The sequence below is a fragment of the Paraburkholderia sp. BL17N1 genome, assembly GCF_003634175.1.
Taxonomy (GTDB): domain Bacteria; phylum Pseudomonadota; class Gammaproteobacteria; order Burkholderiales; family Burkholderiaceae; genus Paraburkholderia.
This window is the reverse complement of the sequence record NZ_RBIW01000003.1, coordinates 518,594-633,936: the sequence shown is the minus strand read 5'-3', so window position 1 is coordinate 633,936 and position 115,343 is coordinate 518,594. Positions and strand designations below refer to the sequence as shown.

Sequence of the window (115,343 nt, the reverse complement as noted above, 5' to 3'; positions counted from 1 at the left end):
GGGAATAGCTCTGTCGCCTCGCGCGCGATACGAGAAAAATCGCATCCAGCCGTCAAGGAAAATACCCTGCCCCGGTCGAAGTAAGCATGGCGGCCTCGCAACATAAGGCTGGCTTATGCCTCCAACCTGTTCGACGACGTCATCAAGCAATTGGTTATTCCGGACGGTATGCGAGTTTGCACTGTCTGTCTGCGTCGCGAGATACCACTCAACGGCATCTTCTACGAGGCATGTGGACAATTCCACATACGCCGCACCAATGTCATCGAGCACTGTCGCAGCAGTCGGGTCCCGCACTGCGTCTCTCGTCGTGCGTTTGAGCGCCGCCATTCTTGCGTGTCGCGGAAGTTTTCCGAATGATGTTTCGCTGCGCCGCAAGGAGTCTTGAAATGTTGGATAAGACGCTAGCCACCGACCTGCGACCCGACTGCCAATACGCGGTGCCGGGACAAATATGCCGGTCGGCGCGGTGCTTTCCATTTGTGTAAGCTCTCTCAGGTTGGTGTTATAAAAAGTATAACGATGTCGCTGTGAGCTTGCAAGATATGCGTGCTTTCCGGCGGGTTTTTGTTGCGGCAATATTCGAGTTATTGGATGCATGCGCAATGCGACGACTACGGGCTGCACCCCTGCCGTGAGTAGCTGCTATACGATGGCGGTGCGTTCGGATTATTCACTATTGCAACCGACGGAAGCATACGGAAGCATCGATTCAACAAGGTGGGCGGCGCCGACAGTTGAATTACCGGGTTGGAGCAATCAGACGGGTTTCGCAACGGGTCTGGGCAATATTTTTTGATAGCTGTCTACACCAACGCGCGTCCGTAGTTGGACTTGGCGTGGTATCAGGGCTTGCCCGTGTGCAATTTACCGAGGGCTTCTAGAGGAGACAGGACGCTAAGCGTTCTTTGCGGCCTTCACGAGACACTCCGACAGCTTGTCAAAATGGCGCAGAGCGGCTTGCGTAAGTTCGATCTGTTTGCGCCGTGCGTCCTCGGTGTCAGACAGCATGATCCAGCCCTTGTCGCGCATGGATGTAATACGGGCATGCAAAGTGGCCGGCGAGCCGAGTTCGCTCACCCCCATCAGGTCTCTGACGGATAGCCGGTCCTTGGTTTGGGCAGCGCGGGCAACGAATTCCAGAATCCGCTCTTCCAGCGGGTCGAGCAACGGCAGCGAAGGCAGGCCGCGAAGCGCTTCGGCAAGTTGCAGAAACCGGAGGTAGAGGTCGGCAGGGCGCGTCATGGATTACGCTCAAATACAGGGTCGGTCGCACGCTGACCGATGGATGGGCTATGATGCTGCTCAGTCGATCCGGGCGATCTTTATTCTACCTCGATGTCTAGCTTACGTTTGCATTTCTGGTCGGTGGTCGGCACTGCGGTCGTCTTCATGCTGTCGCTATGGATCAATCAGGAAATCTTCACGCACACTGAGTTCGTGCGTGGTGTGAACTGGATTTACTTGCCATCTGGCGTCCGGCTTCTGAGCACATTGCTGTTAGGCGGCGACGGCGCAATCGGCCTGCTCATCGCGAGCTGGCTGGTTGACTTCTTTTACTTCTTTCCGCAAGACCCCGTTCGCTCCTTTGCGGGGGGGATCATTGCGACGGTGGCGCCGTATGCGGTCTACCGGCTTGCGCTGGAGCGCTACAAACTACGTGCGTCGCTGACGAATCTCACGCCCAAGCGGCTTCTTGTTCTAGCCTTCGCATATTCAGTAGTGAATCCGCTTCTGCACCACATCTGGTTTGCTCTGCAAGGCGACACGGAGAACATTGCCGAACGTCTTTTTGCCATGTTCGTAGGCGATTTCGCGGGCGCGCTAATCATGCTCTACACGATGAAAGGCATGCTAGCGGTATTGCCAACGACACGACAAGCCGACCCGATAGTCGACCACGGAGACGAGGTGCCCCCGAGCGAGCGGCGCAAACAGATCTGACTGATTCGCGCAGGGGCATGCGGAACCAAAGCTGTCCGTTACCACTCTTGACGGGTCGGATTGCAGCCACGAATCGGCTGGCTTTCCCATTCGTTTGCGGGTTGTGCATTTACAGTACTTTTTAGCCTGCGTCTTTATCATCACGTACGCGCTGCGCGTGTCGGTTATCGGCGACGGGGTAGCCTGTCGATGCCTCCTGCCGGTACGACCCGTTGGAACCGGCCCCTTTCTACTTGCGACGGTTTTGCCACGCAAGTCACTATAAAAATCATAACAAATTGAACAGACGATTGCAAATCTGCCTTGAAGGGCTGTGACGCAAATAGTGACGTCTGCATGTCAGCCTGATTGACGGTCTGGTATGGCGAGGGCCGATAAGTTGCTGCCATCGAATCTATTCGTCCGGGATGATCGGCAGTCCTCGCGCGGGTGGACAAGCTGAACTGCAATGCTCCGCCAGATATCGGTTGTAGCGAGCTGTCCACACAGGGCTCGCATCATGGCAAAGTACAACCACGAATGCGCGCCCGAACCCGAATCGTTGCTTAAGCTTGACGGACAAAGGCAAAGTGTTCTCGTCGAAACGTACGTCCGATTGCCCAGCGCCGGAACTGACGTCAGGCAACTCGTGCGCGACGGCGTCAGTTGCGGGCGCTTATCAACGCACGAGCAGGATGATGAACTCGCGATTGAAGTGCGTCGCCACTGAACAGCAGGTCAACATTTCGCAGCGTACTGTGCGGGCGTACGCTCGTCAAAAATCGAGCGTAGCCCGCGGCCCCGTTCGACTTACTCCCGAGTGAGAACGAGCTTGCAAGCCTCATCGCGCACCATCTTTTCTACGTCCCGGTTCCACCGGCTCCGCCCGTTCCGCCTGTTCCGCCGGTCGGGGTAGATGAGCCACCGGTGCCTGAAATGGGTGCCGCAGCGCCCGCAGCAAGCGCCGCGCTGGCAAGCGCTGCGGTGGGTTGGCCGTTACTCGTAATTGCACCGGCGGTCAGCAGGGCGTCGAGATCCGCGTCTGCCCCTGGTTGGCCCGGGGTGAACGATACAGTCAAGAACGAATTTGTTGATAACGTTACGCCATACATGCTCTTGATCAGTCGCGCCACCGCGTTTTCTGCATTTGCTATCACCGTGCTATTCGTCAGCGCGCTCTGGTAGGTCGAATTGGTCGTGATGCCGGCAATCAGACCGTTGAGCGTCGTGCCGAGCTGTCCAGCCAGATAGCTCAAGAGTAGCTGGGTAAGCGACGTAATGTTGTATGTCCCCGCACCGGCGGCAAATGAATTGAGGACGATTGAACCACTTGTGACCGTAAGCAGGCACGGGCCGTCGAAGTGAAACGTACTCGAATATGCTCCGTTCGAATCTGAACTCGCGTTGCTGGAGCCATTCTTGCAGCTCATCTGGATGGCCCCGTTGGCCACCGGAGCGCCGACTGCTACCGTTCCTTTGATAGTCGAACGTGGCGAATCGCCACCTCCTCCGCATGCGACGAGCGTGCTGCTCGCGAGCACAATCGATCCATACTGCAGCGCCCGCCACGCGCGGGTATCAACTAGTTTCATGGTACTTCTCCGAGAGAAAGTCACTCATAATTTCGCAGGCGGATAAGCCTGCGCTGTCGCTACCTCTTGCTAACTGCTTTCACGGTCAAGCCACAACGCCATTTTTGTAGCTGTCGAGGAACCGGTCGGCTTGCCATGTCAATCCGGCTTCGGCGGCCCATTGTCCGGTCGCGCATAGCGGATATACGCGTCGCGCATGCGATACATCTGCGTCGAAAAATATGCCGCGCTAAAACGTCCCTGGTTCAGCAGATATTGGCCGGTGCTATACGGGAAGTTGAGGTTCTCTGCTACACCGGGCGACAGGTAGTTGGTCGATCCAACGCGTGTACGGAAATCCAGCGCAAACGCCTGGGCCCCGTCTACTTGAGTAATACCCGGCTTCATACCTTGACGCGGCGTGAGAGGGAAGCTGATGCTTGCACCCATGAAGCTTCCCCGGCCGCTGTGTTCGCCATGAACACTCACAGACACATCGTCGAACCAGCGAGTCAGCGTGATAAGGGGACCCTTATCACCCCCCACATAGCGCGCCACCCCAGCCTCAACCCATAGATTCCACGAAGGTTGAACCCATCGGTAGGTGATCATTGCGTTTTGCTGATGCGACAGCGTATCTTCACCGGGCTCCTGATGCAGATAGGCGAGACGTACTCGCACGACATCCGGCCGGCCAGGGACGAACGCAGTTGTTTCGTTCTCGATGCCAATGTAGTGGTAATTGAACTTACCTACGGCGGCCATATTCAGGACTCCCGGCATGACCCAGAAACTTTGAGCCAACGCCGCAGTGGACAGGCCGCCGCGCAGGCGGTATTGGCTGAACACCCGGTGATTGTCCATATTCGCCGTGTTGTACAACGGGGCGATGTAGCTTGCGTACAGTTCAGCGCCACGCCACAGCGGAACGAATCCTTGAATATTCGCCCCGAAAGAAATATCGAAGTTTCCGTACTCGGTGCCATACAGATAACTCGTCACGGGCGAGATCTGAATGCGCGTGAGTCCATGACGCCGATCATCGCCATGCCATGCAATCGAGTCCGGGTCATAAGTCGGCCGCGTTCGCATCGTCATCGATGCACTTGCCGCGGAAGGTGCCCCGCCGGCGAGGAAATGTGCATAGGCTTTACGATCGACGGCGATGTCGGCGAGCGGTTCGTTGGCCTTCTTGACTACTGCGCGTATTCGCTCGATGTCACGCGGTGCATTGATACTCGCCACTCCCAGCACGATGCCAAGCGCGTCAGCCTCGTTCTGGTTGTACCGGTGGTTCTCATATTCGACGATGAGATCCCGGCCGCTGATTCCCACGCGCACGCGTTCGAGACCTGCGGCAAACAATTCCGTGGCAATCGAATCGAGCGCGGACGTGTCCGGCGTCTCGGAAATGGCCGGCGCGTGCTCAGTAGACACCGCAGAGGTTGTATTGGCTACGACGACCGACGCATAGGATCGCAGCGGCGGCACAGATGGAACCGCCTCTCCGGCAACGCGATCCGGCTGCTCCACAGCTCGTGGTTCTAGAAGCGGCTGCATGCTACGCGGCGCGATAGCTTCGCTTGCGTCCGCATCGGTTGGTCCCTGCTGCATCTGAGCGTTGATGCCATCGCACAGACCGTCTGTGCAGCGCCGTGAATTGAAGCGCTCGCCGAATGGGATCTGGATGCCCACCGAGATCGATGTCCGCGGCGATACGCCATCTGTCGACCTGACCGCACGCATTATCGTAGCGATTACGTTGGCATCGGCTAGCCAGGTGATGCGGGGCGACTGATAACGTACACCTATGTAGGGCGTCTTCGAGTCATGTTCAGCCAGCAGCGATAGTCCCGTCTGCCAGAGCGACAACTGGGCTCCTCCGAATAGGCCATCAAGCCGATCGCCTTGTCCATAGCCGATTGTCAGGTTGAGCGGCCCAATGGGCTGTGATACCGCGCCGTACTTTGAGCGAAAAAAATGTGTTTGACCACCGATGTCGGTCATGCCGAACGCGATGGCCGGCTGATATTTGAAGAACTGCGGGACTGCCAATTTGACATCGGCCATCAAATGACGAAAGATAAAATGATCCTGTCCGGCGTATCTGGTCGGCACATCCGCGGGATAGTTCGCCAAACCGCCGGCCACCTCAACGTACGGCAAGAGCCCGACGGCACCCCAGTAGATCTGAGAGCCTGTTGCTTGCGTACCGTAGCGGGGGTCGATGTAGTTGTTGTACTGCCCCTCGCCGACGCCCTCCGGCAATGGGAACGCATAGGGGATCACCAGACCGCCTGCCTGGCCGAGGGAGCTCAGGGCTGGGTCGACAGCGTGCGCCGACGCAGAAAATGCCAGTACAGCGCCGAGCGCCAGCGCTTGCGGCGCGGATTGAGGTCGATATATGCGCAATCTGCAGAGTCCCTTTCATGTTGAAGCCATTGACGGACGTAGCAACAAAGCTGGGATCACACGACAGAACGGATCCACCCATTGCGTTTTCCACGCGATTAACTTCTTTCGACGACTAAGAGAATCTCGTCAGTACGCACGAAGGTGCGCAATATGGCCGCGCGTGGCGCTCACACTGCAAACAGACCAATGTCGGACTGCGTAAAACTTTCGGTGCCCGCGCGAAGTACCAACGGCATCCGCATAAACGGTGTCGGGCGGACCCTGCTGAAAAAGTAGAACGTCGTCGTGAGCGTCAAGCGTATCTAACGAGCGCGAGCCCCGGCAACGCAGACTCGATCGACACGTCGCTTCTTGTGAATTTGCAACTGACCTGCTCGGCACGTGCGAGCAGCCAATCGATTTTTAGGCCGCCTCGACGCTGCGGACTTGTCAAACGCACGAGCGCTACCTGGCGCTTTTCTGTAGCAAAAATCTCAACAGTCGCCCACCACTCGTCTCCGCCTCCTGATCTATGGCTCCCCTCAGATCTCTAACGTTGAAATGTCTGTGCCCTCACTGAAGAGATCTAGCCACCGGGGTCGATCCTATAGAACAATTTGAATTTCCGACACCGCGTGTCGGAATGAGACCCAATGTTGGCGAATGCAGCCATATATGAGAGCGACACGTCCGCGAATCGTCCGTGCTGACAATCGCCGCCGCCGGCGACACTATCAGACACTCTGCAGCGACAAGAGACGCCCTATACCCCCACTCACCGGACGAGGAGGCTTTATTCCGAGGATGACCGGGCCGCGCTTCGCGAGTCAACCAGATCATCGTTTGAATGACGGGTATATGCAAAGGTCAAGCTGGCGCCTGGTGCGAGAGGACGGCAGAACTACTTGTTCTGGCCAAAGCGAACACACCGACTTTAAAGGTGTAACATCCTGAGCCGTGCGTGACGTGCGCCTCTCGAACCCAACGGCAGTGAGCAACGTGATGCGCAATTGTGAGTGCACCGCTCGAGACTAAACCGAAAATTTCGCGCAATGCGTCTTCATGTCGAATTCAAGTTGAGCGCACCGCAGGCACTCTGGACGAACCACCCTGAGGGGTCGTTCTGCGCATCCGGTAGTCGCTCGGTGTCGTCGCCAGATACTTTCTGAACAGCTTGGCCAATTGGGCGCCGCTGCCGATACCGCAGCGCCGGGCTATCTTGTCGACAGGCAAACGCGATTCGAGCAGCATCCGGCAACTCAAGTTCAAACGTGCCCGAAGCAGATAGTCGGAAGGCGTCGTACCGATCTCGCTCTTGAAGCGCCGCAGGAAGTTGCGTTCGCTCATTACTGCGACCTGAGCTGCGTCGTCAATAGAGATGGGGCGTTCAACATTAGCCTCCAGCCAGCGCGCGGAGGCCATAATTTTTTCACTGACTTGCGACTTCGCGTTGCGGGCGATTGACGAGTTAAAGGAAGTCCTGTGCCCCGGCGCGACGGATTCGGCAACCAGTCGCGCCAGTTCTGGTCCTAAGTCCTCTTCAACGACACGTAGTGCTGTCGCCACGGCGGCCGGCGCTTCACTCAGCTGGCTTGTCTGATAAAGACCGTGCGCTTCGGTGCCGCCATACAGAAGAGGGCAATACCGGCTGGGAAGTCCGGCCACCTCCAGAAGCAGCCGTCCCTCCGCGATCGGATGAACGATCTCGCTGAACGGGTGTCTCCGGCGCAACCAGTTGCCAAGGCGCTCGTCGCGGCACGCGAACTGCACACCCGCACCGCCCGCAATGAAGAGCAGATGCGTGCCATTTGTGCCGCGGTGCGAGTCAACGCTATCTGTCCAGACGAACACCGAAGACGAACTCGCAATGCGACCACCTGACGCCGACAGCAATGAAACGTCGTAGCGTGTGCGGGCCGATCGCTGCGCCGCAACGAGTGCGTTTGCCTTCTGGAAGATCTCGATAATCGCTGCAACCTTTGGCAGAGCAAAACCATTGAACAACGCTATGTCGACGCTAGTGATGTCGTTTACCTGCGTCATCACCGTACTTTGCCGCGAGCAGCGGGGCAGAGTATGCACTGATTCCATTTTTCCCTCGGAATGTTTGACCCGCAAAGGCCTTTCTCTCGAAACTTTCTTTATTTTGATAACACGTGTTACACAAATGATTCTGACGTCATTATTACATGGTGATCGAGCTAAGCATTGGAATTTTAAGAAGCTGAGCGGCTAGGAGGCGCATGAACATGGTGCGTAGTCATGTCGGGTGAGTCGCGGTATGGTGCGGAAAGATACAGAATATGCAGCGAGGCATCATTTCTGGGCAAATGAGACGGAGCGTATAGGGCGTCTTTCGAATTAGCTTATATGTTGAAAGATATAAAGAAAATCATCGGAACGTTGATGCCGGTACATTGCCGCTAGTGCTTTCCGCCTTATTACGAGAGGTGGAGCGGAGGCTTGATCGTTCCACGTGTAGGGTGGCTGACATGCCTCAGACCTAGATACGCTGGCCGGTTGCGGTTAACGAGATCATGCAGAAACAAGCCATTCACACAATTGATAACAGCGCCTGCGAAACCGCGGATTCCATCTTCGGTGCGCGCGAGCGGAATATGGCCGAAGACGCCAACGCGATGCACGACTTGATCTTCTGGGACATGCTCGGCGAGCAATCCGGCATCTGCACCGCCGACGTGCTGTCGATCCAAGGACGCGGCGCATAAGGCCAGAGGTTTGGCAGGGCAGTTTCGGGCGAACCATGCCGTAGTCGCCCGCCCGCTTCCTCCACGCGGGCAGCGACTACGGCATGGGATCGGCAGAGATCATAAACGCGTATTCGACAAACCGATAGTGCGCCCTCTTGGATGCGACAGCCGCCGTTATCCGGCTCTGCTCTTGTGTAAGTCGGAAAATTCGATAGATTGCGCCCGCATTCAAACTGTGTGTTGAGCAAGAGGCTGGAGGGATACCATAAAAGGCTCCGGCCGCAGTTGTTCGACTTGTGCCAAAAACTGTAAGAGCTGCCCAGATTCGACCGTGGTTGCCCGTGGGAATTCAGGTGACCCAGCTTGAAGAATATCTCGTTTCCGCTCGCGAAGAGCAATGGGAAACTCCTCGATCTGATGCAGATAAGCAAGATTAAAAGACGGCGACAGAACGAAGTGCTGCGTTAGTTTCGGGCGGAACTCGGTACTCTCGCTGAGAATCCGTATCGGCCGCGTTCCTGAGATGACCCAATCATCGGCTACGAGCGAAGAGCAAGAAATGAAGTTCAATGAGCGATCTGGCGATCAGAAAGAATTTGACTTCTGGTCTGTCGAGCGCATAACAAAGATCACCGATTCGGGCGGGTTTTCTACGCTCTTCGCTACCCGATTAAACGGCCTTGGACCGGTTTTTTCTTAAGCAGTAGAAACGACGGTAGCCCCCGTGCAAATGAAACGTGCTAGGAGGATGACTTACTGGAAGCGTCTGCAGATGGCAGGTGAGTACTGGTCGATCAGGGACTGGAAAGGCGCGTTATGTCCATAAGCTATCCCCGATACCAGCAGAAGTGACACGGCTGCGACAATAGTTCCTCGTAGTTGAACACGCGAGTTGGCCAGCGAACGTACGAAGAACAAAGCGACAGCCGAGCCAATAGCCCAACCTGCGATGACCTCTGACATCGTGTGGGCTTCCTCGAACACACGAGCTGCGCCTATGATGGCACCCCCTGCGAGGCCTAGGGTTACGCCGATGGACGAACGCCCCGCACGGCGCAGAAACAACGCGATGTAAGTCGTCCACACGGCCGACGAGAGCATTGTGTGTCCGCTGACCACGCGAAAACCGATTTCCCTGATTTCTATGCCGCATCCGGCATAGAGGATCTTTGTTGCTCCGACGATCGCCATGCCCACTGCCAGAGAAATCAGCCAGTATGCAGCCGGCCGCCGATCAGACCCAGCAATCCATATCGCGCGGCCCATTGCCAGCGGGAGAGTTACTGCGGCGTCGCCAAAGTTGCTGATTGCATTCCACATTGTGCTCAAATCCCGGTGGGCGCGAGGTGAATGGTTAGGCAGAGGGTGCCATATTCGCGATAGGCGCCCTAGTCAAGCACTGAAGTCGTCGAATAGCAACGCGGTAGGATTGTCCGGCGTGGACAGCTAGCGGGTCTGAAGCTGGGCCGCGCAGATGAGATAAATTTTCGGTCACGGCTGGAGACCGGAAGTCGGGATACACGTCGACAAACATGCTCGCTACGGCCTTCGCGTCAAATGTCATCTCCGATATCCGTGCTACATGTTCCGCCAATTGCTGCGCCCGCCTGGCTAGCGTCAAACGCTGCGGCCAGTTAATGTCGCCGCTGTTGGATCGTGTCCAGCAACGCCTAGCTTCGAGCAGGTGTTCAACCCTGAGCCATCTACCGGTGGCATGATGCTTTTCCAATTGTGACACGACGAGATAGGTCAACAGTTCCGCGGACCCAAGCTGGCCCAAATCGAGTGGCTGAGTCATCGGGAATAGGGTTCGCAGACGGATTTCGACACGCAATGCTTAGTAGGCGAGCTGTTGCTTGACAGGAGCGCAAAAGAATGAGCGGCCCTGTCGCGCAGGCGGTCGCATCGAGTTAACGCCACGCGAGATCGAAGATCTCAAGGCAGAGCATTTAGCCTCCAATCTGACTGCCTCCGGCAAAATGTTAGCGGATTCCGTCGAGTGCGACTTGGTGGCGCTGAACTGCGCGTTCTATGACCACGCACAAATCGTAAACGAGTTGCGCGTCGTCCGGCGGCCTCCAATACGAAGACTCTTCGGGTTGTCTTTTGGGAATCTTTATCGAAGCGCTTGAGTTCAGAGTGTTCGGTGTCTCCCCCGCTCCCGACGGACTTTCCTTCACTCCGATACTTCAATATTGGCGCTTTGCGTGGCTATCGGCGGCCCGTTTCATTGCCGGATTCGGTCAATCTCGTGGCCTTGTCCGCCACTTTTCATCGCGCCTAATACTTTTCGAACTATGATACGCGCCCATCGCCTCGGGGGATTCCCTGGCAATCTTAAGCGATTGTATGAGACAGACTAAACGTGATAGTCAATGAACCCATCCTGTCGTACTCAAAGAGCCGTGACTTCACCTTTAGAACGCTATCGAACCCCGGCTCGTCGACCGCCATGATAACGTTGTCTCCGACAAGGGGAAGCAGATGTATCATCCGCAACCCGGTAGTACGGTATGTGCCAAAGCCGCCAGTGTACTCGTACACATACGTCACTTTCTCGTCCATACGTGTCCCATTCGCTTATATAAACAATTTTTCTACTGAGTAGTCTCGCACAACTACGGCCGCGCTTTCACTTTAAACGGAGAGTGACAGCGATCCTACGGTTGCGAACGACGAGACTTGGGGAAAGAATGAAATGCCTCATCTGCAGGAAGTCAGGTGGGAAGGATCGTACTGAGCAGTGAAATGGATCTGCGTGCCGGACTTCATACGTCGGCGCGAAAAACGAAAGGTACGACGGGGTGGTTCACAAATTTGATCACTGTCAACAGTAAATAAATTTTCATGTCAACCTCCCGTTGCGCGTGACCTATATAGCGGAAGCTCGGAAGGAGAGTTCCGATCTACGCGTACGCAATATGAGCTTATGCATCGTTGACGTTATGGTAGCGAATCGAATTTGGCGGTTCAAGAAAAAATGCCTGCCGTCCGAGGGAGCGGCAGGCGAAATCGAGGGGCGGGGTTGCCTCAGAGAGGCGCCCCCTCGAAAGACCGAAAAGGAGTTTAATCGTTCGAAGTAGACAGCGGACATTCGTGGCGGATTGAGTCAAAATGTTGACTGAACGTGACATGAAAAGGTGTCGTCCGGACAGGAATCTAAGACGTTCGATTGGGACACTGATCAGGTAGCCGCGGACTACTCGCCGCTGCCGGTGGTGCAGATCATCGGCATTTCGTTCTGTGGAATTATGCAACGGCGGCGCGGATAGATAACGATGAAGAAATCAAAAATTCACGCAATCACCGTCATTGTTTTGCAGTTGTTTTCACAACATTGATGCACCATTGTTCGGCTACGGCGTTGTGGTGTCCGACGGAACTGTCCTGATGTCGGACGAGATAAGCTTGGTGCCGTGCTTTTGCATGCGCCTTTATATCGCTCGCTGCGAGCCAGCATGTCCGAGAGAGTGTTCATTACGTTGAATGGCCACGCTCAGCCCATATGAGCAGGGAGCCTAAGCGCCGCTTTCTTCGGGCGGACGAGAAGTGCATGTTTTCCGCCTCTCTCTTATCGATCGGTTCAGCGGCTGGCGGATCCAAACAACCTGTATTCTTTTGTAAACATGTCGTGCGGATGGCGACCGCATGTTTGACGCGGGCGTAGTTGCAGCCCGGCAAGCGGTATATGCGACACGTTGAGCGGGTCACTGTGATTCCTGCCATTTCGGCTCAGACGGGTCGATGAAGTTCTATGCGTGATTGGCGACGATTGGTACGACAGGAAAGCAGAGAAGCCGTTACAAGCTTGTTCCGACCGGCCTCCCAGAGGCGAAGTTCGAACACCGCGCCAACTTTGGAAGTCGCGCTGCACGACTTCAAACCGCGAGCCCTAGTCCACTGCCTTGCGCCTCGCTCACTAGGACATGGCCCGGAACTCGTGTGGTGATTCTTCCTCGCGAGCAGGCGCCTCGGCTCGACCATGATCGTTAGCCTGTTGATACTCATGCTGAAGTCAACGGAATCCCGGTACCGGTCGACCTTCAGACCTTGGTCGAACCGGGAAACTGTAGCCTTCGAAGCATCAAGACCGGTGTCGTAGGCCGCAGTAGCTTCGCTTCGCACAGTGTTTTCAGGCGAACATCGTTGGGCCAGCATGCCGTGGCATGGAGCTTCGGTCGGTACTCTGTCGGCACCGGCCGCGTCGTTCGCGTGACGACTGATAGGGAAGCCGAAATTTCCGCTTCTCTCGCAGAAGACTCCTGCGTCTCGATGATGTGGTCATCAGGGCGACCATTGCTCTAGTCGTCGATATACGAGAACGGTGATAGCGCGTGATCTAACTGGTGAGTAGATTCGGATTGATGCCGTATTCACCGTCGTGAGCGTCAGTGAATCGCTAGGCTGACCGCACAGCAGGGCCATCTTTTCCCGGCCTGTTCGTCATACCCGCGTCGACCGTCCCCCGTCTTGCCAGATACTAGCCGGATGCGCAAGTCCTTGGCTCTCTCTCGTGTCGACAGAAGCTACGTGTCCACGTGGACTCGTAGCTTCTGGGAGTCATGCGCTCAATGCCGACACCTTGATAAATCATCGCGTGCGAATAACTCGCTCGTTCAGATGGCAGGTCGAAAAGATTGCCGCGCTAGAACGAAGATTTCCCTGCCGCAGAGCGCGCCGTCATATATGTCGCTCAAAGGATTGATCGTATCCGCCAACATGTTGATCAATTCGGCCAGAAAAATACGTCGCAACCCATCCTTATGTACGATCAGTCCAGACCCCTAATTTGACTCAAAGCAAGTCTGAGTGGGCAACCAATTTTTGGGGAAAAATCTGATGGGGTATTCTTCAATCGCCTACCGCAAATGTGCAATGGAACCTCACGTCTTGCCAGAGAGCTGCACCGCGAAACGTATAGGCATAGTTTTATTTAATGGCTTTGCCCTTCCAGACGCTGCAGCGATTGCGGAGGTATTCCAGTCGGCGAATGCACTCACAGAGGTCGAGCCGAGTGGCACAACACGTTACGATGTCAGTTTGTTATCGGCAACCGGGGGCAGCATTGCAAGTTCTTCATCGGTCATCGTCTGGACAGAGGGTATCGAAGCACAGCGCGACTCGGAACGCTTTCACGCTTTATTTGTTGCTGGTGGCGGAGGGGTGACTGATGCTCTACGCGATGAACACTTGATTGCGTGGCTTCGCCGGGCGCATTGGCGCGGCGAACTCGTATTCTCGATAGGTGAGGGACGGGCGATCCTCGACGCCGCCGGTTTCGGGAAGGCCGCCGGTGATGGGACGAAGCGCTACGACGAACGCGCGGGGGAAATGGTGCAGACCGGTTCTGTTAGCGGCTCTTCAAGCGCTTCCGCTAGTCCGTTTCGAACGGCCATTGCGGTGATTGAGGACGATTTGGGTGTCGAAATCGCGCGCCAAATCGCTGACTGGGTCGCTCCATCTACAGATTCCCCGTTTAGGGGGATCGTACGTAAGAATGCTTCGGTTGGCGTGAGTGAGCAAATCAAGGCGTCGGCAAAATGGCTGGAAGCGAACGGGAACCGCCATATCTCGATCGAGGAAGCAGCGCAGATAGTTGGCATGAGCGATCGCAATTTCCTCCGGCGTTTCAAGATTGAGATGGGCGTGACACCGTCTGATTACTTGCTGTACGTGCGGCTTGATATGAGTTGTCGCCTCCTTGTCGAAACGGACCTTCCAGTCGACAAGGTGGCGCGTCATTGTGGCATTGGAAGTGGCGGCCGACTAGCGAAACTCTTCCGCAAACATCTAATGACAACGCCCACTGAGTATCGTACGAGCAAGCAGATCTAGAGGGGAAATGCGATTCTATCCACTTGGAAGTCGGTATTTCACCGTACTAAAGGCGATCCATAACATTGTGGTTGTGGAACGTGGCTATCTTTGCAGCCTCTAGATATCCAACGAAAACAGAAATAACAATTCGGACTGCGGAAGCAAGGTAAGGTAACTGCAACATCCCGAATATAGAATCGTCCTGATCTGAATCATCTTCCAAGATGATGTCTTTCTTATGGTCTCTCAGTGGTTTCTATTGTCGGCTTGTGGAGAGTTTGGCAGATAGGAGCATGCTCAAGTTATGTATGCGGAGCAAACAATTATCTGGGAAAAGGTAAATGGATGCACGTTTCAGTAACTGTACAGAACGGAAGCGAAGTTTGCTGGGGAGGCGGAAATTGGGAGAAAGAAAATGCATTGAGTAGGGCCAGGTCGGCCAAAATTTGATCGTCTACGCCATGTGGGGCGACATGAACAACGAAGGCCTTATGCTCCCGCGCCATCGTTTTGCCTCGTGTGAGCGACGTCCCTGAGTCCAGGTGGTCTCCACTGACCAACCGGTCTCAGCCTGAAGCGCTGAACCTCGCTCACTTTGGCTTGGCGAGTTCCGTCGACCGCGCCGAGCGTTGCGTCTCTTCACCAGTGCCGGGTTGACCTAACCGCGACATGACCATATTAATGACTTTCGGAGTTGCTGATGCTAAAAGTTACAAAGGCAGTATTTCCAGTGGCCGGTCTCGGCACTCGATTTCTCCCGGCCACGAAGGCGAGCCCAAAGGAGATGCTACCGATTGTCGATAAACCGCTGATTCAATATGCCGTCGAGGAAGCCATGGCCTCCGGAATCACTGAAATGATTTTCGTCACGGGCCGCAGCAAGCGGGCCATCGAAGATCATTTCGACAAGTCATACGAGATCGAGGCAGAACTGGAAGCGCGTGGCAAGGAAAAGCTGCTGGATCTGGTGCGCAGTATCAAGCCGAGCAATGTCGACTGTTTTTACGTACGCCAATCGGAGGCGCTCGGCCTCGGGCACGCAGTGCTGTGCGCCGAGAAGCTGGTAGGTGATAATCCGTTCGCCGTGATTCTCGCAGACGACCTTCTCTATGGCAGTCCCCCCGTCATGACGCAAATGATCGAGGTGTTCGATCACTACCATAGCTCGGTGATCGGTGTTGAGGAAATCCCGGCGCAGGATACCAAATCGTACGGAATCGTCGACGGCAAGGAATGGGAGGAGTCGATCATCAAGATGTCAGGCATCGTTGAAAAGCCTGAGCCGAGCGCGGCGCCTTCAAATCTCGGTGTTGTAGGTCGATATGTGCTGAAGCCTCGCATTTTTAAACACCTGCGCGCAATAAAGCCGGGTACAGGTGGGGAAATCCAGTTGACGGACGCAATCGAGTCGCTGCTTGCCGATGAACAGGTGCTGGCGTACAAGTATCGCGGTACCCGCTTCGACTGCGGCAGCAAGATAGGATATTTGAAGGCGACGGTGGAATTTGCGCTGCGGCATCCTGAGGTACGTGTCGCGTTTCGCGAGTACCTTGAAGAGCATCTGTCTCTGCTGCCGATCTGAAATCGCCGCGTGTTCAGACTCGATACTCACATGCTCGATAAGTGTCAGCATGGGTGACTTGAGTGACGATATGAGATTTTCATTTAATCGGCAGGATTTTTATCGTCTGGACTGTTAGCCAGCATAGCAATTTGCAACTTTTTCAAGGAAATGCGCTTGATTCCCGCACCCCGGCTGTTCGCGCAGAAACATGCTGGCCGGACATGCGGGGACCTTTTTGGAACGCAAGATGCCTGACCGGCACGGCGTTGTGGCATGAACGAAGTCGGTCAGCATTCGAAGGTAGTCGCCGGTGTATCGACGTCACGCTATCAAGCGAGCAAGCGCTCTTTCAACGCGGCTAAGGAGATGCCGCTGGTTCGTGAGGGCGGCGGTTGGAGGAGCTTCAGCGGGTATAACGGAGGAGGATCATCGTCGCGTGAATGGAGACCTTTTTCAGTACACCTCGGCCATGCTAAAGCGCGTACCCACAGAGTCGCGCTCGGACGTGATGGGCGCATTGCTCAGGCCCCATTCGATGGCGATATCGGGGTCGTCCCACTGCAGCGTGCGTTCGTACTTCGCCAGACCTTTTTCGGTCGTCTTGCACAACACTTCCGCCACGTCGGAGAGGACGAGGAACCCGTTCGCGAAACCCGGCGGAACCCAGAGTTGACGACAGTTCGCCGAAGACAACCGCGCGCTAACATAGCGCCCGAAGGTGGGCGACCAACGCCGCAGATCGACCGCCACGTTCACCAGTTCGCCGGTTATAACCCGAACCAGTTTTCCCTGCGGACTCTGAATTTGATAGTGAAGTCCACACAAGACGTTGTGCGCCAACACAGAGTGACGCTCTTGGACAAAACGATAACCGCGCGTCACATGTTCGTCGAAGTCTTCCTGATCAAAGCTGTAAAACGAAACGCCGCGCATGTCGGAAACAATGCGCGGCTCGATTAGTTTGACATCGCGAATCGACGTGCGTTTAACTTGAATTGCCATGCGGGACGAATTGGAATGAGGACCGAGAACTCTCTACGTAATGTGCCGCGACTGGTAGTTCTCGATCTATGGGACAACACCGCGTCAGGACCTGCCGTTTTCTGACAGGAGCGGCTGCGGGTGGAGCTTTCGGTGCGCTGTTATGGAGTTGCTGCAACTAATGGAAGCCGGTCTTGGCTCCCTCCGGAAGAACCGCGTAAGAATGCCCCTAGCAGTTCGCATATGGTACTAGCGACGGTTTATCCCTGATCGCCAAAAGATTGGCGCGAAACGACATTCATGCTCTCGAACGGCAGAAGATCGGCCTATTTGCTGCGGTGTGTCACTGATCAGCTTTATCGAGCCGTTCCGGCATCGGCGCATTGATCCCTGCATTCGCTTAGGTTTTGGTGATGGAGTTGCGGGTCGTTGCCTCTTGTAATTTGCTTCCCATCCGAATACATGCGGGAGCGACTTATGACGTTTCGGCTCAGCATGGCCTCACGAGAGCCATTTACTGAGGCGGCCGATGAGCGGTACCGCCGTTCCGACCGGAATGAGAAGCGCGAGATAGTGAACGGATTTATCGAGTTGACGGGATATCATCGAAAGCATGCGATCCGTGTGCTGTGCCGGGAGCCGCAGCCGACAAAGGCGAAGCGCGGCCGGCAGCGACGCTACGACTATGAGGTGCACGCCGCGCTTATCACACTCGGGGGGGAGGCTCCTGATCGGATCTGCGGCAAGCGGCTGAAAGTCCTCATCTTAACGCTTGATCGAGGCATGGCCTCCTGTCGCTATCGAAGGACGTAATCCAGCGGCTCAGCAAATCAGCACCGCCACCGTTGACCGACTGCCGACCTGCACGCGCAAGCCTTTGGCGGCCAACGCGGGCGCGCCCGCGGAGTCGGCAGTGCTCATCGACGCGCCGTGCCGGCCCGGACCTTCTCGGGCTGGAATGATCCGCTGACCGGCTATTTCTAGATTGATTTCGTGCAACATTGCTGTGGCGCCACATTAACGGCGACCTGGTGCACATGCCTGTAATGACGGTGACGCGAGGGGATGGAGAGAATTTCTGGCCATGCCGTTTCACAGCGGTGCATTCGTTGTGGAGCACACCGAGCAGGTCAGCCGAGCGGTGCCGTTTCCGCTGCAGGGTTTAGTTTGCGACAACGATACCGCCTTCATGAACGGGGCAATGTTCTGCTTCTGCGCAGCGACGGGTACCGAACTCACGCGATCGCGCGTATACGAGAACGACCAGGTATGGGTGGAGCAGGAAATTGGTGCCATCGCGCGCCGTCTCGTCGGCTATGGCAGGTTACGAAACCCTGAGGCGACGGCAACGCTTGCTTCCCCTTACCAGGTGTCGCGGCTCTACATCAATTTCTTCCAACGGTCGTTCAAGCTGAGATCAAAGACATGACACCACGCGAAGCTCACGAAGCGATATGGAGCGCCCTAGACGCCGCTCGAGCTCGTTCCTGCAATAGGCTTCAGTGCCGGAGACAGCCAAACGCAAACTGCGAGCGCTATTCAGGACGCTCGACAACACACTGGATCTCTTGGGTTGAACGCGTGAAGCAAGGCAGCACGTTGCGAAGTCCAGCGAGTGCGGCACCACACTGGCCGGGACGGCGAGGTGAGACCAACCCACCAGCGAAAGGCCGGGATCCCCTACACGTGGCGCAGCCGGGAGGATCCGCTCAAGCGCACGTGGCGGGCAATACTGCAAGGGCTAGAATGCGAGCCCGGCATCACGACAAGGAAACTGCATGAGCTTCTCGTCGCGATGGTGCTGGCGATGTATTCCAGTGCCGAGTGGCACACGCTGCAGCGCCGCGTGAAAGCATGGAGATCGACCGTCTCAGAGAATTGGTCGCGTGGGATGCGGTGGCCTCTGATGCTCGTCCGTGGATTTCGATGATCGGCGGAATGTTTCAATGTTTTGGCGGACCCAGTCAGATTGGCCATCGCATTATCCGTAGCGGGATCTCACATCTAGCGCGGCGCAAGCCATGTAGCGAGGCAACGGCTGCACCACGCTTTTCGGCCTCATGCCCAGGGACACCGAGACATTTCCAGAAAAGGCGCTGATGCAGCACCCCTCAATAATGAACCGGATACCGGCCCTCGATCACCATGCACGTGCGGAGCCGCTTGCCTATCTGGTTGCGCCGCAACTTGTCATGCGCCAGAAAGCGGGTCAATGGTTGATGCGACACAGTTGGTCAAATCTAATCGACCTTGGCCGCGCTTGAAAGGGCGGCAAACTGACTGGCGGCAGCGCGTGACGCTTGCATGCCGCGCACGGCATCACTCGGAAAAGCTGGAATGAACTTCCAGGCGGATGTGTGACGCCAGAACGCTGGCCGAATTGTTCTTTGCCGGTGTGAGGCTGGATTTGAAGACCGTGATTGAAATCTTTGCCACCTGAGGCGCCAATTTGCGGGGCGATATCGTATTTCACGGCGAGGGCGGCTGACAGTAATGCGAAATTGCGCGAGTAGATCAACGTGGTGCATCTCTCATGCGTCACCAAGCAAATCCAAATGATTGAACATGTTCTGGTCAACTCACCCTGATACTTGCACACACGCCGATCTGTTGACGTATCTAGTCGTGTCGCAATTGATTCGACATCGCCTCACCGGCAAATGGCTGACGGCCGAACAGGCGGTTGAATCAACCCACCTCTGGATGTATGCGAATGGGCGGATCGATCTGTTGGCGCGCGTATCACTGGTCACTCAGGCTCAGTGTCTCGCGGCGCGGCTCCTCAGCATGTCCACGGTCAAGCTCGACGCAAAAGCTCTTGCGGGAGCGATTGCCAGATCTGGTCAACTCGACTATCGGTCTCCGGTCGCGGCAGAGGTTCATCATGCGTGCGTGGTGCATGTGACGTCGCGATTCCTTCCGCCGGAGTACTCGGTGTGGCGTGGTGTGGAATAGAGTAACCCGGCAACGAAGGCAGCGGACTCGATCAACGCGCGGAGTGCTGCAGGGGCGTTGTCGAACGTGCTCATCCTCGCATCGCTGCTTTGACTGTAGTCTTGTTCTTCCGGCGAGCTTCGAAGGAGGTGAGTGCGTAGATGAGAATCGCTCATTGTTCGGCTGGCAGAATGTCGAGAAGCGAGGTCAGGAAGCTGAGCAGCACAAGCATCGTCCCATGAAAGGAAATGATCGTAGGTTCTAGTAAGTGCGTCACTGTGCCGCCAGCCTTGTCGCATGTGTCTCTGGCTGCCCATAGTGTACGCATTGCAGTGAATAGTCATGTATGACGTGGCGAATCATGTCGCGTCTTTGGCGGGTAGGTTTATCAGAACATCGGGACGCTGAACTCTCTCGGAACGAGGTTTGCATGTTGCGTGATCGCGAACGAAAGGTCGTTGGATCATGAATGAATAAGACCGCTACAGCCCTTTGATTCTCGCCAAGATCTGCTTTGGCGTGGCCGTTTGTCTATCTGGTTTCCAGCGTGTTTTCCGCGTTGAAGGTGGGAATGGGGCACCATCAATCTTTGATATTTCTCGAATTCCGGCCACATCGTGAACGCGGAGACTGGGACTCTTCGAGAGCACAGTTAATGAAGCGTTTGAGGCTGTGGGCAGTTCCTAGTGTGCTGACTGATGTAGTGTCTGCTGCCGGGTACTTGGTCATTTCATAGCGGGCGATGGGTCGCATCGACGTTTGTTTTAGACGTTGCGCCGATATTCGTTGCGAGTTCCTCGGGTGCGGCATACGTGGCGTTCTTTCGCGGCGTCGTCGGAAGCAGTCTTCCGGTATAGCGCGCAGCGCACTCGACGCCGTCGACGCGTTGTCCGCAATCAAAAATGGCGTTCAGCAGACAGATCTGTGGCCCAAATTGCCCAGGTGCTTGCCTAAGTATGCGAAATCGTAGCGGGTATGGCAAAGCAAAAAAGGAAGCGGTAAATGTCATCCGACAGAGATCAAAAATCCGTTGGCGTATGTCAAACGCCACTTACGGCACATAACCAGGTCAGGAAACCCGATTTAGCCTCGCTCTGAGAACTATCGAGTGACGCGTCATGCTCATTCCTCTGAATGAGGTCCATTGCCTTCGCGTCCATCATTTTTTTCGGTCGGAACACGAATCGGTCTCGCGGTACCGGCGATAATCGTTGCGATGATTTAGTCGCTCAGGGCGGCCGAGTGGCAGGAAAAACAGGAAATCAGCTTCTTTCGGATACGCGCGTCGCGGGTAATTTCAGCTCGCGGATCGCGGCGATGGACGCGGGTTCAACTCTTCTTAAACCCCATGTTCCAAACCGTGGTGTACGAATGGGCAAAACCGCCAACATGTTGGCGTTTTCCGTCACTAGCGTCACGTCAGAAGGGCGCCTATGTATGATGCACTGCAACTCAAGGCGAGATGTGAAACTGAAGAATCGGTCAATTCATCCTGTGCTACTGGTGCCGAAATGCTTTGCTCTCGCAGCGACAGGAAAGCCTATATCCGATGTCGATCTGGCAACCTGCGGTCGACCGGTAGCAGCGAGTAGCGGGAGCATCAATTTGGATTATTTACGGTCTCCATAGAGCGAATGCTGTGTTCTACTTGACATGCAATTCCGGGCGAGGTGCTTTTATGAATAGGCGGTTTCAAACTGAAGCGCAACACGGAGTCTAGTGTTTAAAACCGTGAGGTTGGCTCGCTGAGGCGAGCGTGGCGGAGAAGACCTCGAATGGAGAATGGAACGTGTGAGTCGCGGGAGGCCGGCTGTCGGCGATGGCGTTGAGCTCGTGCTGACTGTAGACCGAGAGGTTAGTGACTTTACGCAAATATTGACGAAGCAATCCGTTGGTGTTTTCGCAGGCCCCGCGCGCTGCCAGGACTGTGTGGGTCGCAGAAGTAAACGCGCATGCGAGTGGCTGCAGTGAGGTCTTGATGCCGCGACATCTCTTTGCCCTGGTCGTAGGTAAAGGTTTGTCGCAACGGTGCGGCAATCGAGTTGAGTTTGGCAGATAAGCCCGCCAGCGCCGAAGCGGCGGTGGCGTCTTCCATCTTAGCGAGCAGCACCAGGCGGCTGGTACGTTCAACCAGAACGCCGACAGACGATTGATTTCCGGCGCCGTAGATGAAGTCGCCTTCCCAATGCCCAGGCAGCAGACGGTCTCCGATTTCGGGCGGGCGCACGTGAATACTGACCATGTCGGGAATCTGCCGGCGCCGGTCGGTGCCCCGCGTGCGCGGCATACGGGTGCTATGGCCGTGGCGCAGGCAGGCAGTTCGCCGCGCGGCTGGGCGTAGATGGCGGTGTAGACGCTTTCATGTGAAGCCTGCTGGGTCGGGGCGGGTCGGTCGGATACATACGGTTCAGTGTGCCCGATATCTGCTGGGGCGACCATTTCCAATCGAGCAGGGTGAGAACGATGCGCCAGCAGACGTTTTGCAGGCAAAGCTTGGTGGGGTGGCGGCCCCGCGCTGCGGCGTGCGGCGCTGAGCGCTTCAGCCGGCATCGATGCATAGCGAGCGGAAGAGCTGTTTCGCGTCAGTTCACGGCTCACGGTGGCCGACGAGCGCCCGAGTATTCGGGCCATGGCCCGAATACTCGCGTCCTCTAGCGGCAGGCTTGCGATGGTGAGGCGTTCTTCAGGTTGAAGCTGTTGGTACGAAGTTTTGTCGGGCATTGCGACACCTTATACGAGATAGGTGTTGGGCTTCGCTTTTGAGGCCGCCATAGGATTAGCGATTGCCAGATGGAAAAGAAGTCCTGTTTGGTCACGGGAAAGAGATTCCGCTTGACGATTGTGATCAGAGGTGGTGGCGCTTGTAAAGCGGGCTAGGTACTCGTGTCACCGGATGCCGCGGCGATCATCGCACTTAGAGATGAAGCGGATGAGCCCGAGACGAATGGACACAAGCGTAACTCTAGACAGAAAAGTTCTGCGGGGCGGCTTCCATACGCGCATGGGTGGATAAAGCGCGCGGGGAAGGTGAGGACTTGGCGCCTAGGATCGATGCACACCATAACGTAAGACTCCGAAGGACTATTTCGATCGGCTCGGCTGTGGTGAGTAGTGGTGGGTTTAAGCCGTGTTGAGGAATACATGCTGAGCGCCAAGCAGGCAGTGTCCATTCCTCATTGGGTGGCATACGGACTGGCGAAACCAGATTCGTGGCCACGCGATGTGATCAAAGTGAAGTTTGGATTGTTGGCTACACAAATGGTCGCGCACAAGGGCTGTTCTACCCATGCGATCCAATTTTAGACGGGGAATTAAAGTGCAGGGGACTAACAGAGTGATTGTACGACTTCTGGACGTTGTGCTAATTGTCGGTGCGGCCTTCCTTGCATCGCACATTCGTTCTGAAAACCTCACGGAAATGGAGATCGACGGCGCTCTGATTACGTTTTCGGTTGCTTTAGCATTCGGGTTGTTTCCGATGGTTGGGTTGTATGGATCGTGGCGAGGCCGCTCAATTTGGAGGTCAATTGCGCAGGTGTCGCTTGCTTGGGTGGTCGTGCGGACTCGCGGTTTGCTGTTGATGTTTTCTCTAAGTCGCACAAGCGTGATTTCGCGGCTCTTGTTTGTATATTGGACCGACATCGTGGGAGGGGCAGCCATCGCATTGCGTCTCATCGTCCACGCCGTGCTTCGTAGCGTGCGCTGCGCAGGCTTGAACTTGCGGAATGTCGCTGAGGTGGGCTGTGACGAACATTGCTTTCACGTTGTACGCAAACTTCAGGATTCACCGTCTATCGGCTTTCGTGTGTCTGCGATACTCAACTTGGATCCGTCATCAGAGCGCGCAGTGGACGGCGTCCGACTTTGCCATGGGATACGAAATGTTTCGGAGTATGTGAGAAAAATCACGAAGTACAAGAATCCAGAAAACTGCGGGCGGTAATGTGTTTTCCCTACTAGGCCGTGCCGATGAGCGAGCGCAATTTCCTGCGCCGCTTCAAACAGGAAGTCGGTGTGACCCCAATGGAGTTCATCCTGCGGGTACGTCGCCCCGCTTCGTAAGAAGCGAGCGATAGCTGGCTGCTTCCTCAACCGGCTCCACGGAGATTCCCATGAAACAAGCTGTCGCACGCATGATCGATAGCGGGTGCATTGCACTCGCGGCTGTCATTGCTGCCCATATCGCGCCTGAACAGGGGCGCCAGAGCGGTCCATTTCAGCTGCTGTTTGCAATCGTTATCCTGATGTCGTCAGCGGCTCTTTTGCCGATTGTGCGCGTCTATGCCGTACCACCCATGCGCTCGTTGTATCGCCTTTGGACCCGAGTTCTGCCGGCATGGCTGGCCCTGCAGTTCGCGGGCTTGCTCCTCCTGCTGTCCATTCAGCACCAGGACGAGACGCTTGTGTCCTGGATCGCATGGTGGACCGGTATAGGCGTCGTACTGCTTGCGGCATGGCGAGTGATTGCCTCCACCATGCGCCCCTCTCAGCGCGTTGTCGGGTTGCGTGCCCGTAACATTGTCGTTGTGGGCAACGGCGAATACCTCAAACTGATCGTTGCGAAGGTCGACTCCAGCAATCGCCCCGATTTCCGTGTCGCGGAAGTTGTCGAGTTGCACGACACTGGCGACCGGCCCGGCTCCGCCATGGGCGAGCACGGCCAGACCAAACTGGCCCGTCTCGCAGGGCTAGCGGAGTCCGGCGGCATTCACGAGGTATGGCTCGCCTTACCGCTGTCGGCCCATGCCGCGGCGGCCCATTGCATCGAAGCGCTCAAGAACACGCTCGTGGAAATTCGGCTGATGCCGGACTTCATGCCGCTCGGACTGTACGTCGGCGTCGCGTCGCTCGGCACACTCGACATCCCCTCGCTCAGTCTTTCTCCGTCGGCCATTTCTGATGAGGCGATGACCGGCAAGGAGATCTTCGACAGGGCCTTCGCACTGGTTGCACTGATCGGGCTTGCACCGCTATTCGTGGCGATCGCGATCGCCATCAAGCTCTCGTCGCCGGGCCCGGTTTTCTTCCGGCAACGCCGTAAGGGCCTGAAGGGACGGCCGTTTTCAATCTACAAGTTTCGTTCGATGCGAGTTCATGCGCAAGAGCGTGGCGTAGTGCGTCAGGCGACACGCAACGACAACCGTATCACGCCCGTAGGGCGCTTCCTGCGCCGCACGAGTCTCGACGAGATTCCGCAGTTCATCAATGTCCTGCGCGGCGAAATGTCGATCGTCGGTCCTCGTCCCCATGCGCTTGAACACGACGACCTGTACGGACCGCTGATCTCGGGCTATCTCGACCGCTATCGCATCAAGCCGGGCATTACCGGCTGGGCGCAGATCAACGGCTATCGAGGCGAAACGGACGCGCTGGAGAAGATGGCAGGCCGCGTCGAGTATGACCTGTATTACCTGCGCCATCGATCGTTCTGGATGGATATCAAGATCGTGCTACGCACGGTGGTCCGTGGGTTCTTAAGCAAGCAGGCGTACTAGTCATCGTGCGGAGCCGCGGACCGCGAGAAGGAGGTCGGCGAGCCCAATAAAAAGGAATCGGAGTGAAGCAATTGAAAGTCAGGTCCAACGCGCTGCGTCGCGGCGGTGTCAACATGTTTTCGATGAATCGGGTTGTATGGATTGCGGCGCTCCAGTTCGCCTTGTCCGCCTGTTCGGTTGCGCCCGGCATGAAAATGCAAAAAGCGTCTACGTTGCCGATAACCAGTGCGAGTGAGCAAGCGCCGGCCGAGCAATTGCCCGTACCGATGACCGAAGTGACCCTGTCGTCAATTGACGAGATCCGCAGTGAAGCTGAACGCCGTAACGACGCCAGCGCCAGCGCCCTGCTCGGCCGCGGCCAGGCTTATACGATCGGTGCTGGCGATGTGCTCCAGATCACGGTCTGGGACCACCCGGAACTGGCCGCGGCTTTGGGCGCGCAGCCACCTGCGAACGCGCGCACCTACGACCCGCCGCCGGGATTCGTCGTCGACGACACAGGCTATCTGCGGTTTCCCTTCGTCGGAAATATTCACGTCGAGGGCATGAAAGTCGACGAAGTCCAACGCAAGCTTGCGGCGGAACTGAGCAAGTCGTTCCACGATCCTCAGGTGACGGTGCGTATCGCGTCGTTTCGCGCGAAGCAGGTGTACGTCGACGGCGAAGTACGTACGCCGGGAGCGCAATCCATCAACGATATCCCGACGACACTGTACGACGCCATCAGTCATGCCGGCGGGTTCAGCGCGGCTGCGGATCAGAGCCGCATTACGTTGACTCGCAACGGTCAGTCGTACGACATCAATTTCACGGGGATGCTGCAGCGCGGTTTGAACCCTTCGAAGATCATGCTGCGTCCCGGCGATCTGATTCGCGTCTCCGCCAGAGAAGAAAACGGCGTGTTCGTGCTGGGTGAAGTGACAAAACCCATTACCGCGCTGCCGCTACGCAGCGGTCAGTTGACGCTGAGCGACGCGCTTTCACAGGCGGGCAGCATCAGTTCGACCACCGCGGACGCCGCGCAACTGTATGTGATCCGCGGGCTCGGCAAGGACGCACGTGTCTTCCACCTCGACGCCGCATCGCCCGTATCGATGATTCTCGCCAATCGGTTCGAACTACAACCGAAGGACATCGTCTACGTCGACGGAAACGGGCTGGTTCGCTTCAGCCGCGTGTTGAGCCTCCTGCTTCCTGGTATCAACGCCGGACTTACGGCGGGGTTGGTGACGAAATGACCATGACATTGCGATTTCTCCGAAGCCAGCGCGTGACGGTGCGGTCATGGTGAATCGCCGTTCCGCAATGGGTCTCTCAGCCGGCGCCGCAATACTGGGTGCCACGGCTCTCTCGCGTGGGTGGGGCGAATCCATTGAGAATCGATCACCGAGCGGATTTCGCTGGGTCAGTGACTTCGCCGCCAAGGGCAAGGGTGCGACGGACGACACCGGCACGTTCCAGCGCGCGATCGACTACGTGCGCAATATCGCACTGCGCACGCGCGACACGTCGTGCTTACCGGTCTTGATGATTCCGGCCGGTCGATACGTACTCACGGAGACGATCGACACCGCGCCCTGGATCAAGCTGTGCTCGGTGGGCGGCGTCCTGCTCGACTTCTCCCAGTTGCCTGTGGGTTGGGACGGCTTGACCTGCAGAAACGAAACCACGCTTCCCGCGACAGAGTTGCGTTTTCCGGGTGACCGCTCGCCGTTCCTCGACGGCACAGGCGGCACGATCTCGATACTTGGTCCCGGGAAGGCGCGGGCCGAAGGATGGGGCATCGTGATGGGCAACCGGCAAGCCGGATTTTCGGGCGCCGTGAGAGACGCGGGTGGCCGCAATGTCGTGGTCACGGGCTGGCGTGGCGCGCTCCGGATCGATCCGCTCAATACGTACCTCACCGCGTGGTTCTCGTCGCGGTTCGAACAGAACCGCGAGAACGGCGTTTACGTGGCTGCGGGGGTGGGCAGAAGCGTGAATAGCGGCGAACGGATGACCTTCGTCGATTGCACGTTTGCCGGGTCCGCGCGTGCCGTCGACATCAACTCGGACAGCATGGATTTTGTCTTCGATGCCTGCTCGTTCGATTTCAACGGCGACGTGGTGTATTTCGGCCGTCAGGCTCGTTTTGGCACGGTGGCGCTCAACCACTGTCACATCGAGGGTATCGACGGACTGCTGGTCAACGCTACGGCTTCGGGTAAGCATCTTCGCACCGTGTTCCGCGACTCGATCGTGTTGCCGAGACGCTGGAAGCGCAAGGACCTGAACAATGCGCCTCGTCAATTGGTCGCGGGCACCGCGAAGTTCTCCGCCTCCGGCGTCGAGTGGCGTTTCGAGTCTCCACCGCAGGGGGCGTTGACGGCGTTGATTGGTGACGAGGTGCCCGTCGAGTCGGTGACCGCCATGAGCTTCCAGAAGGTTCAGGCGCTGCCGTGGCGGGGAAGCGTGATCAACGCCGACAGTCTCTTCACGCTGGATCGCCCAGGCACGCGCGTGGACGCGCTCACGCACTGGAGCATGTCAGTCGCCACGCCCGGTCAGACTGAAGGCCAAATCGTCGCTTCGGATACGGTTGCCGGAAACAGCGCAGTGGCCGGCTCGAGGCAGGCCTTGCGGCTGGCATCGAACGATCAGGATAACGCGCCATTCTCGGTGATCACACGTACACCTTTCCCGGTCAGTCCCGGCGAAACCGTTCTGGCCGCGTGTACTGCCACAGCGACGGGCACAACGGGTCGCACGGCATTTTCGTTCCAGTTTTTTGCGGCAGGGGGCGTTCCGCTGAGCGTGAGCGAATCGCAAAGCGCGGCGAATGAACTTCCGTCTGCACAAGCAGCCGTTCCAGCCGGCGCCGTTCAGGCTGTCCTCAAGACGACCTTCACCGGCTGGACGGGAAAGCTCGAGATCAACGAACTCGCGGTATGGCGCTCGTCATGACGTTGGATGCGCGAACGCCTATTCGAGTCAGCAACGTCTCAACACAAAGAAAGAACAACCAGATGATTTCCAACGTTCTAATGGTTTGCCACGGAAACCTTTGCCGCAGCCCGATGGCTGCTGCCCTTCTTCAGCAACGCGTCGAAGGTCTGCGCGTCGGTTCCGCCGGTCTGGCGGCCGAGGTGGGACAACCGGCGGCGACCGAGGCCGTCGCGGTACTTTCCGAAATGGGCATCGACATCCAAGCGCACCGCGCCACGCAGTTGACCCGACAGATCGCGAACGACGCGGAGCTGATACTGACGATGACCGCAGCACAGACGCGAAGCCTGCAGTCGCTTTATCCTCTGATGCGCGGCCGCATCTTCTCGATACGCGGCTTCGACGATGCGGATATCGATGATCCGATGGGCATGCCCATCTCCGCATTCCGCGCGTGTCGCGAGGCATTGACAGACGGTATCGACTACTGGGTACGGCGACTGAAAAGCCTGAATGAACCGACAGGCGACCGCGTCTATCCGGAAGCCGTCTGCGTTGGCGGAGGTGCACAGTGACCCCGCCGTATGCTCCGCACGAAGCAGCCGCCACTGAGAAAGAGTTCAACCTGGCGGCGATGCTCGATGTCTTCATGCTTTATCGCCGCATGATGCTGTGGATTTTCGGAGCCGTCTCGATTCTCGGCATCGCGGCGGTACTGCTATCGGATCCGCAATATCAGGTCAACATCATCACTCAGGTCGACGAGGGCTCTGCCGCAACCACCGCGTCGTCGCTGCTGGGCCAGGATCTTTCGTCGATGCTCGACGTCAAGTCGTCCGCCGACACGGAGATGCAGGTGCTCCAATCGCGGCTTGTCGTGGCTTCGGCCGTCGATAACCTCCGTCTGGATATCGAGGCGGAGCCCGCGCGTTTTCCGTTCATCGGTCGTGCCATCGCGCGATCCAGCAAGGGGCTGTCCCAACCTGGCTTCCTCGGCATGGGCGGATACACGTGGGGTGACGAGAGCGCAAGCGTCCAGCGCTTCGACGTTCCCACCGGATTCGAGGGAGAACAGTACCGCTTGACGGTTATGGGCGCCGGGAGCTACCGGCTTTCGGGCGCCGGCCTCGAACAGGAGGTTGTTGGCCGGATCGGCAAGACCGAGACTTTTGTCAGCGGCGACGGTCCGATCACCTTGCACGTGAGCGCGATCCGCGCGGCACCTGGCGCGCGCTTCAAGCTCACGCGGCAATCGCGTCTGGAGACGATCGACAAGCTTCAACGCAGTCTTTCCATCAGTGAGCTGGGCAAGGATTCCAATGTTCTTCAGGTCAAGCTGCGCGGCAGCGATCCGGTGCTGATCACGGCAATCCTGAACGATATCGCCCGCCACTATGTCGGCCAGAATGAGGACCGCAAGGCGGAGCAGGCCGCGCGATCGCTGACCTTCCTGCGCGGCCAGGTACCCGACTTGCGTGCGAAACTCGATGCCGCGGAAAGTACCTATGCCGTGGTTCGGAGCAAGCTGGGATCGGTGGATCTCGACGGTGAGGCGCGCGCCATCCTGCAGCAATCCGCCGACAATGAGACCCAGGTCAGCACACTCCTGCAAAAACGCGCGGAGGCGCTGACCCGCTTTGAGCCGACGAATCCAACGGTGGTCGCGCTCGATCGCCAGATCAAGGTGCTGCAGGCGCAATCGGCCGGGTTCAGTCAACGCATCGATCGTCTGCCGGACACCCAACGTCGGGTGGTGACGGCACAACGTGACGTCAAGATCAGCAATGACCTCTACGTCGGCTTGCTGAACAACATCGAACAGTTGCAGATTCTGGAGGTGGGACGGATCGGGAACGTCCGCGTTCTCGATAACGCGTTGTTGCCCGACCAGCCGATCCGGTTGTGGCGCCCCGTGTTGTGTCTCGTCGTGGTCGTGCTCGCCATGTTTGCAGCGGCCGCTACCGCGTTCATCCGCGATCTGCTGTTCCGTGGGATTTCCGATTCACACGAGATCGAAGAACAGACCGATCTCAGCGTGTTCTCGGTGGTGCCGATGGCGAACCGCAGTGGCTTCCGGTTGTCCGGGTACTTGCGTCGAAAAACACCCCCGCGGCGACCGCTGGCGTTCGTCGATCCGGCCGACCCCGCGATCGAGAGTTTGCGCAGTCTTCGTACGGCATTGCAGTTTTCGCTGTCCGACTCGGGCAACAAAGTCGTGATGTTTACCGGGCCGTCACCCAACATCGGTAAATCGTTTATCGCGTCGAACGTGGCCGCGGTTCTCGCACGGACGGGCAAACGTGTCCTGTTGATCGACGGTGACCTTAGACGCAGCGGACTGAGCCGTGCCTATGGCTGCCACTCGGCCGTTGGGCTATCTGACGTGATCGCCGGTGCCAGTGGGCTCGACGCGTCGATCCGCAACGTCGAGCGCTCAACGCTCGACTTTCTCCCAAGCGGGTCGATGCCGCCCAATGCTGCCGACCATCTGAGCAGCCCGAGCGTGTCCGATCTTTTCCAGACCCTCTCCGCGCGGTACGACGTGGTGATCGTCGACACCGCACCGCTCCTCCCTGTACCCGACGCCGCCATTCTTGCGCCCTATTCCAATGGCAATGTGTTCCTGGTGGCGCGCGCCTCCATCACGAAGCCGGCGGAACTCGAAGAATGTGCGCGCCGCCTGCGGCAGGTCGGCGTCGACGTGAAAGGCGTGGTACTCAACGGGATCGATCGGCATGCAGGACGATTCCGGTATGGCACGACCTACGGAAGCTATCGCTACGCGAGCTCGCGAAGCAAAGATCCTCGCCCCGTGCTGGACGAGGTCGCGCAATGACGCAGCGAGGCCGCGATGCCTGGGCGGCATCTTTGCTCTCCGTCAGCGCGCTGGGATCGGCCGGGCTGGCGTTCGCCGTACAGGCGATGCTGGCGCGGTCGCTGTCACCTTCGGAGTACGGACAGTTCGCCGCCGCGCTCGCCGTCGTGACCATCATTGCCCCGGCGGTCGGCTTCGGCGTGCCGTCCTTCTGGCTAAAGGCCTACGGCACCGAAGGCTGGGCGGCAAAGCGCTGGATGGAGGCATCGGTTCGTTTCATCACTCGCAGCGCGCTCGTGTGCCTCGTCGCCGCCGCCCTCTGGGCATGGGTCGGCACGGCCGACGCGCGCACCAGCCAACTGCTGCTGTCGATGCTCCCCGTGGTATTGACGCAGGGCGTAATCGAAATGGCCTCGGCGAAACTGCAGCTCGAAGAGAAGTTCGGGCGGGTTGCGATGTGGCAGGCACTGCAGCATGCCGGACGTCTCGTACTGGTGCTGGCTTGCTGGCAGCTGGGGGCGAGCAGCGAGGCGATTGCGCTCGGCTTCGGCTGCATGGGCGCAATCGTTACGCTGTGCGCCTGGCGTTCGGTCTCCGCGCTGCGGCGTGGTGCTGTGGAACTGATTGGACATGGGGCGAAATCCGCAGCGCGACGGATGAGCGGGAGTTTGCCAACGCCGTCGATCCATGAACTCTGGCTCTACGCCATGCCCTTCGGCGTCTCCAGTCTCCTTTTCTATGCGTACGGACAAAGCGGGCTGGTGATCGTCTCGCACCTCGGCACGTCGCAGGACGTCGGCGTCTATAGCGTCGCCGTGACGATCCTGACCGCGCTCTATCTATTGCCAACCGTTTTGTTCCAGAAGCTCCTGATGCCGCGCCTTCATCGTTGGGCTGCGTCGGGCGACGAGCGTCTCGAACGAGTGTACCGGGACGGCAACAAATGGATGTTCGCCTCCGGTGTCGCACTGGCCGGCATCGCAGCATTGCTCGCGCCGTTCGCAATCCCACTGGTATTTGGCAGGCAATACGAGCAATCAGTGAATGTAGTGATGCTCATGACGCTGAGCACGCCATTCAGATTCCTGACCGTCAGCGCATCTTCCGTGATGACGACCCGCAATCTGATTCACGTGCGTAACCGCTGCGCCTTCGCTGCGTTGTTATTCAGTGTCATTGCTGGCGTGATCGGCGTGTCGCTCGCAGGCATCGTCGGCGCCGCGGTTGCGTCGGTCGCAGGCGAGGTCGTCTGGGCTGCGCTGTCCGTGCTGTGCGCCCGTCGTTTCCTGGCCGGTGCACGGCGCAAGCCGGCACCGGTCGCCGACGTTCAGCAGGATGCCCAGATTGCGCCCTCCTTGCTATCCGAACAGATTCCGGTGAGCGTGATCATTCCATGTTTCAACTGCCGCGCTACGATCGGGCGAGCCGTCCAGTCGGTATTCCTACAGACGTGCCGCCCAGGTGAGTTGATCCTCGTCGACGATTGCAGCACCGACGGCACACTCGACCTTCTCGGCCAACTGGCGCTGAGGTATCCAGCCAACTGGATCCGCGTACTGCCGCAGCCTCGCAACGCTGGACCGGGTGCAGCGCGTAATGCCGCATGGGCGGTTGCAACACAGCCCTACATCGCGTTTCTCGACTCGGATGACAGTTGGCATGCCGCCAAGATGGAGATCCAGTACGGATGGATGCGTGCTCGTCCGGAGGCGGCGATCACTGGCCATCCTGTGGCGCAACTCGAGCCCGGCGAGCATCCCGAATCGCAACCATGGCCTTCTGCCATCGCGCCGCGCCGCATGTCGCGACAGCGCATCCTGTTCTCGAACCGCTTCACGCCGTCCAGCATTCTGATGCGCGCAGATGTCGGCGCCCGGTTCGACGAGAAGAAGCGGCACGCTGAAGACTATTTCATGCTGCTTGAAGCTGTTCTGGTGGAGCAAGGCGAGGCCTACCTGTTTCCGGTCACCCTTTCATACGTCTACAAGGCGCAGTTCGGTGCGCAAACCGGCTTGAGCGCTCAACTCTGGAAAATCCAGAAAGGTGAACAGGATAACTACCTCCACTTTCGCAGACGCAGAGTCATCAGCAACGTCGAATGGCTATGTTTTTCCCTGTTGAGCGCAGCCAAGTATTTTCGGCGCTGCGTGCTGTCGCGGAGATTTACGTGAGAAAAGTACCCGCATCCAGCGCACAGCACCAACCGGCGAGGCGTTCAGAATGACTTACTACCTCGTTCCCCTACTAATCTTTTACTTCGGCGTGGCGCTGTGCATTGCCTATGGCGGCACCAATCCTGCGGTCGTTCTCACGTGTGCGTTGCCGATGGTCGCTCTGGCCGTTTTGCGCGGCCATAGCGGTACTGACACGGCTGCGTATTACCAGGCGTTCACGGACCTTGGCCAAGGCAACGGCTACGGCGCCGAGCCGCTATTCAATGCGTATGCGCAGTTTCTCTGGGCAATTGATCCCGACCCGCGGTTCGTCGTCAACAGCATTTCGATGACTACTGCGCTGCTGTTGCTGTGGTCCATTTCCCGTAGCCGCTTCGGCATCTGGTTCGGCGGACTGGTGCTCGTGCCCGGCATGTTCTACGAACTGACCATGAATGTGATGCGATTCGGTCTCGCATCGGCGATTTTCCTGTTCGCGACCCGCGTTTCGCCGCACCAGAAACCGCTTCGATACTTCATTTACGCTTTGATCGGCACCTGCGTGCATTTCTCTTCAGCGCTCCTGTTCCTGCTTTTCATTGCGACGACCCGGCGCGGACACACGCTGATGTTTGTCGGCGTTGCGGTTGCCGTCATCGGTGGTTCACTTTTGATGCCGGACTACTTCGCCGACAAGACCAGTCTCTACACCGGCATAGCGGCCCCGAATGCGTCGTCCGGACTGCTCTTTCTGATGATCCAGATGCTGATGCTGGGCGTGATGATCGTGTACCGGCGGCAGTTCGCCATTCCACCTATCGGCTGGCTGATCTGCGCGTTGCTGGCGGCAGTGCTTTACGGCATGACCCAGGTGACTTATGCGGGCATCCGCTTTCAGTTGATCCTCGTGAATCTGATGTTGGTCGTCCTCTGGCGTCAGTTCGCTCCGCCGACCGGACGCATGCAGACAAATCTGGCGGCGTGGCTATTCCTCATTGGACTGATCGCGCTCGCAGGACGCATCCACAACATGACTGATGAAGAAGGACACGGGGAATCACCGTTCTTGCCTTATCAGATGGCTCCAGCAATCCAGGAACTAGGGTAAGCGATCATGCGACAAAAAATCGTACACGTAACGGAAGCTCTGGGCGGCGGCGTGCTGCATTGCGTTGCCCTACTGGCCAATCGTCAGGCAGCCGCAGGTGACCAGGTCGTCGTGCTGCATTCCATGCGGCAAGACACGCCGCCGACTGCGAAGCTGGATCAGTTGTTCGATCCGAGGGTGCATCGTCAGGTCGTCGACATGCACACCAGCATCGGAGCCCACGATATCGTCAGCGTGTTCCGGCTCCTCATCGCTCTGTTTCGGGAGCGGCCGGACATCGTTCATCTTCATTCGTCGAAAGCCGCCGCGTTGGGGCGGATCGCGGCACGCTTCCTCGGCATCACGGCGCATACCATTTATTCGCCACACGGGTTCGCCTTTCTCAAGGAGGACATTTCGCCGCTCAAGGCAAAGCTGTTTCTGCTGATCGAGCGGATGCTGCATGCAACGGGTGGACACATCGTTGCCTGTTCGAAGAGCGAATTGCGTTATGCACGAATGCTGCTTTTGGGTGCGGAGCGCACAAGTCTGGTCGAGAATGCGGTGAAACTCGATGGGTTCGATCCGGGCGGCCACAGACAGGCAGGCGAAGCCGTGGTCGTATGCACGTCGGCGCGGGTCACTTATCAAAAGGCTCCATGGCGATTCACGCGTCTTGCGCAAAACATTGCGGGAACCTCGAACGCGCACTTCGTGTGGATCGGCGATGGCGAAGCCGACGCAATCGACCGTTGGATCGATCGCGATGCGATTCAGTTGACTGGCTGGATTCCCGCGGGGGACCTTCGGCGACGACTTCTGCAATCCGACATCTTCGTTCTGCCTTCGCTATGGGAAGGCATGCCGATCGCACTAATAGAAGCACAAGCCGCGGGGCTTCCGGCGGTAGCCAGCCGCATTGTCGGCAACCGCGATGTCATCGTCCACGGCGTCACGGGCTTCCTCGCGAATGATGATGAACAGTTGGAACATTACACCCGCCAGTTGATCCACGACGTTGAACTCCGTCAACGGATGGGTGCCGCTGCGACTGCCCACGCGCGCGCCCGTTTCGGCGACACGCAGTTCTTCCGTTCATACGTGGGAGCGTACCGGCGATTGCTGACGCCGGTACAAGGCCGCCGCTTGCCGGCCGTGACGCACACACTTTCACCTGAGGTCCTGAAATGAGCGCGCCCGAAACCGAAGCGCCGTCCGCAGTCGCATCGAGCCCTCGCTCCACTCCCGCGTCGCAGCACGGCGACGTCCATCCAGCGTCTATCCGCCGCGAGACACGCATCGCTTTCTTTGGATTCTATGGGCGACACAACTTCGGCGACGATTTGTTCGGATACTTGCTGCAATCGATATCGGTCAGAGCACCGGGGATTCGTCCGCTGATAGTGGGTGCATCGCCCGCGCAAGAATTGACGCATCGGTTCCACTTGCCAGTTGCGCGTGCATTGTGGGCGCGTCCTGGCGCAATGGGCGCGGCGGCGCGGTCACTGACCTATGTGGCCGCCGTGATGCGTGCGCGGGCAGCGATCTTCGGTGGAGGCTCGCTATTCGGCGCCCATGCATCACTGCCCTTCGCAAAGCTGATCGTCAACGTTGGGCGACGGTTCAACAGGCCCGTCGCCGCGCTTGGCGTATCGGTCGGGCCATTCGCAACGGCGGAGCGGCGCCACGCGTTTGCGAGCGTTCTTAGAGCGATCCCGTGCATTGCGGTCCGCGATGAAGCGTCGGTCCGCGCAGTCGCCGACGCGACAGGATCGGCACCTGCCAACCTCAAGGACCTCGCTTTCGCGTTACCTGCTCTCTATACCCCAAAGCGCAGGAGCATTGATCGACGTACTCTGGTTGTGTCCATTCATCTGCGGCAATACATGGATGCTGTGCTCGCTATACTCACCAAAGTCGACAGCCAGCACCTCGTCGACGAGGTGCTGTTCGTCTCGCTCGACGACGAAAGCGTCGCTGTAACAGGAGACATTGCTCGCCTGTTCTCGCCAGCGAACGTTTCCGTGGGGCGCTTTCAATACGGCGATTCGATTACCGAGGTGGTTGATCTGCTTACTTCTGCAACGTGCGTCGTCACCTCGAAACTGCACGGCGCGATCGTGAGTTTTGTGTATGACGTCCCTATCATGCTGTTCTGCTATCAGCGCAAGTGCGCCGAATTTCTGCTGGACAACGCATTGCCGGGACCACAAGAACCACAGCCGCCGGACGACGTGTGCGTCAGACACGTCACGGAGCTTCTTTCACGCGACAGCCGCGAGCAACGATATTCAAGCGCCGGGTGGCATCTCGACCAGTTCACGCAGTTCATCTCCGGTATTGGCAACTTCCGTAGCGGACACTGCGCTCGCGCGATGGACGGTTGATGCGTGATGTGGAGCGTCAGGTCGCCAAGGTGGCAGATCCAGGCCGTGCTGCATCGATGGAGATGATTGACCGCACTAAGCGGGATCCTGTCGCAGAAGCCGAAGGACATAAATAGGCCCTACGCGTTGCACGCACCAGAAGTGGAATGTCTGGCGAAGGGCAAAGCTCGCACACGGTACGATATTGGCGTGAAAGTAGCGATCACGACGACCCACAAGGACTCGTAGTTGGGACGCGTTGGATGCCGGGCAATCCTGTACGACGGCGTGCGACGTGAAGTTACATGAATGATTGTTCATCAGGCTCTTGTCAGACAGGAAACCGGCTGTTCCGTCAGCCGTAACCTACCGATGCATGCGGAACTGGTAACGGTTCGGTATGAAGCCATTGGGACAACGTACCCCGTTCAATAAACGACAGGTGCCTTGTGAGGGGCATGGTCGTCTGCTAGCAACAAGGCGGACAGGGGGCAAGGTTGGGCAGTATGGTTACGCTTGTGCCGACGCTACCGAAAGCTCGTCGCGCGTGCAAAGCAGAAGAACATCGCGCTGATCGCGGTCGCCCGCGAACTCAGCGGGTTCATTTGGGATGTCGGCCGGCTCGCAATGTCGCTCGCCGTGAGGTGCGAGGGATCTGCGGTGTAACGCGACATCTGAACACCTCCTGAATCATTCCACCGCTTGAGGGGGAGTTTCCTGAAGGCGGCGTAGCGCGGCACACGAGTAACCCGCGACAATGCCACGCAACGGATACGTTCGGACTTGCGAGGTTAGATAGCGGCAGGCTCATTGGAGCGGACCTCTGTAATGCGGTAAGGGTTCAAAATTTGCCCCGTCTCGAAAGAGTGCAGACGTCCGTGTGGTGCAGATGTCGTAGGCCAGTATCTGAGAATCGACGAAGGGAAGCTTGATAGAGGCCGGTATCACTACAGTTCGGCGCCCTTCACCTGAGTAACGAGGGGAATCAACGATATGACGCGTGCGAAGTGTGCTGGGTGACGCGATGCACGCGGTACTGTGCGGCGCCTGCCAGAGCCTCCTTTAATGACTTTCTTTTTTTGCAAGCTGGGGTTGATTCATCCATCAATTCCCAATGTCATCAAGAACACATTCGGAATTCAGCAGCGAGACAGACTGCACACCTATCAGCGGGAGCGCCCAGTGCTTATTAGCTACAGGGGCAATGCTTCAGTCCAGCGCGGCAAAAATGGGCTGTTACGGACGTATCAGAAATCTTGTGTGCTGAGGCTGGTTAGAAATCTCAGTTGATGGCGCTGGTGAACCGCTCGCCGAACAGAATGGCGAACTGATTCACTGCTTGCCGCCAGGTGATAGGCAGCATCTTCCAGTCCTCTTCGATGTTGCGCAAGGCCAGATACAGCAGTTTGCTGGCGGCCTCGTCGCTCGGGAAGTGACCGCGGTTCTTGACGATCTTGCGAAGCTGCATGTGCATGCTTTCGATCGCGTTTGTCGTGTATATGATTCTGCGTACCTCCGGCGGATAGGGAAGAGCGGAACGACTTGTTCCCATCGGCGCTGCCACATCGCGGCGACCGTTGGGAATTTCTTGCCCCATTCGCTTCACGAGAAGGCTTGCAGCGCCGCCTCAGAGGCTTCGGCGGTGGCGGCCTGATAGATCGGCTTGAGCGCCGCAGCCAACGGCTTACGGTCCTTCCAGCTCGCCAGATTCAGCGAATTGCGGATCAGATGCACGATGCAGGTCTGGATCTGGGCGACCGGGTACACCGCTTCGATCGCCTCGGGGAAGCCGCGCAGGCCGTCGACGACGGCGATCAGAATGTCATGCAAGCCGCGGTTCTTCAGTTCGTTGAAGACCTTCAGCCAGAACTTGGCACCTTCGGTTTGCTCGATCCACAAACCCAGCACTTCCTTGCGCCCGTCGGCCCGAATGCCCAGCGCGAGATACACCGCCTTGTTCCTGACCGTGCCTTCGTCGCGGATCTTCAGTCGAAGTGCGTCGAAATACACGATCGGATACATCGCCTCGAGCGGGCGTTGCTGCCACTGTTCGACTTCGGCCAGCACCTTGTCGATGACGGTGGAAATCAGATCGGGCGACACCTGCAGGCCATATAGTTCCAGCAAATGGCCCTGAATCTCGCGCACGCTCATGCCGCGCGCGTACATGCTGATGACGTGATCGTCAAAGCCCGGCAGCCGGCGCTGATACTTGCCCACCAACTGCGGCTCGAATGTCGCCTGCCAGTCACGTGGAATGTCCAGATTCAGTTCGCCATTGGGCGTGATGACCGTCTTGGGGCTGGTGCCGTTGCGGTGGTTGCCGGTCTTGCCTTGCCCGGTCCCGGCTTCCAGATGGTGGCTCAACTCGGCCGCGAGCATGCGCTCGGCCAGCCGTTTCTTGAGCTGGCCGGCCAGACCTGATTCGCCCAGGACCGACTCAGCATCCTTGCCCTGCACCTGCGCAAGCAATTGGTCGATCAACTCATCGGGAGACAGCTTCGGTGCCTTCGGGTTCCTGTTCTTCTTTGTCACGGTTGCTTCGGTCATAGGACGTTATTTCCGTTATCGTCTCGTGACCTCGGCACACAGAAAGTCTGACAGGCTCGCTGTTACCCGCCGCGCACCCTGCTGGATTAACTCATCCAGCCCGGACGGCCCTTGCATTTCTGTTGCTGCTGTTTGACTGCTGCTCGCTTCATGAGTACGTCGCGATGGTGGTGGGCTTCTAGTTGCTGGGCATCACCTTGGAAAGCGACATTTTCACGCAACCGCCACCGCCTTCTAAAATTCCTCCCGACCGCCATACACCGGAGTGGCCATTGACTCGAGCGCCCACACGTGGGACAACATGGGTTTGAGTCGTGAAGGCTAACTATTCGTAGCCGAGCTTGTGACTCAGAATGGGCGCGAAAAAGAGTGCTATCGCCGAGCCCGCAGCCTTGCCCTCCAGCTGTGCGGCCGCGACCACGGCCTGCATTCCATACGAGTAAGTAAATAGATCAAATAGCTGAGGTAGGCAGTAGAGCGAGGCGGTCACAATGCAACAACCTTGCACGATCGACAAACGCCAACCCTTCTCGAAAGCGACAGCAGCGGCGACGATGCGCAGGATGCTGAAGAACACCAGCGCACCGACGGCTGCCTGTTCGCGGATCAGATACTCAGGAATAAATTCGCCCATAACTCCCAGTACATCGATAGGTTAAACACCCTGAAATTGAAAGCCGCCGATTTGAACGTTGCCATCGATGGCGGACCGCCTGGCACAATCGTTCTTTGTAATTGAACGGAGTTGACTGGTTCTGATATTACCGAAACCGTGTCCGTGCAATGACAATGCGGCTGAATGAACCACGATAATGGCCGATGTAGTCCAGGTCTACCGCCAAAAAAAACGGCATGCGCCCATTGCAGGATTCTCGGACGTGTTGGCCGCGCCCGATTTGGCTGCTAACGCGCATGCGAAGAGACTCATCTAGTCTCGGCAGACTGTCGCGGCCAGTAATTGAGCAGGGAACCTGCGGCACCCGTTTATGTTAGAGGCCGCCGTAGCCCTTATCGGTTTCCTTGAAAAATCACCTCAAGCAACACCGGTGCGCACTAACTCTTGGCGACGTACTTCGACAACGGCATACTGTGTACGTAAAGGCAGTGTTCTCGGTCAACCGGATCTGCCCATAGACGAGCAGCCCGTTGAATTCGGTACGTGACTCGGTGATATCGTCCCCATTGGGTGAGCGTCATGTCATAAGCAAGTTCGTCGGCCGACAAGTCGGTTAGCAGGCCCAAGGCCGGCGATCGCTGCAGGGCTTGAGCCTGCTCGGCAGGCAAACCTGTTTCGAATTTCAGTGCGCCGGACGGCGTAATGCCAAAGTGGGGTATGGCGGTTGTGCTCCTTGGATCGGGCTCGTTTTCCGTTGATCCGATGCGTGAGCTTGAGGCTGCTACGGTGCCACGTGGTGGCGCATCCGATAGTCTGTCGGAGTCGTCGCCAGATATTTTCTGAACAGCTTCGACAACTGCGCGCCGCTGCCGATACCACAGCGGCGCGCAATCTTGTCGACTGGTAGACGGGACTCAACGAGCATCCGGCAACTCATATTCAGACGTGCGCGAAGCAGATAGTCGGAAGGCGTCATACCGATTTCGCTCTTGAAGCGGCGCAGGAAGTTGCGCTCGCTCATCACCGCAACTTGTGCGGCATCGTCGATCAAAATGGGGCGATCGATATTCGCTTCCAGCCAGCGCGCCGATGCCAGTATCTTCTGGCTGATCTGCGGCGGTACGCTCGGCGCGATCGACGAGCTGGACGGCGTCTTGGGTTGCGGCGCGACCGACTCGGTAACCTGCTGTGCCAGATCGGCGCCGAGATCCTCTTCGACGATCCGCAGCGCCGTCGATACGGCGTCCGGTGCTTCTGTCAGCGACCGCGCCGGATGCTGGCCGTATCCTTCGTTGCCGTCATAAAGAAGCGGGCAGTAGCGACCGGGCAGCCCAGCTGCCTGCAACAGCAGTTGACCTTCCGCGATCGGATGTACGACCTCGCTTAACGGATGCCTGCGGCGCAACCAGTTGCTCAACCGCTCGTCGCGGCATGCCTGTTCTACCCCCACACCGCCGGCGATGTACAACAGGTACGTGTCGTTCGTGCCTCGATGCGACTGGACATCGTCGGTCCAGACAAATACCGATGACGAACTGGCGATGCGCCCGCCCGCGGCGGACAGCAGCGAAACGTCGTAACGTGCGCGGCCCGATCGCGGCGCGGTGAGCGAGTTAGCCTTCTGGAAAATCTCGATGATTGCCGCGACTGTGGGCAATGCGAATCCGTTAAACAACGCTATGTCGACGCGAGTTAGAGAACTCGTTCGCGCCGACACGGCACTTTGCCGCGAGCTGTGCGGCAGAGTATGTACCAAGTCCATCTGCTTTTCCCCGGAAATGTGTGGTCTGCAAAGTCTTCTCCCAAGACTCTGTATTTTTCTTATTGCCCCATGCTATACGATTGATTCTCGCTGAAATATTTCATGGCCGAATTGGCCAACACATTGACGGTTGACGACACAGGGCGGCCAGATATCGCACAGCCTGCAGGCCGTTTGATTCGGCCTTTGTGAACAGGTAAATTTCCAGTGCACTGGCGCACGTCTCGACGAAACCGAGACGGAATGTATAGCGCATATATTTTTGACTTAGAGGTGAGTTAAAAAAGGCAGCTCAGCGCGGCTGAAGATCTTCCAGCAGATCAGCGCGCAGGCTAGCTTGAGGAATACGTCATGAATGTCAACGCGACGTTTGAAGCGAATGCGAAGACGACGGAAACCATGAAGCCGCGAGTGAGTTCATTCGACGACCCAACGGCATCTGCCGAAGCCGCTTCCGTGTCCGGTGCGGCGCCTTGCGATTATCGGCCTGATGCCGCAATCGCGAAGGCGGCGCGATGCGCAACGGAATCGAAGCGTCGGTTGTGTAGATGACTTACGGATTGCGACGCGGCCGCCGCGTGTGCCGAGAACTGGCGGGATGGGATCGATCAGCGGCGGCAATTGCGTAACATCTTTGTGGTTCGCGCCGGTCGGGATCGCTCGGACGATGAGCCGACGAGCGCGCATAAGAGATCGAGCTGGCCAGATTCGCGCAACTTGTCCCGCACCCCAGCCTGCCGCCAGTCGTGCAGCCGACGCCAGTAGGTCACTTCCGAGCGGATTCCAACTGGGCCGGTAGATGGTTCCAGTGCATCCCTGTCTTCTGCACAAACAGGATGCCATTGAGCGCTGTGCGGTCCGAGGCTGGGAGGCGCCCCGGATGTCGCTTGCGTCGCAGTTTGGCCAGCGAATGTAGCGCTTCGATCAGTGCACGCAGTTCGTCATCAATGATCGGTGCTGGCATTCCTTGGTCCGTTGTTCAGGCGCCCAAGGTTAGCCGATTTACGGAAAAGCAAACAACCCTCAGGGTTATTTTTGAACGGGCCTCCTCGTATTACAGCCGTGTGCGACACGTGTCGTACACGGCTGTAATACGAAGCCATTTGGAGCACGCGACAAGTCAACGACTTGGTCTTCTCCGACAAAAGCTTCCCGATAACCGCCGTAAAGCGACCCGGCACACGGGAAGAGTTAGAATGATGTCCGGTCGTTCAGGAGATGCGCTTGCAGAAGCGTGCACACGTACATCTTCGCCTGCCCACACCTTAGTCTGGTGCCTTGTCTGTATTGCAAAGACTCTGCAGCTAGATGCGTCCCGGGATACGGTCGCCTGCGCATTGATTCAATGTGACAACTTGCGAGCCGACTTGACTCTCCCGTTGGCGCGGAACCTGGCGATTACGGGTAGGAGGACAGAGCGTCGTTATGGGCTCACGCTTTTAACCTGTCGATCGCCTTCCGGACTAACCGACGATAGGGAGCCACGCGAACCAACGCATTGTGCCCATTTGGGCGCGTGCCTTCTGCGATCGTTCATTAGGTGTTCGTGCGCGATTTGCCCGGGTTTGCGAGTAAGAAGTTTCCTGCCTTTTTGCGCACGCGGCGCGCTTGTATGATGTAAAGCGCCTCGTTCAGCTTGTTGTTCGCCCACAGGGGTTGTCTCAGGCAGGGTTGAGGTAGAAAAAATCTTAGCAAACGAATGTGCTTGAGGCTAACAAAGCTTTGCGCACGAACGTTAACAAGTTCATGTACAAACAAGACATTCAGACAATTGTTTCCGCCGCTCGCGAAACGGCCGATTCTATCGTCGGAGCGCGCGAGTGGAAAACGGCCGAAGATGCCAGCGCGATGCACGCTGTGATCTTTTGGGACATGCTTGCCAAGCGATTGCCTGACACGAGCATTGCAGATCTTCTGTCAATGCTCGACTAGCGGGCGCCGTACGTTCAGATGCAGTCGGAGCCTGATTGGACGGGCAAAAACGATGCATCATGATGCGACGCTCAGGTGCTTTGACAGTTCGCGGCACAGCCGGCCGCTCGTTCTGCCCGACTTCCGCTAACTTGTGTCTGGGGCTTCACCACGACTAATGGTCGAAAAGACCGACCAGCGAGAAGATCTTGACGACTGATCCTTGCTTCGATTGACGCTCACCTTGTTGCTGAATGAAGACTTGCATTGCGCGCGTCATCTCTTCAGCTGAAAGTTTGCGATAGGCGCAGATGTTGTATGTGACGCCGTTTCGCTGGTTTTTGATGAAATTGTCTACCTTTGGTAGCGGCATGATTTCCTCGCAAACGTCAAGTGATTGTCCGGCGGTAGCGGAATTTTATTTCGTCCACGGCGGTGGACCGCGGCTACAATCGTGGATGGACCGGAGCATGCGCGGGGCTGTCATTTAGCTTCGGGAGCGACGGTATCTGCGGCGTTTCCCGATCCTCGCACGAGTAGTCCCTGACGTGATCCATACCGCGCGATATTGAAGGTGTCCACGAGAAAGAATCTACCGCCCGAGGGATCAGTAGGCTGAAAGATTGAGGGTGGGCTTGGCTTGAGATAGGCGAGCCTCCAACGACCGAAGCTAAGCTTAGTCGTTCGGAGCTGGCGGCGGACGCATGCGGCGGCTGGTGTCATGCTCTTGACCGAAGGGGACACGAAAAAGGGCGTAGCCAGACCAGACCGGTCTAAACATACCAGGTCTCCGAAGCTGATTGGAGTCGCCCCTGTAATACCGCACACCACCTCAGACCAAGGTCGATGAATCGGTCCTGCGCCGGAACTCGCATGGCGAGCGGTATCGCAGCGCGCTATGCGGATGCCTTTCGTTGTAATGCTCGAAAGCGACGGCCAGATTGCGAGCGGCCATTGCTGCATCAGGCTTCGGCATCAGGTCAATGTAATTGCGCTTCGTTGTCTTCACGAAGCTTTCAGCCGTCCCCACTGCTCTGTGGGCTGCACACAGGCGTCGTGAGCGGCCTCAGGCCGAGGTCGGAAGCGAACGCGCGCGTCTTCTCTGCGATGTGGCCCGAGACTTCGTTGCTGAGCCATTCAATTTCCGCAGGAGCCTTCAAAACGTCGCTGAAGCGCTGCTCCACAGCTGCGAGCATGACGTCACACACCGCGGCCGCTATGACCAACGGCCGTTGCTGCCCAACTCGTGGTCTCGCGGTCACAGCAGTCATGCGCGAAGGTCACGCGCAGCGGTTGACCATCGTCGCAGCGGAAATTGAGGCCGTCAGAACACTATCGCTGGTTGCTCTTCGGCACAGCCACGTTGCCGTCGTGTCGGCGCTCGATGCGCGGCCACGCATCATCACAGATACTTTCCGATCCCAATCGAATTGAATGCCCACTTGGCGCGTTCGATGGAGACGTGACTACGGCGCGCCCGGTGTCTGGGGAGTGCTTTTCGAGAGGCGCACCCGTGCCGACTCTGCATTGGCAAGCCCGACACGGAGTAGCTCGGGATAGCCTTCTCTACGGCAAAGCTCAAGATATGCTTCAATCGTTTCCTCGCTAGCCAAGTAATCGGACGTGACAAGCGGGGTGATGATAGTTTTTGGTATGGCGATCGTGACGAGGTGCGGGCAGCGTCGCGCGTGCGTTGCTAGACGCCGCACTTCTACGGCGTAGAGCAACAGTTCGCCACAATTCTGTGTCACGTTCGCGGTTCAGTCCAACCTGACGTTCAAAGAAGAGCTAACGACATCAACGATGCCCAGTCTCAAACGACTTAAATCCCAGTTCAACGCTGCGCGTCGTCGCCAGCAAACGGCGGGAGCCTCTCAAAATTGAGCGAGCGTTTGCGACGGCGCGCCCATATCGCGTTCGCATCAGCGGCGGTGCCAGCGGCGTTCGGTGGGCCGCCGGGTGATGCCAGCAATCGAAGGCTTGCGTCAAGAACACAAACCCCGCGAGGGACATCGAGATAGTCGAATGCGGATGCTGGACGGGGAGGGGCGCGTCAGCTTTCGGCGCGATCGAAAAAGCAAATTACCACCATGACCAGTGCCACAATCCAGTACCACAGCGGCAAGCGACGACGTGAAACCAGAACTCGACCGTGGATTTCGCTGTTTCCAAGTCTAAACGATGCAATGTCACAGCTTCCGTGTGTCTGGAAAGGGGAGTGTCTCGCCACATCGTGGTCGTCGGATTTTACCAGCCGTAGATTGCGTTCGCGCGCTCGATGTTGATCAAACCTATTCTGGTCTTGGGGAGATCGCGCCGGAAGCGTTGATAGCGGCCTGTGGGTGCCTATTGCTGGCCAGGGCGCCCCCGGCTTCTAGCCGAATTCCGATCAATTACATAGTCTATGCAAACACCGTAAATCCGCGCTGCCGCGGGAGAGCGATAGTCTTGGCGTCCACAACCCAAGAAAGCCCGTCTCAAGGTTCCAGCTTTGAAGGTTACGTCTTCGACTCGCGTCACGCTTTCCGCCAATCCTTGGGAGCGACTAGCTAGTTCTATGCGCTCTAGCCAGTCAACACGGTCGCCGTGGGAGCGAAGCCAGAGATGCGTAGATTCCACCACCTGCTCGACTGTCAGCCATCTGCGTCCGACGTGACGCATAAGTAACTGCGACACCACGAGAAAAGTCAGGAGTTCGGCCTGGGCGCCGGTATCGGGATACAGTGACGAAGGCATGAGCAATCAGGAGTGGTAGACGGTTATCTCACGCGGCTCCAAGCGGGAAACTGTAGCCCAAAGGTCGACCGCGAAGCGTGAAGACCATGATAGATCGCAAATGATTGAACGCGACCCGAACGGCGGAACAGACCAAGCTATTGACCGAATGCGCCAATTGATGGCAGCAGGTATTTCCATCGAGAATATCGCGCACTAATCTTTTCCCTGCGATATTCGCTTTTCCGTGTGTCGCGGAGCCAGCTTTTTTGATGTTTCACTGAGCCAATTCGTTGGCCTTATCCGCCACTTTCCTCGCAACAAATATTTATCGATTTATGATCGTTGCCGGCCATCTTGGGGGCGCTCCACTTACACCCCTGAATTTTAACCTGCCCATCGAGCACGGGCAGATCTTTAATCTATTCGGTTGGGTCGTGCTGCCGCTTGACGTAGGAAATCGTGAACGAAATCGTTGACCTCATAAATGAGTACGAGGCGATCCAGGATAAGGAATCGCTGTATGCGCGGGTGTTGATGGCCTTTATTGCCGACCGCGAAGTGCGGACACGGCACACCCTCGATAGACAGATCGAAGCGACCACGAGAGATGGGGGGCAGCTCGTGCAGCTTAGACACCTCGCGCAAACCGCTCCGATCGAGTACCTCACCAAGCTATACGATAGTGAGTCATCCCAAGTTCCCTGAAGCGTAGCTGATGCTCACCGACAGGGTCGTCATGCGTCGCACGAACCTCGCGGAATGGCACCCGGGCGAATTCCGGCTGACGATGAATGAGGCGCTATCTAAATCCTCCTGATCGGACACTGCTCGATCAGGGGTGCGGCACCCAGTTATTCAGCTTTCCTGCGGGCTGCCACGAGACGTGCTCGCTCATATTGCAGCCACGTATACGCTATGATCGTGCCACTTCGCACAATGTGCGGAAGACCGAGCGGGTGTAGCTCAATGGTAGAGCAGAAGCCTTCCAAGCTTACGACGAGGGTTCGATTCCCTTCACCCGCTCCAGTGGAAGTGTGGTCGAGCGGTTTAAGGCAACGGTCTTGAAAACAGGCGAAGGAGTGATCGTTCCGTGATTTCGAATCTCACCGCTTCCGCCAAGGGCCTCTAGCTCATGCTTGGTTAGAGCAGCGGACTCATAATCCGTTGGTGCCGTGTTCGACTCACGGGAGGCCCACCACGATGCCCGGATGGTGAAATTGGTAGGCGACACTGCGGACTTAAAATCCGCCGCGCCTCTATCGGCGCATACCGGTTCGACTCCGGTTCCGGGCACCAATTCAAGAATGCGTGGCCGTCGTTGGTGATCTGCATACTGTCGCTCGGTATCTTTCGCGAAGGCCTGTTGGGGCTCCAAGAATCGCCGCTAGAACGACAGTGATGACGTAATCGGTGCAATCCCAAGGCAGAAAAATTTGGGTTGTTCTCGCTGGCGGCGAGCCGATGCGCGGCCGCACTGAGTCGCCCAACTTCGTGAAGAGTCAAATGAGTACAGTTGACCTATTGATGGGGCAATACGGCAAAAAGGCCGTCGTTCCGATAGACGTTGTATGTCGTGACCACTTCGCGCCGCTGACGGTACCGACACTCGTGCGGAAGATTTTGGCGGGCGAAATTGAGTTACCGCTCATACGCATCGAGCGTTCGAGGAAGAGCGCCAAGGGAGTTCGCATCCAGGATCTGGCGAACTATATTGATACTAAGGCGGCCGACGGCCCAGATCGCGTTAGAGCAGCGTCGAGGCTGATGCGACACGATGACGCGGTGCCGATGGTTGAATCGAAATTCGGGGGGGCACCAATCGGCTACGCTCCCGTTTTCGTGTCTAAAGAGGGAAGGCGTGGTAGAACCAGCAATGGAAATGGCTTTGACCTTAAGGTTCGCCGCAGAGCTGCTGGGTGTGAGCTATGGCACGGTCTACGCCCACCGGGAAGAGTTGGGCTTTTTTTAGATCGGTTCCGTATGGCGCGTGTGGCCCGACCTATTGAAAGCACGATTGGCGGGGAAGCAGGGAGAAAAGCAATACCTGAGGCAGAAAACGACGATTCTGCGGCCCGAGGGCCGCACGCCTGTTCTTTCATTGTCACCGGGCGCAATCAAAGCCGAAATATAATTTGCAGGGTTGGTGGTGACTCGATTGTCACGTCGATGCCGCAAGGCCGGCGCGGACTGGGCTGTCGAAGACCCGCTTATGGGCGCCTGCCCAACTTCGTCGCACAGCGTGTCACGATCCCTATCGAATCGTGCGGCCAGGATCTAACTCCTGGCGACAGAGGTCCGCCGCCTTTTAGCGGGTCAGCGATTATCAGCGACTAGGAGAAATGAGGTCGCCCAGTGCTGGTTCTTATGTCCTGAGGCGAGCGAACCGGTTGAATTATCGATAAGTCGGAACCGCCGCTTTGGGGGCAACGATTTCACCAATAGTGGAAACGGCCATGAACGAACCCCATACACCTTGGCATTGCAGAGCGTCGGCGCTCGCGCATTTTATGGGGCGCAATTCTGACGATGACCGGTATCGGGCGGTGGGAGTGGTCCCGGTTCGTATAGGGGGCCGAATTGAAGGTGCCCAGCGAGAGGGTTGTCGCGAAAGTATGCATTATCATAAAGCGTCGATTGCCTTCCGTAGACGCACAGATACCGGCTCCTTACCTTCCAGCATATTTTTGTGTCCAACTTCATCGCCCATGCCTCTACATATTGAGCGAGCGTCGCACTTTCCTGCGTCACACAATTGGGGAGGTGTCCCCATCCAGACTCACAGCCGATCGCAGGGCTGATCCCCTGATGTCTTGGTCCATTGGTCTTAATTTGGCTTTTTTGGGTCTATTCCGACAAGAGCTTGTCTCAGGCAGCGATGCCATGCCTTCCAGGCACTCCATCACGCTAGAATGTGCTCGCTTTCGGACCGTTTGGGAGATTTCTCAGGTTAGCGTCTCCTCCCAAAAGTCTTTTCAGCCCGCCAGCTCGCGTCGGCGGGCTTTTTCTTGTGCGGTTCCGTCAAGTGGTGGAACTATTCGGCCGGGCGCAGTAAAACTGGGATTCGGCTGGTTACACTCTCCGACGGCCACTCGAGGGACCGCATCTCTCAGGGCGAACTCCGTCCCTCGAATTTTCGGCCCGCCGACCTCGTACGGCGGGCCTCTTTTTTTGACGGAGAAGTCGTTTTTCTTTGTTTCAAGCCCTTCTCCGGTGGGCCACGCTAACACCACCGCCCCGGGAGTTACTTTTTGTGAACAACCCCCCAATTCTATTTCCTGCCTCGAATGCAACGACGAGGACGGATTGCCGCGCGAGAGTCAGCCACCCAGTACGACACTGGCTTGGGAGTTCACCGACGATGGGCGGTACGTTTCCGAGTGCCCGCGCGGCCCGTCAGACGTTAGTAGATCTTCGACAGCAGAAGTATGAGGCGCTATTCCAGATCGGCGCGTATGCCACCGAGGATGGATATTATCGGGAGCCGGTTTCGTCCTTTACTGCGAGCCTTGAGCGCTTCTATGAGTTTTTTGTGCGCGCTGCCACCGATGACGACGGCGTCGGGCCGACCCGATCCGCACGCGGTCGACCTGCTTCTTCGTTATTGAACAACACCTAAGACTAGCGATACGTGCGGAAGACATCCTTCGCACCACTGCAGTCCGGTGGACGAACAGGTCAAGGGCGGCCTCGCTCCTTGTCCGCGGAATCGAACGAGCGCGTTTCCTGTGAAACGACGAGTCTGATCAACTGATTACCGTCGTTCGTCGGCGCGTACCCGTCACACCGCAGGCCCGGTTTTTCATCAGGCCCGCAGCGGGCTACACGGCAGGGCACCTGCGCGGCATACGTTCGCCGCCTGTTCTGCTACATTCCGGGAAAAGGGACAGCAGGTTAAAAGGTCGCAGCTGGATTTGGGAGCTAATCATGGACGTTATTGAGTTGATGCCAGCCGTGACGGCGGACCGACGCGAAATCTCATTTCGCCTGGCTGGTCAGCGCAGCGAGGTTGCCTGTGCGATCACGCGGGAAGCACTCGAAGCGCAATTCTGGTTACCCGCCGGTGCCGACCAGGTCCGCATGCTCAAGGCTTTTGCTGACGGACGACGTCGCATTGTCGCGGTCGCCGAAAGAAAAGTCCGTCTGCATCCGGGCGAAGTGGTCAGACTCACGGCCGACGATTTCCTGATCAAACGTTGAGTTGTCGCCGGCCGGGCGAGGGGGGGCAGTGGTGCCGGAGTCGGCCTCTGGCCGTCATCGTCCGGGTCGCGTCGAGCGTTACCAGTCGATCCGGTGTTTCTCGTCGGTTTCGCGATGCCGGCGATCATCGTCCATGTGCAGATACTGACTGGTTGTCGTCAGTGACGCATGCCCGAGATTATCGCGCACGAGTCGCAGATCGAGTTGCTGATCCGCCATATGTGACCCTGCACTGTGACGTAGCCAGTGCGCCGATGCCTGCTCGAGGCGGTCTGCGCGCTGCGCATGGTCGTCGCCGCGTGCACGCAATGCTTCGGCTGCACCGCTGAAGACGTCCTTCACGATCCGGTGCAACGCGGCGCGCGTGACCGGTTTGCGTGACTGGCCGACCGGCAGCACGAGCGGCGTGTCCTCGCCCGGCGAGGGGAGTGCGGGCAACCCGCGGGTTCGCCGGTACGCGCCAAGCTCCGTCATCATTTCCGTGGTGGCGGGCACCAGCCGTTCCTTGCCACCTTTGCCCATCACTTCGAGCCACCAGCGATCCTTGCCGTACTCGTCAGGACGACGAAAGAAGCGACCCATCGTATTCGTGCCCACCTCCGTGATCCGCAGGCCACCCAGATAAAGCAGCGTAAAAAGCCAGCGCACGCGTGCGTGATGTTCGCGCTCGCGACCGGTCTCACCCGGCATGCCCTGGATGAACGTTTTGACTTCGAGCCACAGTTCGGGCGACAGATACCGGACGATGCGTGGCCTGGCCCGGCGTGCGCGCTGGCGCGAGAGCGACAGGGGATTGCCGGCCAGATAACCCGCCTGCACCAGCCACGCGAACATGACGTTGAGGATCACCATCGCCTGCCGCTGGCTCGATTCCGACAGGGGGCCATAGAACGGCCGCCAGCGCGGGTCGCTGCGTGGGTGCTTGCGTCCGCCATCCGCGGTCCACCGCGCGGCAGGTTGCGGATCGGCGAGGAAGCGCTGGTAGACAAGGAGGTCCTCGTGCGTGAGCGAGGAGAGCGGTTTCGCCATCTGCAGGGTGGACCACAGCAGCAGCCGCTCGGCTTCCTTGCGGTAGTTGTCGAACGTCGTCTTCGTCCCGACGAAGCGGGCGAGCCATGCGCGGATTGCGTCGAGGTCGGTATCAGCGGTGACCTGCATGTGGCCGGTTGCGCGGTTGGTGCCGTGGCGGCCATCGAGCGCGGCGGGCAGTTCTTCGAGCGTCTCGATCGGGCGCAGGGCGGGCAGGGCGGTTTTCATGGTCGAGGACGCAGCGGATCCGGGCTCAGATGTCACGCAAGGATTGTCGCACAAAAGGCAAAATAATCAACATTATAGTACTAATGTCAAAATTACGGCAGGAATGCGTTCGATATTGAGCGGTTTACGTAGTAATATATAAGAAAATCGGCTCGCGAAAACCCTCATGAGTGACGTCCTCTCCCCCGACGCGGCGCTGGCCACCGAGATCGAGCACCTCAAGGCCCGGTTCCCGAAGACCCGCGAGCTGTACCGCGAGGTCTGCGCGCTGCTGTTCTTCCGCTTCGGCATCACGCCGACCGCGAACCGCCTCTACCAGCTGGTGAAGCGGGGCAGCATGAGCACGCCGACCCAGGTCCTCGGTGAGTTCTGGGCCGAACTGCGCGAAAAAAGCCGCGTGCGCATCGACCATCCCGACCTGCCCGCCGATCTCGGGGCGGCCGCTGGCGAACTGGTCGCCACGCTCTGGCAGCGCGCGAGCGCGTCAGCGGAGGCCGCGCTTGGTGCGTTGCGCGAAGAACTCGAGGCTCAACGCGTCGAGGCGCAACAATCGGTCGCCGCCGCCCGCGACGAACTGGGTCGTACCGAGACCGCACTCGAGCAGCGCACCGCGGCGCTGCTGGCCGCACAGGTCGAGGTTCGGGAGCTGGAAAAGGCACACGCTGAAGGCCACGCGCAGCGACAGTCACTCGAAGCGGAGCTCGCGCGACTCAGGGACGCGCTGGCTGGGCGCGATCGCGAACTCGTGGAAGTGAGGGAAGGCTTTTCGCGGGATCTGGAAAAGCAGCGCGAAGCGGCCGACCGGGCCGAGGATCGGCTCAGGGCGTCCGAAAAACGCGCCCTGCTGGAGATTGACCGCGAGCGCGGGCATGCGGCGAAGCTGCAGAAAGAGGTCGACGAAGCCGCGCGCCGCGCGGACCGCAAGGATGCGGACCATCGCCGGGCAGTTGACACGTTGCAATCGCAACTGGGCGACGCGCGTCATCAGACGGGCGTACTACAGGGGCGGCTCGATGCGGTTCAGGCGGAGAACACGCGCCTGCAGACGGAGCTCATCGCGGCTCGGGACGCGCATCGAGTTCCTGTTCCTTCCACGGTCCGGAGCGCCCCGCGTGCGACCCGCCCGTCCCGCGCTGCGGTCGCGGCCAAACCGGGAACACGTCGCAAAAAAGCGGTATAAACAGCAGATCACTGCATTCTGGAAAGTCGCTGCATGGCTGATATCTATCTGCTCACCGGGCTGACGCTCCCCGCCGGCATCACGCATGAGTCGCTGCCCGGGGCGGTGAAGGCGTTCATCGCCGACTGCTGGCAGCGCATGACCCGCACCCAGATGATTGCACGCGCGAAGTCGAGGGGTCTGCGCCTGTCGTTTCGCGCGACAGGGCGGTGCGCGCATGGCGAAACCGGGCTGTTCGAGCTCCGTTTCAGTGATGGGACGTCGGGCTGTCTGATGCTGGCCCACCTGCAGCGGGTGCGGAATAGTCGTGGCCGCAACCGTCGACCTGGCCGTACTGCCGTTTCCCGCCCGCCGGCGCGGGATCCCCGTCAGACCACCCTGTTCTGAATGCCACGGGGCAGTTGCGGTGCCACGCAGCGCCCGATATGCTCGCTGCCTTCAACGAACCAGGGGTCCGGAAGTGCGGCGTGTGGCGGTCAGAAAATCTTCAGTTCATGGGCGGGGCGTGTTCGCGCTGCAGGCTATCACCGCTGGCGCGCGGATCCTTGAATATCGCGGTGAAGTCACCTCCTGGCGGCGGGCCGGTGCCCGACACAGGCGGTCCGGAGCGCCCGGTCACACGTTTCTCTTCGGCCTTGCTGACGGACGCGTAATTGACGGCAGCGTGGGTGGCAACAGTGCCCGCTGGCTGAACCATTCGTGCAGGCCGAACTGTGAGGCGATCGAGGATGAGCGGGGGCGCGTTTTTATCGAGACGATCCGCGACGTGCTGCCGGGAGACGAGTTGTTTATCGCCTATGGGCTCACGCTCGATGAAGCGATCACTCCCGAACTGGTCGCCGACTACGCGTGCCACTGTGCGACGAAGCGGTGCAAGGGATCGATGCTGGCTGCGGTGAGCGGCTAGCGAGCGCCGCCCGACCGACAGGTCCAGGAACGGCTCCAAGGCTGATGGACGAGACGCATGGTGACGGGAATCTCCGTGGCAACTCATCGAGGGCGTCGGCCGACGTTCCGCGACCGGCTGACTTCTACAGCTTTCGCTGCCTTCACGGCCGGTGCACCCAAGGCCGCCGCCTGGCGCTGCCGTCTTTGGTTGCCAAATTGGGTGTTGCGACTTTTACTTCCCAAACGCTGCTACTTTTGCTTCACCGCACGGGGGCGCGGTCGTAGTACTGGTGAACCGTGGTGCCCTACGTGGCGTCTGCTATCGAAGGCCAGTTGTCCCTGTCAAAACCCGGGTCGTCCTTGATGCGCTGGGCAGCGACGCTAACCAGCGACGCCAACGCGAAAAAATTCTGCGCCCGTATCGAGCATGGGTGCGTTCCACGGTGTCGCATGCAGGTTCGTACCCATCCCGCGAAAACCACCTTCTGACAGCACTGCATATGCGATCCTGCCGCTGCGCATGTCGAGCATGATGTCCCGGGATCTCGCCGACGTCCTCCCCGTCTGAGGAAATCACCTGAGAGCCGTCAAGTGTCGCTGCGGTCATCACTTCCGGTCCAGGGCCTTCACTGATGCCGCTGCCGACGATGTTCACAGCGCTGCTGCCGTCAGGGCGGCACCGCGTCGTGAAGCCGGAGGGAATCTCCGGAGGCACGCGACTTGCGGAATTCGAATCGTCCTTCCAACCGGACCGTGCCATGTCTACCGTCCTGCTTGTCGACGATGACTTCGAAAACCAGTGGGCGCTGCAACTGGCGCTGGAAAGTCGCGGACACCGTGTCGTGCTGGCCGGGAATGGATGTGATGCACAGCGAAAGGCCACGGAAAATTTTCCGGATCTGGTTATCACCGATTTCCAGATCCCCAATTGGACGGCGGGGAGCTGTGTCGCCACCTGAGGTGTCGGGCCGTATTTTCCGACCTACCGGTCGTGCTGCTGTCGGCGATGCCAGAGCCTGTCGGTGAGCTCCGCAACTGGACTGTGTTCTTCCGGAAACCTGCGTCGATAGCGGCATTGCTCGACACCGTCGACACATTCACTTCGGGGCGCCTGACATACGTGCGGGCATCACATCGCTCCGGATACCACGCCGCGTCGCGGTGGCGAGCCATCGATTCGCGATGCTGGCCTTGAGCATTGACTGGTGTTGCGACAGACCTGCGTCCTTGGCGCACCCGGGAGTAACCCGGTCACGATGGTGCAATGGGACTACACTTACAGTCATGGAAGCAGGAGAGAGCCATGACGCACGATGACCCGGAAAGCACCTTCCGGGGGTTACCGCTTACCGCAGAGCAGGACGCGGAAGTGAGACACTACATAAAGGTCCGGACCCAGCGTGGCCTGCCATGGAACACGCCGGAACTGGGTGCGATGCTTAAGGACATGCTACAGCCGCCGGATGACGGCGACGACGAACCGGATGCTCCGGCAGATGGGATGAAAGCTGCCGCCGAGCGGGCGATGGCTTCCGTCGACGAAGCGATGGAACCCATTGAAGCAGACGAGGAGCGCAACGCCGCGATCGAGTCGGAAAGCATGAAGGGGCCGAAACGATAGGATCGTGGGCAACGATGAGTGGAGCATGCTCGCGCCGCATGCCGCCGACAAGTACGGCGCAAACTTCATGGATGCGGTGCGCATGCTACCTGCACCGGAACGGCTGCCACCGGTAGCTCCTGGTTCAGGGCGCTGCGGACCCGGTTAAGTCCGTGTTGCGTGAATGCGCTCGCCAAGTGCATCGACGTGTTCCAACGACGTGTTCCGGATACAGGGATCGTCCGCGCAGTGGGCAGGCCGGCGTTGTGTCGGCGAACAACGGATCGAGCCCCTCATAATCTCCGCCGTGGCTAAGCTCGCGCAGACAGCTGAGGTACCACCCTTCGGCTGTCGACTCATCGCCAAAACATTCAATAATTGATCCGTGGTGTCCGCATGGACACTGCACGTGAGTGATTGCGTGCGTTTTCATGATCGGCCTCCAACGCCATCTTAAGATACTGGATCACGCAAATCCTGAGCCCGCGCCAGAAGACGATCCATTCTCCCTCCCGCTGATGAATGAGCCCGTGACCGGCTGTCATTGGTGCGGTGCAGCAATTTCTGTTACAATACCGGTGTGATTTCCACGCGCTGTTTTCGCGCGCTATTCCATCCGGTCCGCTTGATACAGGCAGGCCGCGTCCATTACCCGTTGCGACCTGCAACTCACGCCCGCCTGCAGGCGTGAATCTCGTCGCGCGCTCGCCGTGGTTTGCCTAGCCGCTGGTCTGGCTATCGCCGGGCAAATCTGTCCACGGAGAATGTATGACACCTTTTGATCGGGAACATTCAAGGTTAGACACAGCTGCAGGCGCGCCGAAGGCTGCGGGACGCCGCACATCGAAGGACAGGGCGACCGCAGCCCTGCTCCCGATGGACGCAGTGTCCACTGCGTTGCAGGACGAAGAGCGGCAGCGCCAGATGCGCGCACTCATCCAACTGGGGAAGACGCGCGGCTACCTGACGCATGCCGAAATCAACGATCATCTGCCGGACAATGTCGCACACACCGCTGCGATGGAAACCATTGTCAGCACGTTCAATGACATGGGCGTCGCGGTCTACGAGCACGCGCCCAGCGCGGAGACGCTGTTATTGAACGACGCCGCGCCGGCAGCCGTGTCGGACGACCAGGCCGACGAGGAAGCGGAGGTCGCGCTTTCGACGGTCGATTCCGAATTTGGACGCACAACCGATCCCGTGCGGATGTACATGCGTGAAATGGGCGCAACGGGATTGCTGACCCGCGCGGGCGAGGTTGAGATTGCGAAGCGCATCGAAGACGGCCTTCATGAAATGATCCAGGCGATTGCAGCCTGCCCGGCGACTGTCTCTACAATTCTTGCGAGCGTGGAGCAGATCGAGGCCGGTGACCTGCGCATCGACGAACTGGTCGACGGTCTCAATGAGGATTCCGCCGCAGCCGGATATCCGGTCCCGGAGATGGCTGACACAGCCGGCACCGACGCGGACCCAGTCGATGAATACGAAGACGGCGGTGATGGCGATGAAGACAGCGAGACTGGAGACGAAGATCGCGTGAAGGCGAACGCAGCGCGTCTGAAACAGCTTACGACCGACTGCCTCGCGATATTCGCGCGGGTGCGTGAACTGTTCGATCAGCTTCCGCGTGGCGATGCCGCGCAAGGCAAGAGTCGCACGGCCCTCGCACAGACATGCGAAGCGATGCAGCACGAACTGGCGCCCGTTCGTTTCACAGCGCGAACCATTGACCGGCTGTGTACCGACGTGCAGCAACAGGTCGCGCAGGTGCGCGCGGTAGAACGGCGTATTTTGCAGATTGCCGTCGATCGGTGCGGGATGCCGCGCGAGAGGTTCGTCGAGTCGTTTACGGGGCACGAAACCGATCCGGGATGGACCGAACGCACGGCCGCGGGGTCGCGCGAGTATGGCGCCGCGCTCGAACGCAGTCTGCCCGCGATTCAGGCCGAACAGCAGAAACTGGTCGATATCGAAGCGAACGCCGGCCTGCCGCTGCAACAGTTGAAGAAGATCAACCGGCAGATGATGGCGGCCGAGTCGAAAATGCGGCAGGCCAAGCGCGAGATGATCGAGGCTAACCTGCGCCTTGTGATCTCCATTGCGAAGAAGTGCGTCAACCGCGGCATGCATTTTCTGGATCTGATCCAGGAAGGCAATATCGGCCTGATGAAAGCCGTCGACAAATTTGAATATCGACGTGGGTGGAAGTTTTCGACCTATGCTACGTGGTGGGTGCGGCAAGCCGTCACGCGTTCGCTTGCTGATCAGGGACGCACGATTCGCGTGCCAGTGCATATGATCGAGTCGATCAACAAGCTCAACCGGATTTCACGCGAGATTCTTCAGCAGACCGGGCGCGAGGCTCATCCCGCAGCGCTCGCGCAGCGCATGGAACTGCCGGAAGAGAAGGTTCGGAGCATGCTGAAGGTCACAAGGCAACCGGTATCGCTCGAGACGCCGGTGGGCGAGGACGCCGACGCGACGCTGGGCGACATGATCGAAGATCCGACGGCGGCGTCGCCCGCGGACGCGGCCGTGCAGGCGAACCTGCGCGCTGCGATTGATGAGGCGCTCGATGCGCTGTCGCCACGCGAGGCGAAGGTGCTGCGGATGCGGTTCGGGATCGATACCGCATCGGACTATACGCTCGAGGAACTGGGCAAACAGTTCGACCTGACGCGCGAACGGATCCGGCAGATCGAAAGCAAGGCGATGCGAAAACTGATGCACCCGGCGCGGGCCGACAAGCTGCGGCAGTTTCTCGACCGTTGAGCCGCCAACCCGGGCGTCGGCGCGTTGCGTTGTCCAGATGGACGGGATCTCACCGCCGGTCAGAGGGCAGGGCGATGCTTCGCGCGCACCGGGGCCACGCTGTCCCGATGCGCTTCATCCGTCATTGGAGAACAGATCGTAGCACGCTACCACCGACTCACAGGAGGACTGCCTGCTGCAAAAGTTCGAGCGCCTTCAGTTCGTCGAGTCGACCCGTGCGTGCCTTTCCTGCCAGCGTCTTGAGCAGTGCTTCCGCGACGGGCGCGATGCCGTGAAGATCGCCCAGGCTTGTCGCGGTAGGGCGCAGCGACTCGGGCGATTGCTGCGGTGCTGCGGCCTGTGGGAGCGACTGAGGGGTTGCCGGCGTGGCTGCAGTCACTTCACCATCACTTTCGTCTGATACACGACCGGCAGGCTCGTCGGGAGCATCAGCGAGATGATCCTTCTGGCTGACCGCATTCGTCCCTTTCTCTCCGACGACATCCGCCGCAACTGATAAGGAGCTTTCCGGACCGGTCCGGACGACGGCCGCCCGAGCGCGCCCCGTATCCATCTTTGCCCCGGCGGCCTTTCCTGGGACGCCATCCTTCGTTGCGGCCGCGAGCGGTTCGCTCTGTTCGACGGATGCGCGGCCGCGCGAAGCGGGAATAAGCAAGTGCGACACCGACTCCGGGATCTCGGCTTCCGAGCGCGGCGTATCCAGCCAGCCAGTTGGTAAACCAAGTCGCTCCGTGAAACGGTTGGCTTCGACATCGTCCAGACGTTTCTTCCCATACAGCCGATGGGCCATATTGGATCCGGTCATCGCCATGACGACACCCAGTCTTGCTTTCGATCCCTTGCGACCCGTGAGAACGTGGAGGTTCGCGCGTCGGATTTTCTCCACGTCGCCACTGTCGTTTAGTGCCAGCGCGTGCTGCTGGATGGTTCGAGGCGAGGTCCTGTCTTTCGAGGGCGCACCTTTTCGCGGCCCAGGAGGGGTGGGCTGTTCGGCCATCTGGCTTCGATTGTTCCTGACGGCCTTAGGCGACCCGCCCGCTGTTTTCTTCGGCATCTGCGCTTCCCCAGACAAACTGTCTTCAGGATATGGTGGCTGGCCGCCGTCCAGGACGGAAGGCGGCATGGGTGTTTCCGACGCTGCTTCCGGCTCGTCGTCGTTTTGAACGAAATCGAGCGGTGATTTCAGGCGGGTGATGGTTTCGGCCGCGAGCGCAGGATTGGGCTGGTCAAAGAAACCGTGAGGCAATCCAAGCGTGGTCTCCATGTGAAAGGCGGTCTCGGGCGTGAACCTCTCGCCCTTCGTCAGTTCGGCCACCCGCGCCATGTTCGATCCAAGTCCCAGGGCGATATTCTCTGCGCCCACCGTATCGACCAGAAACTGGAACGATCGTGTCTTGAAAATGGAGGCAGTCTGGGCGGAGTCCCGGGCAGGTGCATTGACGTACGATGGTCTCTGCCGGGTGGGCTGAGATTGCTTCACGTGACGAGGTTGGCGCTGGCCGCTGTCCCGAGATCCCGCATATCGTCCGCGGGGTTGACCCATAAAGTGGGCTCCATGCGATTGGTGTGCTGACTTTCCGATTATAGAGGAGGCGATGCTTCGTCTGACGCGTCGACGACTCCATGGGCCGATGACATATGAATGGAGGCAGCCACAGTGCCGTACTGCGTCAGCGTCCGCATTTTTAACCGCGATCTGGTTATTCCACCTGTAAAGCAGCGCTTGGTCTCCCTTCCGCAAACCACGTGAAAAAACCATCAGCTATCAGACCGGCGACTGAAGACCGATTCGCTGGCTCTCTCACGTTCAGCGTCAAAACTCCACCGGCGGTTGATCCGTCGTTGGTCAGGAAACGGCGCCGCCTGCGCAGTCAGCCGCGCAAAAGTCTGGCCGGATTTCTCCAGGTTAAAATGATTCGGGTTGCCAGGCATTATACGCGCTCATATCGCCGGCGACGCATAAGCCTGTCGACCTCCGAAGCGCTACGGAAGCGCACGCAACCCGTTTGCTGAATCGCATCGCTGGTATCGATCAGGAAAGCCTGCTCGCCGACTCACGCCGTGATCCCGTCCCCTTGCATTTCGCGAGGACATGCATTCGGACAATGCGCGTTCGCATCACGAGGGACGGAAAGTCTCGTCTGCGCAATGTCGCCAGTATCCATTGACGAAAGCGTCCGTCGAGTGCCCGATGTCGCCAATCCCCGATGCAAGTCCTAAGGGGGCCGCCGATGGTGGCTCGGTTTGTATCTTCATGAATGCGCCCGGCGAAGCCTGAGATTCTGACGACGTACGGATCCGACGGATTCGTTTCGGGCGCGGCAAATGTGGCGTCAGTCTTCCTGCGGGCGCATATCCGTATCTGCGACCCCCACAACGCGTTTCCACCTCTTGACCTCTTGCCCCGGTTCGACTCGCAGGCGGCAGGACTGCTTCACCGCAGCGCTGCCAGACGGCGTTGGCAACGTAGATCATCTCCACCGCGCCGGTAGCTCTGTATGGCCTTCGTGCGGTCCGGAATAACGCTCCTGTTTTCGGCACCCCACGCGCCTTCCCAGAAAAGCCCGAGATTGTGTGCTGATGCCTTGTGCCCCAGTTTGATGGCCTGCTCGTAGAGCGAGAGCGCGCGGCTCACATCTGCCTGCATGCCCCGCCCGAGTCGTGCGCTGTCGGCCAGCGCGGCGGCGGCCATGCCGCGAAGATGGCCGTCTGCGGTCTCATCCTTCATCACATCTTCGAAAATCGCATTACCCTTCTCAAGGTCCGCCTCGCCTCCCGTTGGAGTGACAAGGGAAATGGCCATTGCCATCCGCCAGGCGGGATGCCGGTTCGTGCCGATGCGCTCCAGCAGCCAGCGACCCAGGTCCGGCGCGCGACTGAGCGTGCTGGTGAGAAGCGCATTGGCGATGGCGGCGATCGACTCGACGGACAGGAAGCCAGTCCTGTTTGCTGCAATGACGTGACGGGAAAACTTTTCAACATCGAGGGTAGGGTCGGCACGGCGCAACTGATGCCATTCGCGCTCGATCGTTCCTACCCAGCTTTGCATTTGCATGGTGAGCGATCCGTTGGTGAAGAATGCACCTGATTCTAGCTCACCGTTTGTGAAGTGCAACTTTCAGAGTTCGTGCGTCCCGACCCATGCGTTCGCCAGATGGAGGGCTGCCACCGTCGCGACTTCCCGGTCAGATGACGATTCTGAGTAGAGCTTCGATCTTGTTGCTGTGATCGAGCGCGGTGGTTTGTCGTTCACAGAGTCACGACGCGTTTGCAGGCATCGGCGCCTCCGGTAACATCAAGGCGGTGGCGTGGACCGTAGTGGATGATCAGGCGTAGATGGCGGCGCTATTCAGACCGCGACTTGTGGCAGGATCCGAACCGGATAGCAGATACGGGTTCGCGAACCCGCAGGCAGAAATGTTCGCCAGCCTGCTTCGCATGACGTTGGAGAAGGAGAGTGTTCCCCGATGGCTGATGCATTTGAACTCGTTGCCCTGGCGTTGCCCGACGACGTCGCCCCCGAGTCACTGCCCGCCACCGTCCACCAGTTCGTCGTGGATTGCTGGCCCGGCACGAGCCGCAGCCAGTTGACCGCCCGCGCCCGGCGCCTTGCACTGCGTCCGTCGCTGCGCGCCTGTCGCCCGGGAGCGCCGGGAGACATCGGACACTTTGCACTCACGCTTACGGCGGGCATGCAGACCGTGTCCCTGATCGCGCATCTACGCCGTGTCGCACAGCGGCACGGGTCGGCGCGCAGTCGCAACGCGGCTACCGCCTCGCGACCGCCCGCGCGCGATCCGCGTCAGGCATCCCTGTTCTGAACGGGGCGTCAAACCGGACGACCCGCATCGAATTGAGTGTCACGCAGGTGCGCGCCACCATGAGCGTGGTTGGGACGAGGGCGCAATGACCTATCACCGAATTCTGCACGATACCGCGGTACGTTTGGGCGCCCCCGACGACGAGGCACGTCGACGATCCAGACTGAGGACGCCGTCCGCAACCTGTCAAAAGCAATTGATTGCCGGGGTTCGCCGTTCGTCGAGAGGGTCGCCTTGGCTCCGTACTGCCCCATGAGGATGACCCCTGTTTCAAGCTTCGTCCTGTCTTCACGAATAGAGGCTGTTTTGCCCATCAGTTTGGGAAACCGTGGGTTTCAGAATGGGCGTATTCTTTCGCACGTCACGAAAGAACAGGCGTGATCGGGGTAGCGAGGAGAAGAGCGCGACCCCGCGGCTTCGATATGGCCGCGGGGAATGCGTCGACTGTTCGCTCAGCCACGAAACTCGACAACAGGCGTTGCGTGCTGGCGCGGCTCATTGCGAACCGGAAGCCGGTGTTGCCGTCTTTCTCGCGACCCATTGAGGGATTCCTCGACAGGATCAAACGGTTGGCCGGGGGCGTCGAACGAAAGTTCTTCTCCATTAGCTGGCGGCGTTGTGACACATTTCAGACGGGCTACCCTAATGCGGCAGCAATGCTCCGGAACCTGACGGACGCGCTACGCGCGCAACTCGGCCTTTGCTGCCGCTGGGACCGGACGACCGCTACGTCAGCAATGTGGCGGACTGCGACCGCTGGTTTGGCGTCGCCACCGAGTGACAGCTTTCTCGATCAGCGAACTCACACTCCCGACCCACTCCGGTCCGACGACCTTCTCCGAAGCGGTCAGCAGTCGAATCAAGGTTTTGCGAACTGGAGTGCCAATAAGCGGCTATTGGCGACCTCACCCAATCGGCCACGAGCCGCCGGTCGAGGTCGACATCCAATTTGAATATCCAAGGTCTCGTCCGCCCCCGCTCAATGGCCGGTTTCCGGCGAGCAAATTGCCGGTGGCACTGCCTCAACCCGGCCACGAGCGGCCGTTCGACGGCACCTCGAAAATCGTCGACAATCAGATGCGCTCGGGAGTCGAGAAAATCTCACTCGTCCGGGCGAAACCAAAACCAGAAAGGAATATGTGCCACATGCCGACAACAAACATTGAGATCGTCGTCGATGCGCTGACTTGGTTGAACGAGCAGCGCGAGCCTGTACCAATGCAAGCGTTCATTGACCGCTATGATGTGCCGGGGCACCCGCTCGGTGGGGTTATGCGGGAAACGGCCGGCTTGTGGCTGAGCACAATGCAGCAGCAAGGCATGCTAGAGCTAAGTCTCAAAGAACAGAAAATCCATGGTCTCACGGAGTATGGCAAGGCGGTTCTAACCCAAGCGCGCGGCCTGCAAGGTTAGGCGCATCATAAAGTGATTGGCCAAAAACGGACTGTCGACGAGCCCACGCGCACAATGAACACCTCCGGCGCTGCCGGAGGCACTCACCCTACCTGAGCAACGCATCTTGAATACTAGTCGCCGTGCGACCCCGGAAGAAGAACGTCTTGTGACGTCCTTTCACGAGGCTGGACATTTGGCCGTGACTCACGCTTCGAGTTACTTTGGCCTTCTTGACCCCGCCGTAAAGATCGATCTGAATGGTCCGCTCTCAGCAATCTCTGGAGTCACGCGCATACGGGATACTCGCGAGAAGGAGCACCATTTGCCCTCTGGACGGGAGTACGTGCGTATAGCTCTCGCTGGAAAGGCCGCCGAAGAGGAGTTTCTCCGTCGACAAACATCGGCTCAGCGACTGATACCTGATCCAGATGGAGCAAACGCTGATTTGAGGATAGTTCATGCGACTCTTGCAGCCCTTGGCATCGAGCATGAATATGAACAGCTTTGGCGCGAGGTCACTGAACTAGTGGAGCGGAATTGGGATTTGATTCAGCGGGTCGCTCAAATGATTTCTGTTTCTCAGCACAACGAGATAAGTCGTGCCGCTGTTCTTCAAATTCTTTCAGCACAGTAGCCGAAGGGGCGGCTTCTCGCAAACTCGACTGACGGCATCGGGTGGGCTGCTGCCGGCCGCGTCGAGCAGACTTCGGCTATAAAGGGACGCTCGAATTGGGCACTTAGATTGAAACAATCCGCGATTATCCTAAAAATATTTGAAACCGCTGCAGCCGCTGAGCTAGTTCGCGAGGGGAGGCCGAACGAATACCATTCGGAGGCGCTTCTAATCAGATTCATCAAACCACATAATTAGGCGGAGAAGATGTATATTTTTGATACTTCAGCGGTTCGTGCTATTTCAAGAAAGGTTCTCAAGGCAGCGGCAGAGAAGGTCGACATTGCCGTTTCAACGCTATCTGTCCTTGAACTTGCCAGCCATCTGAATGACTCTGACAAAAATGAAGAATACTCGCGTATACGCGGCAACTTCCTGAAGTGCCAAGAATTGAAAATGCTGGACGATCCATTTTGGCTTCTCTCCCAGCACAATCAAACGCCAGTCAATGCGACGCGCCAAGAGGATCGCGTTGTTCTGGAGCAGTTGATTAGCAAAGTAGCGCAATCTGCAACATTGGGGGAACTGGCAGAGCAGATTCTGACATACCCAGATGGCGCTACCGCCTCTTGTCAACAGGTAGGTAGGAAATTTTCAGAGATTTTACATAAAGAAGAAAAAAAATACATCGCCAGTGTTAAAAGTTTGGCTGAATCATTGAAGTTAGATCCTCTGCTGAACGGAAGTCATTGCCTGACGGCTGATAAACTCTTTGAAACTCTTCTTTACTCCAGTAAATCGCTCTCTACAGATTCGAATCCAAACCTGCTTGCAAAAACATTTTTTTCAACTGCACCGTACACAGGCTATATTTTGCATCGCCTTTATCTTTATACCAATAAGCTTCCAGTGGGCGAATCAGCATTAAATATTGATCCCAATGACTGTGAAGATGCCTACATTTCACTGACCTTGAGTTTGAATTCAGAAGATACCCTTGTGACGGGCGACAAAGGGACAGAGGCAGCATTGAAAGGGACTATCGCATTACTGAATGAGAAGTTTCCTGAACCCTTTAGCTCAAACCATGTGATGTCAAACGAAGATTTTCTCGGCCTTGTCGTGCCAGAAGGTGGAGCTGCCTAGGGCACCCGACAGACAGATGATGAAAAAGCACCCCGAAGGTGCTTTTTCATTGACCACATTTCTGCAATCGTTCAGAACCTTTCAGTCTTTTGATGGATTTTGCTTTTAAACCTTGGGATTTACAGTGACAGCATATTCTGGGACTCCGGCTTGGAACCCCTAACCAACTCTGCGCCTATTGATCTCCGGGAACAGGGTGAACTTTAACGCTAGCTCGCGCCGTGCACCAGAGGCAGCTTTGGAGCACGCCGAGCGGCCGAAGTGGGTCGGCTACGGAAGTTCGGCGGGGCGGTGGCCTAGGAAGATGGCCAGCGGCAGTTGGATTTTCCGGGTTCTGCCCATGAAGGGACGTTCGACTTCACGTCGACAATCGTTGACGATCGTCCAATCGAAATGCCGCTTACGTCGCATCAAGTTTGCGCGAAGTGAGAAATTGAATCAGCTATTGACGAGGCGGCGTCTCGAGGGTACGCGTATCAACGGGGGAGTTATAGCTCGAGTGATTTTTCGCAATGAAGTTTAGAATTCCTTTGTCGGTCGTATTGCCGACTGTCGAGACTTCGCATGACGAGCGTGGGTATCCTATTTTTTTTGCATACGCGTTAACTACGTCTTGCGTAAGCACATCAAAGCCTTGAAAACTCAATTCATTTGCTGCCTCGTTCATTGCGTCGCGGCTCGTCCGCCTCAGGTACCAACCAAGAGGGGGAACGTTTTCTACCAGAGGATCGGCACCGCGTGATTTAGGCAGCGCTTCCCCTAAGCTGAACTCAAACGCTCTTGGCGATAGCCGGCATGGGTTGAAGTCCCCTAGTAGCTCGCTTTGTGCGACTGAGTCCGGATCGCAGCATCGCGATTGAAGGAATCCTGCGGGGGGCTCGTTCGCCAAGGCCGCGAGCAAGGTTTTAGCAGCGTCAGCTCGGGCAGTGCGGGCATTCAAAACGGCCGAGATTGGACTGGTCAACTCGGAAACAGGCGTGGCCAATCGAAACAATCTGACTGTATCGGGAGCGCGATCTAGCTTAAACGCGTTTCCGAAAAGCCTATACAGAACTGCATCAGACGGCTCAACCGGCCTTGCAGGAAGCCCGCTTATCGCTCTTTCCTGAGCGAACTTGTCGTCAGTGGAGAGAACATAGGTTTGCCACCAAGTACTCTCCCTGTACTGATACACGTTTGGGCGGACTGATGAAGAATCCGGATCATTCGAAACCAGAACTATATAGTAGTCTAGTTGGAGATCTGTGATTCCTGGGAGGAGCGCCAATGTTCGCATTACCTGGGGCTCGTAGAACCGTAACGCCCTTAGTAGTTCTGCCGCTGTCCCTGCTCCAGAATTATCAAGATACCCGCCATCAACGACGGCTCCCCACTGATACTTGCTGTTAGGATCGATCGCCGGGAGATTTTTTTCTAACCCAAAGCGCTCTGCTTCGTGATAGATGTTGGGGCTTGGTTTTCCTGTAATCGTTCCGGCTGGACTCAAGTACGGGAATCGAGCACTCATGTGTGCAAGGGCACTGAGTGGTGCTTTTGATAGGTCGTAGAGTGGATGATCCTTTTCATTTAAAAAGTAAGTTTCTGGAAAGTCTGCGTGATCGACCCGAATGTTAGAAATCAAGAATTTTCGCCCGGTATTCACCTCAGTTGCATTGAAAAACAGTGCTGGCACTTTATATGAGTAGTCTGTTCGGTGATTTGTTAAATATAAGGAATCGAGCGTTTGCTCGAAGCGGCGAGAATTTGTCTTGCTGTTCCATGTATCCTCCCACGCTCGTTCGAAGAACGCAGCCCGGTCATCCTTAATCATCACGAACGGCAAGAGCCGTTGTGCAAAATCGTTAAAAAGTGTTCCAGCTATCAACGGGGAGAGGTAGTCCTCTGCAGCCACCTCCTGCACCAAGCTGGTGACGTCGGTTGATCGAGGTAGGATTCCGTCTCGCCGATCCGCAAGCGCACTTGCGTAGAGCGCGGCACCGAAACTTCCGCCCGACACCGAACTAATAGCGAAAAGGTGATTGCTGAATCGCCCTTCGGTTTGGGCATCCAAAGACGCGAGTATTGTTGCTGTCCAGTAAGCTGCCCGGATTCCACCGCCCTCGGCAGCAACGATAATGATAGGAAAGCGCTCCCCTGACCGCGGATGCCGGGATTGCAGCCATCCAACAAAGTAATCCGGGAGATTGTTTGCACCAGCATAACCACCTTCAGTTTGAGCCGTGATTCTAATCGCGTGGTTATCATTCGTTCGGCTAAACCAAATGAACAAACAAATTAGCAACATGGATAACGAAGGAAGTCCCATTCGACGTGGCAGATAAATAAATAAAATACTTAGTAGGAGCATCCACGCGCCGAACCCATATAACGTAACGCCCATAGGGGAAAATTGTCTGCTGGCTACGGTGCTGTTATTGACGATGTGGAATGTGATTGACAAGTAGAATGAAAAAAGGGAGGCAAAAATAAAGATGTTTTTATAGCCAAATTTTTCTGATCTGGTATCAGTGAAGCGCAGCCATTTTTTGCCGGGAGTGACGGCAAGAAGTATTGCACATAGCAAGGCCACGACAATCCAATATACATAGAAATATGCGAGCATTTCCATAGGCGACCAGATTACCGTTGCGGGGGGGTACCGATGCATCAGCCGATCTGCGCCTCGTACTGTCATTACGATATCAGGCAACATTAACGCCCCAGAGACCATCGCGATGCAAAATATAAGCGGGCGTCTTTTTCTCAGGATTACAAATGTGCCAATCAAGAAGCAGATCGCTATGGTCGCCATGTTTGAAGCATTTTCACTAGCTCCATGCAGATCCGACGAAAGGACGACGCGCCAAGTGGCGAAGGGAAGTGCACTGAGCGCGATTGCCATGGTAGGGATCATGAGCCTCAATAAGGTGCTCCATGCATCCGCTTTTGACGAACGATCAGTGCGTGAGTAGGGCGTAATTTGTGTCAGGAGAAAATTTACGACATATCCGCAGGTAAGGCTAAATATGGCAAGCGCAAACAATGACCACGAAGTAATGGGTCTGTCATTGAGAGACTCTAATATTTCGAGGCCCTGAGCGGAGCCAAAAAGGATCAAATTAACCGTGCTTAGAAAAGCGAGCGGGAACAGGCAGATCCGCAACAAGGCTAGCGAATCTAGGAGATGTTCGCGAATTTTGACAACCAAGTCCATGCATCCCCCAATACAGACGATCACTTCAAAATCGTAATTGCTTGCTTACTACGCCCTACCTTAAACGGCCTTGCACACCCCAACATCAAGGCAACCATGCGTTTTTGCGAGCCTGCGCTAGTAATTAGGCGCAATGTGTGCGGTGCCGCACAGAACGGTATAGGCTCTGATTGTGCGGGCCACGGCTGTTGAACCGCGAAAGTCTCGGTCGAAGCGGTGCGAGATTGGATTGCGGCAACGTGTCGTCATATGCCATTTTCATCACGCGGAATTTGGCGACGATCGGCCGATGGGGCAGCGTTAAAAATGAGCGATAGTTGTATCGGAATGGTGATGATCAACAACGTCTGCTAGTTGGAAATCTGACTGACCGCAGTGGGTCGGGCCGCGTCAGTCCGCGCTTCAAACTCAATGCCAGAAAGCGGCCAGTGGAATTTCGCTGCCCTGAAGCGGCCAGTCGTCAGTGCGTACTTCCGACCCAATCCGGTCCACTGCAGCACGGATAGCCGGACGGCAGCTGTCGAGTGCTGAGCAGTCACCCGTTGGTTGATGCTGGTCGTGCCCGGGCCGGCCCTTGCCTCTGTCCGCGCCCCTGCATTACGTTTGCGACCGGGGGGCGCCAGCGAAGACCTCGACCATGCTGAGGCTACCCGTCGATCCTGACCTGCGGCAGGCAGTCGGCGCTCATTCTCCCCAGGCGCTCTCGATTGACTTCAGGGCGCTCATCACAATGGAACGGTTCAACGCGGCAGCGAGCGTACCATCGCGCTCTGCGTACGCTTCGCACAACCGCTGGTGATCCACGCAGGAGCGCCGCATACGCCCAGGAAGCGAGACGCTCAGGTGCCGCATGCGATTGATCCGCATGCGCAGCGAGTCCAGCACCTCCTTGAAGATGGCGTTGCGGCTCACGCGCAGTTCCTCGTCGCGAAACGCCACGTTCGCCCAGAAATAGCCATCGACATCCTCGTTCGCCGCCGCCTCGGCCAGCGCGCGATGGACGCGCCAGAGCGACGCGATGTCGTCATCCGTTGCCTGCTCGACGATCGCCAGCGACACCTGCGCGTAGAGTATCGCCCGTAGGTGATAGATCTCGCGCACGTCCTTCAGGCTCAGTGCGGCCACGCGAGGACGCCTTCGCGGCGACCAGTCGATCATGCGCTCGCGATGCAGCACGAACAGCGCTTCGCGCACCGGCGTGCGGCTCACATTGAAACGGCGGGCGAGATCGACCGAATTCAGATCGTCGCCGGGCTTGAGCCGCCCTTCGATGATGCCCTTTGCCACCCACTCGACGATTTCCCCGACCCGCGGGCTCTCGTTGCCGGCTGCGGCGATGTCGTCGGCGTCCATTGCGGCGTCATTGTCGTTCATTCACGCTTCCCTCGAGATTCCGCGACGCGTCTTGCGCGCTGTGGCGCGATTCTACCCGGCGGCCGGTCCTCAGGACTGACGCGGCGGCCTCAGCACCGTTTAGTGTATACACTTAGCGCATTTTATCTTGAAGCGCGACGCGAATTGCCGGTACACTGAATGAAGTGTCGACACTACAAAAGCCGCACCTGACAACATCGGAGACTTTCATGTACCTGGAGCAAGACGCCATCGTGGCGGGAGCGACCGCGGCGAGCGTATCTGCGCGCCTCGACCGCCTGCCGCCGACACGCTACTTCCGAGGGCTCGTGGCACGCATCGCCATCGGAGGCTGGTTCGAGTTTTACGAGATGTTCATGGCCGCCTATATCTCCCTGGGGCTGATTCACAGCGGCCTGTACCGCGCGACGACATCGAGCATGTTCGACGTGCACGGCTTCGCCAGCTTCCTCGGCTCGTTCTTCGCCGGCATGTTCATCGGCACGGTCGCACTCGGCGGATTCACCGACCGCCTCGGCCGCCGCGCGGTGTTCACGGCGGCTATGCTGATCTATTCGATCGCGACGTTCGTGGCGGCCTTCCAGACCACGCCGATCGGCATGGACATCTGGCGCTTCGTGGCCGGTCTCGGCATCGGCGTGCAGCTCATCACTGTCGACACTTACATTTCCGAACTCACGCCAAGCCACACGCGCGGCCGCTATTCGGCGTTCAGCATCCTCGTGATTCTGACATCGGTGCCCACCGTCGCTGTGCTCTCATATCTGCTCGTGCCGTACACGGCGCTCGGGCTCGAAGGCTGGCGCTGGGTCATGATCTGCGGCTCGGCTGGCGCCGTGCTGATCTGGTTCATGCGCCGCGGGCTGCCCGAATCGCCGCGCTGGCTCGAAAGCAAGGGACGTCACGCGGAAGCTCAGACCATCGTCGACGACATCGAACAGCGCGTGATTGCCGAAACCGGTCAGAAGCTTCCGCCGCCGTCTGCTCTCGCGCCGCGCGCAAGCGACGAACACACGGGATCGTGGTCGGAAATATTCAAGGGCCGCTACCTGCCGCGCACGATCATGCTGTCCTGCTTCAACTTCTTCCAGACCTTCGGCGTGTACGGCTTCGGCGCGTGGGTGCCCGTGCTGCTCTTCACGAAGGGCATCACCCTTACGCACTCGCTGCTCTACACCATGGTGATCGCGTTCACCACGCCGCTCGGCGCACTCGGCGCGATGTATTTCGCCGAGCGCGTGCAGCGCAAGTGGCAACTGGTGGGCAGCGCGGTCGTGGTGGCCGTGGCCGGTGTGCTGTTCGGCATGGTTCGCGACCCGCTGCCGATCCTGCTGTGCGGCGCGGCCGTCACGATCGCGAACAACTGGCTGATCGGGATCTTCCACACCTATCAGGCCGAGCTGTACCCGACTCGCATCCGCGCGCGCGCCGTCGGCTTCGTGTTTAGCTGGAGCCGCGTGAGTTCGATTTTCGTCGGCTTCTGGGTGGCGGCACTGCTCAAGCACTCGGGCGTGCCTGCCGTATTCGTGCTGATTTCGTCAGCGATGTTGGTCATCGTCGTGATGGTGAGTGCCCTCGGGCCGCGCACCAACGGCGTCCGTTTAGAGGAGTTGTCTCAATGAGTTCGATTGCCGCCGCATTCGCGCACGGCCTGTATGCCCTCGCACAGCGTCCGCTGCCTGGAAACGTCGCGCAGGAGGCGCAGCGTTCGCTCATCAATGTGATCGGCACGTCCATCGGTGCATCGCGCCACGCGGGCGTCGATGCGATCCTCGCCGCGGCGCAGGAACTCGGCGTCGCGCAGCGTGCGCCGGTGCCCGGCCGCACCGAGCGCGTCGATGCCCATTTTTCCGCGCTCGCCACAGGTTTCGCGGGCCATCTCGACGACTTCGACGATACCCACCTTGCGACGGTGATCCATCCGGCTGCGTCCGTCCTCGCGGTCCTCACTGCGCTTGCGCCGGAAACACGACCGGACGGGCGCACCGCGCTTACCGCGTTCGCACTCGGCTGCGAAGCGCAACTGCGCGTCGGCGTGTCGATCTCGCCCGAACACTACGATCGCGGCTGGCACATCACCGGCACGTGCGGTGTGATTGGCTGCGCGACGACCGCGGCGCTCCTACTCGGCCTGGACGAAGCGCAACTCGCGCAGGCCGTCGCGATCGCCACGTCGATGTTCGTCGGCCAGCGCGAAGCATTCGGCACGATGGCCAAGCCATACCACCCGGGCAAGGCCGCATCGAACGGCATCGCAGCCGCGCGTCTCGCGCTCGCGGGCCAGCAGGCCGCCGCCGACATCTTCGAAGCGCAGGGCGGTTACTCGCACTCGATGTCGACGCGCGTTGACTTCGAACAGATGAACGGCGCGTGGGGCGAGCGCTGGGAACTGCTCTTCAACACGTACAAGCCCTACCCGTGCGGTATCGTCGCGCATCCGGCCATCGATGCGGGCCTCGCCATCGCACCGCGCGTCGACGCGGTGGATGAAATCGAAACGATCACGCTGCGCTGCCACCCGCTCGTGCCGGAACTGATGGGCAACCCGCAGCCGAAAGACGGGCTGCAGGCCCGCTTCAGCGCGATTCATGGCGTGGCCGCGGCGCTCTGCGACAAACGCGTGGGGCTCGCGCAGTACGAGGACGCGCGCGTGGTGCAGGACGACGTGCGGCGCATTCGAGCGCTCACGAAGCTCGCACCGGATGCGACGGTGAATCGCGACGAGGTGTTCATTCGCGTGACGCTCAAGGGCGGCGCTGCGCTCGAACATCATGTCGAACACGCGCGCGGCAGCCTCGCGCGGCCGCTCACCCAGGATGAACTGATGGAAAAGGTGCGCCTGCTGATCGATCCGGTGCTGGGCGTTGGCCGCGCCGCGCGGCTGGCTGCCGCCGTGGAATCGCTCGATGCCGCCTCTTCGCTCGACACGCTGTTTGCGCTGTGCGCACCGCAGGAGAACTAATCATGCATGAACCTACTCAACATTCTGCCGTGTCCGATGCCCTGAGCGCCTTTGCCGTGGGACCGCTCGGCGCGAACGCCTCTGCTGCGGTCGAGGCCGCGCGTGCACGCGTGGCGCAAGCGCGCACACACCTGCATGACGGCAACGCTGTGACATCGCAACTGGCCGCGCTGTTGCTCTCGCAAGGCAGCAGCGCCGACGATCTACGCGTGCGCGCGTGGACGCTCGGTGCCACGCTCGCTAGCGCGGCCATGAAACCAGACGTGCCGGTGCTCGCCACAGCGGTGGTCGTCGGCGAAGCGACCGGCGCATCCGAAGCGGACATGGTGCAAGCCACGGCGATCGGAATCGAAGCCGCCGCGCGTCTGCTCGCTGCGGTGGACAGCGCGGAATTCCGCGCGCGATGGAACGTGGCTTCGGCTACCGGTCTGCTCGGCGCCGTGCTCGTGGCCGCGCGGCTGTATGGGCTCGACGCAACACGCACGCGTCATGCGATGGGTGTCGCCGCCACTCAGGCAGCCGGACTCGCACACAATGTGCAAAGCGCGATAGGCGCGCTGGAGACGGGTAAGGCGGCCGCCGATGCCATCGAAGCCGCACTAATCGCGAAGCATGGCTTTACGAGTGCGCCCGCTTCGATCGACGGACGGCGCGGCTTGGCTGCGCTGATGGCGTATCGCTTCGATGCCGTTAGCATCGTCGATGGAATCGGCACCTGCTGGGTGTCGGTGAGCTAGGGCGCCAGCCAGCGCCCGCGTTCCCGTCGATATTCCCTATCAGCGTCACCGTGCGCTTGGCGCGGCGATCGAGTGGAGAATTTTCCCACCCTAACGGCATGCGCCGACCATAACCGCCACAATTCGTGATCATGCAGCCCCGGGATAGTCGCGCGATTCCTGGGCTTTTTCGTTGTTCCTGCCGGTTTCGTTGTTCTGCGGCGCTACGTCGCGAAGCTCGGCGGGCGCAATCGAGTGTTAGTGGCGGTAAGCGGCCTTACGACCTGTCACCGTCTGCGATCACGTCAGGTGTCGCCGCCGAACCTGCGAGGAGGCCAGCAATTACGTGACAGCGGCAACCTCATCAGGCATACCGAGCCGTCGAAGGGGCGTATCCCGCTCAAGTGCCGCCTTCGTTCTTCGCGGCCAGCGCCGATGCCCAGCATGGGTTCCAAAATGGGCGTGAAGTTCGCTGCAGTTGAATCGAATTGCACCTGACCTTGAGGCGTTGCCCTGCACAGTAGAGTGCGACCGTCTTCGTATGGATGCGAAGTGCGGCCTTTGATGAGGCAGATGCAGCAGCGGCCCCTCGAATGCGGCCCAGGCCAGAGCGCGACGAGCTGTTAATGATTGAGCCTTGAGCACAGCGTTGCATCGCTCGTATGGCTTACTTGTAGCCGAGGAACACGCCGTCGACGTTTATTCGATGCACTGCGCGCCAGTCTTCCAGGCTCGCGTGCACCGGATCGTGCGGCGCGACCTGAGCCGCAAAGCCGGTAATTCCGGCGTTGTTGACCAAATACATCCAGGCGGCCACGCTCCGCCAAGACCTGCGCGCTGCCGATTGTCTTCCATCCTGACGTCAAGCGACCGGTACGCAGCCCGCTGACCATGGATACCGCAACGTTTCCGCCACGCGCATCGTTGATGTCAGTCACGTAGACGAAGCAACCATTCTGCGCGAATGCCCTCGCAATCGATGCGCCTATTCAGTGGGCAGCTCCAATGACAATGGCAACCCGCGCCGCGTGTCACGTACGTTTCGAACGCACAGTCTACGCAAATGCGTTACTCGATAGCGTCGTCCGGAATGGTAGATTTCCGGAGACTCCGAAGCGCGTTGCGAGGTTGCGCCGATGACGGCCAGCGGCGGCTTTCGGTTTGCCGCAGTCGTTCGAATGTCCGACTGATGATGCCGGTGGGTGGCGCATGTTGGCGGGGTTGAGGCGGCTCCCGCCTGCAACTCGCTCGCCAGAAACCGGCCATTGAGCAAGGGCAAACATGACCTTGGCCGATCAAACTGGATGGCGACCTCGAGCGGCGGCTCCTGGCCGACTACTGACTGATGCGCTTTGCATCGTACGGCTCCCCGCCGTCAGGTCATGAGCGGCTGGGTGCGTTAAGACACTATGACTTTCCATGAGGCAGAGGCTGGCCCGCCGTGACGAATCAAGCGCGGGTTAGCATCTCTGCCAGAGCCGCACGGTGTGGACGGCGCCACACCCGGCGATTTCCGGCACGGAGGCCGGCGGGTAGCAGCAACGCATTGCTGCGTCGCCGCCCCCTAAGAACGCAGCGTGCGACTTTCACCGCACTGCGCTCAAGCACAGCGTTAAGTGTCGTCCAGACACCGACCATGTTGACTACACATGGACTTCGCATACGTCTCATCGTTGATTCACCGTATTGCAAGGCGAGAGGCGCCGAACCGCAGTGATACCGGTCTCTTCCAGGCTTCCTCTCGTCGAATCTCAGACGATGGCATACGACAGCTGCACCATGCGGAAGTGGGCACCCTTTCAGGTCAGGGCAAATCTTGAACCCTTATGCGGCCCATTACAGGCCGCCGTTCGCTTTTTCCGCAATCCCATGCCCGCTCCCCCAACAGCTTTCCTTGCGGATTGCCTGCCTTCATACCGGTTCACTGGAATGAAGGCGAGAAATCGGGTTTACCACGTTCCCATCCTTGCCGACCCACGTCGGTGGGCCTATCCGGTTAGCACCTGCCTGTTCCCCGATGGCGCTTCGACGACGTACTTCCACACGCTAAGGAAGTAACCGGCCATTCACCTTTTGGTTCAAGCCTATCAGCAGCTTTGGCTTGTCCGTTTTTTCGAGGATTCGAGCGGCAATTCACTTACGTTGTGCGTTCGGAACTTGCCTAGCCTTCACACCGCGTTGCTGCTTGCAGTGTCGGCCCCCTCGTCACCGAGATGAGCCGTCATTCGAAAAGTACATTGTCCCAAGAGCTTCACACCCGACAGTTACCCATCGCGCATGTCCTGGTAGGCAACTGCTGGTCGTACAGCAGGTCACAGCTCTGCCGCAAATAGCAATGGCGGCGGAGTGCGACAAGACAGGGAGGAGCTTTGCCATCCAATACCTCAACCGGTTTACGTCCGGCAGACGGCGACACGTGTCGCAAAGCATGGAAAACGATAGCACTGTGTACGTCGGTTTGGACGTTCATAAGGACTCGATCACGGTCGCCTACGCCCTTGGCTCGGGCGAGGTCGAACTGCTCGGCAGAATCGGTACGACGCGAACCGATATCGACCGCCTGTGCAAGCGTCTGCAATCGAAAGCACGACACGTGGTGGCTGTCTATGAAGCAGGGCCATGCGGTTATGGGCTATACCGTCAACTCGTGCAGAAGGGATTCGACTGCATGGTGTGTGCACCGTCATTGATTCCCCAAAAGCCCGGAGAGCGTGTCAAGACAGATCGGCGCGATGCGGTCAAGCTTGTGCGATCGCTACGGGCCGGGGACCTGTCAGCTGTCTACGTGCCGACCGTCGAGGACGAAGCATTTCGCGACCTCGCCCGAGCGTGGATGACGGCTAAAGATGATTTGAAGCAGGCGCGGCAACGGCTCAAGTCATTCCTACTTGCGCACGATGTACGCTATACCGGTCACGCCGACTGGGGGCCAGCTCATCGGCGCTGGGTGAGCCAGTACTCGTTCGCTAGCGAATGGCAACAATTCGCGTTCGAGGAACTTCGGCGCACGATTGAAGATCGGCTCGCGCAATGCCAGCGTGTTGAAACCGCCTTGCGTGAGGCAGTCACAAACTGGCGGTTCTATCCGGCCGTCCTGGGTCTGCAGGCCATGCGCGGTGTGCAGTTCACGACGGCCGTTGGAATGCTCGCCGAACTCGGCGATCTGTCACGCTTTGAGCATCCACGTCAATTGATGGCGTGGCTCGGCGTCACCCCGTCAGAACACTCATCGGGTGACAAGCGACGGCAGGGCAGCATCACCAAGACCGGCAATAGCTATGCCAGAAAGCTGCTTGTGGAGGCCGCCTGGAGCTACCGGCACCCGGCACGTGTCAGCACCGACATTCAGCGTCGGCATGAAGGCATTCCCAAGGCCATCATTGACCGCGCCTGGGACGCGCAGATTCGACTATGTCGTCGGTACAGGAGGCTGGCCGCGCGTGGCAAGCATTCCAACACCACGGTCGTGGCCGTTGCCCGCGAGCTGTCGGGCTTCATCTGGGACATCGGGCGGCTGGCGATGTCGCTCGCGATACCTTATCGCAGAGAGGCAACCTGATTCCCAAGCACCACGTCGCTCATCATCCCTATAGATTCACGAGTTTCCTGAAGGCGGCGTAGCCCGGTTACTCGAGCAACCCACGGCATAATCCCGCAACGGATATCACCCGACTTGCGGCTTAAGAATGCGGCAGGCTCATGAGACGGTCCACTGTAATGCGGTAACCAACCCGCGGATATCAGGATGATTCACCGTCGAGATTTACTGCTACGTCGCCCTCAGGGAATTCAATTGCGTATGGGAACATTGCGAACCACACATCCCGATTGACAAGGAAAGGCATATCAGGGTTATTCGATGCCTGCCGTCGGCCACAGGAACGTGACGGTACCTCGGCGCGTGCCGGCAGGCGTCGAATAAGCCCGATGGAGGAAACCGCGGAGTACCCCAATGCGGTTGGAGCTTTCGCGGCTATGGCGATTGATAGCGCGGGATGTTCAGTGATGTCGGGTGCGACACAGTCTGGCGAGAAGCCGATCGGGCACTAACGCCATCGCGACGCGGTGCAGTTGCGTATTCGGGATGATGAAGCGGGCGCACGAAGCACATCGCGAAGCGACGCGCGCATACGTCCGTTCGTGGGCCGCGTCGCCGCAAAGCCAACGTTGGACAGGCAGTTCGAGGAGCCGTGAGGTTCATGGCTGATCCAGGCGCATGGGCGGAGCGCGGATCGGGGCGCTGCGCGCGAGGATGTCGATGACGATCATCGGTGCGCCGCAGTGCCGGCAGATGAAGACGGGCCTGGTTTCGATGATGGCGTGGTCCGGTGATGGGCTGGTCGCGGGTGCGATGTGCAGCAGATCGCGCACCCGCGCGAGTCTGGCGCGGCGCACCGGGTTGGCGAGCAATCCGTAGTGACGGATGCGATGGAAGCCACTGGGTAACACATGGAGCAGGAAGCGGCGCATAAATTCGCCGGTTTCGAGGGTCATGGTCTTGTAGCGGGTGTGTCCCTTCGCGCGGTAGTCCTTCCAGCGGAACGTCACGCCGCGCCCATCGAAGGCGACGAGGCGCTGGTTGGAGATGGCGACGCGGTGTGTGTAGCGTGAGAGGTACTCGAGCACTGCCTTGGGTCCGGCGAACGGGCGTTTGGCGTAGACCACCCATTCGCAGGTACGTAGCGGCGCAAGCCACCGGGCAAAGGTAGCGGGATCAGCGAGGCCGGTGTACTCGCCGAAGAACTGCAACTGGCCGCGCCTGTGTGCGTCTGCGAGTGCTTCGAGGAAGCGGCGCCGGAACAGGCGTGAGAGGACGCGCACGGGCAGGAAGAAGCCGGGGCGGCAGGCGATCCAGCGTTCGCCGTCAGGCGACAGTCCGCCACCGGGGACGATGCCGTGCACATGCGGGTGATGTGTGAGAGCCGAGCCCCAGGTGTGCAGCACAAGCGTGGCGCCGATCCGTGCCCCGAGGTGTCTGGGATCTGCGGCGATCGTGCGCAGCGTGTCGGCGGCGACGTCGAGCAGCAGGCCGTAGATGATCCGTTTGTTGTACCAGGCGATCGCACTGATGGGCGCGGGCAGCGTGAAGACGATGTGGAAATACTCGACAGGTAGCAGGTCGGTCTGGCGAGCCTCCAGCCAGCGGTGTGCGGCGCTAGCCTGGCACTTCGGGCAATGCCGGTCCCGGCACGAGTTGAAGGACACTTCTGTGCCAGCGCAGCCGGAACAACGCAGCACGTGTCCGCCCAGCGCTGCCGTGCGGCACCGTTCGATGGCCGACATGACCTTCAGTTGCCCCAGGCTCAGGTGTGTCGTGGCTCGCCACTCTGGCCCGTGACTGCGGAAGATGTCCGCAACCTCCAGCATGAGATGCTGCAGGGTATGGGCTTATCCAGGAGGCAGGCGGTCCAGTGGACTGGTGACTTCATGCAGCAGGTCGGTGGCCACCTGCACATAAAGTGCGGTGTTCTCCAGCTTGGCGTGGCCGAGCAGAACCTGGATCACGCGGATATCCACCTTCTGTTCCAGGAGATGCGTCGCAAAACTGTGGCGCAAGGTATGCATGGATACACGCTTGTCGATGTGCGCGGCTTCGGCGGCGGCATGAATGGCGCGGTTCAACTGTCGCGTGCTCAACTGGTCGAGTGGATCGAGCCCGGGAAACAGCCACCCGCCGTCAAACATCTTGCCCTGCGCACGGGCCATGCGCCACCATACGCGCAGCCGCTCGAGCAGCACCGGCGAGAGCATGGCGTAGCGGTCGCGGCGGCCCTTGCCCTGCTCGATACGCAGTGTCATGCGTTCGCTGTCGACGTCGGTGACCTTCAGCGCTACCACTTCACTCGCGCGCAGCCCGGCACCGTAGGCGACCGACAGCGCAGTCTGGTGCTTGAGGTTGCCGGCTGCCTCGATCAGCCGCCGCACTTCGTCGGGACTGAGCACGACGGGAATATGCGGGGAACGCGCACCGGTTGCATCCTGACTATCAGTTCGGGCCGGTCGAGCGTGACGGTGAAGAAGAACTTCAGGCCGGTGATCGCGTGGTTCAGCGACACGGCCGATGTGCCGTGATCGACCAGATAGAGCTGGTAGCGGCGCAGGTCCTCGACGGTGGCCGTGTCAGGTGAGCGCCCGAGAAACCGGGCGAACTCGCGCACGATGTGCAGATAGACGTCCTGCGTCCTGGGGGCTAGCTGGCGCATGCGCATGTCGTCGATCATGCGTTGGCGCAATGGGCTGACGTTTGCCGGTAAGGAGGTCATGATTCGGCTCCTTTTGAAGAGCGAGGCGGATTGCCTCGTTCGCCAACATAAACCGCGTGACCGGCTTGACCTTCACCTCCAGCGTCGGATCGTAGCCCCTACCGCGCGAGCGGTTTAGGCAGTATGACTTTCCGTGAGCCAGTGGCTGGCCCGCCGTGAGGAACCAAACGCGGGTTAGCATCACTGCCAGAGCCGCACGGTGTGCACAGGGCACACCCCGGCGATTTCCAGCGCGGAGGCCAGCGTGAACCACGATAGCACGGTGTTTGTCGGTCTGGATGTTCACAAGGAGTCGATCACGGTGGCGTACGCGATCGATATGGGCGACGTCGAACTGTTGGGCAAAATCGGAACGCTGAAGGCGGATATCGATCGTTTATGCAAACGTCAGCTGGAACTCGCCCTGTTCGACCCAGCAGAAGAGCAGATCGTCGCGCTTGCGGAAGTCGAGCCGCCACTCGCCGAAGGCGTCGAAGCCCGCGCCGAACAGGGCGGCGCGAGGGCGGAGCAAGCGGATGAGATCGAGCAGTGGATCCACGCAGGTCTGGACGCTACGTAACGTTTAATAACGATCTGATTATTTACCATCCTGAGTCCACTGCCTAGACTTCGTTCCGTTGGACCTCGAATGTATCAACGACCCCGCTCGAACGAGCCTCCACGAAAGCCACGGCAGGAAAGAAGATGAATCTCGAAACTCTGAAAGACAACTGGAACGCCTACATGGCGGCCTACGGATCGACCGTCGAAGACGAACGCGTCCGTCTCCTCGAAAAAAGCGTCGCCGACGACGTGGTGTTCACCAACCCCGCCGGCGATGGCAACACCCGCGCGGGACTAAACGCACACATCGCGAAGTTCCAGCAGGGCTTTCCGGGCGTCTACTTCACCACTGACCAGATCCTGGCGCAGGAGGACAAGCTGCTGGCTGTTTGGTCGCTGTTCAAGGCCGACGGCACCAAGGTGACGACGGGCTACAACTTTGTGCGCCCCGACGACCAGGGTCGGTTCACCTATATGGCAGGCTTCTTCTGATCAGCCCGAATTGACGCGCAGCGCGCTGTTGTCGTGCCTAAGAGCGGCAGCAGCACGTGCACGGCGAACGCGGCACCGCCGACGGAGGTGGGGGCCCGGGTCGTGTTGCCGGTCGATCTTGCGAGTGACCAGATCGTCCCCGTGTGACGACGTGGAAATTGCTTCGGCAACGCACCCATAGAATCATGCTGGGGCTAGCTGAAAAATGAACTCGTCGATCATCGCAAGGTCGCGACCCGCGATCAGGCCAGCAAATAAATCACGGAATACATCGGGATCTTTTATAACCGGCCGCGCACACAGGAGCGTCTGGACTATCTGTCGCCAGCCGCTTTCACGCATCGATTCCATTTGCGTAAAATCGCTGCTTAACCTGTTGGCGTCCACGGATTCCGACCTCATGTCGTAGCTCGCGCGACTTTCATGCAACAGAAAACGCACCGACCAGTGCAGTTTGAAGTCACGGAGCAGACTCGTCAAAGTGTCTCCGCCTGGATTTCGGCGCGGGGATTGAAGCCAGCCGACTATTTGTTTTCGAGTCGACTGCATGCCTCAGCTCATGTGTAGACGCGCCAGTATGCGCGCATTGTTCATCGTTTGGTCGCGTCGATCGGACTTGATGACACCGCATACGGCACGCACACCATGCGAAGAACGAAAGCGTCGTTGATCTATCGACGCACCAAGAACCTGCGCGCCGTCCATTTGCTGTTGGGTCATACATATATTGAGAGCACCGTGCGATACTCCGGGATCGAGGTAGACGATGCACTCGAGATGGCCGAGCAAACGGATGTATGACCGCCGGTGGCCGGCGAGCGTGCGCTTGTCGGCCAGGAGGTGACATTCGCCCGCACCGTTGTCCGGCCGTTCGGACGTCGCATACCTCCCCCAACCGACCATTCATTTCGCGCGGACGAATGTTCCTTCATCGGCCGAGCCCGCCATCCATAGGCACAGCAATCCAGACACTCGAGCAGCCGCTCCCCCGAGGGAGCGGAGCGCGGTACGCTATAGCCATTATTGCTGCCGGTCTGCTTCGACAGGCATCCTTTACAGCGTGCGGTCACGACCAAACCGCAGCCGGGCAGTTGCCACTCCCTTACTTCGTCTTTGCAGCCTTCGCGAGCGCCTCGACCGCGCTCTTCGAATCCTGGTTCGAGTTCATGAACTTTGTCACGACATCGGTGATCGCGCCAGCGGCCGCATCCGGCTGAGCCATGCTGCCCGAGAGCGAAGGCACATAAGTATTGGCACTGATTGCCATCTGTTCATCCGCGTACGACTTCTTCGCGCAGTCATCGAACTTGCTCATCGAAACGCCGAGGCGAACCGGGATCGATCCCTTGTATAGGCTGAACTGCTCCTGGAATTCCGGCGACATGATCGTCTTTGCGAGCGCAAGCTGACCCGGTGTCGCGTCCTTCTGGCCTTTCTGCTGAAAGAACACGAACGAGTCGACGTTGAACGTGTAGGACTTGTCCGTACCCGGCGCCGCCGCGCAGATGTAATCGGTTCCCGCTTTCTTGCCCGCGCCCGCAAATTCGCCTTTCGCCCAGTCACCCATGAACTGCATGCCCGCTTTGCCGTTGATGACCATCGCGGTGGCCAGATTCCAGTCGCGACCGGTGCGGCCCTGATCGAAATATGATTCGATCTTGCGCACCGTATCGAATACCTGGATCATCTTCTCGGAGGTCAGCGTCTTCTGGTCTAGATCGACGATAGCTTTCCTGTAGAAGTCCGCGCCCTGCGAGAGCACCACACTTTCCCACAGCGTCAGATCCTGCCAGGGCTGACCGCCCATCGCGACCGGTACGAGGCCTGCCGCTTTCATCTTGTCAGCGACCGCAAAAAATTCCGGCCATGTCGTCGGCACCTTGCCGCCTGCCTTGTCGAGCGCCGCCTTGTTGATGTAAAGCCAGTTCACGCGATGCACGGAGAAGGGCGCTGCGACATAGTGGCCGTCGGTGCGCATGATCTTGTCGATCTGTGGCGGCAGGCTTTTCTTCCAGTCTCCGGCGACAGAGTCGATCGGCGCAAGCACGCCTTGTTCGGCCCAGTCCTGAATCAGTGGCCCCTTGATCTGTGCCGCCGACGGCGCGTTGCCCGAGATCACCTGGGTCTTCAGTGCGGTCATCGCAGCGGCGCCAGCACCGCCCGCGACGGCGAAGTCTTTCCACGAATAGCCTTGCTTCTGCATGTCGTCCTTGAGGACGCCAACGGCCTTTGATTCGCCGCCTGAGGTCCACCAGTGCAACACCGACAAAGCTTCGGCTGCCTGCACAGGCGCTGCCATGTTACACAGAAGACCGGCCGCGCAAAGTGCGCCCATAAGCTTGCGGATTTTCATTTTCTATCTCCTCCAGACATCCGAACAAAAAATGCGGTTGAGCCCTCATCCACCAAGGCACATTGAAAAATGCAACTTCGTCATTTACCGCCCGCGTGCTACGCCGATGCGGTGCGCAATATCTCGTCAAGCCGGGCCTCGCTCAAGCTTCCTTTCGAGAACGCCGGCACCTTGTTGATGGGCATTTCGTTGACGAAGGCCCGCGTCGCCACGCGCGCCTTGCGAGCCGCGATCACTTGCTCCCGTGTCATGTTCGCGGACGCCGCCGCGGACTCCGGCTCGACCAGTTCAGCAAACCCGAGCGCACGTGCGAACTCTTCATACACGGCCGGTATCGCGCTGAAGTCCTGCACTAGCGATTGCCGCGTGAGCTTTCTCGGCAACGGACGCGCCCGCACTTCGAGCGTCGCCTCCAACGGCAGCTCTCGCGACGATCCGCCCACGCGCACGTCGAATGCGCCAGGATTGACCGACCAGGCGTGCGCTTGCGGATCGTAGTGCGCGAAGTCGCGTTGATCGAGCGTGAAGAACAGCGTCTTTTCCTCGCCCGGCGCGAGCATGATTTTGTCGAATGCGCGCAGTTCGTTGACGGGCCCCGGATGCGCCGGTGCCTGTTCGTGCACGTACAGTTGCACGACTTCTTGCCCGGCGAGCGCGCCGACGTTTCTGACCTTCACCTGGATCCTGACCGAACCGCCTGCATCCGCGTCAAACGCGTCGCTGCTGCAGTCGATGCCGCAGTACTCGAATTTCGTATAGCTCAGGCCGAATCCGAACGGGAACAGCGGTTCGATATTCCGCATGTCGTAGTGTCGATAGCCGACAAAAAGTCCCTCTCCGTAAAGCGCATTTCCTGCATGGCTGGGAAATGCAGGAAAGGCCGGTGTCTGTTCGATGCCGACCGGAAAGGTTTCGCTCAGCCTGCCCGATGGATTGACGCGGCCTGTCAACACGTCGGCCAGTGCGCCGCCGCCGGCCTCACCGCCGAGCCAGCCCTCGACGACGCCTTTTACACCGTCGATCCACGGCATCGAGACAGCCGATCCGTTCAGCAGCACGACCACGATGTTTGGCTGCGCTTTTGCAATCGCTTCGATCAGCCTGACATGACCGGGCGGCATATCGATCGAGCGGCGATCGAAGCCTTCCGATTCGTAGCTGTCGGGCAAACCTGCGAGGACGATTGCGACGTGCGCCGAGGCCGCCTGGCCCACGGCGTCCTCGATCAGCGTGTCGTTGGTGTCGCCTTCGTCGGCGCAGCCTGCCGCATGGACCAGGTTCTCCGCGCCGAGCAAAGTCGTGAGTTCGTAATAGGTGTTGGTCACGCGGGTCGGGTTGACCTGCGAGCTGCCCGCGCCCTGATAGCGGGGCGCCTTCGCGAAGTCACCGATCAGCGCGACCTTCTGGCCAGCGCGCAGCGGCAGCACGCCGTCGTCATTCTTTAACAGCACGATCGATTCTCCGCCGACGCGCCGCGCGAGCGCGTGATGGGCTTCGGCATCGAAGGTAGCGTCGGACTTTCTTGCAGCGCTCGCTTCCAGAACGACCGCCACGACTTCGGTCACAGACCGTGCAAGCGTTTCCTTCGGCAGGCGTCCTTCCCGCACCGCTGCGATGATCCGGTTGCGGTTGTAGTCGCCGCTGCCCGGCATTTCCAGATTCGTGCCCGCCGCCACGGCTTCCACGCGGTCGTTGATCCCACCCCAGTCCGATACGACGAAGCCGTTGAAGCCCCACTCGTCGCGCAGAATATCCGTCAACAGTTGACGATGCTCCGACGCATACACGCCGTTCACCGGGTTGTAAGCGCTCATGACGGTCCACGGCTGCGAGTGCTGCACCGCGATCTCGAAGGCCTGCAGGTACACCTCGCGCAGCGTGCGCTCATCGATATCCGAACTCGTCGCCATCCGCAGCGTTTCCTGACTGTTCACCGCGAAGTGTTTGAGCGACGTCCCCACACCTTCGCCCTGCACGCCGTCGATGTAAGCGGCCGCCATGCGGCCCGACAGCACAGGGTCTTCGGAGAAATATTCGAAGTTGCGGCCGCCGAGCGGCGAGCGTTTGATGTTGATGCCGGGGCCAAGCAGGAGTTGCACATCGGCAGCCTGCGCCTCGCGTCCGAGTGCCGCGCCGACTTCGCGGATCAGGCCCGTGTTCCAGGTCGCCGCGAGCGCCGGTGCGGTCGGAAAACAGGTGGCCGGCACGCTGTTGCCGAAAAGCCCCTCTAGCTTGCGCAGTCCGTGCGGTCCGTCGGAGCAGGTGATCGCGGGCAACCCGAGACGTTCGATGCCGTGCGTGCGCCACCAGCCGTCGCCGGAGAGGAGAAGCGCCTGCTCCTCGACTGTCATCCGCGACACCAGTGCGGCCGCCTCACTCAGCGTTCCGTTCATAGCCACTCCTCTCGATCGGCAGTTGATTTCAATGACGTTCGCTTAAGCCGTTCACCGACAGGTCGCGTTCATCGACCAAGTCATTCTAGGAGTCGAAGGCCGCAGCCGTTGTCAGGGAAGTCGGACATCGCGCTGCTCGATTACCCTATGCGAAGTGGAATCGGCTATGCTCGAAAGACCCCGTAGAGACCCTAACGTGAAGGACGCGCAGCGCGTGGCATCCCGCAAAACAGTGGCCCCGATAGACGATCCCGCCAGTTCGAAGACCTCGCCAGAGGACGCGGAGCCGTGGGGCACCACCAACCTGTGGTACCGGCGGGTCGAGGACAGCGGCCTTGATCGCATCGGCGAGGCCCATGCCGCCGCGCTCGCGGCCACCCATCCCGGCCGCATATGGCATTTCCTGCGGGACATGCCGCTCGGCCTCGTGCTCTACGACGACCAGTTTCGCCTCGTCTATCAGAACCTCGCGAGCGAAGTCATGACCGGTTATTCGTCTGCCGACTTCGCTGGCCAATCGCCAATTGGACTCTGGATACCGGAGAGTCAGCGCGCCACCATCTGCGAGATCCTCCGCCGCATGCGCGAGGAGGGTGTATCGCTGCGTGGGCGCGCCGTGCACGTGCGGCGCGACGGACGTCTTTCCTGGGTCCAGTGGTACACGACGCCGCTCTTCGATAACGATCGCTTCGTCGGCTATCTCGGCACGCATAGCGAACTGAGCGAGGAGGTGCGCGCGGCCAAGCATCAGGCGGAATTGCTGATCGATGCGGCGATCGATATCGCGATGGTCCAGCTCTCGCCCCAAGGCCACATCCTCGGCTGGAACAGCAACGCGGCCGCGTTGTTCGACTCCCACGCCAAAGAAGCGCTAGGCGTCCCTTTCGATATCCTGTTTCCCCTGAACGGAGCCGAGCGGGGCGTAGGCGCATCGCTGCTGACGCGTGCGCGTGCCGGAGAACGCCCGGAATATGAAGGCTGGCTCGGACGCACGAAAGAGTCGTCGTTCTGGGGACATTTGCGGCTCTACCCGCAGCGCGACGACGAAGGCGTCGTCTATGCACTCGTCATGGTGGCGCGCGATCTGAGTGAGCGTCGCCGCGCCGAGCAGCAGGTGCGTGAGAGCGAGGCACTCCTTTCGGCAATCGTGTCCGCGGCGAGCGATGCGATTCTCGGCATCGACGACGGCGACCGCGTTATCCTTTGCAACCCAGCGGCCGAACGCATCTTCGGCCACAGTGACGCCGAGTTGAAGGACGGTCCGCTGCCCGACATTCTGCCGCAAGGAGACGGCCTGCGATTGCTCGTCGATGCACGGCGGACTTTGTCGGGGAAACGTCACGACGGACGCATGCAGCATCTCGAAGTCTCCGCGACACGCACGAGCGCCGGAGAGCGGAGCTTCATCACGCTCGTCGCGCGCGACGTGACGGAGCGGGTCGAGTCCGAGCAGGCGGTCGAGCGCTATCGCGAGCAATTGTCGGCATTGACGCGCGACCTGATGAACGCCGAGCAGAAGACTAACCGCCGCCTGGCGCAACTGCTGCACGACCAGTTCGGCCAGACGCTCACTTCACTGCGCATCTTTGTGGATGCGGTGCGTGCGCGTCTGCCCACGAGCGACGATTCCATCGTGCAGAACGGATGGTCGCAGATATCGTCGCTCATTGATCGAGGCATGCGAGAAGTGCGCGAAGTGCTGGTCGAATTGCGGCCCGCGTTTTTGCAGGAGCAGGGGCTTGCGGTAGCGCTCGACAACGAAGTTCAGGCGCAGGCGGCGAAACATTCCGAGGTGCGCGTGACGCTGGACGCGGCGGATGCGCTTGCCGACCGGCGCTGGGCACCCGACGTCGAATATGCGGTGTTCATGGTGGCGCGTGAGGCTATTGCTAATGCGCTGCTGCACTCGCGTGGCACGCATGTTGCGGTTCAGCTAGAAGCGCTAGACGCAGCCGGGCTAGTCCTGACCGTTCGTGACGATGGCCGCGGCCTCGGTCGTGCCGAACAGGCGCTCAAACCTGGGCACCTCGGGCTCGTGGGCATGCGCGAGCGCGCGCTGGGCATTGGCGCGCAGCTGAGCGTGAGTTCTGGCGCCAGAAGGCGTGGCACGACGATCCAACTGAGGTATGCGCCGTGAGCGGGACCATTTATCTGGTCGACGATCACGCGGTGTTGCGCGACGGATTGCGCGCGCTGCTCGAACCGGCGGGATACCGGATCGTAGGCGAAGGCTGGATTCCGCAGACGGTGCTTCAAGACATCATGCGCGCACCGCCCGACGTCGTACTGCTTGACTTGTCGCTCGGCGAGCATTCGGGTCTCGAACTGCTTGGCGAGATGCACCGCCGCAAGCTGCCGTCACGCGTGCTGGTGCTGAGCATGCTTTCGCAGCCACGCCAGGTGCTCGACGCCGTGAGGATGGGCGCGATGGGCTACGTGCTCAAGGGATCGAAGGGCGGCGAGGTGATCGACGCACTGCGCAACGTGCTTGCCGGCCGCCATTACTGGAGCGCCGAGATTGCCGCGACGGCGCAGAAGGCGATGTCTTCGCCTGCGGTGCAGGAGCCTGCCGTGACGCTTTCGCTGCGTGAGCGGCAAGTACTGAATCTGGTGGTGCGGGGGCGCACGAGCGCCAGCATCGCGGAGTCGTTGCATTTATCGGTGAAGACAGTGGAGACTTATCGACTGCGTCTGATGCGCAAGCTTGGCGTCAGTGATATCACAGGTCTAATGCGACTTGCCTTCAAGGAAGGGATGCTCGACGCAGAGGGTCGCTGATAGCTTTTCTTCGGTTCCATGATTGACAGCCAGGGCCACTTCCATGTCGCGCGGTCTTTCGCTCAGCGATCGAGATCATACGAGGATGACTTTTCCTCGAATCGGCCACTCACTGCGATCATAACAACTTCGGATCGCAGCTGTTCACGGCGGATTCAACCGGTGGATGCAACACACTGAAGACTGCGCAAGCAGTAGGAGGTTGCATACACCGGTTGAATCCGCCGCCTGGCAACGTGCGTTAGACTAGCGATTGCTCCGCAGAGCGCCGAGCGCGTTTTCGCCCCTTCTACACTACGAAGCCCGCCGCTTTGGGGATGGGGCCGTCGATGTGCGAGTGCCTCCAATCGCGCGAAGATGCGCCGGCTGCGTTCGTCCATGGCACGGCCAAGCGAGGTGGGCAGCATGCCCGATGGCCGGCGTTCCAGCAGCCGTTCGCCGAGCGTTTCTTCGAGTTCCCGCGCGGAGCGCGTCACAGCCGATTGCGCGCGAAAGAGCAGCGCCGCTGCCCGGCTTGCACTGCCGTGTTCGACAACGATGGTGAACACACGCAATTGGGCGAGATTGAGCAGTTCGGCGCTCAGGGATGTGGAGTTGGCCAGGAGAGCGGACGTGCGAAGTAAACGCCGGGTCAGGCAGGGGTGCCGTAGAGCGGCAATATTTTCGATTCGAGCATGGCGATCGCCTGAATGGCAAGTTGTGACAGCGTGTGCTTGGTACTGGTTGCAATCGCAAGACGGCTGAAGAGTGTCGGCTCGGTAATGCGGATGATCTGGAAGCGCCGCTTGAGCGCATCGCTAGTAGTCGCATTGAGCGATAGCACTGCATAGCCGATACCCTCGCTGACCAGATCGAGAATCGAGGTCACTGCATCGACCTCCAGTTCGATCCGCAATCTTACGCCCTGCTCCGCGGCAGCCGCCTCGACCATCCGCCTGATCGCGTGCATGCGGCCGGGGATGATGAGCGGGTAGCGCACGATTTCCCGCAGCGCGATCGTTGCCGTGGGCTCGCGTACTGCCTCTGTGAGTGTATCGCCGCTGTCCGGGCCAATTAGAAACAGTTCCTCAGTAAAGATGGTTCGCTTGTCGATCAACGGCGTATCGAATGTGTCGTACAGGACCGCGACGTCGATGCGGCCCATCATCAGCCATTCGATCAGATAGGTGGACAAGCCTTGAGCCACCGAGATAGTCGCCCCGGGAAAGGAGGAACGAAAGCCACGGACGAGTTCATGCGTGGCGACTCTGGCAAAGCTGGGGGTAATGCCGATGCCGAAATGACCGCCGGGCGCGCCGTGCAACTCGTCCAGGTCCTGCGAGGCGCGCTGCACCTGCTGCAGGATACCTTTCGCATGCGCGAGCATCCGCTGGCCGGCCGGCGTCAGCGTCACGCCGCGGCCGGTGCGCTCGAGCAGCGTATGCCGCAATTCCACTTCCAGATGCCGCACCAGCCGGCTCAGGGCGGGCTGATTCGAGTCCAGCGTGATCGCGGCACGTGTAAAGCTGCCGAGTTCTGCGACGTGAACGAATGCCTCGAGCTGCTTCAGGTCCATTGTGGATAACCCATGCGAAATTCACATATCAGCTAGTTGAATATGGCGATTGTATCAATCCATCGTCGCGGCCACAATGCATTCAACCCATAGCAAGCCGCCCCGCGGCAATGACATCGAGACGACGCTCATGAAATCCTGCCTGCCGCCCGATCCCCACCCCGTTCAACCCGGCCAGCGTCTGCCCGCCGGCGCGTGTGACGCGCATTGCCACGTGTTCGGCCCGGCCGAAATCTTCCCGTATGCGCCGGACCGCAGTTATACGCCGCCCGATGCGCCTTTCGAGCGGCTTGTTGCGCTGCACGATTTTCTTGGCGCGAGCCGCGGCGTGATCGTCCAGGCGAGCTGCCACGGCACCGACAACACCGCCATGCTGGATGCAATTGCGCGCGGCAACGGGCGCTATCGCGGCGTCGCGATTGTTGACGGCGACGTCACCGACGAACAATTGGCTGACCTCGATGCGCGCGGCGTGCGTGGCGTGCGCTTCAATTTCGTCGCGCATCTGGGCGGTGCGCCCGATCTCGACGTTTTCGACTGCGTGCTCGAACGTATCGAGCGGCTTGGCTGGCACGTCGTGCTGCATCTCGATGCACAGGACATTCTCCAATACGCCGAGCGGATCGCGCGTATCAAGGTACCGTTCGTGATCGACCACATGGGCCGCGTACGCGCGGAAGCCGGGGTCGATCAGCAGCCTTTCCGCCAGCTTCTGGAACTGATGCGCAATCCGCTCGCCTGGGTCAAGGTGTGCGGGGCCGAGCGCGTGTCCGCGGGCCGCCGTCCGTTCGACGATGCGATTCCGTTCGCGCGCACCCTGATCGAAGCCGCGCCCGACCGCGTGCTATGGGGTACCGACTGGCCGCATCCAAACATCAGCAAGGACATGCCGAACGACGGCGAACTGGTTGATCTGCTGTTCCGCTTCTGTCCGGACGAGGCGCTGCGCGAACAACTGCTCGTGACTAACCCGGCGCGGCTTTACCGGTTCTAGCGGCTCGTTCGGCTAACAAACTTTTGAACTGCCACACCGAGAATGGCAGTCAGGCGGAAATCCGGAATCGACCGGCTTTTCGTTCACTATTCGAATCAGGAGACAACGATGACCGGTATGCATCGCCACGCGGATAATGCGGCCCCCTCGGCCGATCAGGAAGCAGCGTCATGAACAATAGTGCTGTCATGACGTCCCCCGCGCCCAGCGCGAAGAAACCCTTCTATCGCACGCTGTATTTCCACGTTTTGATCGCGATCCTGCTTGGCGTGCTGCTCGGTCATTTCGCGCCGTCGCTCGCCGTGCAGATGAAACCGCTCGGCGACGCGTTCATCAAGCTGGTCAAGATGGTGATTGGCCCGATCATTTTCTGCACCGTCGTCACTGGCATTGCCGGCATGGGCGACATCAGGAAGGTCGGGCGTGTCGGCGGCAAGGCGTTGCTGTATTTCGAAATCGTATCCACGGTATCGCTCGTCATTGGGCTCGTAGCCGGGCATCTGTTCCATCCCGGAAAAGGCTTCAATCTGAATCCAGCGACTATCGACACGAAAGCGCTCGCCGGATTCACGACTGCCGCGCATGAACAGAACACGGTCGACTTTCTGATGCACATCATTCCCGACACCGTAGTCAGTGCATTCTCGACCGGTAACGTGCTGCAGATTCTGCTGATCTCGGTGCTGTTCGGGGCAGCGCTTGCGGCTACGGGAGAATATGGCCTGCCGCTGGTTCGCATGATTGACCGGTTTGCACATACGTTCTTCGGCATCGTTCACATCATCATGAAGGTCGCGGCGATCGGCGCATTTGGATCGATCGCGTTCACGATCGGCACCTACGGGATCGGCGCTGTACTGCCATTGGTCAAGCTGATCGGGACGTTCTACCTGACGCTCGTCTTCTTCGTTCTGGTGGTGCTCGGCATCATTTCCCGGTTACTCGGCTTCAGCATCTTGCGCTTCCTTAGCTATATCCGTGAGGAAATTCTGATCGTGCTCGGGACGAGTTCGTCGGAAGCCGCGCTGCCGCGGATGCTCGAAAAGCTCGAACGGCTTGGCTGCTCGAAATCGGTGGTGGGTCTCGTGATTCCGGCCGGCTATTCATTCAATCTGGACGGCACCAACATCTATCTGACGATGGCCGTGCTTTTCATCGCGCAGGCCTTCAACATCGAACTCACCCTGACGCAGCAACTGACGCTCGTGGGCGTGGCGATGCTGACGTCAAAAGGTGCAAGCGGCGTGGCTGGCGCGGCCTTTGTGATGTTGACGTCGACATTGATGGTGTTCCCGATCATTCCTGTGTCCGGAATGGTGCTGATCCTCGGCATCCACCGCTTCATGGGAACCGGGCTCGCGATCGCAAACACCATCGGCAACGGCGTCGCCACGTTGGTCGTGTCCGCCTGGGAGCACGAGCTTGATCGTTCGAAACTGAACGCCGAAATGTCGCGCCGTCACATCGAATGATCGGTTAGCTGCGAGAAAAACCCTCCTGTATGTCCGTGTCTGTCTGCCTGTGCCAGCGGCGCAGGCAGCGGGAAACGTTCGCGCATAAAACAACAACTGGTTTGGAGACGAAATATGATGTCCCGTAAGAACAGCCGCACCTACGCGCTCTTGAATCACAACACGGCATGGCTGGGCGCGGCACTGCTCGCGGCCAGTGGGCTCGCCGCGCCTGCGGCGCACGCTGACGATTCACAGGCAGCCGCGGGCGCAGCGACGATGGCAGGCTCGGCAGTTCAGCTGTATGGACTGATCGGTATGTATCTCGCCAGTTCAAAACTGAGCACGACGCGCGCAAGCACGGTACAGCTAGGCGGCGGCGGGATGACCACGTCGTTCTGGGGCATGAGAGGCCGCGAGGACATTGGCGGTGGCAATGCGGTGTTTTTCGCTCTCGAAAGTTTTTTCAGGCCTAACACGGGGCAAATGGGGCGCAACACGACGGATGGCCTGTTTTCCCGCAATGCGTATGTCGGCCTGACCGGCGCATACGGCACATTCAAGTTCGGAGAGCAGACCAATCCAACCTATATAAACCAGATTTTCGTCAATCCGTTCGGTTCGTCTGTCGTGTTTTCGCCGCTGATTGTGCAGTCGTACACGGCGAGCTACAACAATACGCAGATCGGCGACACCGTTTGGGCCAACGCCATCGAGTATGTTTCGCCCAGCTACGGCGGCCTCACCGGCACCGCAATCTATGGCGTCAGTAGCACCGCGGGCCAACAGGGGAAGGACAACATCGGTTTGCATCTGACTTACGCAAACGGGCCGCTCACAGCGGTGTTCTCTGCGCAGCGCGTTCGGACGGCGGCAGTCGCGCCATCAAGCGGTCAGTACCTTTATCTTGCAGGCGCCGCGTACGATGCAAAGCTCGCCAAGTTCTACGGGGCCGCGCAGATGACGAGCAACAACGACGTCGAGACTGGCTCGCACACCTACGAGCTGGGCGTTTCCATACCGTTGTCGCCGTCGAACGTGATCCTTGCCGAATGGGCGCGCACGAAGCACAGCGCACCGCTGAACCATAGCAACGTACGCAACACCGGCTCCATTGCATACGACTACATCCTGTCGAAGCGCACGTATGTATACGCGGTCTATTCCTACGACAAACTGACGGCCAATCCGTCGGGCAGTACATACGGCGTTGGGATGCAGCATACGTTTTAAGGCGAGGCGACTCTGCAGTCGCAAAAGACTCGCTAACGAAGTCGGCGCGCATCATTCGCACCATCGCGCCGGTAACTCAACCAGTTTTTGGAGCGACGATGATCATCGACATTCACGGCCACTACACGACCGCGCCGAAGGCGCTCGAGACGTGGCGCAACCGCCAGATTGCGGGCATCGGGAGTCCTTCGGAGATGCCCAGGGTTTCCGAATTGCAGATCGGGGACGACGAGTTGCGCGAATCGATTGAAAGCAACCAGTTGCGGTTAATGCGCGAGCGCGGCCTCGATCTGACCATTTTCAGCCCGCGTGCGAGCTTCATGGCACATCACATTGGCGACTTCGAAGTCTCGAGCACGTGGGCCGCCATCTGTAACGAACTCTGCTACCGGGTGAGCCAGCTCTTTCCGGAGCATTTCATTCCGGCTGCGATGCTTCCCCAGAGCACTGGCGTGGACGTCGCCACCTGCATTCCCGAACTGGTGAAATGTGTCGAACAGTATGGCAACGTTGCGATCAATCTGAATCCGGACCCGTCGGGCGGCCACTGGACCAGCCCGCCACTGTCCGACCGCTACTGGTACCCGATCTACGAGAAGATGGTCGAGTACGACATGCCTGCGATGGTCCACGTCAGCACGAGTTGCAACGCGTGCTTCCACACCACTGGCGCACATTACCTGAACGCGGACACAACCGCGTTCATGCAGTGCCTGACCTCGGACCTGTTCCGCGACTTTCCGACGCTGCGCTTCGTGATTCCGCATGGCGGCGGCGCTGTACCGTACCACTGGGGTCGCTTTCGCGGGCTCGCCCAGGAGCTGAAGAAGCCGCTTCTGACGGAGCATCTGCTCAACAACGTCTTCTTCGATACCTGCGTCTATCACCAGCCGGGCATCGACCTGCTCACCCGCGTCATTCCTGTGGACAACATCCTGTTTGCTAGCGAGATGATCGGCGCGGTGCGCGGCATCGATCCGGAGACCGGCAACTATTTCGACGACACCAAGCGCTACATCGAGGCCGCGCACATCGACGCAGACGAGCGGTACAAGATTTACGAGGGCAACGCACGACGCGTGTACCCGCGTCTGGACGCAGCATTGAAAGCGAAGGGACATTGATCATGTATGAACTTGGAGTGGTGTATCGCAACATTCAGCGGGCAGGCAGCGACGTTGCCGCAAAGCTCGGTGCGCTCGGGACTGCCACGGTACACGAGGCAATGGGACGTACAGGACTGATGAAGCCCTACATGCGTCCGATCTATAGCGGCGCGCAGGCGAGCGGCACGGTTGTCACGGTCCTGCTGCAACCAGGCGACAACTGGATGCTGCACGTCGCGGCGGAGCAGATCCAGCAGGGCGACATCGTGGTTGCCGCTGTCACGGCCGATTCCACCGACGGCTTTTTTGGCGACCTGCTGGCGACGAGCTTCAAGGCGCGCGGCGCGCAAGGACTCATCATCGACGCAGGCGTGCGCGACGTGCGCGTGCTGGCGGAGATGAACTTCCCGGTATGGAGCAAGGCGATCTCGTCCAGGGGAACGGTCAAGGCGACGCTCGGATCCGTGAACATTCCCGTCGTGTGCGCCGGGGCGCTGGTGAATCCGGGAGATGTCGTCGTCGCGGATGACGACGGTGTGGTCGTGGTGCCCGCAGCATGGGCGGCGCAGGTGCTCGAAAAAGCGGCCGCGCGGGAAGCCAACGAAGGCGAAAAGCGCGCGAAGCTGGCCGCCGGCGTGCTCGGCCTGGATATGTACAACATGCGCGAGCCATTGCAACAGGCTGGACTGCGCTATATCGACCGAAAGGCAGAGAAAGCATGAGTGAGCAGATCACCGGCATCTCTTCGATGGCCACGCGTCAGGTGCTGGCCGAGCTGGTCGAAGAATATGGGCGGATATCGGGGCGGCGGGTGGCCATCGAGTCGGTTGGCGGCGTCGCCGCTGCCCGGCGCGTCCAGGAAGGCGAGCCGTTCGACATCGTCGTGCTTGCGGCCGACGCGCTCGACCGGCTTGCCGCAGCCGGCCGGATCGATCCGGCCAGTCGGATCGAACTGGTGCGTTCGGGCGTTGCGATTGCGGTAGCAGCCGGCGCTCCGCGGCCCGAGATCGGCACTGAAGCCGCGTTGCGCGACACCATTCTGGCCGCGCGTAGTATCGGCTACTCGACGGGGCCGAGCGGTTCGCACCTGGGCCGCCTGTTCGAACGCTGGGGCATCGCCGAGACCATTGCGCCGCGCATTGTGCAGGCGCCTCCGGGTATCCCGGTTGGCGCGCTTGTCGCGCGCGGGGAAGTCGAGTTGGGTTTCCAGCAATTGAGCGAGTTGATGCACTTGCCGGGCATCGATGTCATCGGCTCCCTGCCGCCCGGAATTCAGGTCATTACCGTCTTCTCGGCTGCAGTATGCAAGGCATCTGATCAGCATGCAGCCGCCGGGGAACTGATCTCCTTTCTGGCCTCGCCCCAGGCTGATTCCGTCAAGCTTCGCCATGGTATGGAACCAGCAGGAGGAGATAGTAGATAGCCTGGGCAAAGAGTCAGGGTCGCGGTTCCCGTCTCTTCACCAAGCTGGAAAAGACCGGCGATAGCTTCAATATCGACGGCGGCTGTCTGTATCTGGCGCGCGGGCGGCTTTGCGGCGACGCTACAGTCTTGGCGCATCCTGCCTTTGAAGGGAGCGGGTCTGCCGTTCGGCATCGACCACTCTTTCGCGGCCGCCGCGTCGACTACCGAAGTTATCGGCAACTCGATTGCGGTCCGCGTGCTGGCGGAAGGGGAGCGCATGTTTGACCAGCAGAAACTCGACGTCTACGTCAACCGCCGTCACGCGCTGCCGAACCATCGCCCTATCCGCAACCGAACATTGGCTTTGAGTTCGCGTGCAGGTCGGGCTCCCTCGCCTTCAACTTACACCTCCACTCGCAGAGAATGAGCATGGATCAGAACAGCAATCAGCATTTAGGCCGCGTCGCGATCATCGGCTTCGGAGAAGTCGGGCCCATCTTCGCTCAAGCATTGGCTGCCGCCGGCCATGAAGTGTCGGTCTTCGACATCAAGCTGCAAGACGCTGCGACGCGGCCGACGATCGTGCAGCGGGCCTGCGACTGTGGGGCCCATGTAGCCGACGACCTCGCAACCGCACTGCACGATGCGCAACTCGTTTTCTCCGTGGTCACAGCAAGCCAGGCAGAAGCGGTCGCCACGGCTGCGGCCGAATATCTGACGACCGGCCAGACCTTTCTAGACCTCAATTCGGTATCGCCCGCCGTCAAGCGGCGCAACTGCCAGCAGATCGAGCGCAACGGCGCGGACTACGTGGAAGCTGCGGTGATGGCGCCGGTCCCGCCGCAAGGTGTAAGGGTGCCGATGCTATTGGGCGGGCGGCTCGCAGCGCAAACTGCGGACGTTCTCAACGGGCTGGGCATGCGCACGGAAGTTGTGGCGCAGGAAGTCGGCCTCGCCTCAGCCATCAAGTTGTGCCGCAGCATTATGATCAAAGGCACGGAGGCGCTTTGTGTTCAATCGATGTTGGCGGCCAAACAGTTCGACGTCGAGGGCCACGTGCTTGCGTCGCTTGCCGCAAGCTTTCCAGGCATGGGATGGGATAAGGGCTACGAAGCGTATCTGATTGGCCGGGTCGTCGAGCACGGACAACGACGCTCCGAGGAAATGCGCGAAGCCGCGCTGATGCTCGAAAATTTGGGCATGTCGAGCGCCCTCGCCAGCGCGATTGCCGACGTGCAACAGGAACTCGCGGCGCGCGCTGCGCCACTGGTCAAGGCGCTCGAACCCGAGGGAAGCTTGCCCGAGTGGCGAAGCCTGCTGAAACCTTTCTGAGCCGTTTGACACCATCCGTGGGCACCGCAAACGGCTTTGTCAAGTTAGCCGAAGATGGTGTGCGCCGTCTGGACAAGATAAGGTATCCTTATTGGATAATTCCGACGCTACTCACGTCGGCCCAGGACTGCCAGACAAGCAGACGTGCCTGAAGTTCTGCGCGATGGCAGGCAGCCTTCATCTGGTGCCGGGGCAACGCGAAGTGCTGACGGATCGGACCGAAGCGGGAGAGAAACGCCTGCGTACGCCGGGGATCGCGAAAGCCTTGCATCTGGCGCTCGCGCCGGCGCGTAGGCTGGTGGCTGTTTTCCGCGCGGTTATTGACCCGGGCCGACGCTTTCACGAATACACGTTTCACGCCGGCCAGTTTGGGCACGTCCGCCTTTGCCGCCGGATAGCTACGCAGTTGATCGGTGACGATCTTTCGGGGCACCGGGTGTGACCGCAATACCCTCCTGAAGAAGCGTTTGGCCGCAGCCTTGTCGCGCCGCTTTTGCAACAGAACGTCCAGTTCGGTGCCGTGTTCGTCCACCGCGCGCCACAGCACGTACGACTCGCCGCGCAGCTTCACGAACACTTCCTCGAGGTGCCAGGTCGAACCCGCCTTGCCACGCACGGCCTTCGCGCAACGCGCAAACTGCGCACCAAACCGGTCACACCAGTTGCGCACCGATTCGTACGTGACACTCACGCCGCGCTCGAGTAGTAATTCCCCGATGTCCAGCAGGCTCAGGTTGAAGCGGTGGTACCACCGTACTGCGCAGCTGATGACCGATGCCGGGAAACGGAAACCGTAGTAAGGTGATTTGCTCTTCTTCATCCCGTCATTTTACCCGGCACGGTCATCAACTTGACAAAGCCGCGCCGCGCAGCAAGGCCACATGGCAAACCTTGGTGAACGTCGCGGGCCGCAGGTGGGAAATCGAGACCGGCTTCGAGGCGACCAAAGGCGAATGCGGACTCGATCAGTATGAGGTGCGCCGATGGCAGGGCTGGTATCGCCACATCACGCTGGCCCTGCTGGCCCATGCGGTACTCATCACCCTGCGGGTGCGCGGAAAAAAACTCTTGAAGGTTTGGTGCCGCTCAGTGTGCAGGAGATCTGCCGGCTGCTCTGTCGCATCCTGTGGCGCGGCGCTCGCTCTATCGCGTACGTGTTGTCTTGGTCGGCATGGCGGCGCCGACACCAGTACCGCGCCCAGCAGTGCCACTACCGAAGACGAGGATGTGTGCCCCCAGTTTACCTACATCTACGGCTGTAGTACTAAAATCGCAACAGGGGCGGCCCAAGGCGGATCTGCAGGCGATCTGGATGGCCGCGACACGCGTCGAGGCGTACGCCGCCTTCGATCGTTTCGTGACGGTCTATGCGGCGAAATATCCGAAGGCGACCGAAACGTTGAAGAAGGACCGGGAAAGTCTGTTGGCGTTTTACGACTTCCCGGCCGAGCACTGGCAGCATTTGCGCACGACGGATGAAATCGACAAGCCCCCGCTTGATATTTTTATGAGGTCGGCGTTCCCGGCCACGCCAGTGGTAACTCGCGTTTGTTGGGACGCGTCTGCTTCCATCGTGAGAACAGGCGTTGATAGGTGCGCTCGGCCTGCCCGGCTACGGCCCGTTCCTGATCACGTACGCTCTTCAGGCTGTAAGCGGCAGCCGATCCTTTGCGTGAGCCGTGTTGCGCCGGCATACCGGATTGCAACTCCAGGGCGCGCAGTTTGTGCGCGGTCAGCGCGGGACGATCCCAGGCGAACGGCTCATTGCGCGTGAGCACATACCACACGATGACCGCCAGTTTGCGTGCCGTCGCGACAATCGCGATCTGCTGACCGCGGCGGTCGCGCAAGCGCAGGAAGAAAGCGCGCAGAGGGCCGGGTGCCTGTGCAGCGCCCCAGGCCGCCTCGACGAGCAATCCTCGCGCGTACGAACGTCCCCGTTTGGTGATGTGGCCGTGCCTGGCGGGCGTTGGGCCCGACTGATAGACCGACGGGTTCAGCCCGAAGTAGCTCACCAGCTTCTCCGGACTGGGAAACCGCTCGACGGCGCCGATCGCCGACATCAGGCCGATTGCCACAATGGTGTTGACGCCGGTGATGGTCAGCAGTCTGCGTAGCCGCTCGTCGCCGATAGTGGCTTGCGCCAAAGCCCGATCCACCTCGTGCAGGTCCTCACTGAGACGGTCCAGTTCCCGCAGACGTTGCTCGACACCCAGACGCTCGTCCATCGGCAATGGCTGAGCACTAAGCCACCTGCGCCCCGTCCTCCCGAACAGATCAGTGGCGGGACACTGTCCGATCAGATGCGCAGCCAGCACCGCATGGATTTCGTTCTTGAGCCTTGTGCGTTGCCGCACGAGTTGGGACCGGCGCGAGACCTGTCGGCGTAGCGCCAGGGTGCTCTCGTCGGGCATCCAGATTTCCGGCAGAAAATGGCTTGCGTACAGTTGGGCCAGCACTACCGCATCAATCTTGTCCGTCTTGACGCGTGCCTCGGCGATGAGCCGTACCAGCAGTGGATTCGCAATTGCGACACGCGCGACGCGGAGGCGCAGTACGTTGACGATGGCGGCGGTATTGCCCGTCGCTTCGAGCACCACATGATCGGTGCTGCGCAGGCTTGCGGCAAAGCGCTCCAGTTCGTCGCGTCTGAGCCCGGCACGACCACCAGCATGCAGCACGCCGTCCTCCAGATACGCGATCTCAGCAACGGAGCGCGAAACATCCAGTCCTACGATTCGCATAACCGTTCTCCCATTCAGATGAATGTTGGGAGCCGGTGGGGCAGCACGACAACTACGGATTCGCGCTCGCAGCGCAACCGGGCGGGTCGCAGGGGCGGCCAACTACTAACACGAGCTCGCGGCTCATCGTGTAACAACGGCCTGCCCACCCGAAGTGCTCCCCAGTACCCCTTGTCCCGGATGGTCACACCATACGCCAGAACTGCACGGCGCGGGACCGTGAGGCACCGGCTATATCATGCCGGTTACGAATGCGATTGAGTCGACGTTCGCGACCGTGCGCCACCGCACTACGCGCACGCGCAACTGCGTGTCGCGACCGACCTTCCTTGGTCTGGCATTCAAGCTGATCGAGGAAGCCGAGAAAACCTGGCGCCGCATCAACGGCCCCGAACAGATCAAGCTGTTGCTGGAAGGCATTGACTTCAAGGACGGCGAACCGGTGAAAGACGATCAACCCGGTCAGCAGAAACTCGCCGCTTGACGTCTCTGGCCATCAACTGCCCATACACCAGACTTGACGTTATCTCTAAGAGGCGTCCACATAAGACCTTCCTTAACAGACCCAATAAGCCATTTTGTTAAGGGTTCTAAGTCGCATTCACAGTGTTCCGCGGATTACGTCCCATACGTTCGTCGCAATCCGGCAAACATACCGGCAGGCCGCACGCGCATAGCGGAGCATGCGCGCTATTGCTGGGTCGTGTCAGCGGCCGAACGGAGACACACGACGAGCGTGATGTAGACGAGGGCAGCGCAGACGCCGGCCAGCGTGCCGGATACGTCTCGCGCGCTGACGCCGCGTCGGAACTGGACCGGAATTCCCACCAGCAGGTACGCGACCGAGAACACGATGGCGGCCATCAAAGGCGGGGGCGCAAGGGAAGCAGCGATGCCAGGTAATGCGTGCATGGAAGAAAACTCCACTCAATCCGGAACGGCCGCTTTTCCTTCACGGCAAGTTACGGCGATTCATACGTCAGTGGCGCCGCGCGCCGGGCAAAACGCCAGTCGGCGCGACTCTGCGAGTAAGAACCCGTTAACGAAGCTGGGCGACCAACGCGTCCGCGCCCTTATCGAGGCCGGTCTCCGCGGCACTCAATGAACCGAACGCTGCCGGAAGGTTCATCGCGTTCGGATACTGCTTCGAAACGTATGCCTTCAGCAGTTGGCCATTGGCGCCGTCATAGACTTCCACGGCGTAGGAAACCGAGCCGCTGAACGCGCCCTGGCCGCCACGGATCGACTGCACGCCGTTATAAAGATTGCCCGCAAGGTCGAAGTGCATGACCTGTCCAACCAGCATCGTGGTCTTCTCAGCGCCCGTCAGTGTCAGCCTGATGCGCAGGGTGTTAGGGCCGGGCTGCTTCGCAACAGTGAACCGTGCCGCCAGTTTTTCCGAGAACGTCTTGCTCATGTACTCGGCGAGCGCGGCGCGGTCGGCGGCCTTCATGTCGCCGAACTGGTTATCGCTGCCCTGATAGACGACGGCCGGGTCCAGCATGACCTGCGTGTATCGTGACCAGACCACCGGAGCCGTGTACTTGTAGGGCACCTTGCGTGAATCGTCACTGCGGTTCTGCGTCAATTGCGACGAAGAGGAGATCCCCGTATAGGCGACCGGCTGCACGCCTGCGCAGGCGGTCAAGGTCAGTACCGCTGCGGCAGTGAAAAGAGGCGGGACGACGTTTTTCTTAAACATTGGGTGTTCCTGGGAGGGTAGATCGGGCGGAGAAAAGCGTCTTGGGTCAAGGCGGAGTCGATGAGGCCGAACAGTAGCATCGCCGTTATAGTTTGTAAACCGTCTATCCGGGTTGTTTATGGGTGACCGGTACGGTACAATCCCAATCCCCGGCATGAATTCTCTTGCGGCGGCGGTTTGCGGCAGGGCTCGCAGACTCCGGTTCACCGCTTCGAATGACGTGCCAGACACATAGCTACGCGGCAGCTATTGAGCCGGCGCCGCAATCATCGCGATCTCATCACTATCGACAATGGATAATCAGACCCGTTCGGAGATTTCCCGCAGAAGGGCAATTGCAGCCGCTTTTTCCATCCTCACCCGGGACGGTGTCGGTGGACTGACGTTCGATTCGTTATCGCGCGAAAGCGGCATCAGCAAGGGCGGACTGCTGCATCAGTTCCGCACCAAGCAAGGCGTGCTTTACGCGCTGCTGGAACATCAGCGGCAGCAGTTCGAGCAGATTGCGCGCAGCTATATTGCGAAAGAAGGGGCGTCGAAGGCCGAACCGAACCTGGCCGCCCAGATTGCAATTTATCGGGAATCCGTCAATCAGCCGCATTCCGTGGCACGCGCCATTCTCGCAGCGATTATCGAAAGCCCGACCTTGCTTGACGACATGAAGGTCGCTGACGCCGGGAAAATGCAGGCGTTGCAAGATGAAGCGGCCGACCTCGATTTGTCGTTGTTGAGATATTTTGCTGCCAGCGGGCTCGCATTTCATTCTCTGTTGGGATTGTCGCCGCTGGCCGATTCGACTCGTAACCGGCTGTTCGATCGACTCCTCGACGAAGAGAGCTGGCAAGGCCAGGCGTCACCGCCAAAACGCCGCAAACGGTCTGCGGGCTGACCCGCGCGGGTGGTGCGAATAGAGGGGCAATCGGGCGAATCTGCGTCTGAGCGTCCCTTTTGACTCAGTGGTCCGGTCTAAAAACAAACCGTCTAGGCGGGTTACAAATTGAAATTGCGGTGTTACTGTGGCGCCTCACATGAGTTGTCTCTCTGCGGCCCAGGTACGAACCCAACGGCGTCGATCGAATGAGGGCCGCGCGCTTCTGGGTTATGCGCCCCTAAGCGGATACCGAAAATGAACGAAACCAGATTAATTGCGTGTCACGAATGTGATTTGCTTCAGTGGAAGGCGCCCCTATTCGAACGCGGTACCGCGCGTTGTCAACGATGCGATGCAGCGCTCTACCGAAGTTTGCCGGCCATGCACGATCGCGCGCTCGCGCTCGCGTTCACGCTCGCTGCTGCGGTTCTGTTTGCGATTGCGAACTGTTTTCCGATCATCGGACTGCAGATCAACGGCGCGCTCGTTGAAACTACGCTATTTGAAGCAGTTTCTTCGCTGTACGCCGACGGTATGTGGCCTGTAGCGGGGCTCGTTCTGGTGACGACGATTCTGATGCCGGCATTGAACATAGCGGCGGTGATCTATCTGCTCCTGCCGCTGCATATCGGCGGATTGCCTCAACGTCCCGAGATTGTTCTGCGTGTGCTCAGGCACGTCGCGCCATGGGGGATGATCGAAGTGCTCATGCTTGCGATGCTGGTCGCGCTCGTCAAACTCCAGCACTTCGCGACCGTCGTTCCTGGCATCGCGATCTGGGCATTCGGCGCGGTGATGGTGCTGCTCGCGGCAGCCGCTGTTTCGTTCAATCCGCGTGATATCTGGACACGTGTCGAAAGCGTGGCAGGCGTCGTTGTCGTGTCACATGCGCTGCAGGCAGATGCCAATGCGGCTACTGCAGCACGTGCCGGTCTATTCGTTTGTCGCGACTGCGGCCTGCTGTCAAAACCGCTCGGTCATGTTCGTGGCGGAATTTGTCCGCGCTGCAACGCCGTGTTGCATCTGCGCAAGCCCAATAGCCTCGCACGCACCTGGGCATTCCTGCTGGCCGCGATGGTTCTCTATATCCCGGCCATCCTTCTGCCGGTCATGGTCACCAGTACTTTATTCAGCGCGCAATCCGACACGATTTTAAGCGGTGTTGTGTTTCTCTGGACCTCCGGATCGTGGGTGCTTGCCACGATCGTTTTCATTGCAAGCATCGTGGTGCCCATGCTCAAAATCCTGTCGCTAGCCTATCTCGCCTGGAGTACCCAGTTGCGCTCGTCCCACATGCCGCGCAAGCGTACGCGCATTTACCGGTGCGTGGAGTTGGTCGGCCGGTGGTCGATGCTCGATATCTACGTCATAACCATCCTTGTCGCGCTCGTGCAATTTGGTTCGGTTGCAACGATCGATGCGGGTCCCGGCGCGATAGCGTTCGGCGCAGTAGTTGTGCTGACCATGTTCGCCGCGCTGTCGTTCGATCCGCGGCTCATCTGGGACGCAGTGGAGCTGGACGGTGAATAAGTTGCCAGTGCAGAACGATGGTGAAGAGACAGCCGATTTTCCAACAGCAGTGACTGCGAAGCGGTCGAAGTGGCGCCTGCCGCTCGTATGGATCGTGCCGATTGTTGCCGTCCTGATAGCGGGCAGCCTTGCGATGCAGTCGATCATGCAAAAAGGCCCAACCATCACCATCAGCTTCACCACAGGTGAGGGCATCGAGGCCGGCAAGACGAAGATCAAGTTCAAGAATGTCGATATTGGCGTGATCAGAAGTCTCACACTTTCCGACGATCACAAGACCGTGCTTGCCAGCGCGGAGGTGTCGCGCAACGCGTCCAGCATGCTTGTCGACGATTCCCGCTTCTGGGTGGTTCGGCCGCGCATTGCGGGGGGCACCGTATCGGGCATCAGTACATTGATATCCGGGTCTCACATTGGCATGGACATCGGAACGTCGCAAAAAGCGCGGCGTGATTTCACCGGTCTCGAGTCTCCGCCTGTTCTCGCTTCGGGAGCGCCGGGGCGGGAGTTCGTCCTCAAGAGCGACAGCATCGGCTCGCTCGATATAGGTTCACCCGTATTTTTTCGCAAGCTTCAGGTTGGCCAGATCGTTTCTTACGCACTCGATCCCGACGGCGCGGGAATGACCGTGCACGTTTTTGTCAACGCGCCATACGACAAGTATGTCACGAACGACACCCGTTTCTGGCAAGCGAGCGGCGTTGACGTGAAGTTGGACACGACAGGCGTGAAGGTCAACACCGAGTCGCTGGTATCGATCCTGATCGGTGGCCTGGCGTTCGAGAATCCGCCTGACACAACCAACAGGATTGAAGCAGACCCGAAGCGTCAGTTCCAACTTTTCGGCGGTCGGGCCGATGCGATGAAGGAGCATGAGACGATCGTCGACAAATACGTGCTGAACTTCAAGGAGTCTGTCCGCGGATTGACTCTCGGCGCACCGATCGACTTCCGCGGGATCGTCATCGGCGAGGTGTCGGCGATCAATACGCACTTTGATCCGGCGACGAAGGAATTCAGTATCCCCGTCGAGGTCAGCTTTTTTCCGGAGCGCCTGATTTCGCGCGATGACGTCGGAAACGCTATGGCGGCAACGCCGGAAGAGCGGCAAGAGTTTGCAGACTATCTGGTGAAGAAGGGCTTGCGGGCGCAACTCAGAACGGCGAGCCTGTTGACCGGTCAACTCTATATCGCGATCGATTTCTTTCCCTCGGCGCCGAAGGCGACCATTGACTGGAGTAAGGCGACGCCTCAGTTGCCGACCATACCTGGCAACCTGCAGGGCTTGCAGGACTCCATTACAGCGCTCGTCGCCAAGTTGAACAAGATTCCATTTGAAGGTATCGGCAACGACCTGCGCAAAACGCTCAATGATGCGGATACGCTGACGAATACGATCAATGCCGATGTGGCGCCGGAGGCAAAAGCGACGCTGGCCACAGCACGTGATGCGATCACGTCGGTGAATCGCACGTTGCAAAGCGACTCGCCATTGCAGCAAAGCCTGGCGGAAACCATGCGCGAAGTGTCACGGACCGCGGCCTCGTTCCGCGCGCTGGCGGAGTACCTTCAGCGCCATCCAGAGGCGCTGCTCCGCGGCAAGACTGAGGACAAGTAAATGAGCCGACTAAGGTGCAGACTGGTGAACCGACACTTGAAGTTACCTTTGGTACTCCTTGGGCTGACGCTTTTCGCGGGGTGCGCAACGTCGCCGGAATCGAAGTTCTATACGTTGAGCCCGATTGAGGTTGCTGGACCGGCGGCGCCCGCCAATTCGGTTTCAATCTCAATCGCGATCGATCCGGTGACGGTTCCCGAACTGGTCGATCGACCGCAAATCGTTTCCTGGCTGGACGCGAACCGCGTGTCGATCGACGAGTTCGCGCGTTGGGCCGAGCCGTTGAAGAGTCAGATTTCACGCGTGCTAGCCGCGGATCTCGCGCAACGTATTCCGGGTGCGATCGTATCCAGTTATCCGCAACGTGTGGACGATAACGCCTATCGCGTATCGGTTGACGTGCAGAGCTTCGATTCGTCAGTGGGTGGCACCGAAATGCTGGCCGTTATCTGGTCGGTGCGTCCGCCGAAGCGAGGGGAGACTCTCAGCGGACGGACGGTTGTGCATGAACCCGTGAGCGGACCCGGCTATGATGCAATGATGGCGGCATACAGTCGAGCGCTTGCGTCCGTGTCCGGCGATATCGCCGTAGCGACGCGTTCGGCGATGCAGCGGTGAGACGAAGCGGGGAAGCTTCACATCATTGTCAATTCGGATGAGTAATCTCATGAATTGCAGTACTCCTTCAACCATGGGAACCGAAATGACAAAGATCAAATGGAATCATGCAGCAGCGTTCGCGCTTTCGCGGCGTCCCAGCTTGCTCACGCCGGCTCTGTCACGTTGACGAAGCTGTCGCGTAAAATTACCCCATGAAGAAAACAAAATCGCTTTACCACGGACATCGGTTCCCAGCAACGGTCATCAGCCTCGCAGTTCGGCGGTACTTCCGGTTTCAGCTTGGTCTGCGTGATATCGAGGAGCTGCTGTTCGAACGGTTCTGGTGCGAATTCGTGGTGAGCTAAAGTAGAGGCTTTAGCGGCGGTGATGCAGGATGGCGAAGAAGCTCCGGGATCTGGACGAACTGTTCAAAGGTCGGCACGTTGAACGCGAGCTCATCATTCTTTGTGTGCGCTGGTATTGCCGCGACAAGCTCTCGTATCGGGACCTCGTCGAAATGATGGTGGAACGCGGACTGCACGTCGCACATACGACCATCATGCACTGGGTCCAACGCTACGTGCCGGAATTCGAGAAGCGTTGGGCACGTTATGCGCGCAAAACCGGCCTCTCGTGGCGCGTCGACGAGACGTACGTGAAGGTGCGCGGGCGGTGGGTCTACCTGTACCGCGCCGTTGATCGCGATGGCAATATGGTCGACTTCAAGCTCAGTCCGAAACGTGACGTGGCGGCGGCTAAAGCCTTCCTGCGCAAGGCGCTCAGAACCCAGGGCCGGGCTCCCACCAGCATCACGCTCGATGGCTACGCGGCGTCACATCGGGCAGTGCGCGAACTGCCCGGCGAAAATCCGGCGTGGCGCAACACGAAGCGCCGCTCATCGAAATATTTTGAACAATCTGATCGAGCAGGATCATCGCGGCGTCAAGTCGCGGATTGGCCCCATGTTGGGGGTTCAGGAACTTCGACTGCGCGGCGATCACGCTGGCCGGCGTCGAACTCCTGCATCGCATTCGCAAGAACCGGTTTGCCATCGGTCGCCTGCGCATCAAAGACCAAACTCCGTCTGCAATCTGGAGTGCCGTGCTCGCGGCATGACGCGACGGGGGTGGCACACACTTCGCTCGCCCCCGATCCAAATTTTTGCACCACAACCGTTCGATTGGCCGTACAGGTAGGCGGTGGAGAGGCTAATGACCTTGACGTCGCCGTTTGCGCGCGGTTTCGATGGGCGGGTGATCGTGTCCGGCATGGTTGCTGTCAGTCCCCATACGTCGCCGACTTCCGGCGCGAGAATGACGTCCGCGTGCTGAAGCAGCGTGGCCTGCCGTGAGGAATGATTGAGGTAGTGGGTCGTCGGGAAGTTCATGAGCCCGAGCAGATCGACGACGGGCGCGTAGAGCGACTCCGCGAGCTTCACCAGCGTATCCATCGCGGCCTGCGTGCGCACGGCACGATCTGCGACGATCACCGGTGCCTTTGCACCGCATAGCAGCGCGGCCGCTGCGGCGAGTGCTTCGGGACTTCCCACGGGCGGCGACGCTTCGCGCAGCGGCGGTACGCGGATATCCCGCGGATCGGCGTTAGGTTGCTCTTGCAGTTCGGCGTCCGCGACAATCAACACCGGCTCCATGGGCGGCGTCACCGACATCGTGTAAGCCCGCATGAACGACTCGGCGTAATGCTGAAGCGACACGGGGTAATCGTCCCACTTGGTGTAGTCGCGCACGAGCGCGCCGAGATCCTGCGCCGTGTGATACCACTCCACGCCCGGGCGGCGTTTGGCGGCATCGGCCATGTTGCCTGCCAGCACCATCATCGGCACGCGGTCGCACCACGCGTTGTAGATCGCCATCGACGCATGCTGCAGACCGACCGTGCTGTGAACGAGGCAGGCCATCGGTTTGCCCGCGACCTTCGCATATCCATGCGCAATCGCGGCCGACGCCTCTTCGTGCGTACAGACGATCAATTGCGGATGCGTATCCCCGGCGTAATTGACGATCGACTCGTGAATACCACGAAAGGTCGATCCCGGCATCGCGGCGACATAGTCGATGCCGGCGGCCCGCAGCAGATCGACCATGAAGTCGGAGCCTGGATTGCCGATGTGCGCCGCGTCGGCGGCAGGCGTTTCGTCGAGCGAGGGCGCCAGCGTTTCGGCCGCAGTGAGCGCCGAAGAGGGTCTGCTAACTGCTGTTCCTTGTCGGTAGCCGCGGTTTGTGCGGCGCCCGTATCCGGCTTCACCAGCATCGCAGCCGTACCGGTGACCAGCGCGTCTTTCAGAAACTTACGTCGGGCAGTCACGTTCCTGTTTCCTTTTGTTATTGGTGAGGCCGGTTCATGCGCACAGCCCGACACACGCATCGGCCGCACTGCAACAGGCATCGAGACAGGGAAAGCAATGGTTCGAACGAATTGGCGGCGCGGCGCGCGTGGCACCGCACGCACGGCGCCAGGTGCCGCTATGGATCAGTCGATGTAGCGCAACCCGAGTTTTTGCAGTGGTTCCCGCATCTGGTACATGTCGAGTCCCAGCACGCCGGAGGCGAGCTTCGCGCGCTTGCTCGCCTCGTTCGCTTCACGTGCACTCGCGCTTTCGAGCGTCTTCTGCGCCATTGCAAACGGGACGACGACCACACCATCCCGATCCGCGACGATCACGTCGCCGGGTGTCACGAGCGCGCCCGCGCACACCACCGGCACGTTGACGGAGCCCAGCGTCGCCTTGATGGTGCCTTTCGACGAAATCGCCTTGCTCCACACGGGAAAGCCCATCTCGGCCAGCACGCTAACGTCGCGCACGCCTGCGTCGATGACGAGGCCACATGCGCCGCGCGCTTTGAAACTGGTGGCGAGCAGATCGCCGAAATAGCCGTCGGTGCAATCGGCGGTGATGGCGGCTACCACCATGTCGCCGGGTCGGATCTGCTCGGCTGCGACGTGCAGCATCCAGTTGTCGCCGGGGTGGAGGAGCACGGTGACAGCGGTGCCCGACGCGTTCGCAGCGGGGTAGATCGGCCGCATGTAGGGCTTGAGCAGACCGGTTCTGCCCATTGCTTCGTGCACGGTGGCGCTGCCCAGTGCGCCGAGCGCGTCGGCTACCCGTTGATCAACGCGTGCGATGTTGCGATAAACGACTCCCAATTCAAACATGATCAACGTCCTTGTGCAGTGAGCGCGGCATCCAACCGCGGATACACGCGGCGCGCGTTACCTTCGTAAATCTTGAAACGCTGTTCGCTAGGCATGTCGGCAGCTTCGATGTAGCGCTTCGTGTCGTCGAAATAGTGTTGCGTGTAGGGGTCGATGCCGCGCACCGCGCCGATCATCTCGCTCGCGAACAGGATGTTGTCGACGGGAATCACCTCGGTCAGAAGATTGATGCCGGGCTGATGGTACACGCAGGTGTCGAAGAACACGTTGTTCAGCAAATGATCTTCCAGCGGCGGCTTTTTCATCTCCTGAGCCAGACCGCGGAAGCGTCCCCAGTGATACGGCACGGCGCCGCCGCCGTGCGGAATGACAAAACGCAGTGTAGGGAAGTCGTGAAAGAGGTCCGACGTGAGGCACTGCATGAACGCAGTCGTATCGGCGTTCAGATAGTGCGCGCCCGTCGTGTGAAAGCACGCATTGCAGCTCGTGCTCACGTGAATCATCGCAGGCACGTCGTACTCGACCATCTTTTCGTAAATCGGATACCAGTAGCGGTCGGACAGTGGCGGACTGGTCCAGTGGCCGCCCGACGGATCGGGATTCAGGTTGAGCGCGACGTTGCCGTACTGCTCGATGCATTTCACCATTTCGGGAATACAGCTCGCCGTATCGACTCCCTGACTCTGCGGCAGCATCGCCGCCGGAATGAAGTTCTGCGGGAACAGCTCGCTGACCCTGTAGCATAACTCGTTGCAGATCGCCGTCCAGGTACTGGACACCTCGAAGTCGCCGATGTGATGCGCCATGAAACTGGCGCGCGGACTGAACACGGTGAGATCGAGACCGCGTTCGCGCATCAGACGCAACTGGTTGGTCTCGATCGATTCGCGCAGTTCGTCGTCGCTGATCTTCAGTTCGGACGGCTTGGGGCGCTCCGACGGCTGGCCGATCGCGGCGATCTGGCGGTTGCGCCAGGCCTCCAGCGCTTTGGGCGCAGTCGTGTAGTGTCCGTGGATATCGATGATCATGAGTGGCTCCAGGGTAGTTCGGCGCGCGCATCGATACGCGCCTGAGATTGAATCTGAGGTGCTAGAACAGTACGTCGATACCGACGGTGACCGCAGTCTGGCTGGACGCGCCCGTCGGGTTCAGCGTGCTGACCACCGCGTGTTTGTACGACGTGTAGTCGATTTCGCTGTAGAGCGTGGTGCGCTTGGACAGCAGATACGCGAGCGAAATGATCGAGAGACCGCGGCGGCTTGCCTTGTCGGTCGAGACGGTGGTCTGGTAATAGCCGCCACTGAAAATAATGTCCGGCCGGATGGTCCACGCGAGACCGCCGAACGCGTTGTTCGTCACCTGGTGCGGAGCGGTCGGATTTTCCTGGTCTTCCGACATGAAGCCGCCGGAAATGCGCACCGGCCCGATCCGGTAGCCTACGCCCGCCATGTAATAGCTGTCGCTGACATACGCCATGCCGTTCAGGATATTGCGGTGCCCGTATACGCCGCCAACGTCGACCGGACCGGCGTTGTAGCTCATTCCCACCGAGCGCGTCGCTCCGCTGCTGAAGTTACCCGCGACGCCGCCGAACGAGTTGTCCACTTCGAATAACAACGGGCCGAAGTTGTTCTTGTACTTGACTGCATTGTTGTTGCGCGTGCCGTCGGAGGCGGTGGTCAACGGCAGGATTGGCGTGAAGTGAAAGCCAAACGGGTCGTAGATGCTGATGATGTCGTGCGAGATGGTGTACTGGCGGCCGAGGTCGAGCGTCCCGTACTTCTCATGGCCGATACCGACGTATGACTGCCGGTTGAATAGCGTGCCAGTGGTGTTGTCCAACTGCCCGTTGCCGAGATTGAAGCCGCTTTCGAGGCGGAAATGCGCGTTCCAGCCGTCGCCCAGATCTTCTTTGCCCAGAAAGCCGAGTTTGTTCGAACTGTAATAGCCGTTCGAGTTCATCGTCACCACACTGCCGCCGCCTTTGGCCGCGTTGGTCTGGTAGCGGACGCCGCCGTCTGCTGTGCCATATATCTGTACGCTCGACTGCGCGTGCGCAGGCAATGCGCCCAGCGTGCCAGCCGCAGCCGAGATGCCGATTCCAAAAGTTCTCCAAGCCTTTATTTTCATAATATGTCTCCGATCTGGTGTCGTTGTGTGCTGGACGTCTGTCAATGTCAGCGTCCGCCATACGATTCGTATCACTAAGTAAATCATCAGCTTTCAACCTTTGTTGCGGGTTGTTGCTGGTTGTTGCTGTTGCGGGTTTTTGCCAGGCCGGTGGCGGTTATTCATTCATGCCATCGGCCTCGGGTGCAGCGTTGCTAGTTACCTGCCGAACCGCTGCTCGTCTGAGTAAGGCGGGTGGGCGGCGCGTCCAGCGGTTTGAAGCCGGTCTTCAGCTCACGGCGCAGCGCGACGCGGTCCAGTGCCTTTTCCCAGTTTGCTACCACGATGGTCGCAACGCTGTTGCCGATGATGTTGGTGAACACGAAGCCGCTCGACATGGCCTTGTGAATACCGAGGATCAGCGCGATCGATTCGACCGGAATCGTGTTCGATGCAGCGAGCGTCGCGGCCAGCACGGCAATGGCGGCCCCCGATACACCCGCTGCGCCCTTCGACGTGAGCAACAGCACGGCGAGCAACACCAGTTGATCGTGCCAGCTCATCGGCGTGTTGGTGGCCTGGGCGAGAAAGACTGCGGCAGCGGCGAAATACAGACAGGTGCCGTCGTGATTGAACGTGTAGGCCGTTGGCAGAACCAGACCGACCACCGATTTTTCGCATCCGAGCCGCTCCAGCTTGTCGATCAGTTGCGGAAACACCGTCTCCGACGAACTCGTGCCAATCACGAGCAGGAGTTCTGCACCGATATAGCGCATCAGTCGCAGCAAGCTGAAGCCGTTGACTTTCGCGATCGGCCACAAGATCAGCAGGATGAAGAGGGCGCAGGTCAGATAGAACTCGAGTACGAGCTTGCCGAGTGAAATCAGCGTGCCAAAGCCGAACTTGCTCACAGTGAAGGCAATCGCGCCGAAAGCCGCGAGCGGGGCGATCTTCATCGTCAGGCCGATGATCCAGAAGAGCGACCCCGACACCGAGTCGATCAGATTCAACGCCGGCCTTGCTCGCTCGCCAATGGCGGCGAGCCCGAAAGCGAACAGGACGGAGAAGAACAGCACCTGCAGCACGTCGCCGCCGGCGAACGCGCTGATCGCCGTGTGCGGAATCACGTTCAGCAGGAATTCGCTCGTCGTGACGACGTGGTGGGCCTGGGCGACGTAGGTATCGACAGCGGCGGAGTGCACGTTATGCATGTCCACGTTCATGCCGACACCGGGTTTGAGCACGTTGATGACCACGAGGCCCAGCACCAATGCGAGCGAGGTCACCACCTCGAAGTAAAACAGCGCCTTGATCGCTACGCGGCCGACTTTCTTGAAGTCGTTGACGCCAGCGATGCCGCTGCACACCGTGCAGAAGATAATCGGTCCAATCAGCATCTGGATGATGCGGATGAAAGCGTCGCCAATGGGTTGCAGATTGATGCCGAACTTCGGAAAGAAGTAACCCGTGGCAACACCGATCGCCATCCCAGCGAGAACCTGGAAAGACAGGTCCCGATAGAACGGCGGCCGTTCTTTGGGTGTCGAGGCGGTGGACTTGCCGGGCAAGCTCATGGTGTCTCCTTAACAAACTGCGGCGAACTTGGGTTCGCTCAGGAATCGTGAAACGGACGAATTCGCGGCTAGCGTCCAGCGTCGCCCAGAATGTCCAGACTGTCGGCGAAAATCTCGTCGACGGTCAGCTTTCGAGGTAGTAATTGCTGCTCCTCGCAGAACGCAAGGGTCTCTTCAAGCGGCCCGCGCAGCACGTCGTAGCCGAATAACAGTTTGTCGGGTTTGCCCGCGTTCTGCTCGGCGACCCCGGCTTTGCCGCGGCACAACAGGTCATACACTGCCCGGACAGCTTGCGGATTGGCGTCGGCCACCGCTTTCGTCACGACCACCACGTGATTGATCGGCACATAGCGGTGCAGCGCGTACCACTCCAGGTCGGCTGCTGCTGCATTGTCGATCACCGGTTTGAATTCCGGTCCGTCCGGCAGATCGTTGCCGAGAATGGCGGCGTCTAGTTCTCCGTCGCGCAGCATGGTCAGCAGTTGCTTGCTGGCGCCAGCGTGGTGAACGAAAGACGGATCGGCATACTCTTCCAGATGCGCACCTTCTATCGTCACCCATTCGATCTGTTCGAGCGGTACGTTGTAGGTATCGCCGAGAATAGCGCGGACCCACATGCCGGTGGTTTGCGAATAGGCGCGCACGCCAACTCGCTTGCCTGCAAGACTGCCGACATCCAGCTTGCCGCGTCCGGCATTATAAATAATGCAGCCTTGCTGAAACCGCGCGGCCACTACCGCGGGCAACAGTACGAGCGGCTTGCCGTAGGCTTTCGCCTGCAGATACGTGACGATCGCCAACTCGCTCACGTCGTAGACCTGACGACGCGCCATCGGGGCGAACGCGCGATGGATCGGTTCGACGTCCTCGAATATGAATTCGACGGCCGGGTCGGTCAGCTTGCCGCTTTTCAACGCCTCGGTGTGCAAATAGGTCTTCAGCGCGGTCTTCAGGCGCAGCGGATGCATGGACGTGCTCACAAGCGTGTTTCCTGTTGTATTCGAAGTGGACGTATCAGGCGGCGAGCGCCGGATAAACCGTACGTGCGGTGCCACCGAAAATCGCTTCACGCGCTTCGGCGGGCAAGCTCGAGAGACTCTCGCGAGCGTCTGCGAGCAATTGCGGCAACGTGCCCTCGGCGGCGGGGAAATTTGAGCCCCACGCAATGCGATGCGCGCCGAACGCATCGAGCACACGAGGAAAGAACGCTGCGGGTGTCGATGAACCGCGCCCGGCTTCAGCGATCGTGCGATTCGTGAGCTTCAGATACACGCCTTGATGAGAAGCGAGGCTAAACAGCGGTGCGGCTGCTTCATACGGAGGGCCGCCGGCGAGTTCGGGACGTGCGAGATGATCGAGCAGCACACGGATGTCCGGAAAGCGCTCGAGCATGTTCAGCAATGCGGGGATGCCTTGCGCGGTCATCTGCAGGCAGATCGACACGTTGTGACGCTGCGCGTATTCCCATACCGGGAAAGAGCGTTCGTCGTCGAGCCAGCCGGCCTGTCCGGGCATCGTGCTGCCCGTCGTGAACAGGCGCAGGCCGGAGAGGCCCGCGTCGAGCCAGCGTTGCATTTGCGTGACGGCGTCGCTTGCCAGGACATTGATCGAAAATACGCCGGCGAAGCGATCGGCATGGCTGCGCACAGCTTCCACCACATAACTATTGTCATTGCCGTACATCGTCGACGCTTGCACGACTACGGCACAGTCGATGCCGGCTTCGTCCATCGAGGCGAGCAACCCTTCAAAGCTCACCGGGCGCTTCGCCGACCACTCCGATTGGTGGCCGCCCACTGGTGCGAGCGGATAGCGCTGTTTATCCGGGGAAATTGCGTGAGTGTGCGTGTCGATGATGACAGACATGAAGTTGCTCCTGGCTGAAAACTATTCAATGGAATGGGTGCTACTGTAAGCGCGTTATGCGTGAAGTCATCAATTCGAAGTGGCACATAAGGCATAAATTTCAGTTAATCTAAGGGTTTTCACATAGTCAAACGGGGGATGGATGGAGACGGTCGAGCGTGCATCGTTGGACGACGATCTGGCGCGATTAAGGCGTCTTTTTCTGTTCGACGCCGTGTGTGAAGTCGGTGGGATCGGACAGGCAG

At 59.2% G+C, this 115,343-nt stretch carries 82 protein-coding genes, 4 tRNA genes and 17 pseudogenes (1 of these 103 cut by a window edge); 65 read left to right on the top strand and 38 right to left on the bottom strand.

What is annotated here, in order from left to right:
• Nucleotides 1-897: 897 nt before the first annotated feature.
• A complete protein-coding gene (locus B0G82_RS38845; protein ID WP_106286102.1) occupies nucleotides 898-1,245 on the bottom strand; it encodes a MarR family transcriptional regulator in 348 nt (115 codons plus the stop codon).
• A 93-nt stretch (nucleotides 1,246-1,338) separates the two neighbouring features.
• Between B0G82_RS38845 and B0G82_RS38840 the strand changes: the two genes are divergently transcribed.
• Both B0G82_RS38840 and B0G82_RS39635 read left to right on the top strand, forming a co-directional pair.
• On the top strand, nucleotides 1,339-1,944 hold the full coding sequence (locus tag B0G82_RS38840) for a hypothetical protein (protein WP_241975140.1): 606 nt from the start codon (nucleotides 1,339-1,341) through the stop codon (nucleotides 1,942-1,944).
• A gap of 499 nt (nucleotides 1,945-2,443) precedes the next feature.
• Nucleotides 2,444-2,653 (top strand): hypothetical protein, encoded by a 210-nt coding sequence (locus tag B0G82_RS39635; protein ID WP_147439656.1) that lies wholly within the window; start codon nucleotides 2,444-2,446, stop codon nucleotides 2,651-2,653.
• Between the two features lie 130 nt (nucleotides 2,654-2,783).
• On the opposite strand, the gene B0G82_RS38835 is transcribed toward B0G82_RS39635, so the two are convergent.
• From B0G82_RS38835 to B0G82_RS38825, 3 genes are all read right to left on the bottom strand, one after another.
• The gene (locus B0G82_RS38835; protein WP_121311467.1) at nucleotides 2,784-3,515 is read right to left on the bottom strand and encodes a carboxypeptidase regulatory-like domain-containing protein; all 732 of its coding nucleotides are present in this window, start codon (nucleotides 3,513-3,515) and stop codon (nucleotides 2,784-2,786) included.
• Between the two features lie 138 nt (nucleotides 3,516-3,653).
• Complete coding sequence (locus B0G82_RS38830; protein WP_121311466.1) at nucleotides 3,654-5,906, bottom strand: YjbH domain-containing protein; 2,253 nt, start codon at nucleotides 5,904-5,906, stop codon at nucleotides 3,654-3,656.
• A 1,053-nt stretch (nucleotides 5,907-6,959) separates the two neighbouring features.
• Nucleotides 6,960-7,979 (bottom strand): helix-turn-helix domain-containing protein, encoded by a 1,020-nt coding sequence (locus B0G82_RS38825; RefSeq protein ID WP_121311465.1) that lies wholly within the window; start codon nucleotides 7,977-7,979, stop codon nucleotides 6,960-6,962.
• 446 nt (nucleotides 7,980-8,425) lie between these two features.
• Between B0G82_RS38825 and B0G82_RS38820 the strand changes: the two genes are divergently transcribed.
• Nucleotides 8,426-8,617: a hypothetical protein gene (locus B0G82_RS38820; RefSeq protein WP_121311464.1), complete on the top strand. Its 192-nt coding sequence runs from the start codon at nucleotides 8,426-8,428 to the stop codon at nucleotides 8,615-8,617.
• Nucleotides 8,618-9,352: 735 nt separating this feature from the next.
• Here B0G82_RS38820 and B0G82_RS38815 read toward each other — a convergent pair.
• On the bottom strand, nucleotides 9,353-9,919 hold the full coding sequence (locus B0G82_RS38815) for a phosphatase PAP2 family protein (protein ID WP_121311463.1): 567 nt from the start codon (nucleotides 9,917-9,919) through the stop codon (nucleotides 9,353-9,355).
• Nucleotides 9,920-13,408: 3,489 nt separating this feature from the next.
• Between B0G82_RS38815 and B0G82_RS38805 the strand changes: the two genes are divergently transcribed.
• Nucleotides 13,409-14,434 (top strand): helix-turn-helix domain-containing protein, encoded by a 1,026-nt coding sequence (locus B0G82_RS38805; protein WP_241975139.1) that lies wholly within the window; start codon nucleotides 13,409-13,411, stop codon nucleotides 14,432-14,434.
• A gap of 682 nt (nucleotides 14,435-15,116) precedes the next feature.
• Nucleotides 15,117-15,998: a UTP--glucose-1-phosphate uridylyltransferase GalU gene (gene galU, locus B0G82_RS38800; protein ID WP_121311460.1), complete on the top strand. Its 882-nt coding sequence runs from the start codon at nucleotides 15,117-15,119 to the stop codon at nucleotides 15,996-15,998.
• A gap of 435 nt (nucleotides 15,999-16,433) precedes the next feature.
• Here the strand turns inward: galU and rfbC are convergent, their stop codons facing one another.
• A complete protein-coding gene (gene rfbC / locus B0G82_RS38795) occupies nucleotides 16,434-16,982 on the bottom strand; it encodes a dTDP-4-dehydrorhamnose 3,5-epimerase (RefSeq protein ID WP_121311459.1) in 549 nt (182 codons plus the stop codon).
• Nucleotides 16,983-17,438: 456 nt separating this feature from the next.
• Here rfbC and B0G82_RS38790 point away from each other — a divergent pair, with 456 nt between their 5' ends.
• The 3 genes from B0G82_RS38790 (at nucleotide 17,439) to B0G82_RS38770 (ending at nucleotide 19,916) form a co-directional block, all read left to right on the top strand.
• Nucleotides 17,439-17,774, top strand: coding sequence for a hypothetical protein (locus tag B0G82_RS38790; protein WP_121311458.1), 336 nt, complete (start codon nucleotides 17,439-17,441; stop codon nucleotides 17,772-17,774).
• Nucleotides 17,775-18,045: 271 nt separating this feature from the next.
• Complete coding sequence (locus B0G82_RS38780) at nucleotides 18,046-18,390, top strand: hypothetical protein (protein WP_121311456.1); 345 nt, start codon at nucleotides 18,046-18,048, stop codon at nucleotides 18,388-18,390.
• 1,196 nt (nucleotides 18,391-19,586) lie between these two features.
• Nucleotides 19,587-19,916: a hypothetical protein gene (locus B0G82_RS38770; protein ID WP_241975138.1), complete on the top strand. Its 330-nt coding sequence runs from the start codon at nucleotides 19,587-19,589 to the stop codon at nucleotides 19,914-19,916.
• A gap of 1,695 nt (nucleotides 19,917-21,611) precedes the next feature.
• Here B0G82_RS38770 and B0G82_RS38760 read toward each other — a convergent pair.
• Nucleotides 21,612-22,616, bottom strand: a pseudogene (locus B0G82_RS38760) (IS30 family transposase).
• Nucleotides 22,617-24,007: 1,391 nt separating this feature from the next.
• Between B0G82_RS38760 and B0G82_RS38750 the strand changes: the two are divergent.
• From B0G82_RS38750 to B0G82_RS40955, 11 genes and pseudogenes are all read left to right on the top strand, one after another.
• The gene (locus B0G82_RS38750) at nucleotides 24,008-25,390 is read left to right on the top strand and encodes an undecaprenyl-phosphate glucose phosphotransferase (RefSeq protein ID WP_121311452.1); all 1,383 of its coding nucleotides are present in this window, start codon (nucleotides 24,008-24,010) and stop codon (nucleotides 25,388-25,390) included.
• A 113-nt stretch (nucleotides 25,391-25,503) separates the two neighbouring features.
• Nucleotides 25,504-26,628 carry a polysaccharide biosynthesis/export family protein gene (locus B0G82_RS38745; protein WP_121311565.1) on the top strand — a complete coding sequence of 375 codons (1,125 nt, stop codon included), beginning with the start codon at nucleotides 25,504-25,506 and terminating at the stop codon, nucleotides 26,626-26,628.
• Nucleotides 26,629-26,674: 46 nt separating this feature from the next.
• Nucleotides 26,675-28,333: a hypothetical protein gene (locus B0G82_RS38740; protein WP_121311451.1), complete on the top strand. Its 1,659-nt coding sequence runs from the start codon at nucleotides 26,675-26,677 to the stop codon at nucleotides 28,331-28,333.
• Nucleotides 28,318-28,890 (top strand): low molecular weight phosphotyrosine protein phosphatase, encoded by a 573-nt coding sequence (locus B0G82_RS38735; protein ID WP_121311450.1) that lies wholly within the window; start codon nucleotides 28,318-28,320, stop codon nucleotides 28,888-28,890. The genes B0G82_RS38740 and B0G82_RS38735 overlap by 16 nt, the downstream gene beginning before the upstream one ends.
• Nucleotides 28,887-31,151, top strand: a complete 2,265-nt coding sequence (locus tag B0G82_RS38730; RefSeq protein WP_121311449.1) for a polysaccharide biosynthesis tyrosine autokinase — start codon at nucleotides 28,887-28,889, stop codon at nucleotides 31,149-31,151. Before B0G82_RS38735 ends, B0G82_RS38730 begins: the two co-directional genes overlap by 4 nt.
• Nucleotides 31,148-33,301, top strand: coding sequence for a glycosyltransferase (locus B0G82_RS40960; RefSeq protein WP_277872825.1), 2,154 nt, complete (start codon nucleotides 31,148-31,150; stop codon nucleotides 33,299-33,301). Before B0G82_RS38730 ends, B0G82_RS40960 begins: the two co-directional genes overlap by 4 nt.
• Nucleotides 33,302-33,350: 49 nt before the next feature.
• Nucleotides 33,351-34,391, top strand: coding sequence for an EpsG family protein (locus B0G82_RS38720; protein WP_121311447.1), 1,041 nt, complete (start codon nucleotides 33,351-33,353; stop codon nucleotides 34,389-34,391).
• A gap of 6 nt (nucleotides 34,392-34,397) precedes the next feature.
• A complete protein-coding gene (locus tag B0G82_RS38715; protein WP_121311446.1) occupies nucleotides 34,398-35,561 on the top strand; it encodes a glycosyltransferase in 1,164 nt (387 codons plus the stop codon).
• A complete protein-coding gene (locus B0G82_RS38710) occupies nucleotides 35,558-36,757 on the top strand; it encodes a polysaccharide pyruvyl transferase family protein (protein WP_121311445.1) in 1,200 nt (399 codons plus the stop codon). Before B0G82_RS38715 ends, B0G82_RS38710 begins: the two co-directional genes overlap by 4 nt.
• Nucleotides 36,727-37,024 (top strand): annotated as a pseudogene (locus B0G82_RS38705) (IS5/IS1182 family transposase); the annotation flags it as partial. The gene B0G82_RS38710 and the pseudogene B0G82_RS38705, both read left to right, overlap by 31 nt.
• A 222-nt stretch (nucleotides 37,025-37,246) precedes the next feature.
• Nucleotides 37,247-37,402: pseudogene (locus B0G82_RS40955) on the top strand (IS110 family transposase); the annotation flags it as partial.
• A gap of 616 nt (nucleotides 37,403-38,018) precedes the next feature.
• On the opposite strand, the pseudogene B0G82_RS38695 reads toward B0G82_RS40955, so the two are convergent.
• The 4 genes and pseudogenes from B0G82_RS38695 to B0G82_RS38680 all read right to left on the bottom strand — a co-directional run bounded on the left by B0G82_RS38695 (nucleotide 38,019) and on the right by B0G82_RS38680 (nucleotide 42,628).
• Nucleotides 38,019-39,286: pseudogene (locus tag B0G82_RS38695) on the bottom strand (IS256 family transposase).
• A gap of 325 nt (nucleotides 39,287-39,611) precedes the next feature.
• Nucleotides 39,612-39,920 (bottom strand): hypothetical protein, encoded by a 309-nt coding sequence (locus tag B0G82_RS38690; RefSeq protein WP_121311444.1) that lies wholly within the window; start codon nucleotides 39,918-39,920, stop codon nucleotides 39,612-39,614.
• 763 nt (nucleotides 39,921-40,683) lie between these two features.
• Complete coding sequence (locus B0G82_RS38685) at nucleotides 40,684-41,664, bottom strand: helix-turn-helix domain-containing protein (protein ID WP_121311443.1); 981 nt, start codon at nucleotides 41,662-41,664, stop codon at nucleotides 40,684-40,686.
• A 267-nt stretch (nucleotides 41,665-41,931) separates the two neighbouring features.
• A pseudogene (locus tag B0G82_RS38680) lies at nucleotides 41,932-42,628 on the bottom strand (transposase).
• A 782-nt stretch (nucleotides 42,629-43,410) separates the two neighbouring features.
• Between B0G82_RS38680 and B0G82_RS38675 the strand changes: the two are divergent.
• Nucleotides 43,411-43,596 (top strand): hypothetical protein, encoded by a 186-nt coding sequence (locus tag B0G82_RS38675; protein ID WP_106285662.1) that lies wholly within the window; start codon nucleotides 43,411-43,413, stop codon nucleotides 43,594-43,596.
• A 154-nt stretch (nucleotides 43,597-43,750) separates the two neighbouring features.
• Here the strand turns inward: B0G82_RS38675 and B0G82_RS38670 are convergent, their stop codons facing one another.
• Nucleotides 43,751-43,948 carry a hypothetical protein gene (locus B0G82_RS38670; RefSeq protein WP_106285603.1) on the bottom strand — a complete coding sequence of 66 codons (198 nt, stop codon included), beginning with the start codon at nucleotides 43,946-43,948 and terminating at the stop codon, nucleotides 43,751-43,753.
• Nucleotides 43,949-44,407: 459 nt separating this feature from the next.
• A pseudogene (locus tag B0G82_RS38665) lies at nucleotides 44,408-44,967 on the bottom strand (integrase core domain-containing protein); the annotation flags it as partial.
• A 1,785-nt stretch (nucleotides 44,968-46,752) separates the two neighbouring features.
• Here B0G82_RS38665 and B0G82_RS38660 point away from each other — a divergent pair.
• From B0G82_RS38660 to B0G82_RS38625, 8 genes are all read left to right on the top strand, one after another.
• A complete protein-coding gene (locus B0G82_RS38660) occupies nucleotides 46,753-46,998 on the top strand; it encodes a hypothetical protein (RefSeq protein ID WP_121311442.1) in 246 nt (81 codons plus the stop codon).
• Nucleotides 46,999-47,245: 247 nt separating this feature from the next.
• A tRNA-Gly gene (locus tag B0G82_RS38655) sits at nucleotides 47,246-47,319 on the top strand.
• A gap of 2 nt (nucleotides 47,320-47,321) precedes the next feature.
• Nucleotides 47,322-47,411, top strand: a tRNA-Ser gene (locus B0G82_RS38650).
• Nucleotide 47,412: 1 nt separating this feature from the next.
• Nucleotides 47,413-47,491 (top strand) — tRNA-Ile (locus B0G82_RS38645).
• A 4-nt stretch (nucleotides 47,492-47,495) separates the two neighbouring features.
• Nucleotides 47,496-47,589, top strand: a tRNA-Leu gene (locus B0G82_RS38640).
• Between the two features lie 165 nt (nucleotides 47,590-47,754).
• A complete protein-coding gene (locus tag B0G82_RS41290; protein WP_347237594.1) occupies nucleotides 47,755-48,627 on the top strand; it encodes a pyocin activator PrtN family protein in 873 nt (290 codons plus the stop codon).
• A gap of 1,024 nt (nucleotides 48,628-49,651) precedes the next feature.
• Complete coding sequence (locus B0G82_RS38630; protein ID WP_121311441.1) at nucleotides 49,652-49,909, top strand: hypothetical protein; 258 nt, start codon at nucleotides 49,652-49,654, stop codon at nucleotides 49,907-49,909.
• A 308-nt stretch (nucleotides 49,910-50,217) separates the two neighbouring features.
• A complete protein-coding gene (locus B0G82_RS38625) occupies nucleotides 50,218-50,490 on the top strand; it encodes a DUF1488 family protein (protein ID WP_121311440.1) in 273 nt (90 codons plus the stop codon).
• A gap of 78 nt (nucleotides 50,491-50,568) precedes the next feature.
• Here B0G82_RS38625 and B0G82_RS38620 read toward each other — a convergent pair whose 3' ends face one another.
• Entirely contained in the window at nucleotides 50,569-51,747 is a 1,179-nt protein-coding gene (locus B0G82_RS38620; RefSeq protein WP_121311439.1) for a tyrosine-type recombinase/integrase, read from the bottom strand.
• 166 nt (nucleotides 51,748-51,913) lie between these two features.
• Between B0G82_RS38620 and B0G82_RS38615 the strand changes: the two genes are divergently transcribed.
• From B0G82_RS38615 to B0G82_RS38605, 3 genes are all read left to right on the top strand, one after another.
• Entirely contained in the window at nucleotides 51,914-52,927 is a 1,014-nt protein-coding gene (locus B0G82_RS38615; RefSeq protein WP_121311438.1) for a DNA-binding protein, read from the top strand.
• 33 nt (nucleotides 52,928-52,960) lie between these two features.
• Nucleotides 52,961-53,314: a hypothetical protein gene (locus B0G82_RS38610; RefSeq protein ID WP_121311437.1), complete on the top strand. Its 354-nt coding sequence runs from the start codon at nucleotides 52,961-52,963 to the stop codon at nucleotides 53,312-53,314.
• A 73-nt stretch (nucleotides 53,315-53,387) separates the two neighbouring features.
• Complete coding sequence (locus tag B0G82_RS38605) at nucleotides 53,388-53,834, top strand: SET domain-containing protein (protein ID WP_121311436.1); 447 nt, start codon at nucleotides 53,388-53,390, stop codon at nucleotides 53,832-53,834.
• A gap of 289 nt (nucleotides 53,835-54,123) precedes the next feature.
• On the opposite strand, the pseudogene B0G82_RS38600 reads toward B0G82_RS38605, so the two are convergent.
• Nucleotides 54,124-54,422 (bottom strand): annotated as a pseudogene (locus B0G82_RS38600) (PRC-barrel domain-containing protein); the annotation flags it as partial.
• A gap of 151 nt (nucleotides 54,423-54,573) precedes the next feature.
• Here B0G82_RS38600 and B0G82_RS40945 point away from each other — a divergent pair.
• From B0G82_RS40945 to rpoD, 3 genes are all read left to right on the top strand, one after another.
• Complete coding sequence (locus tag B0G82_RS40945; RefSeq protein WP_241975137.1) at nucleotides 54,574-54,774, top strand: response regulator; 201 nt, start codon at nucleotides 54,574-54,576, stop codon at nucleotides 54,772-54,774.
• Nucleotides 54,775-55,118: 344 nt separating this feature from the next.
• Nucleotides 55,119-55,436 carry a hypothetical protein gene (locus B0G82_RS38590; protein WP_116149258.1) on the top strand — a complete coding sequence of 106 codons (318 nt, stop codon included), beginning with the start codon at nucleotides 55,119-55,121 and terminating at the stop codon, nucleotides 55,434-55,436.
• A 747-nt stretch (nucleotides 55,437-56,183) separates the two neighbouring features.
• Nucleotides 56,184-58,193, top strand: coding sequence for an RNA polymerase sigma factor RpoD (gene rpoD, locus B0G82_RS38585; protein ID WP_121311435.1), 2,010 nt, complete (start codon nucleotides 56,184-56,186; stop codon nucleotides 58,191-58,193).
• Between the two features lie 157 nt (nucleotides 58,194-58,350).
• Here rpoD and B0G82_RS38580 read toward each other — a convergent pair whose 3' ends face one another.
• The gene (locus B0G82_RS38580; RefSeq protein WP_121311434.1) at nucleotides 58,351-59,736 is read right to left on the bottom strand and encodes a hypothetical protein; all 1,386 of its coding nucleotides are present in this window, start codon (nucleotides 59,734-59,736) and stop codon (nucleotides 58,351-58,353) included.
• A gap of 891 nt (nucleotides 59,737-60,627) precedes the next feature.
• Nucleotides 60,628-61,248, bottom strand: a complete 621-nt coding sequence (locus B0G82_RS38575) for a sel1 repeat family protein (protein WP_116149968.1) — start codon at nucleotides 61,246-61,248, stop codon at nucleotides 60,628-60,630.
• Nucleotides 61,249-61,660: 412 nt separating this feature from the next.
• Here B0G82_RS38575 and B0G82_RS38570 point away from each other — a divergent pair, with 412 nt between their 5' ends.
• The 4 genes from B0G82_RS38570 to B0G82_RS39620 all read left to right on the top strand — a co-directional run bounded on the left by B0G82_RS38570 (nucleotide 61,661) and on the right by B0G82_RS39620 (nucleotide 65,168).
• The gene (locus B0G82_RS38570; RefSeq protein WP_121311433.1) at nucleotides 61,661-62,014 is read left to right on the top strand and encodes a hypothetical protein; all 354 of its coding nucleotides are present in this window, start codon (nucleotides 61,661-61,663) and stop codon (nucleotides 62,012-62,014) included.
• 777 nt (nucleotides 62,015-62,791) lie between these two features.
• Complete coding sequence (locus B0G82_RS39630) at nucleotides 62,792-63,427, top strand: hypothetical protein (protein ID WP_147439654.1); 636 nt, start codon at nucleotides 62,792-62,794, stop codon at nucleotides 63,425-63,427.
• A gap of 106 nt (nucleotides 63,428-63,533) precedes the next feature.
• Complete coding sequence (locus tag B0G82_RS39625) at nucleotides 63,534-64,043, top strand: hypothetical protein (RefSeq protein WP_147439652.1); 510 nt, start codon at nucleotides 63,534-63,536, stop codon at nucleotides 64,041-64,043.
• Nucleotides 64,044-64,289: 246 nt separating this feature from the next.
• On the top strand, nucleotides 64,290-65,168 hold the full coding sequence (locus B0G82_RS39620) for a hypothetical protein (protein ID WP_147439650.1): 879 nt from the start codon (nucleotides 64,290-64,292) through the stop codon (nucleotides 65,166-65,168).
• A gap of 442 nt (nucleotides 65,169-65,610) precedes the next feature.
• Here B0G82_RS39620 and B0G82_RS39615 read toward each other — a convergent pair whose 3' ends face one another.
• Together B0G82_RS39615 and B0G82_RS38545 are read right to left on the bottom strand one after the other, a co-directional pair.
• Nucleotides 65,611-68,049 carry a hypothetical protein gene (locus B0G82_RS39615; RefSeq protein WP_147439648.1) on the bottom strand — a complete coding sequence of 813 codons (2,439 nt, stop codon included), beginning with the start codon at nucleotides 68,047-68,049 and terminating at the stop codon, nucleotides 65,611-65,613.
• Nucleotides 68,050-69,045: 996 nt separating this feature from the next.
• Nucleotides 69,046-69,735 (bottom strand): GntR family transcriptional regulator, encoded by a 690-nt coding sequence (locus B0G82_RS38545; RefSeq protein ID WP_241975136.1) that lies wholly within the window; start codon nucleotides 69,733-69,735, stop codon nucleotides 69,046-69,048.
• Between the two features lie 209 nt (nucleotides 69,736-69,944).
• Here B0G82_RS38545 and B0G82_RS38540 point away from each other — a divergent pair, with 209 nt between their 5' ends.
• The 3 genes from B0G82_RS38540 to B0G82_RS38530 are packed head-to-tail and all read left to right on the top strand — an operon-like array spanning nucleotide 69,945 to nucleotide 73,434.
• Nucleotides 69,945-71,357 (top strand): MFS transporter, encoded by a 1,413-nt coding sequence (locus B0G82_RS38540; protein WP_121311429.1) that lies wholly within the window; start codon nucleotides 69,945-69,947, stop codon nucleotides 71,355-71,357.
• Nucleotides 71,354-72,697, top strand: a complete 1,344-nt coding sequence (locus B0G82_RS38535; protein ID WP_121311428.1) for an MmgE/PrpD family protein — start codon at nucleotides 71,354-71,356, stop codon at nucleotides 72,695-72,697. The genes B0G82_RS38540 and B0G82_RS38535 overlap by 4 nt, the downstream gene beginning before the upstream one ends.
• A 2-nt stretch (nucleotides 72,698-72,699) precedes the next feature.
• Complete coding sequence (locus B0G82_RS38530; protein WP_121311427.1) at nucleotides 72,700-73,434, top strand: MmgE/PrpD family protein; 735 nt, start codon at nucleotides 72,700-72,702, stop codon at nucleotides 73,432-73,434.
• A gap of 646 nt (nucleotides 73,435-74,080) precedes the next feature.
• On the opposite strand, the gene B0G82_RS40260 is transcribed toward B0G82_RS38530, so the two are convergent.
• Nucleotides 74,081-74,218 (bottom strand): hypothetical protein, encoded by a 138-nt coding sequence (locus B0G82_RS40260; RefSeq protein WP_199730274.1) that lies wholly within the window; start codon nucleotides 74,216-74,218, stop codon nucleotides 74,081-74,083.
• Between the two features lie 1,623 nt (nucleotides 74,219-75,841).
• On the opposite strand from B0G82_RS40260, the gene B0G82_RS38515 reads away from it, so the two are divergent.
• A complete protein-coding gene (locus B0G82_RS38515; RefSeq protein WP_121311562.1) occupies nucleotides 75,842-76,972 on the top strand; it encodes an IS110 family transposase in 1,131 nt (376 codons plus the stop codon).
• A gap of 638 nt (nucleotides 76,973-77,610) precedes the next feature.
• Here the strand turns inward: B0G82_RS38515 and B0G82_RS38510 are convergent.
• Together B0G82_RS38510 and B0G82_RS38505 are read right to left on the bottom strand one after the other, a co-directional pair.
• Nucleotides 77,611-78,780, bottom strand: a complete 1,170-nt coding sequence (locus tag B0G82_RS38510) for an IS91 family transposase (protein ID WP_121311426.1) — start codon at nucleotides 78,778-78,780, stop codon at nucleotides 77,611-77,613.
• Between the two features lie 21 nt (nucleotides 78,781-78,801).
• Nucleotides 78,802-79,676: pseudogene (locus B0G82_RS38505) on the bottom strand (site-specific integrase).
• Nucleotides 79,677-79,920: 244 nt separating this feature from the next.
• On the opposite strand from B0G82_RS38505, the pseudogene B0G82_RS38500 reads away from it, so the two are divergent.
• The 4 genes and pseudogenes from B0G82_RS38500 to B0G82_RS38485 form a co-directional block, all read left to right on the top strand.
• A pseudogene (locus tag B0G82_RS38500) lies at nucleotides 79,921-80,064 on the top strand (IS110 family transposase); the annotation flags it as partial.
• Between the two features lie 296 nt (nucleotides 80,065-80,360).
• On the top strand, nucleotides 80,361-80,711 hold the full coding sequence (locus B0G82_RS38495; RefSeq protein WP_121311425.1) for a nuclear transport factor 2 family protein: 351 nt from the start codon (nucleotides 80,361-80,363) through the stop codon (nucleotides 80,709-80,711).
• Nucleotides 80,712-80,852: 141 nt separating this feature from the next.
• Nucleotides 80,853-81,083: pseudogene (locus B0G82_RS40940) on the top strand (IS3 family transposase); the annotation flags it as partial.
• Between the two features lie 27 nt (nucleotides 81,084-81,110).
• Nucleotides 81,111-81,512 (top strand): annotated as a pseudogene (locus B0G82_RS38485) (tyrosine-type recombinase/integrase); the annotation flags it as partial.
• Nucleotides 81,513-81,813: 301 nt separating this feature from the next.
• On the opposite strand, the gene B0G82_RS38480 reads toward B0G82_RS38485, so the two are convergent.
• Nucleotides 81,814-83,064, bottom strand: a complete 1,251-nt coding sequence (locus B0G82_RS38480; protein WP_121311423.1) for an ABC transporter substrate-binding protein — start codon at nucleotides 83,062-83,064, stop codon at nucleotides 81,814-81,816.
• A gap of 98 nt (nucleotides 83,065-83,162) precedes the next feature.
• A complete protein-coding gene (locus tag B0G82_RS38475) occupies nucleotides 83,163-85,457 on the bottom strand; it encodes a glycoside hydrolase family 3 C-terminal domain-containing protein (protein ID WP_199730272.1) in 2,295 nt (764 codons plus the stop codon).
• A 166-nt stretch (nucleotides 85,458-85,623) separates the two neighbouring features.
• Here B0G82_RS38475 and B0G82_RS38470 point away from each other — a divergent pair, with 166 nt between their 5' ends.
• Together B0G82_RS38470 and B0G82_RS38465 are read left to right on the top strand one after the other, a co-directional pair.
• The gene (locus tag B0G82_RS38470) at nucleotides 85,624-87,594 is read left to right on the top strand and encodes a PAS domain S-box protein (RefSeq protein ID WP_121311422.1); all 1,971 of its coding nucleotides are present in this window, start codon (nucleotides 85,624-85,626) and stop codon (nucleotides 87,592-87,594) included.
• Nucleotides 87,591-88,235, top strand: a complete 645-nt coding sequence (locus B0G82_RS38465; protein WP_121311421.1) for a response regulator transcription factor — start codon at nucleotides 87,591-87,593, stop codon at nucleotides 88,233-88,235. The genes B0G82_RS38470 and B0G82_RS38465 overlap by 4 nt, the downstream gene beginning before the upstream one ends.
• 332 nt (nucleotides 88,236-88,567) lie before the next feature.
• On the opposite strand, the pseudogene B0G82_RS40935 reads toward B0G82_RS38465, so the two are convergent.
• Together B0G82_RS40935 and B0G82_RS38455 are read right to left on the bottom strand one after the other, a co-directional pair.
• Nucleotides 88,568-88,819: pseudogene (locus B0G82_RS40935) on the bottom strand (LysR family transcriptional regulator); the annotation flags it as partial.
• A 47-nt stretch (nucleotides 88,820-88,866) separates the two neighbouring features.
• Complete coding sequence (locus B0G82_RS38455; protein WP_121311419.1) at nucleotides 88,867-89,790, bottom strand: LysR family transcriptional regulator; 924 nt, start codon at nucleotides 89,788-89,790, stop codon at nucleotides 88,867-88,869.
• Between the two features lie 130 nt (nucleotides 89,791-89,920).
• Between B0G82_RS38455 and B0G82_RS38450 the strand changes: the two genes are divergently transcribed.
• The 7 genes from B0G82_RS38450 to B0G82_RS38415 all read left to right on the top strand — a co-directional run bounded on the left by B0G82_RS38450 (nucleotide 89,921) and on the right by B0G82_RS38415 (nucleotide 97,310).
• On the top strand, nucleotides 89,921-90,784 hold the full coding sequence (locus B0G82_RS38450) for an amidohydrolase family protein (protein WP_121311560.1): 864 nt from the start codon (nucleotides 89,921-89,923) through the stop codon (nucleotides 90,782-90,784).
• Between the two features lie 170 nt (nucleotides 90,785-90,954).
• Nucleotides 90,955-92,256: a dicarboxylate/amino acid:cation symporter gene (locus B0G82_RS38445; RefSeq protein ID WP_121311418.1), complete on the top strand. Its 1,302-nt coding sequence runs from the start codon at nucleotides 90,955-90,957 to the stop codon at nucleotides 92,254-92,256.
• Nucleotides 92,257-92,373: 117 nt separating this feature from the next.
• A complete protein-coding gene (locus B0G82_RS38440) occupies nucleotides 92,374-93,468 on the top strand; it encodes a porin (RefSeq protein ID WP_121311559.1) in 1,095 nt (364 codons plus the stop codon).
• A 98-nt stretch (nucleotides 93,469-93,566) separates the two neighbouring features.
• Nucleotides 93,567-94,592, top strand: a complete 1,026-nt coding sequence (locus B0G82_RS38435; protein WP_121311417.1) for an amidohydrolase family protein — start codon at nucleotides 93,567-93,569, stop codon at nucleotides 94,590-94,592.
• A 2-nt stretch (nucleotides 94,593-94,594) separates the two neighbouring features.
• Nucleotides 94,595-95,296 carry a 4-carboxy-4-hydroxy-2-oxoadipate aldolase/oxaloacetate decarboxylase gene (gene ligK, locus B0G82_RS38430; protein WP_121311416.1) on the top strand — a complete coding sequence of 234 codons (702 nt, stop codon included), beginning with the start codon at nucleotides 94,595-94,597 and terminating at the stop codon, nucleotides 95,294-95,296.
• A complete protein-coding gene (locus tag B0G82_RS38425) occupies nucleotides 95,293-95,997 on the top strand; it encodes a substrate-binding domain-containing protein (RefSeq protein ID WP_241975135.1) in 705 nt (234 codons plus the stop codon). Before ligK (B0G82_RS38430) ends, B0G82_RS38425 begins: the two co-directional genes overlap by 4 nt.
• A 410-nt stretch (nucleotides 95,998-96,407) precedes the next feature.
• The gene (locus B0G82_RS38415) at nucleotides 96,408-97,310 is read left to right on the top strand and encodes a DUF1932 domain-containing protein (protein ID WP_121311414.1); all 903 of its coding nucleotides are present in this window, start codon (nucleotides 96,408-96,410) and stop codon (nucleotides 97,308-97,310) included.
• A gap of 88 nt (nucleotides 97,311-97,398) precedes the next feature.
• Here B0G82_RS38415 and B0G82_RS38410 read toward each other — a convergent pair whose 3' ends face one another.
• Nucleotides 97,399-98,130, bottom strand: coding sequence for an IS6 family transposase (locus B0G82_RS38410; RefSeq protein WP_121311413.1), 732 nt, complete (start codon nucleotides 98,128-98,130; stop codon nucleotides 97,399-97,401).
• 71 nt (nucleotides 98,131-98,201) lie between these two features.
• Between B0G82_RS38410 and B0G82_RS38405 the strand changes: the two are divergent.
• Nucleotides 98,202-98,382, top strand: a pseudogene (locus B0G82_RS38405) (IS701 family transposase); the annotation flags it as partial.
• Between the two features lie 195 nt (nucleotides 98,383-98,577).
• Nucleotides 98,578-98,796: pseudogene (locus B0G82_RS38400) on the top strand (transposase); the annotation flags it as partial.
• A 19-nt stretch (nucleotides 98,797-98,815) separates the two neighbouring features.
• Here B0G82_RS38400 and B0G82_RS38395 read toward each other — a convergent pair.
• Nucleotides 98,816-100,054, bottom strand: coding sequence for an IS110 family transposase (locus B0G82_RS38395; protein ID WP_121311412.1), 1,239 nt, complete (start codon nucleotides 100,052-100,054; stop codon nucleotides 98,816-98,818).
• Nucleotides 100,055-100,301: 247 nt separating this feature from the next.
• On the opposite strand from B0G82_RS38395, the pseudogene B0G82_RS38385 reads away from it, so the two are divergent.
• Nucleotides 100,302-100,538 (top strand): annotated as a pseudogene (locus B0G82_RS38385) (IS256 family transposase); the annotation flags it as partial.
• A 206-nt stretch (nucleotides 100,539-100,744) separates the two neighbouring features.
• On the opposite strand, the gene B0G82_RS38380 reads toward B0G82_RS38385, so the two are convergent.
• Both B0G82_RS38380 and B0G82_RS38375 read right to left on the bottom strand, forming a co-directional pair.
• Nucleotides 100,745-100,966 carry a hypothetical protein gene (locus B0G82_RS38380; protein WP_121311411.1) on the bottom strand — a complete coding sequence of 74 codons (222 nt, stop codon included), beginning with the start codon at nucleotides 100,964-100,966 and terminating at the stop codon, nucleotides 100,745-100,747.
• Between the two features lie 127 nt (nucleotides 100,967-101,093).
• Nucleotides 101,094-101,756: a DUF3313 domain-containing protein gene (locus tag B0G82_RS38375; protein WP_121311410.1), complete on the bottom strand. Its 663-nt coding sequence runs from the start codon at nucleotides 101,754-101,756 to the stop codon at nucleotides 101,094-101,096.
• Between the two features lie 292 nt (nucleotides 101,757-102,048).
• Here B0G82_RS38375 and B0G82_RS38370 point away from each other — a divergent pair, with 292 nt between their 5' ends.
• The 6 genes and pseudogenes from B0G82_RS38370 to B0G82_RS41285 form a co-directional block, all read left to right on the top strand.
• The gene (locus B0G82_RS38370) at nucleotides 102,049-102,645 is read left to right on the top strand and encodes a TetR family transcriptional regulator (protein WP_121311409.1); all 597 of its coding nucleotides are present in this window, start codon (nucleotides 102,049-102,051) and stop codon (nucleotides 102,643-102,645) included.
• A 237-nt stretch (nucleotides 102,646-102,882) separates the two neighbouring features.
• Nucleotides 102,883-104,157: a paraquat-inducible protein A gene (locus B0G82_RS38365; RefSeq protein WP_121311408.1), complete on the top strand. Its 1,275-nt coding sequence runs from the start codon at nucleotides 102,883-102,885 to the stop codon at nucleotides 104,155-104,157.
• Between the two features lies 1 nt (nucleotide 104,158).
• A complete protein-coding gene (locus B0G82_RS38360) occupies nucleotides 104,159-105,775 on the top strand; it encodes an MlaD family protein (RefSeq protein WP_241975163.1) in 1,617 nt (538 codons plus the stop codon).
• Between the two features lie 36 nt (nucleotides 105,776-105,811).
• On the top strand, nucleotides 105,812-106,393 hold the full coding sequence (locus tag B0G82_RS38355; RefSeq protein WP_241975133.1) for a PqiC family protein: 582 nt from the start codon (nucleotides 105,812-105,814) through the stop codon (nucleotides 106,391-106,393).
• Between the two features lie 194 nt (nucleotides 106,394-106,587).
• Nucleotides 106,588-106,713 (top strand): annotated as a pseudogene (locus B0G82_RS38350) (IS6 family transposase); the annotation flags it as partial.
• 56 nt (nucleotides 106,714-106,769) lie between these two features.
• Nucleotides 106,770-107,231 (top strand): annotated as a pseudogene (locus B0G82_RS41285) (IS6 family transposase); the annotation flags it as partial.
• On the opposite strand, the gene B0G82_RS41280 reads toward B0G82_RS41285, so the two are convergent.
• From B0G82_RS41280 to B0G82_RS38310, 8 genes are all read right to left on the bottom strand, one after another.
• On the bottom strand, nucleotides 107,185-107,376 hold the full coding sequence (locus tag B0G82_RS41280) for a hypothetical protein (RefSeq protein WP_347237595.1): 192 nt from the start codon (nucleotides 107,374-107,376) through the stop codon (nucleotides 107,185-107,187). The pseudogene B0G82_RS41285 and the gene B0G82_RS41280 sit on opposite strands and share 47 nt — an antisense overlap.
• Before the next feature lie 65 nt (nucleotides 107,377-107,441).
• The gene (locus B0G82_RS38340) at nucleotides 107,442-108,479 is read right to left on the bottom strand and encodes a thiamine pyrophosphate-binding protein (RefSeq protein WP_241975132.1); all 1,038 of its coding nucleotides are present in this window, start codon (nucleotides 108,477-108,479) and stop codon (nucleotides 107,442-107,444) included.
• Between the two features lie 386 nt (nucleotides 108,480-108,865).
• Nucleotides 108,866-109,549: a 4-carboxy-4-hydroxy-2-oxoadipate aldolase/oxaloacetate decarboxylase gene (ligK, locus tag B0G82_RS38335; protein WP_121311405.1), complete on the bottom strand. Its 684-nt coding sequence runs from the start codon at nucleotides 109,547-109,549 to the stop codon at nucleotides 108,866-108,868.
• Nucleotides 109,550-109,551: 2 nt separating this feature from the next.
• Nucleotides 109,552-110,577, bottom strand: a complete 1,026-nt coding sequence (locus tag B0G82_RS38330; RefSeq protein ID WP_121311404.1) for an amidohydrolase family protein — start codon at nucleotides 110,575-110,577, stop codon at nucleotides 109,552-109,554.
• Nucleotides 110,578-110,638: 61 nt separating this feature from the next.
• The gene (locus B0G82_RS38325) at nucleotides 110,639-111,679 is read right to left on the bottom strand and encodes a porin (protein WP_121311403.1); all 1,041 of its coding nucleotides are present in this window, start codon (nucleotides 111,677-111,679) and stop codon (nucleotides 110,639-110,641) included.
• Between the two features lie 194 nt (nucleotides 111,680-111,873).
• A complete protein-coding gene (dctA, locus tag B0G82_RS38320; RefSeq protein ID WP_121311402.1) occupies nucleotides 111,874-113,232 on the bottom strand; it encodes a C4-dicarboxylate transporter DctA in 1,359 nt (452 codons plus the stop codon).
• A 68-nt stretch (nucleotides 113,233-113,300) separates the two neighbouring features.
• Nucleotides 113,301-114,212 carry a hypothetical protein gene (locus tag B0G82_RS38315; RefSeq protein WP_241975131.1) on the bottom strand — a complete coding sequence of 304 codons (912 nt, stop codon included), beginning with the start codon at nucleotides 114,210-114,212 and terminating at the stop codon, nucleotides 113,301-113,303.
• A gap of 34 nt (nucleotides 114,213-114,246) precedes the next feature.
• Nucleotides 114,247-115,098 (bottom strand): amidohydrolase family protein, encoded by an 852-nt coding sequence (locus B0G82_RS38310; protein WP_121311400.1) that lies wholly within the window; start codon nucleotides 115,096-115,098, stop codon nucleotides 114,247-114,249.
• Between the two features lie 166 nt (nucleotides 115,099-115,264).
• Between B0G82_RS38310 and B0G82_RS38305 the strand changes: the two genes are divergently transcribed.
• Nucleotides 115,265-115,343: the 5' end (the start) of a LysR substrate-binding domain-containing protein gene (locus B0G82_RS38305; protein ID WP_241975130.1), read on the top strand. The gene runs 1,166 nt beyond the window's last position; the window shows 79 of its 1,245 coding nt (coding positions 1-79); it begins with the start codon at nucleotides 115,265-115,267; the stop codon falls past the right edge of the window.

Excerpts from the sequence above, each read along its gene's own strand:
- B0G82_RS38435 (WP_121311417.1), top strand. The coding sequence starts at position 93,567 with ATGATCATCGACATTCACGGCCACTACACGACCGCGCCGAAGGCGCTC.
- ligK (WP_121311416.1), top strand. The coding sequence starts at position 94,595 with ATGTATGAACTTGGAGTGGTGTATCGCAACATTCAGCGGGCAGGCAGC.
- B0G82_RS38310 (WP_121311400.1), bottom strand. The coding sequence starts at position 115,098 with ATGTCTGTCATCATCGACACGCACACTCACGCAATTTCCCCGGATAAA.
- B0G82_RS38750 (WP_121311452.1), top strand. The coding sequence starts at position 24,008 with ATGAAACAAGCTGTCGCACGCATGATCGATAGCGGGTGCATTGCACTC.
- B0G82_RS38670 (WP_106285603.1), bottom strand. The coding sequence starts at position 43,948 with ATGCCGCTACCAAAGGTAGACAATTTCATCAAAAACCAGCGAAACGGC.
- B0G82_RS38790 (WP_121311458.1), top strand. The coding sequence starts at position 17,439 with ATGACGTTTCGGCTCAGCATGGCCTCACGAGAGCCATTTACTGAGGCG.
- B0G82_RS38515 (WP_121311562.1), top strand. The coding sequence starts at position 75,842 with ATGGAAAACGATAGCACTGTGTACGTCGGTTTGGACGTTCATAAGGAC.
- B0G82_RS38620 (WP_121311439.1), bottom strand. The coding sequence starts at position 51,747 with ATGAAAACCGCCCTGCCCGCCCTGCGCCCGATCGAGACGCTCGAAGAA.
- B0G82_RS38780 (WP_121311456.1), top strand. The coding sequence starts at position 18,046 with ATGCCGTTTCACAGCGGTGCATTCGTTGTGGAGCACACCGAGCAGGTC.
- B0G82_RS38845 (WP_106286102.1), bottom strand. The coding sequence starts at position 1,245 with ATGACGCGCCCTGCCGACCTCTACCTCCGGTTTCTGCAACTTGCCGAA.
- B0G82_RS38610 (WP_121311437.1), top strand. The coding sequence starts at position 52,961 with ATGGCTGATATCTATCTGCTCACCGGGCTGACGCTCCCCGCCGGCATC.
- B0G82_RS38710 (WP_121311445.1), top strand. The coding sequence starts at position 35,558 with ATGAGCGCGCCCGAAACCGAAGCGCCGTCCGCAGTCGCATCGAGCCCT.
- B0G82_RS38630 (WP_121311441.1), top strand. The coding sequence starts at position 49,652 with ATGGGCGGTACGTTTCCGAGTGCCCGCGCGGCCCGTCAGACGTTAGTA.
- B0G82_RS38820 (WP_121311464.1), top strand. The coding sequence starts at position 8,426 with ATGCAGAAACAAGCCATTCACACAATTGATAACAGCGCCTGCGAAACC.
- B0G82_RS38540 (WP_121311429.1), top strand. The coding sequence starts at position 69,945 with ATGTACCTGGAGCAAGACGCCATCGTGGCGGGAGCGACCGCGGCGAGC.
- B0G82_RS38825 (WP_121311465.1), bottom strand. The coding sequence starts at position 7,979 with ATGGAATCAGTGCATACTCTGCCCCGCTGCTCGCGGCAAAGTACGGTG.
- dctA (WP_121311402.1), bottom strand. The coding sequence starts at position 113,232 with ATGAGCTTGCCCGGCAAGTCCACCGCCTCGACACCCAAAGAACGGCCG.
- ligK (WP_121311405.1), bottom strand. The coding sequence starts at position 109,549 with ATGTTTGAATTGGGAGTCGTTTATCGCAACATCGCACGCGTTGATCAA.
- B0G82_RS38575 (WP_116149968.1), bottom strand. The coding sequence starts at position 61,248 with ATGCAAATGCAAAGCTGGGTAGGAACGATCGAGCGCGAATGGCATCAG.
- B0G82_RS38690 (WP_121311444.1), bottom strand. The coding sequence starts at position 39,920 with ATGGGCGAATTTATTCCTGAGTATCTGATCCGCGAACAGGCAGCCGTC.
- B0G82_RS38480 (WP_121311423.1), bottom strand. The coding sequence starts at position 83,064 with ATGAAAATCCGCAAGCTTATGGGCGCACTTTGCGCGGCCGGTCTTCTG.
- B0G82_RS40260 (WP_199730274.1), bottom strand. The coding sequence starts at position 74,218 with ATGTATTTGGTCAACAACGCCGGAATTACCGGCTTTGCGGCTCAGGTC.
- B0G82_RS38720 (WP_121311447.1), top strand. The coding sequence starts at position 33,351 with ATGACTTACTACCTCGTTCCCCTACTAATCTTTTACTTCGGCGTGGCG.
- B0G82_RS38815 (WP_121311463.1), bottom strand. The coding sequence starts at position 9,919 with ATGTGGAATGCAATCAGCAACTTTGGCGACGCCGCAGTAACTCTCCCG.
- B0G82_RS41290 (WP_347237594.1), top strand. The coding sequence starts at position 47,755 with ATGCGCGGCCGCACTGAGTCGCCCAACTTCGTGAAGAGTCAAATGAGT.
- B0G82_RS38440 (WP_121311559.1), top strand. The coding sequence starts at position 92,374 with ATGTCCCGTAAGAACAGCCGCACCTACGCGCTCTTGAATCACAACACG.
- B0G82_RS38590 (WP_116149258.1), top strand. The coding sequence starts at position 55,119 with ATGACGCACGATGACCCGGAAAGCACCTTCCGGGGGTTACCGCTTACC.
- B0G82_RS38450 (WP_121311560.1), top strand. The coding sequence starts at position 89,921 with ATGAAATCCTGCCTGCCGCCCGATCCCCACCCCGTTCAACCCGGCCAG.
- B0G82_RS38580 (WP_121311434.1), bottom strand. The coding sequence starts at position 59,736 with ATGGGTCAACCCCGCGGACGATATGCGGGATCTCGGGACAGCGGCCAG.
- B0G82_RS40945 (WP_241975137.1), top strand. The coding sequence starts at position 54,574 with ATGTCTACCGTCCTGCTTGTCGACGATGACTTCGAAAACCAGTGGGCG.
- rpoD (WP_121311435.1), top strand. The coding sequence starts at position 56,184 with ATGACACCTTTTGATCGGGAACATTCAAGGTTAGACACAGCTGCAGGC.
- B0G82_RS38445 (WP_121311418.1), top strand. The coding sequence starts at position 90,955 with ATGAACAATAGTGCTGTCATGACGTCCCCCGCGCCCAGCGCGAAGAAA.
- B0G82_RS38370 (WP_121311409.1), top strand. The coding sequence starts at position 102,049 with ATGGATAATCAGACCCGTTCGGAGATTTCCCGCAGAAGGGCAATTGCA.
- B0G82_RS39620 (WP_147439650.1), top strand. The coding sequence starts at position 64,290 with ATGTATATTTTTGATACTTCAGCGGTTCGTGCTATTTCAAGAAAGGTT.
- B0G82_RS39635 (WP_147439656.1), top strand. The coding sequence starts at position 2,444 with ATGGCAAAGTACAACCACGAATGCGCGCCCGAACCCGAATCGTTGCTT.
- rfbC (WP_121311459.1), bottom strand. The coding sequence starts at position 16,982 with ATGGCAATTCAAGTTAAACGCACGTCGATTCGCGATGTCAAACTAATC.
- B0G82_RS38715 (WP_121311446.1), top strand. The coding sequence starts at position 34,398 with ATGCGACAAAAAATCGTACACGTAACGGAAGCTCTGGGCGGCGGCGTG.
- B0G82_RS38455 (WP_121311419.1), bottom strand. The coding sequence starts at position 89,790 with ATGGACCTGAAGCAGCTCGAGGCATTCGTTCACGTCGCAGAACTCGGC.
- B0G82_RS38740 (WP_121311451.1), top strand. The coding sequence starts at position 26,675 with ATGGTGAATCGCCGTTCCGCAATGGGTCTCTCAGCCGGCGCCGCAATA.
- B0G82_RS38415 (WP_121311414.1), top strand. The coding sequence starts at position 96,408 with ATGGATCAGAACAGCAATCAGCATTTAGGCCGCGTCGCGATCATCGGC.
- B0G82_RS38625 (WP_121311440.1), top strand. The coding sequence starts at position 50,218 with ATGGACGTTATTGAGTTGATGCCAGCCGTGACGGCGGACCGACGCGAA.
- B0G82_RS38615 (WP_121311438.1), top strand. The coding sequence starts at position 51,914 with ATGAGTGACGTCCTCTCCCCCGACGCGGCGCTGGCCACCGAGATCGAG.
- B0G82_RS38325 (WP_121311403.1), bottom strand. The coding sequence starts at position 111,679 with ATGAAAATAAAGGCTTGGAGAACTTTTGGAATCGGCATCTCGGCTGCG.
- B0G82_RS38840 (WP_241975140.1), top strand. The coding sequence starts at position 1,339 with ATGTCTAGCTTACGTTTGCATTTCTGGTCGGTGGTCGGCACTGCGGTC.
- B0G82_RS38425 (WP_241975135.1), top strand. The coding sequence starts at position 95,293 with ATGAGTGAGCAGATCACCGGCATCTCTTCGATGGCCACGCGTCAGGTG.
- B0G82_RS38395 (WP_121311412.1), bottom strand. The coding sequence starts at position 100,054 with ATGCGAATCGTAGGACTGGATGTTTCGCGCTCCGTTGCTGAGATCGCG.
- B0G82_RS38675 (WP_106285662.1), top strand. The coding sequence starts at position 43,411 with ATGTACAAACAAGACATTCAGACAATTGTTTCCGCCGCTCGCGAAACG.
- B0G82_RS38510 (WP_121311426.1), bottom strand. The coding sequence starts at position 78,780 with ATGCTGGAGGTTGCGGACATCTTCCGCAGTCACGGGCCAGAGTGGCGA.
- B0G82_RS39615 (WP_147439648.1), bottom strand. The coding sequence starts at position 68,049 with ATGGCAATCGCGCTCAGTGCACTTCCCTTCGCCACTTGGCGCGTCGTC.
- B0G82_RS38745 (WP_121311565.1), top strand. The coding sequence starts at position 25,504 with ATGTTTTCGATGAATCGGGTTGTATGGATTGCGGCGCTCCAGTTCGCC.
- B0G82_RS38375 (WP_121311410.1), bottom strand. The coding sequence starts at position 101,756 with ATGTTTAAGAAAAACGTCGTCCCGCCTCTTTTCACTGCCGCAGCGGTA.
- B0G82_RS40960 (WP_277872825.1), top strand. The coding sequence starts at position 31,148 with ATGACGCAGCGAGGCCGCGATGCCTGGGCGGCATCTTTGCTCTCCGTC.
- B0G82_RS38735 (WP_121311450.1), top strand. The coding sequence starts at position 28,318 with ATGGCGCTCGTCATGACGTTGGATGCGCGAACGCCTATTCGAGTCAGC.
- B0G82_RS38410 (WP_121311413.1), bottom strand. The coding sequence starts at position 98,130 with ATGAAGAAGAGCAAATCACCTTACTACGGTTTCCGTTTCCCGGCATCG.
- B0G82_RS38475 (WP_199730272.1), bottom strand. The coding sequence starts at position 85,457 with ATGAACGGAACGCTGAGTGAGGCGGCCGCACTGGTGTCGCGGATGACA.
- galU (WP_121311460.1), top strand. The coding sequence starts at position 15,117 with ATGCTAAAAGTTACAAAGGCAGTATTTCCAGTGGCCGGTCTCGGCACT.
- B0G82_RS38835 (WP_121311467.1), bottom strand. The coding sequence starts at position 3,515 with ATGAAACTAGTTGATACCCGCGCGTGGCGGGCGCTGCAGTATGGATCG.
- B0G82_RS38365 (WP_121311408.1), top strand. The coding sequence starts at position 102,883 with ATGAACGAAACCAGATTAATTGCGTGTCACGAATGTGATTTGCTTCAG.
- B0G82_RS38495 (WP_121311425.1), top strand. The coding sequence starts at position 80,361 with ATGAATCTCGAAACTCTGAAAGACAACTGGAACGCCTACATGGCGGCC.
- B0G82_RS38535 (WP_121311428.1), top strand. The coding sequence starts at position 71,354 with ATGAGTTCGATTGCCGCCGCATTCGCGCACGGCCTGTATGCCCTCGCA.
- B0G82_RS38545 (WP_241975136.1), bottom strand. The coding sequence starts at position 69,735 with ATGAACGACAATGACGCCGCAATGGACGCCGACGACATCGCCGCAGCC.
- B0G82_RS38330 (WP_121311404.1), bottom strand. The coding sequence starts at position 110,577 with ATGATCATCGATATCCACGGACACTACACGACTGCGCCCAAAGCGCTG.
- B0G82_RS38470 (WP_121311422.1), top strand. The coding sequence starts at position 85,624 with ATGCTCGAAAGACCCCGTAGAGACCCTAACGTGAAGGACGCGCAGCGC.
- B0G82_RS38340 (WP_241975132.1), bottom strand. The coding sequence starts at position 108,479 with ATGGTCGATCTGCTGCGGGCCGCCGGCATCGACTATGTCGCCGCGATG.
- B0G82_RS38530 (WP_121311427.1), top strand. The coding sequence starts at position 72,700 with ATGCATGAACCTACTCAACATTCTGCCGTGTCCGATGCCCTGAGCGCC.
- B0G82_RS38380 (WP_121311411.1), bottom strand. The coding sequence starts at position 100,966 with ATGCACGCATTACCTGGCATCGCTGCTTCCCTTGCGCCCCCGCCTTTG.
- B0G82_RS38685 (WP_121311443.1), bottom strand. The coding sequence starts at position 41,664 with ATGGACTTGGTACATACTCTGCCGCACAGCTCGCGGCAAAGTGCCGTG.
- B0G82_RS38570 (WP_121311433.1), top strand. The coding sequence starts at position 61,661 with ATGGCTGATGCATTTGAACTCGTTGCCCTGGCGTTGCCCGACGACGTC.